A 115,343-nucleotide genomic window follows, 5' to 3' on the forward strand; every position below is an offset into this window, starting at 1 on the left:
CCGCAGACGGCCACAAGGTAGCCGTCACGCACCGCGGTTCCGGTGTCCCCGAAGGGTTGTTCGGCGTCGTGTGCGACGTCACCGACACCGAGTCGATCGACCGTGCATTCAAAGAGGTCGAAGCGCACCAGGGGCCGGTCGAGGTCATCGTCGCCAATGCCGGCGTCACCGACGACACACTGATCATGCGAATGAGCGAAGAGCAGTTCACGAGCGTCGTCGACGCGAACCTCACCGGTACGTTCCGCCTCTCGAAGCGTGCGACCCGGTCGATGCTGCGCGCGCGTTTCGGACGGTTCATCTTCCTCGGCTCTGTGGTGGGTCTGGCAGGTCAAGCCGGCCAGGTCAACTACGCCGCGTCCAAAGCAGGCATCGTCGGTATCGCTCGTTCCCTGACAAGGGAACTCGGCTCACGTTCGATCACCGCCAACGTCGTCGCTCCCGGGTTCATCGAGACCGACATGACGGCAGCACTGGGCGACGACGTCAAGGACAAGGCCACCGAGTTCATCCCGTTGCAGCGGACCGGAAAGCCGGAAGATGTTGCAGCAGTTGTCAGTTTCCTCGCCTCCGACGATTCGGCCTACGTCTCGGGTGCGGTCATCCCCGTCGACGGCGGACTCGGCATGGGGCACTGACCCGCTTTTCGCACACACACCTTTCTCGTACGTCTGAAATCAGGAGGACATCTCATGGGCGGCTTGCTCGAGGGTAAGACCATTCTTGTCACCGGCATCATCACCGATTCGTCGATCGCGTTCCACGTGGCCAAGGTCGCGCAGGAGCAGGGCGCGAAGGTACTGATCACCGGATTCGATCGTCTGCGCCTCATCGATCGCATCGCCCAGCGACTGCCGCAGCCCGTGCCGCCGGCAATCTCGCTCAACGTCCAGAGCTCGGAGGATCTCGCATCTCTCGCCGAGCGTGTGCGCGAGCTGGCTCCCGAGGGTATCGACGGCGTCGTCCACTCGATCGGCTTCGCTCCCCGCTCCTGCCTGGGAAGCCCGTTCATGGACGCGCCGTGGGAAGACGTGGCGGTCGCACTCGAGGTGTCCGCCTACTCGTACAGCGCACTGGCCAAGGCCTTGCTGCCGGTGCTCAACGACAACGCGTCCATCGTCGGTATGGACTTCGATCCGGCGCGCGCGATGCCGTTCTACAACTGGATGGGTGTCTCCAAGGCGACCCTCGAGGCCGTCAATCGGTACGTGGCCAAAGAGGTCGGCGTCCGCGGCATCCGCTCGAACCTGGTGTCCTCCGGCCCGATCAAGACCTTGGCCGCCAAGGCCATTGCCGGTGACAGCACCGGTCCGGGCGCGGAGTTGGACAAGCTGAACACCGCATGGGACGGTGCTGCGCCCATCGGCTGGGACGTCGACGATCGCGAGCCGGTCGCCAAAACGGTCTGCACCGTTCTCTCGGATTGGTTGCCCGGCACGACCGCGTCGATCATCTACGTCGACGGCGGCTTCCACGCGATGGTCGGCTAGTAGCACCCCTTCTACTACGCAGGTGAGTACCCGGGTGACTCCCGCCGAACGGCATCGCGCAAGATTGAACTCATGACCGTAAGTATGGACATGCAGTTCGATGCTCTTCTCGTTTTGTCGTTCGGCGGTCCCGAAAAACCCGAAGACGTACGGCCGTTCCTCGAAAACGTCACGCGCGGTAGGGGAGTGCCACCGGAGCGGCTCGACGCTGTCGTCGAGCACTACATGCATTTCGGTGGAGTTTCGCCCATCAACGCGCTCAACCGAGACCTGATCGAACGGGTCGAAGGTGAGCTGGCAGCAGCCGGCGTGGATTTGCCCGTGTACTTCGGCAACCGCAACTGGCACCCGATGGTCGAAGACACCGTTGCCAAGATGCGCGAGGACGGTGTCCGCAACGCCGCCGTGTTCGCCACGTCGGCGTGGGGTGGTTACTCCGGATGTCGGCAGTACCACGAGGACATCGCCCGTGCCCGTGAGGCGGTCGGTGACGGCGCACCGACGCTGACAAAACTTCGCCAGTACTACGACCATCCGCTGGTCGTCGGCGCGTTCGCCGACGGTGTGCGCGCGGCCCGCGCAGAGTTGCCCGAAGCGACTCGCGATACTGCGCGCCTGGTGTTCACCGCGCATTCGGTACCGAGTGCCGCAGACCGCAATGCAGGGCCGCCGGCAGAGGGCGGAAACCTCTACAGTCGACAGGTCGCCGAGGCCGCGAAGTTGGTTGCCGAGGCCGTCGGCGTCGAGGATTTCGATCTGGTGTGGCAGTCGCGATCAGGCCCGCCGCAGGTTCCGTGGCTGGACCCCGACATCTGTGATCACCTGGATACGTTGTCCGCCAAGGATGTTCGCGCCGTGATCGTGTGCCCCGTCGGTTTCGTCTCCGATCACCTCGAAGTGGTGTGGGACCTGGACACCGAGGCCAAGGACAAGGCAGCCGAACTCGGGATGGATTTCGTTCGGGCAGCAACGCCCGGCCGCGATCAGCGTTTCGCGCAGCTGGTGCCCACGCTCGTTCGGGAACTGGCCGAGGCCGAGCAGCCACTGCGACTGGGGGTCGAGCCGCTGCTCGGCTCGACCACCAACGGTCTCTCGTGTGCAGTCAATTGCTGCGCGGCCGTTCAGCGTCCCCGCTGACCGTCCGACGCTCAGGTGTTCGGATGCTTGAGCTTTCCGCAGGGCCCGGGAACGGTGGACGTGCTGCGCGAGGTGAGAAGCGTCTCGACGATCTGTCGATCCTCGGGGCTCAGTGACGGGTCGATGTAGTTGAGTTCGGGCGCGCCCAGTTCGCGGACTCGCCCGGCGAGGGTCGCGACAAACGAGACGCGTTCTTCGTCGTCGTCGTTGACGTCGTGGATCTGCAGCACCGACACCGGAAACTTGCGCAGCGTCACAGGCAGGAAGCGGGCGCCGAGCACATGGTCGACGTTGAATCCCGCCCACTGCCCCTGGTTGGCCTCCACGCATTCGGCATCGGAGTGAATTGCGCTCTCGCCGATGTACTTACGTGCGGGCAGCATCTTCTTGGGGGCAAGTTCGGATGCGCCCTGCTGAAGGACGGGAAAGTCGCCGTCCGAGTACAACCAGGGCTGGTTGGCCATCTTGATCAACCGACCGGCGTCCAGATCCGGGAGATATCGAGACTTGAGGAGAAACGCGACGCTGTCGACCGAGATGCCCAGCAGTTCTGCGGCCTTCTGTCGGCTCATCGCGAACGTCGGGGCATTCTTCGGGGCGATCTGGATCAAATTGACCATGCGAACTCCTGTAAGTGTTCAATTGTTGCGGGCTTGGTACAGCTGACATGACAATTCGCCGATTATCAACCTCTAGCTGATTTCCGACTTGTAGATGAGTCGGTTGTCACCATCCGAGTTCACGCAACCGGGGATCTCCGATCCCGAAGTGGTGGCCGATTTCGTGGATCACTGTTCGGCGAACTTGCTCGATCACCTCGTCTTCGGTGCTGCAGATCGCACAGATGGCCCTGCGGTAGATCGTGATGCGATCGGGAAGGACGCCGGCGTACGTGGTGGTTCTCTTGGTCAGTGGGATGCCCTGATACAGCCCGAGTAGCCCCGGTCGTCCACCTTCGAGTTGAACGGTCACTGCGACATTGGCCATCTCCGCACCCAATTTCGGTGGCAGGCTGTCGAGCGCCCGCTTGACCATGTCCTCGAACTGGCTGTCGTCCACGTCGATCATCTGCCCATTGTGCGTGCGGGGGCGGGATCCGGGTGTGTCCATGTGGAAACAGTGCAGCTTACGGCTATGTTCATTGCGTGGCCGAAGACCTCTATCACCGTTACGAATTCACATTCATCGTTCAGATGCTGACAGTCTCGCAAGAGCAGGCGATCGAAGAGAGCTTGGGCGGAAGGGTCGAGGACCGACGCGGGCTGCAGCTGCTGACGCTCACCTCGGAAGGTATGCGAGCGGCGACAACGGCTATCACCGTGGTGGACCAGTTGGTGGCTGCAGGCGTGCGTCCCCAGCGGACACATCCCGATCTGGTGTCACGTCAGGACATTGCCGACCGTGCGGGGGTGACGCGGCAAGCTGTCGGGCAGTGGGTGCGAGGGGTCCGGCAGGCGGCTACGCCTTTCCCGATTCCGTACAACTCGGTTGCCGGGGGGATCTGGTTCTGGGGCGACGTCCTGGATTGGTTGCGCCGTCAGGGGTACAGCCAGGACACCGGTTTGCGCTACCCGACGCTGGATGAACATATTCGCATCGACCGCCATATCGCGATCAATCACAAGACTGTGGGTTGATCGATCAAACGGTTTGCTTGAAAATAGCTATTGAAACAAACCGACGGTAGGTATAAAGTCCCTAAATACCTCAATCAATCTATCGGTGCGTCGGTCCTGCTCTGGGGGGAGTCTGGTCTGCGCTGCAGATACCCGAGCATGCGAGCAGGAATTCATGGTTTCGACCCCCGAAGTACGACCGATGCCCAAATCGGCCGCGCTCACGACTTCTGTGGCTATTTCCAGCGATGTAGCAACGGCTAAGCTACGTGAAGGTGTATCGGGCAGGGGCCGTCTGCGAGCGGCGACGGCGGCGCTGTTCCGGCGCTCACGCCCACGTACGACCTTCGCGCCACCGTTGAGCGTGCTTCTTCTCGTCACCTCCGACAACGGTCTCTCGCAGCGGGCCGGTCTTGTTCTTCGCGAGGCGGGACACCAAGTCCGTACAGCCGTCGTCGCCGACGCGGACGCAGTGCTGGCCGCGACTTCTTCGGGAGATTTTGACCTCGTCATCTGCCCGTTCTTGAAAGCCTATGTCCCGGAATCTGTTTGGCAGCGGTGGACAACGATCATCATCCATCCCGGCCCGCCCGGAGATCGCGGGCCGTCGTCGCTGGACTGGGCGATAACGGATGGCGAACCGATCTGGGGTGTCACGGCATTGCAGGCCGCTGAGGAACTCGATGCCGGGCCGGTGTGGGCGTGGCGGACGTTCGAACTCCGGAACGGGGCAACCAAATCCTCGGTATACAACGAGGAAGTCACCGACGCGGCGATGGAGTGCATTGGAGAGGTCGTCGAACATTTCCGTACTCCTGACTTCCAGCCGATTCCATCGGATCGAGTTGCGCGGCCCGTGGCTTCGACCCGATCGCGGCCGAGCATGAAACAGGCCGATCGCGTTTTCAGTTGGGAGGAAGACGCGTCGAGCATCGTCCGCGCCGTCAACGCCGCCGACGGGTTTCCCGGCGTCGCCGTTCAGTTGGGGCTCGACCGGGTCTACGTCTACGACGCTCACCTCGATACCCACGTCGATGCAGCGCCCGGCACCATCGTCGAGTACTTCCACCAGGCAATACGTGTTGCCACCGGTGCGGGCTCCGTTTGGATCGGACATGCGCGGCTCGTCGGCGCCGGCAATGTCAAACTTCCGTCGACCGCGGTCGTACGTCCGGACGTGTTCGTTCCACAGGTCTGGGAGAGTCGTTACCCCGAGACCGACTATCACCGCGACGGCGAAATCGGATATATCTCGTTCCGCTTCTACAACGGTGCGATGAGTACGAAGCAATGCGCGCGACTGGCCTCCAGGCTCCGCTGGGCGATCGCGCAGGACACCAAGATCCTTGTCCTGACGGGTGACTACGACAGATTCAGCAACGGTATCCACCTCAACGTCATCGAGGCCGCGTCGGATCAAGCCGGAGAAGCGTGGGCCAACATCAAAGCCATCAACGAGATCGCGAAAGCGATCGTCACCTGTACGGAACAGGTTGTGGTGGCGGCATTCACAGGCAACGCCGGTGCCGGCGGGGTCATGCTCCCGCTTGGAGCCGACGTAGTCGTGGCCAGGGACGGTGTGGTTCTCAATCCTCATTACGCCACGATGGGCCTGTTCGGCTCGGAACTGCACACGTACACACTTCCGGCTCGGGTCGGCGAGCAGCAGGCCCGCAGTCTGCTGGCCGAGTGCAGTGCGATAGGCATCCGTCGAGCCTTGGACATCGGACTTGTCGACGCGATCGGCCCCAGGCGGCCGGATCTGTTCGAGGCGTGGTTGCGCGAGGTCGCCACCGACTTGCTCGAAGGAGATCGGCTGGAATCGATGCTGGAGCGCAAACGTCTTCGACTGGAACGTGATCCGGTGGAGCCCTACGAGGAGCGTGAGCTCGAAGAGATGAAGATCGACATGTTCGGTGACCGCAACGGGTTTGCCGAGAAACGCCGGAACTTCGTGCTCAAGCTCTGATCGACACGCTGTTCGCCGACGCGACACGGGCAGTGCGAACAACGTCCCACAGTCGTCGCAGCAGGTCGTCACGCCTCTGCGCAGTGGACACGCTCGGGGCCTGGTTGGTCGATACCGACGCAGCCACGGTGAGAATGGCTGCCACGTTGTCGGCTGTGTCGATCACCTGTAGATGGCGAGGTGACAGTGTCGACGGCCAGCGGTGTCCGGCCTGTGCCTGCAGGGCTTCGGCGACCAGCGTACGAGCGTCGTTTCCAGGCATTCCGGTGGCTACGGCCGGAAGCCCGCCGAGCACCTCGGCTGCGTCCCGAACAGCTTGGCGCAGTTCGTATTCGGCTTCGCGGAGTCCGATCGATTCGGCGCTGCCCGCCACAGTGGGAATGGAGAAGACCGTCCATCGCAGGACGTCCGGGCCTTCCTTCGACGGCACGAGTCCGACTCCGGGCTTGCCGACGGCGCCGATCTGTATCCCTTCACCCGTTGCGATCGCAGCGCGCGCGAACTCGGTCCCGGTGGGCAGACCACGTACATCACCGGCCGTGGGAAGGACCAGGCGGACCTCGGCAGCCTCCGAGCGCGCGATTCTGAGCAGGGTGGGCACACCGGAAGCCGTGACTCCCGGCCACTCGAGATCGTGGCGGACCGCGGTTTCCGCATCGGCGGCGCCGATCAGGTGCATCGGTGCCCACGCGGCAAGGGCGTCGATGACGTCGTCCGGCGCAGCGTCGCCGGCGAGCCATGACGCTGCCCACACGGTGAGGGTTGCGCTGGGAGAACTCATGACCGTGAAGTTTAGTTCGGCGTGGCGACATGCGCGGCCCCGGCGTTGTGACCTAGCGTGATCCGGCGTGAGCGGTGGCAACGGATACGGTGACATTTTTGCGGGTCATACCCGCAAACAGAAGCGCGTGACGCCTGAAGTGGCGGCCGAACGTGATCTTGTCGTCGAGGATGCGGCGACAGGATTCTGCGGTGCGGTAGTCGGTTTCGAGCGCACGTACGACGGCGATTTCGTGCGACTCGAGGACGGGCGCTCCCGGACGCGGTTGTTCGCGATGCGCGAGGCGGCCTTCCTCATCGACGGCTCTCCGGTCACCCTCGTACGCCCGGCCCCCAAGCCCGCGTCCACCAAACCCGCACGGTCGGCTTCGGGTTCGACGCGAGTCGAAGGCTTACGTGCACGCACGGCACTGCCCAGCCGGATCTGGGTGGAGGGAGTACACGATGCTGCCCTCGTCGAGCGGGTGTGGGGCCATGACCTTCGCGTCGAAGGTGTTGTCGTCGAACATCTCGAAGGGCTCGACAATCTGGGGGAGCGGCTTGCCGAATTCGGGCCGGGCCCCGGCCGCCGTGTCGGTGTCCTCGTCGACCACCTGGTCACCGGTTCCAAGGAAACCCAACTGACTCAGGGCCTCGGACCGAACGTGTTGGTGACCGGACATCCGTACATCGACGTGTGGGAGGCCGTTCGTCCCAAATCTGTCGGAATCGCCTCCTGGCCGAAGATTCCATGCGGCGAGGATTGGAAGACGGGAATCTGCCGCGAACTGGGCTGGGGGACACCTCAGGAGGGCTGGCGGCGGGTCTACAACTCGGTCGAGAGCTTCCGCGATCTGGAAGCTCCCTTGATCGGTGCCGTCGAACAACTTGTCGATTTCGTTACCGAGCCGAACTGACGTAGCGGCGGCCTGGGTCACACATTCTGGTTAGATGGTGTTGTGGCTGCACTTATTTGGCTGATCGGAGCACTGGTGCTCGCCGGGGCCGAAGCGCTGGTGGGGGATTTCTTCCTGCTGATGCTCGCCGGTGGGGCGCTCGCTACTGCCGGTGTCAGTGCTGTCACCGACTTCCCGGTGTGGGTCGACGCCGTCATGTTCGGAGTGTTCTCCGCCGCCCTCGTCCTGGGCGTGCGACCGATCATGTTGCGTCGCTTCGGTAGTCCGCCGCCGACCCCGACCGGAATACAGGCACTCGAAGGTAAGCACGCTCTGGTTCTGGAAGAAGTGGGCGAGCATTCCGGGCAGGTCAAGTTGGACGGCGAGGTGTGGACTGCCAGGCCGTACGACACCACCGAGGTGTACCCGCCGGGCACCAAGGTGACGGTGATGGAAATCAACGGCGCAACAGCAGTCGTCTGGAGGGGACCTTAATGGCAGCACTCATAGTGCTCGGTGTGTTGGTGCTATTCGTGATCTTGGTGGTCGCGAAGTCGGTAGCACTGGTACCGCAGGCAGAAGCCGCGGTGATCGAGCGGCTCGGTAGGTATTCGAAGACGGTGTCCGGGCAGCTCACGTTCTTGATCCCGTTCGCCGATCGTGTGCGCGCCAAGGTGGATCTTCGTGAGCGGGTGGTCTCCTTCCCACCGCAACCGGTGATCACCCAGGACAACCTGACACTGTCAATCGACACGGTGGTGTACTTCCAGGTCACCAATCCGCAAGCTGCGGTGTACGAGATCAGCAACTACATCGCTGCCGTCGAGCAGTTGACAACCACGACGCTGCGAAACGTCGTCGGCGGAATGACCCTCGAAGAGACGCTTACCTCGCGTGATTCCATCAACGGTCAGCTTCGTGGTGTCCTCGACGAGGCGACCGGTCGCTGGGGCCTGCGAGTGGCCCGCGTCGAGCTCAAGAGCATCGATCCGCCGCCCTCGATCCAGGAGTCGATGGAAAAGCAGATGAAGGCGGACCGCGAGAAGCGCGCGATGATTCTGACGGCTGAAGGTCACCGCGAATCCGCTATCAAGACCGCCGAGGGTGCCAAGCAGAGCCAGATTCTTTCTGCCGAGGGAAACAAGCAGGCCTCGATCCTGAACGCCGAGGGTGAGCGTCAGTCCCAGATCCTTCGTGCTCAAGGTGACCGCGCGGCCAAGTACTTGCAGGCTCAAGGCGAGGCCAAGGCCATCGAGAAGGTTTTTGCTGCCATCAAGTCCGGTAAGCCGACTCCGGAATTGCTTGCATACCAGTATCTTCAGACGTTGCCGCAGATGGCGCAAGGCGATGCGAACAAGGTGTGGCTCGTACCCAGCGACTTCGGTGACGCGCTGAAGGGATTTGCCAAAACGCTTGGCGCGCAAGGGCAGGATGGCGTTTTCCGGTACGAGCCGCCGGCCGCCGAAGAGAATCTTCCCAATCCTGAGGACGATTCAGCCGAGGTGGCGGAGTGGTTCGAGACCAAATCCGATCCGGCTATCGCAGAAGCAGTCCGTGCTGCTGAAGTTGCTGCACGTACTCCCGTCGAAGATCCGGCAGCTGCGGTCAGGCACCTCCGTGAAAGTGCGCCCGAGCAGCCCGGATTCGTAGATCCCGCGCTGCCGCCGCAGAGTGAAAATCCTTGGCCCGGTCAGCTACCGCTGCCGTCCGAACGCGAAGAATTCCAGCAGAAGTACCCCTACCAGGATCAGCCGCCGGAGGGCGGCCAGCGCCGGTAGGCGCCTCTCGTAGCGAACGTTGATCGGGTCGGGCACTCATCACCTACGTGATGAGTGCCCGTCCCGTTCCGCATACGGCGATCGCCCAGAGGACACTGACGAAGGTTCCCATGATGAACTGCTCGGACGCGTGCGGTTCACGAAGTTCCGGGTACCGTGCGAGCCCCTTGACTGCCAAGACGATCGCGATCCCCTCCGGCCAGGTTGCAAGAATCGACGCCGCCACCGCGAGCCGTTCGAGGATGCCGATCACACGTCCGCCGCGAAGAGGTCCGGCGTCCGGTGCCGGGCTCCCGTCCGGTTGGCGACGAGCGATCTTGAAGGTGGCAAGTACCAACGGTGCACCGGCCGTGGCGGCGGCAAGTACGCACAGGACAAGCGTCGCCCCGAGAGCGAAACCGGTGACCGGGGTCGTTCGGGTCGATGCCAGTGCGGCAACACCCAGCGCCGGAAGAGCCACCACGGACGACGCCCATTCGGGGACTTCGAGTCGACCACGACTGAGCGGTCCCAGTGCCGCTGCAACTGCTGGTGCCGCGGCGGCGACGGCGAGCGCGATCAACGCCAGAACGACCATGTATTCGAGCCCCCTGCTGTGTCGACGAGTTTGTACCGGTGCGAGCGTGAGCAGTCTAGGGCTGGAGTCTGACCAAAAGTCGTTCTGCGAGTCTGCGCCCGGCGAGTTCTGCGTGCCACCCGGCTGTCAGGAGTCGCTTGGACATGGCCTGTTTGGTGATTCCGAGGTGGGCCGCTGCGCTGACCTGAGTGAGTCCGCTGTCCATCAGGGCGATGGCTTCGCGTCCGTCCTTCGTCTGTCTCGTGACGATCGTTCCGAGCAAGGTGAACGTGGCATCGACATCTGCGGCGAGTTCGTCGCGTGAGCTATCCGCCGGCGCCTGTTCGACGGCAATTCTGGCCGGAGCTCGCTTGGCTCGCTCGACGGCGATCCGAGCAGCTTCGAATGCCGGTCCGCGTCCGGCCCGGGTCTGCCGTGGGAGAGGCTGCTCGACGGGACCGATCCCGATCCCGACACTCCAGTGCTCGCGCCGAATCAGCTCGAGTGCGACGAGGACGAGTAGCGCCGGATCGTCGGTCACCGCTTGAATCTCGTCGCCCGCTGTGCGCTCGAACGGCCGCAGGAGCCTGCAATCGGCCATGTCGTCGATGATGTCCCCGACGCGGTCGACATCGCGTCGGCTACCTCGCTGATCCACTGTCAGTACGAACATTAGTCAATGCTAGATAGTTGACTTTCAATAGTCAATCGTTTTGGGTTGACTCAATCAAATCAACCTCTTGAGGTTGACCGTTGTCAACGATGGTTTCGCCCGGTGAAGGCTGACGGCGAGCGTCGAACACCAGACCGGCGATGCCGATCGCAATGCAGATCCCGGACAGAATCAGGAGACGAGGATCGGCTTCGCCGGAGAGCGCATCGCCCAGAACGACAATCCCAACAGTGCCGGGCAAGATGCCGACGACGGTGGCAAGGATGTAGGGCACGATCCGGATCGACGAAATGCCGCAGCAGTAGTTCACCACCGAGAAGGGGACAAACGCGATCAAGCGCAGAGAGCCGACGGCCAGCCACCCCCGCTTTTCGATCCGCTCGTCCACCCGCCGGATCGTCGGACTCGAAATCCGTTGCCACACGACGTCGCGGCCGATGGCGCGGACCAGGTAGAGGGCCAGAACGGCGCTCACAGTCGTTGCCGCCACGGTAAGAGCGATGCCGGTCACCGAGCCGAAAAGAACCCCCGCGCTGAGCGTGAAGACGGTGCGCGGGAACGGCGCGACGGTGACTATCGAATGAACCAGGAAGAACACGAGGGGAAACGCCGGGCCAACCGAGTCCGCCCACTCTCGCACCTGGGACACCGTGGGATGTGGGGCGAGGAGGGCTGCGAGGAACAAAGCGAGCACTACCAGGACTATTGCGATCAATCTTCGGTCCAGCAGGCGTCCCATCACAGGTCACAAGGCTACCTGCGAACGGTGAACCGGGCCGACTGCCGACCCGCAATCGTGAGTCGAACATCGCCACGGGGGCGGGAAAGCGACGTGCTCCAGGCGACAATGAAACGGCGCTGTGACGAAAACCACTAGGCTTTCGGAGTGGCCTTCACCTGCAGTCCCGGCCAGTGAAACGAACTCGCGGGTAACCCGCAAACATGCTGAACAATCGCTAGGTAAGGGCCGGTTACACGTGCACGAACGACCGAATCCGCACGTCGCCCGGCCGGTCGGAAAGTGGCCACGAACAGCCCTGTGAAGAACATGACGTGATCCTCACGATATCTGGGCTCAACCGCGGGTTAGCATCACAGAACTAACGAACAAATCCGATTATCGGTAAAGCGCTCACGCAAAAAATGAGAGGGAGCGGACACAGTGTCATTAGCTTCAGAAGCCGAGGCTGTCGAGCAGGCGTACGCGGAGTGGCAGCGCTCCGTAGCCGGTGTGCTCGCCAAGTCCCGCAGAGTCGATGCGGCAGAACTGGGCCCCGAGCCACAGAAACTGCTCGAAACCGTCACCTACGACGGTGTCACTGTCGCACCGCTCTACAGCCCACGCGACGAGCGTCCCGAGCAGAGCTTGCCGGGCACGTTTCCGTACGTGCGTGGCGTCGACGCTCACCGTGATGTCAATGCCGGTTGGTTGGTTTCCGCTGCTTTCGGAACCGCTTCGGCGGCCGAGACCAATCGCGCCATCCTGGACGCCCTCGAAAACGGAGTCAGCGCACTCTGGTTGAAGGTGGGCGCCGACGGCGTTCCGGTCACCGACCTCGCCGCTGCGCTCGAGGGCGTGCTTCTCGACCTCGCACCGCTCACGCTCGATGCAGGCGCAGCGACAAACGATGCAGCCCGAGCACTCTTCTCTCTCCTCGATGCACGCAGCGAAGCCGGCGACGGTGTCAGCGATCGCAGCAGTATCCGAGTTCACCTCGGTGCAGCACCGCTGACCAGTTCGTTCTCCGGCGCAGCCGACGTCGAATTTGCAGGCGCAGTCGAGTTGGCCGCCCTCGCCGCCGCTCGTGCGGAAACCGTGCACGCGATCACCGTGGACGGCACGGCCTTTCACAACGCGGGTGCCGGCGACGCCGAAGAACTCGGAGCCGCAATCGCCGCCGGCCTCGAGTACCTCCGTGCACTCACCGCCCAGAGCGGCCTGACCATCGGTGCTGCGTTGTCGCAGTTGGCTTTCCGCTACGCGGCAACCGACGATCAGTTCCAGACCATCGCGAAGTTCCGCGCCGCACGTCTCGTGTGGGCACGCATCGCCCAGGTCTGCGGAGCTTCCGATTTTGGTGGAGCGCCGCAGCACGCAGTCACCTCCGCCGCGATGATGGCTCAGCGTGATCCCTGGGTGAACATGCTGCGCACGACCCTCGCTGCATTCGGCGCCGGCGTCGGCGGAGCAGATGCAGTGACTGTTCTTCCGTTCGACGTCGCCCTGGCCGACGGCACCCTCGGTGTCAGCAAGTCCTTCTCCTCGCGCATCGCGCGCAACACACAGCTGCTCCTGCTCGAGGAGTCGCACCTGGGCCGTGTCCTCGATCCGTCGGCCGGGTCTTGGTACGTCGAGGACCTGACACAGCAGATCGCCGCCACCGCGTGGGAGTTCTTCCAGGAAATCGAAGCAGCCGGCGGATATCTGGCGGCACTCGAAGCGGGAATCGTCTCCGGTCGCATCGCCGCTACCAAGGCCAAGCGCGACTCCGACATCGCACACCGCAAGACCACGGTCACCGGTGTCAACGAGTTCCCGAACCTCGGCGAAACGCCGCTGTCCGCCGAAGCCGTCGAGCCCGGCCAGTCCGTCGCCCGCTACGCAGCTGCATTCGAAGCGCTTCGTGACCGTTCGGACGCGTTCCTCGCCGCCGGCGGCGCCCGTCCCACTGCGCTTCTCGCGCCGCTGGGCTCGGTTGCAGAACACAACGTGCGCACCACGTTTGCGTCCAACCTGCTCGCTTCGGGTGGTATCGACGCAGTCAACCCCGGCCCGCTCGAGGTGGGCGCCGAGGCCATCTCCGCTGCAGTCAAGGCTTCCGGTGCCACCGTCGCCGTGCTGTGCGGCACGGACAAGCGCTACGGCGAGAGCGCCGCAGCGGCCGTCGCCGAACTTCGCGCCGCCGGCATCACCAAGGTGCTGCTCGCAGGACCGGAGAAGGCAGTCGCCGACGCGACCGGCGATTCTCGCCCGGACGGATTCCTCACCGCCCGCATCGACGCAGTATCGGCTCTGACCGAACTGCTCGACTTCATCGAGACGGGAAGCTTCAAGTGACGACACGAGAGGTCAAGCACGTGATCGGCAGTTTCGCCGAGGTCCCACTCGAGGACCCGCAGTCTCCGGCACCCACACCGCCGTCGGTCGAGCAGGCCCAGGCGCTCATCGAAGAGGGCGCCAACGCCAACAACTACGCCGCCGAGCAGGTTGTCTGGTCCACCCCCGAAGGCATCGACGTCAAGCCGGTGTACACCGGTGCGGACCGCACGGCCGCCGCCGAGTCGGGTTACCCGCTCGACAGCTTCCCGGGCGCAGCGCCGTTCCTGCGTGGTCCGTACCCGACCATGTACGTGAACCAGCCGTGGACCATTCGCCAGTACGCCGGATTCTCCACTGCCGCGGAGTCGAATGCGTTCTACCGTCGTAACCTCGCGGCCGGTCAGAAGGGTCTCTCGGTCGCCTTCGACCTCGCCACACACCGCGGCTACGACTCCGATCATCCTCGCGTTGCCGGTGACGTCGGAATGGCCGGTGTCGCAATCGATTCCATCCTCGACATGCGTCAGCTCTTCGACGGAATCGACCTCTCGCAGGTCTCGGTCTCGATGACGATGAACGGCGCCGTGCTGCCGATTCTCGCGCTGTACGTCGCTGCGGCAGGCGAGCAAGGTGTCACTCCGGACAAGCTGGCCGGAACGATCCAGAACGACATCCTCAAAGAGTTCATGGTTCGTAACACCTACATCTATCCGCCGAAGCCCTCGATGCGGATCATCTCCGACATCTTCGCGTATTCCAGCGCGGAAATGCCGAAGTACAACTCCATCTCCATCTCGGGCTACCACATCCAGGAAGCCGGAGCGACGGCCGATCTGGAACTGGCGTACACCCTCGCCGACGGCGTCGAGTACATCCGCGCCGGCCTCGACGCCGGTATGGACATCGACAAGTTCGCACCTCGCCTGTCCTTCTTCTGGGCCATCGGCATGAACTTCTTCATGGAGGTCGCCAAGCTCCGCGCCGGACGCCTCCTGTGGGCCGAGCTTGTCGCCAAGTTCGACCCCAAGAGCGCGAAGTCGCTCTCGCTGCGTACCCACTCGCAGACCTCCGGCTGGTCCCTGACCGCGCAGGACGTCTTCAACAACGTTCCGCGTACCTGCGTCGAAGCCATGGCTGCCACCCAGGGCCACACTCAGTCCTTGCACACCAACGCACTCGACGAAGCGATCGCATTGCCGACGGACTTCTCCGCCCGCATCGCCCGTAACACCCAGTTGCTGCTGCAGCAGGAATCCGGCACCGTGCGTCCCATCGACCCGTGGGGTGGCTCGTACTACGTCGAGTGGCTCACCAACGAACTCGCCAACCGGGCTCGTAAGCACATCGAAGAGGTCGAGGAAGCCGGCGGAATGGCTCAGGCCATCAACGAAGGCATCCCGAAGCTGCGCATCGAGGAAGCTGCCGCCCGCACCCAGGCACGCATCGACTCCGGTCGGCAGCCGCTCGTCGGCGTCAACAAGTACGTTCCCGACGAGGTCGACACCATCGAAGTTCTCAAGGTCGAGAACTCCAAGGTCCGCAAGGAACAGCTCGAGAAGTTGGTTCGCCTTCGCGCGGAACGTGATCCGGAAGCCGTCGAGGCCGCACTGGCGAACCTCACTCGCGCTGCCGCATCCACCGAAGGCGGCATGGAGAACAACCTCCTCGCCCTCGCTGTCGTCGCCGCCCGCGCGATGGCTACCGTCGGCGAAATTTCCGACGCCCTCGAAAAGGTGTACGGACGCCACCAGGCCGAGATCCGCACCATCAGTGGTGTGTACCGCGACGAGGCAGGAACGGTGAGCAACATCAGCAAGGCGATGGAACTGGTCGAGAAGTTCGCCGAGGACGAGGGACGTCGTCCCCGCATCCTCGTCGCGAAGATGGGCCAGGACGGTCACGACCGTGGCCAGAAGGTCATCTCCACCGCCTTCGCGGACATCGGATTCGACGTCGACGTCGGACCGCTGTTCCAGACCCCCGAAGAGGTCGCCAATCAGGCGGCCGACAACGACGTCCACGTAGTCGGTGTGTCGTCGTTGGCCGCCGGTCACCTGACCTTGGTGCCGGCGCTGCGGGAGGCTCTGGCTGCGGCCGGTCGTCCCGACATCATGATCGTCGTCGGCGGCGTCATTCCGCCCGGTGACTTCGACGAACTCTACGAGGCCGGCGCTGCTGCCATCTTCCCGCCCGGCACCGTCATCGCCGACGCTGCCAGCGGATTGTTGGAGAAGCTCTCCGCCCAACTGGGTCACGACAACAGCTGAGAAGGGGGTCACTGAAGATGGCACGTCAGCCCATCGACATTGATTCCCTCGCCGAGGCGGTGCGCGGAAATCAGCGTGCCGGCCTCGCTCGGGCGATCACCCTCGTCGAGTCCACTCGCGACGACCACCGGGCCCTCGCGCAGCAACTTCTACTGAAGTTGCTGCCGGAGGCCGGGGGAGCGCACCGGATCGGCATCACCGGAGTTCCCGGCGTCGGCAAGTCGACCTTCATCGACGCGCTCGGAATGTACTTGCTGAGCAAGGGACATCGGGTTGCGGTGTTGGCGGTCGATCCGTCGTCCACCCGCACCGGCGGCTCGATTCTCGGCGACAAGACACGCATGGCTCGGCTCACCGTCGAACCGAATGCGTACATCCGGCCGTCACCGACGTCCGGCACGCTCGGTGGTGTTGCCAAGGCAACCCGCGAGACCATCGTGCTTCTCGAAGCTGCCGGTTTCGACGTCATCCTGGTGGAGACGGTGGGTGTCGGCCAGTCCGAAGTCACTGTTGCCAACATGGTGGACTGCTTCACGTTCCTGACCCTCGCTCGTACCGGTGATCAGCTCCAGGGCATCAAGAAGGGTGTCCTCGAGCTCGCAGATCTGGTGGCGGTCAACAAGGCCGATGGCAAGCATGAGCGCGAGGCAAAGGGTGCTGCCCGCGAATTGGCGGGTGCGCTTCGCTTGATCTACCCGCACGACGCCATCTGGAAGCCGCCCGTCATCACGATGAGCGGTCTCGAAGGTGTCGGGCTGGACGAGTTCTGGGGAACTGTCACCAAACACCGTGAGGTGCTCACCGAAGCAGGACAGTTCGAGGAGAAGCGTCGCAAGCAACAGGTCGATTGGACCTGGACGATGGTCAACGATCAGCTGCTACGCAGGCTCTCGAGCAACGATCGGGTGCGTGCGATCCGGGCCGACGTCGAGCAGAGCGTGCGTGACGGTTCGCTGACGGCAGCGTTGGCGGCGGGGCGAATTCTCGACGCGTTCGACGGAAGCAACTAGCACGGAAAGAACAAAATCCCGGGTATCCGAGCGCGGATACCCGGGATTTCTTCTGTGACGAGCTATCGCTCGCGTTTGACTGCAGGCTCGGTGAGTTCGGTCTCGACAGCGAGTTCGACTCCCGTGAAATCGCCTTCTGCCTCGGCTGGGGTGAGCGTGGACCGCTTCCACGCGTAGAACAGCAGCGCTGCCCACGCGCCGAGAATGGCCAGGTAGCCGGCCACTGTGACCGCCCCGGTGATGTCGAAGGATTTGAACAGCTTCTGTGCGTTGGTCAACACGATGACGCCGCCCACCGCCGTTCCGAGCAAGGTTGCAGGTACGCGGCTGACCAGCCACGCCGCGAACGGAGCTGCGATGACACCGCCGAGCGCGAGACCGGCGACAACGAGGAGGTTTCCCGCCGACTCACGTCCCAATCCGACAAGGAATCCCAGCGACGCGGCTGACGCGACCAGAAACTCCGAGGCGCTGACCGAGCCGATCACGGTGCGCGGCGCGGTCTTTCCTCGTGAGAGCAGCGTGCTGGTGGTGATCGGACCCCAACCACCACCGCCGGATGCATCGATGAAACCACCGAACAGGCCGAGTGGGGACAGGAAACGTGCAGTGTGCGGGGTGGTACGAGCGTCCGCGACGGCCGGTGGGCGGACCGAAAAGCGTAGTGCCACATAGATACCGATGGCCAGCAGGATCGTCGCCGTGATGGGGACTGCCGCTTCGGTGGACAGACCCGAGAGCACAGTTGCGCCGATGAATGCACCGACTGCGCCGGGCACACCGAGCTTGGCGACGAGCTTCCAGTCGATGTTCTTGAACTTCCAATGCGACACACCCGAAGCGAGGGTGGTGCCGACCTCGGCCAGGTGAACAGCGGCGCTGGCCTGAGCCGGACCGAGGCCACCGATCATCAACAGAGTGGTTGCGGTGACACCGAAGGCCATACCGAGGGCGCCGTCGACGAGCTGGGCGCCGACGCCGACAAGGGTGAACAAAAGAAGATTGAACATGAGAAGACAGACTCCGAGCGAAGAAGCGACAAAGTCAGGGGTGCAGGCAGCGAGAATCGCCGCTCAGCAACACGCCTGATCGAAGCATGCGCTACGACGAGTGGGCCAGAACGCCATCAATCCGAGCGCAAATGCCGGGGAGGCATCGTGGCTGGAAATCTGCACGTCAGGTCCTTTGTTCTCGTACGTTGGTGTTCTGTCCATGCGAGCATAGCCGGTGCCCGGCTCGGTCAACCCACGACGCGGGCGTAATTTCCCACTCGGTGGACAAGTCGATCGAAGAATTCCGCCGGATCGGTGCTGACCGCGATATCCGCGTTGGGCTCACGCTTCCAGTGCCCGACCCAGTCCGCAACCGTCGTTCCGATCAGCAGTGGACTCTCGGTTTCGACATCTACCGTTGCCGGTTTCAGCGTCGCCAGGCTCGGATCGAGCGCGACGGCAGCAGCGAAGGGATCATGCATGTGAGCAAGAAATCCCTGGTCGTATTCACGATGGAATTCCATGTAGAACCGGATTGCGTCGGACATATGCCTGATCACGCTGTTGGACGCGGAACTGCGGAGGTCGGGACCGTCGTCAGGCGAGATGATCTCTTCCGGGGTGCTCCCGGCAGCTTCGGCGAGCCGACGCACATGTTCGGGGAACATCTCGATGGATTCGGTGACGTTGAGGCCGCAGATGATCGGGCGCCGGTGCGCGGGTACGACGGAGAACGCGTCGAACACCTCCTTGGCGGCGTGCGGATCCACCGAGACGTTCCACTCCGCGGTCGGCGTCGTGTTGCCCGGATAGTTGAACGACCCACCCATCACTACCAGTCGCTTCAGCAGAGACGGCAGATCGGGTTCACGTCTGATCGCCAAGGCCAGGTTGGTGAGCGGCCCCGTCACCAGCCCGGTGAGTTGTCCGGGGTACTCCCGGACGAGATCCACCCAGAGGTCGGTGGCGGTTCGGACCGAGCGCTTGCGACCCGAATCGGGGAGGACCGCATGGCCGATTCCTTGCGGACCGTGAGTCTCCTCGGTGGTGCGCAACGGTATGACCAATGGCTCGCGGGCGCCGAGTGCAACCTCGATGTCCGGGGCGCCGCAGAGCGCAAGCCAGTTCAAGTTGTTGGCCGCGACCTGTTCCACCGGAACGTTGCCGGCGGTGCTCGCAATCCCCAGTATCTCGGCTTCGGGGCTGGCAAGGAGATAGAGAAGCGCCAACGAGTCGTCGATACCGGTGTCGACGTCGACGATGAGCTTGTGCATGTCACTCATCGGTGGCCACCAGGATCGTCGGGGAATGCAGGACGGGGAAGTTCACCGACCGAGCGATGAAGCACTTCGTGTGTGCGGGGCCGTGAAGCTCCTGGGCCTTCTCGACCATCGACGCCTCCGCGACCAACACCGTCGGATTCAACGTCACCTCGATGAACTGGCCGCCGCCATCGGATTCCTCGATCATGCTGCCGACCGGCTGATCGCTGTAGTCGAGAACGACGACCCCAGCGGCAGCTGCCAGACCGAGGTACCAGAGCATGTGGCACTGGGCGAGGGAGGCAACGAGCAGTTCCTCGGGGTTCCATCGCTGCGCGTCACCGCGGAACGAGGGATCGGAGCTGCCGAGAAGTTCCGGCTTTCCGACCGCGGATATTGCATGATTGCGCGAATATCCCTGCGTGCTGGACGTTCCGGTTCCCAGATCGCCCGTCCACTGAAGGTCGAGTGTGTAGGTATGTGACTTCACAGGTCCATCTTGCCCTGAATGTGCCGGTCCCTCAGTGTGCCCACTCCGCGCGATCCGATCCCCACGGATGCGCCGGTTCGGGGTAGTCCTCGAACTCTGCCAGCGCGGGTCGTGCGGTGGTCACGTCGGCATGGTTGACAACAACATTCAGGCCGGGAGCGGTCGGTAGACCGGGATGGACGGTTCGGCCGGGTGCGTCGAGAAGACGAGCGCCGGTGCTGGCCAGCGACACGTCGACGTCGCGGCCACGGCCGTCGTGCGAGCGCAGTGTCAACGCGTCGAGGATCCCCGCTGCCAAGAAGTATCCGGTCGAGTGGTCGAGTGCCTGCGCCGGAAGTGCGCCAGGGTTCTCACCACCCTCGAGGAACGAAATGCCGGACGCGGCCTGCACGATGCTGTCGAAGCCACGGCGATTCGCCCACGGACCTTCCCATCCCCATGCGCTGACGCGCCCGTGAATCAGGTGGGCGGGAAGATCCTGCCCGATGAGCGCTTCGAGTGCACCCGGCCGGTAGCCGGTGACCAGTACGTCTGCGGTTTCGAGGAGTTCTCGGAACGCTGCCGCTCCGGCCGAGGACTTCAGGTCGAGAAGCGCCGACCGCTTGCCCTGTCCACTGTCGAGGTGCTGCCATCCGATCTCGGGGATCGCCGGGGGATCGATCCGCAGAACGTCAGCGCCGACCAACGCCAGGGCACGCGTCGCGACCGGACCGGCGATGACGCGGGTCAGGTCGAGAACGCGTGGGCGCGTCGGATGCGTGCGGGGTTTTCCCTCGTCGCGTGCTCGGATGGATACCAGAGGCGCAGACCTCGCAGCTGCGCACTGCTCACTCAGGCGCCACTCGGTCTCGGTACGAACACGGACCGCGATGGCTCCGATCTCGGCGGCCTGCTGCTCGATCTCGATGGCGCTGAGTTCGGATATCCGTTGCGCCACTGCATCTTTGGGTGATCCGTGATCGAGCGCGAGGACGGCGAGCAGGCGGTCGCGATGGTGCGGATAGTTGCCGTGCGTGCGGACCCAACCGTCGCGGGCGGCAAAGAACCCCGAGTGCTCGGAGAACCCGTTGATCGGCTCGCCGCCGATCCGGAACAGTCGATCGCTCGAGAAGGACGCGGCGATGCGCTCGGGATCGAGGGTCCAGTGTCCGTCGCCCGGGCGGGTTGACCGATGAATCGCCGAGGCGAACGCCGCTACCGAGCCCGCAGCGAGGTCGAACACCGGCAAGTGCGCCGCAAGGAAACCCGCCGAGTCCGGGCATTCGATGTGCCCGCGTCGGTCGTCGGTGTGCACCCCGACGTCACGCTGGTATTCGTCGAGATAGAACCCGTACCCGTGATCCATGCGACGCCTTTCGGCAGTTCAGTGGCCGAGAAGCTCCCGGCACTTTTCTGCCAGCGTATCGCGGAGCGGCGCAGCACGATCCGCCAACTGTTGTTGCTGACGCACGTATTCGGCGCGGCCCGCGGGAGTTTCGATACGAATGGGGGAGTACCCGTACTCGGCAAGGTCGTATGGGCTCGCGCGCATGTCGAGTTCACGGGCCAGGAGCGCGTGTTCGAAGCACCGCATCACCAGGTCGGAATCGACGAGTGGCAACAACTTGAAGCTCCACTTGTACAGATCCATACCGGCGTGCAGGCAGCCCGGCTGTTCGTGATCGATCTGAGTTTCGCGTGCAAGCGGGAGCGAGTTCTTGGGGGCCGCGTCCGGTGTGAAGAACCGGAACGCGTCGTAGTGCGTGCATTTGAGTGGCAGGGATTCGACGACCGCGTCGGTACCGGCGAACCCGAGTCGCAGCGGCACCGACTGATGACGGATTGCGTCCTCGCCGCCGCGATAGACCATCGCCCATTCGTGGAGGCCGAAGCAACCCAGCACAGCGGGCCGCGCAGACGTCTGATTCAACAGATTCCACACGAATTCGACTGTGTGACGCCGACGCTCCAGCACTGAGGCCTCGACCGTCGCGGTACCCGACTCGTCGACGCGGTAGCCGGAGAAGGCTGCGTATTCGGCGGCGTTCTCGAGCGCGACTCCGTACCCGGGGTGCCAGCGGCGCAGTTGGGCGGGTTTGAAGTTGTAGTACGTGAAGAGGAAGTCGTGCACCGGGTGAGAGATACCGGCGCTACGACGCGCTCGGTGCGGCTCGACGAGCTTCTCCACCTCCTCGAGGTGAAGTGCCCGCCGAGCCGTCCACTCGCTCTGCGCGAGTGCGAGTGAATGCACCGAACGTGTCATCGATCAGCTGTTTCTTTGTCCGGGAACAGCATCCGTGCCGCGATGCGTGCCGTCGCGGACCGTTCCGACGTACTCCTCGAGGAGATCCTCGAGCGCGACGATACCGATCACCACTCCGTCAGCGTCCGTGACAGCGCCGAGGTGCGAGCTGGCCCGACGAAGGCCGGCCAACGCTTCGGCCAGCGGTGTGCTGAGCGGAACGATGGGCAGCGGCCGGATATCCGACGTCGGAACGACGGTGTCCGGTCCAGCGGCCTCGTCGAGCACCTCGTCGAGCACGTCCTTGAGGTGCACGTACCCAGCCAGCGATCCGTCGCTCGCTCGCACCGGGTAACGCGAGTATCCGGTCTCGATGACCGCACGCTCGATCTCACCCAGTGTTGTTCCCGACGGTGTGAGGGGAATGGTCCGCACCTTGTCGAGAGTGATCAGGACCTCGGAGACGGTCCGATCGGTCGATTCGAGTGCCTGCTTCAACCGCCGGTGTTCTTCGGCGTCGATCAGACCTTCGGATCGCGATTCACCGATCATCGCGGACAACTCCACCGCCGAGACCGTGACGTCGAGTTCGTCCTTGGGTTCGACGCGCAGGAGCTTGAGCACTCCGTTCGCGCACAGGTTGTAGAACGCGATGATCGGGCGAGCGATCTTGATGAACGCCAGATGCACGGGAACGAGCAGCATGGCCGTCTTCTCGGGGCCGGCCAACGCGATGTTCTTGGGCACCATCTCGCCGAGCAGGATGTGCAGCACGACGACGAGCGACAGCGCGATGGCAAACGAGATCGGGTGCAGCAATCCGTCGGGCAGGCCGACGGCTTCCATCGGCACCTCGAGGAGGTGCGCAATGGCGGGCTCGGCGACCTTACCGAGGAGGATCGAGCAGATCGTGATGCCCAGCTGAGCCGCCGCAAGCATGAGCGAGAGGTTCTCACCGGCCTTGATGACTGTGAGCGCCCGCTTCTTGCCTTGCGCGACCAGTGCTTCGAGGCGGTCACGTCGTGCGGAGATCAGTGCGAACTCCGCACCGACGAAGAATGCATTGCCGGCGAGCAGCACGACGGTGAGGAGTACACCGAAGAGGTTATTCATCGTCGGACTCCTTCTTGCTGTCGTCTGCGGATTCGGGTTCGACGTAAGCGGGGACCGGCGTGATAGTCACCCGGTCGATACGGCGGCCGTCCATGCCGGTCACTCGTGCAATCCACTTTCCGCGCGAATCACCGGACGAGTCGACGTCGGGCAATTCCACCTCGTCACCCTCGTCGGGGATGCGGCCCAGTTCGGTGAGCACCAACCCACCGAGCGTGTCGTAGTCGCCTTCGGGAGCGGTGTACCCGGTAGCCGAAGTGACCTCGTCGATGCGCAGGAGACCGGAGCACGACCATCCGTCGCCGACGCGCTGCACGTCGAGTTCGGGTTCGTCGTGTTCGTCGCGCACATCGCCGACGATTTCCTCGATGAGGTCTTCCATCGTGACGATGCCGGCAGTTCCGCCGTACTCGTCGACGACGAGCGCAACCTGCATACCGTCGGAGCGGATTCGCTCCATGACGGTGTCTCCGTCCAGGCTCGACGGCACGACGGGAACACGTTGAGCCAGACTGTCGACGCGCGTCGTGCGCCGACGTTCGGCCGGAACGGTGAACGCGTGCTTGATGTGTACGACGCCGACCGTGTCGTCGAGATCGCCGCGAACGACCGGGAAGCGCGAATAGCCGGTCCGCGACGCCGTCACGATCAGGTCTGCGACGGTGTCCGAGAGTTCCAGCGATTCGATCTTCACTCGCGGAGTCATCAGCTCTTCTGCCGTGCGGTCACCGAACTGCAGTGAACGGTCGACGAGCATCGCCGTGCCCTTGTCGATGGACCCGCGCTGCGCGGACGTCCGCACGAGGGACCCGAGTTCCTGCGGTGATCGCGCGGAGCGCAATTCCTCCGCGGGTTCGATGCCCAGGCGTCGCACGATCCAGTTGGCGGTTCCGTTGAGGCCGTTGATGGCCCACCGGAAGATCAGCGAGAACCCTGCTTGCAGGCCCGCAGTCGCGCGGGCGGTGGGCATCGGCTTGGAGATTGCGAGGTTCTTCGGTACGAGCTCACCGAAGATCATGGAGAACGAGGTCGCGATCACGAGCGCCAGGATCAAAGACGTTGTCGAGGCAGCGGATTCACTGAGCCCGACGGCCTTCGTGACCGGTGTGATGAACCGTGCCAGGACCGGCTCGGCCAGGTAACCGGTGATCAGGGTTGTGATCGTGATGCCCAGCTGAGCGCCGGAGAGCTGGAACGAAAGAGTCTTGTGCGCGTGTTGAACCTGCCGCGAGCGTCGGTCGCCGCCACGAGCAGCTTCGTCGACGGTGCTGCGTTCGAGCGCGGTCAGTGAGAATTCGGCCGCCACGAAGAGGGCGGTGCCTGCAGTCAGCGCGATGAAGCCGACCAGGCTGAGAATGGTGAAAACGATGTCCATGTGTCATCGCCACCTGAGATGTGCACGGGGGCCGCCGGGTTTGTCTCCCGGCTCGCTAGAGGAGCCCTCCGAACCGGCGGAATCAGAAGATTCCTCGGATAAAACGACGGGTGTAGCGCCGGGTAAGTGTGTGGGTGCCTCGGGCACCGGGTTCCTTTCGTCAGAGCCGAGTAGTTCTCGGCTGTAGCGGGCTCGGTCGGGTCGCCGAAGGGCACCCGACCGAGTTTTGTTTTCTGTTTACGGATCCAATGATACCGGCGGGTGCCCGGGAGTAGGGACCCGAGCACCCGCCGACAGTCACAGAACGTGGTTCACCAACCAGACGGAAGCGGCCGTCCTTCGGCAAATCCGGCGGCGGACTGCACGCCCAGAACGGCCTTCTCGTGCAGCTCCTCGAGAGAGCGCGCACCCGCGTACGTGCAGGTACTGCGCACGCCGGAACAGATCTGATCGATCAGGTCCTCGACTCCAGGGCGCTCGGGATCGAGACGCATCCGCGAACTGGAGATGCCTTCCTCGAACAATCCCTTACGGGCGCGATCGAAAGCCGTTTCGGTGGCTGTGCGAGCGGCAACAGCGCGCTTGGAGGCCATACCGAAGCTCTCCTTGTACGCGTTGCCCGCCTGATCGACTTTGAGATCGCCGGGGGACTCGTATGTGCCGGCGAACCACGAGCCGATCATGACGTTCGACGCGCCCGCCGCGAGGGCGAGTGCAACGTCGCGGGGGTGTCGAACGCCGCCGTCGGCCCAGACGTGCTTGCCGAGCTCACGTGCCGCTGCAGCACATTCCGCGACGGCCGAGAACTGCGGGCGTCCGACGCCGGTCATCATGCGAGTCGTGCACATGGCTCCGGGTCCGACGCCGACCTTGACGATGTCCGCGCCTGCGGCGATCAGATCACGGGTTCCCTGTGCGGAGACCACGTTGCCTGCGACCAACGGGACGCCGAGATCGAGCGCCTTGAGGGTGGTGAGTGCATCGATCATTCTCTGCTGGTGACCGTGAGCCGTGTCCACGACGATCACGTCGGCACCGGCGTCGACGAGTGCCTTGGCCTTGGCGCCCACGTCACCGTTCACACCGACCGCCGCAGCGACCCGGAGTGCGCCGCGCGCGTCGACTGCGGGGTCGTAGATGCCGGCACGGATCGCGCCGGTGCGGGTGAGGACGCCGGCAAGAGTCCCGTCTTCGTTGACGATGACCGCCAGCGGATCGTGCTTGGTTTCGAGCAGTTCGAAGACCTCACGCGGTGTGGCGGTGACCGGGGCCGTGACGAAGTCGGTGATCGCGACGGTACGTAGGCGAGTGAACCGATCGACATCCGCGCAGGCAGCCTCCGTGACGACACCGAGAGGCTTACCGTCCTCGACCACCACGACCGCGCCGTGAGCACGCTTGGGAAGCAGCGCCAGCGCATCGGAGACGGCGTCGTCCGGACTAAGCGTGACCGGCGTATCGGCGACGAGGTGGCGGCTCTTGACGAACGCCACGGTCTCGGCGACAGCTTCGGTGGGGACGTCCTGCGGAATGATGACCAGTCCGCCGCGGCGGGCGACAGTCTCCGCCATGCGGCGGCCGGCGACTGCGGTCATATTGGCGACCACGACGGGAATGGTCGTTCCGGATCCGTCGGAAGAATTGAGATCGACGTCGAACCGAGAGGTGACCTCGGTCCGGTTAGGGACGAGGAAGACGTCGTCGTAGGTCAGGTCGTATGGGGGGCGTTGCCCTTCGAGGAACTGCACGTTTCACGAGCCTACCGTCGATTCCGCCGTAGCGCCCTCGGTATCGCGCGCTTGTGAGCGGGAAAGGGCGATCGTGGTCATGATCATGACGGCGACGGCGCACCCGATGAGAGCAATTCCGGGACCGTCGACGCGGAGGCGTTCGTCGAGCACTGTCATCCCCAGGAAGATGGCCGCGATCGGCTCGCCGATCGTCAGGGCGGGTAGCGACGCCGACAGCGGCCCGACCTGGAACGCGCGCTGTTGCAGGTAGACCCCGATTGCGCCCGAGGCGATCAGCGCCCACGTCTGCCATGCCGAAATCACCCCGACGACGCCGTGGCCGAGTAGGTCGGTGACGTACTTGGTGAATGCGACGGCGACGCCGTAGAAGATGCCTGCCGCAGAGCCGAGAAGCAGTGCGCGCCAGCCGCCGTCGAGTTTGGACAAGCCGCCGACAGTTGCGGCCACGGCCACTGCGACCGTAATCGTCAGGGGCACAGCCCAATCCGACCATGGAGCATTGCTGTCTCCCTCGGTGGGATCGCCGACGACGAGGAAGATCGCCAAGGAAATCGCGAGCATGATCGCCAGTGACCACGCGGAACGGGTGATGCGGATTCCCGAGAATTTGGCCGAGAGAGGCAGCGCGAACAGCAACGAGGTCACGATCAGCGGCTGCACCACCAACACCGAACCCAACGACAGTGCAACGGCCTGCATGACGTACCCGCCGCCGTCACCGATCAGCCCGGCCCACCACCGAGGACTGCGAATCAACGACGCCACCAACGCCTCGCCCTCGGGAACCGCGGACGCCGCCCGTTGCTGAGCGACCGAAGCGCACGCGAAGAGCAGTGCAGCGAGAAGTGCGCAGAGAACCGAGATCAGTGGAAGATCACCCATTCCCTCAGTGTGCGCGCTTGCCCGCCCGATTTCCGGCAGACGGCTTTCCTGCGCCGGGTGCGCCGCGACGCGGGGTCAAGCCCTTGGACGCCAGACGCTCCGAACGGGTCGGGACCGGAGTGCCGTCCGCACGGATCTTCTTCACACTCTTCGGATCGGTGACGCGCCGCGAGGAGGCGGCGCGCTTGTCGCCGTCCTTCTTCATCCGGCCTCCGGCAGCGGTCCGGCCTGCAGTGTCGTGTTCCTGACGGCCACGCTTGGCGGTGTGCTTGACGGCAACCGTCGTATCGGGAGCCTCGACCGGAATTCCCGTCGGCTCCATCGCACCGGTGATGCGCGTGAGTTCAAGATCGTCAGGACGAACCCGCACACCGTGAACCTTGATGCCTGCCTGCTTGGTCAACTTCTCGACCGAATCACGTTCTTCGTCGGTGACGATGGTGACGACGACGCCCGATTCGCCGGCGCGTGCCGTCCGGCCGGCCCGGTGCAGGTAGTCCTTCGCCTCGGCCGGGGGATCGACGTGAACGACGAGCGTCACGTCGTCGACATGGATTCCGCGCGCGGCGACATCGGTGGCGACCAGGACCGGTGTTGTCCCGTCGGAGAACGACGCGAGGGTCTTGGTCCGATTGTTCTGCGTCTTGCCGCCGTGCAGAGCCCCGGCCGAGACGCCGATCAAATGCAGTTGCTGCGCAAGACGATCCACACCGTGCTTGGTCTTGACGAACATGATGGTCCGCCCCGCACGCGAAGCGATATGTGCGACAACGGATCTCTTGTCGTCGCGGTCGACGAAGAGCAGATGATGTTCCATGGTCGAGACGGTCGCAACCGGGGGAGCAGTCGAGTGCGACGCCGGATTGCGCAGGTAACCCGCGACCAGATCGTCGACCTTGCCGTCGAGTGTCGCTGAGAAGAGAAGACGCTGACCGTCTTTCGGAGTCGTGTCGAGAATCTTCGCAACCTCGTCGATGAAGCCCATGTCCGCCATGTGGTCGGCTTCGTCGATGGTCGTGATCACGACGTCGTCGAGAATCACCGACTTCTGCTCGAGTAGGTCGAGCAAGCGCCCGGGGGTCGCGATCAGCAGATCGACGCCGCGGGCAAGGATGTCGGCCTGACGCTTGATCGGAACGCCCCCGACCGCATTTGCCACACGCAAACCGATCTCGGTAGCGGCGTCGTCGAGTGCCTTGTGGATCTGGATCGCCAGCTCACGGGTGGGAGCGAGCACCAAACCGCGCGGACGATTCCGCTTGCTCGCCCCACCCTTGAGGCGCACCAGCATCGGAAGCCCGAAGGCCAGAGTCTTTCCGGAACCCGTCGCACCGCGCCCGAGTACATCCCGACCGGCAAGAACATCGGGGATGGTTGCCGACTGAATGGGGAAGGGGGCATCGATGCCGCTTCGGCGCAACGCGTGCACCATCACGGCGGGGATTCCGAGGTCGACGAACGAACGCCCTTCGGTCGAGGTGGGCGAGTCGATCGTCGATTCCTGCATTTGTCCAGGCTACCGGGTATCGGTAGACGCAGATGACCGCATCTACCGATACCCGCTGTGAATCAGGCCTCGATTTCGCTGCGGTCACCGCTCCACAGTGTGTGGAACTTGCCCGGCTTGTCGATGCGCTCGTAGGTGTGCGCGCCGAAGAAGTCGCGCTGACCCTGAGTCAGGGCGGCCGGCAGACGCTCCGCGCGGAGACCGTCGTAGTACGACAGCGAGGACGCGAACGCAGGTACCGGAATGCCGAGCATCGTCGCGGTGGCGACCACGCGGCGCCAGCTGTCGATGCCTGCCTCGATGGCCTCGCGGAAGTACGGCGCCAGAATCAAGCTCGGCAGGCTCGGATCGGCGTCGAACGCGTCCTTGATGCGGTTGAGGAACTGCGCACGGATGATGCAGCCACCGCGCCAGATCGTCGCCAGGTCGGCAGGCTTGAGGTTCCAGTCGTACTCGGCGCTGCCGGCAGCGATCTGATCGAAGCCCTGCGCGTACGCCACGATCTTCGACGCGTACAGCGCGGCCTGGATGTCGGCGGCGAACTGCTCGGCGTCAGCAGGCTTGTCGCCGAGAGAGCCGGCAGCCAGACCCTGCGCCTGAGCTGCGGCGCGCTGATTGCGGCTACCGGACAGTGCGCGAGCGAATACGGCCTCGGCGATACCGGTGACCGGCACGCCCAGATCCAGAGCGGACTTGACCGTCCAGCGGCCCGTGCCCTTCTGCTCGGCAGCGTCGACGATGACGTCGACCAAAGGCTTGCCCGTCTCGGCGTCGACCTGGCGGAGCACCTCGGCGGTGATCTCGATCAGGTAGGACTCGAGGGTGCCCTTGTTCCACTCGGTGAAGACGTCGGCAACCTGACCGGCGTCGTAGCCCAGAGCGTCGCGGAAGAGGTTGTACGCCTCGCCGATGAGCTGCATGTCGGCGTACTCGATGCCGTTGTGCACCATCTTGACGAAGTGACCGCTGCCGTCGGGGCCGATGTGCGTGCAGCACGGGGTGCCGTCGACGTGAGCGGAGATGGACTCGAGAAGCGGGCCGAGAGCCTCGTAGGACTCCTTCGGGCCGCCCGGCATGATCGACGGACCGTTGAGTGCGCCTTCTTCGCCACCGGAGATACCGGCGCCGACGAAGTGCAGTCCGCGGGCGCGGATCGCCGCTTCACGACGGATCGTGTCGGTGTAGAGCGAGTTGCCACCGTCGATGATGATGTCGCCGGGCTCCATGGCGTTTGCGAGCTCTTCGATGACAGCATCGGTCGGGGCGCCGGCCTTGACCATGATCAGGACGCGTCGCGGCTTCTGAAGTGCGGCAACAAACTCCTCGACGGTCTCGGTGCGCACGAAATCGCCCTCGGAACCATGCTCGGCGATCAGGGCATCGGTCTTCGCGATGCTGCGGTTGTGCAGGGCAACGGTGTGACCGTGGCGGGCGAAATTGCGGGCAATATTCGAACCCATGACGGCCAGGCCGGTGACGCCGATCTGAGCTCGGGGTGATTCGGTGCTAGTGGTTGACATGCTTACAGCTTTCCCTCTCGGTCCGCGGCTGTGAAATCCTGCGCTGTGCGCAGCCGAAAACGGTGCGGCCGCGACGCGCGTGAACATCAGACCGTGCATACAAAACACGGATGCAGATCACTTTAATTGCAGTGACCTGCATCCGTCTCGATACAGCTTCCGGCACAGCCGGAAGGTTCTCAGTGTTCAGTTGTCGAGCCGCAGCTCAGCGCAGGTATTACCGCTGATCGCGCTTCGGGCCGTCGAATCCGTCATAGCTACGACGGTCGGTGCGGCTGCGGAAGCCGCCACCGCTGGTCGAGGCTGCACGGTTGTCGCCGCCTTCGCGGTTTCCCTGGTATCCACCGGAGGAGCGGTTGCCCTGGTAGCCGGTCGAGGGGCGGCTGTCGCGATCGCCGTACGAGCGGTTGTTGTCGCGGTTGCCCTGGTATCCACCACCGGACGAACGGTTGCCCTGGTATCCGCCGCGGCTCTCGCCGTCACGGCTTCCCTGGTATCCGCCCGACGAGCGGTTGCCCTGGTAACCCGTCGACGGGCGGCTGTCGCGGTCTCCGTAGGACGGACGGCTGTCACGGTTGCCCTGGTAACCACCGCTGGAGCGATCACCCTGGTATCCACCACCGGACGAACGGTTGCCCTGGTATCCGCCGCGGCTCTCGCCGTCGCGGTTGCCCTGGTAGCCACCCGAAGAGCGGTTTCCTTGGTATCCGGTCGAGGGGCGGCTGTCGCGGTTGCCCTGGTAACCACCACTGGAGCGATCACTCTGGTATCCGCCGCGGCTCTCGCCGTCGCGGTTGCCCTGGTAGCCACCCGAAGAGCGGTTGCCCTGGTATCCACCGGACGAGCGGTTGCCCTGGTAGCCGCCACGGCTTCCACCACGATCACCGAAGGAACGCTCGCCACGAGAAGAGCTCTCGCGCAACGGTTCTCCGGTCGGCTTCTTGGCGCCGGTGATGCGAGCAAGTTCAGCAGAACCCGGGGTGACGGCAACGGCTGCGGCATTGACGCCGGCCATACCGGTCAGACGCTTGAACTGACGCTTCTGGTTCGGCAGCACGATGGCGACAACGGTGCCCTTCTCGCCGGCGCGAGCGGTACGACCAGCGCGGTGCAGGTAGTCCTTGTGGTCGGCCGGGGGATCGACGTGAACGACGAGGTCGATGCCGTCGACGTGGATGCCGCGTGCTGCGACGTCCGTTGCGACGAGGACCGGGGTGCGGCCGTTCTTGAAACGCTCGAGGACGCGGGTGCGCTGGTTCTGTGCCTTGCCGCCGTGAAGCGACTCGGCAGCGATGCCGACTGCGCGGAGGCGGTCGGTGATTCCCTCGCAACCGAGCTTGGTGCGGGCGAACATGATGGTGCGTCCGTCGCGGGCACCGATCTCGGCGAGAACGGAATCCTTCTGTCCACGATCGACGAGGAGAACGTAGTGCTCCATCGTGTCGACGCTTGCGCGGCCGTCTTCGGTGGAGTGGGTGACGTGGTTGGCCAGGAACTGACGAACCAGCGACTGGACCTCACGGTCGAGGGTTGCCGAGAACAGCAGACGCTGTCCGTCTGCGGGGGTCTCACCGAGGATCGAGCGAACCTCGGGCAGGAAGCCCATGTCTGCCATCTGATCGGCTTCGTCGAGTGCGGTGATTTCCACCGAGTCGAGGATGCAGGTGCCCTGACGCAGGTGGTCGCCGAGACGACCCGGCGTTGCGACGAGGACGTCTACGCCGCGTCGGAGCTGATCGACCTGCTTGGCGAACGGCGTTCCACCGACAGCGGGACGAACCGTGAGTCCGAGTGCGCCGGCGTAGGAGTTGAGGGAGTCGACCACCTGGAAAGCAAGCTCACGGGTGGGGACGAGCACGAGTGCGCGGGGACGCTTGGCGGCCGGGCGATCTTCGTGGCGTGAGAGGCGGGTCAGCATCGGCAGGCCGAAGGCGAGGGTCTTGCCCGATCCGGTCTGTGCGCGGCCGAGAACGTTGGTTCCGGCGAGCGCGTCCGGGATGGACTGCGCCTGGATGGGGGACGGGACGGTGATGGAGTTGCGCGCCAATGCGGCAACAAGCTGCTCGGGCAGGCCGATCTCGGCGAAGGTGATACCCGGCTCGGTGGCGACTGCTTCTTCGGCAGCGGGGGTGTTGACGGTGGGGTCTTCGATGTTCTCGGAAGACGACATTTGGACAGCGTTGGTCACGCGGAAACCTCTCCGGACTACGGGCACGTCGCGGAGCGGAAGAAGCCATGCTGAAATACACGACACAGTTCGCAAAGGGACGAGCCAGGGCACATGTCACCTGGCAATCCGAACGCATACTGCGGGGAATTGGGCTGTGTGCCGTTATATGTTGACGGACCACGATGGTGGCCGTGATCCACTCTACGCCACCGGGGACACCGAAGTCAGGTAGCCCCGCCTGTGACCTGCACTACTACACGGGGTTACGCAGGTCAAGACTCAGTATGCGTTGAAAAGCAGTCGAAGTTCGGTGAGCCAGGGCACAGCCACCGCAACCGTGGGAACAACGAGAATCGCGACCGCCCCGAGATACGCAAAAACTGCGATGCGGGGATCTGCGTCGTCGGCCGAGAGGCGTTGCACTCGGATGAGCGTCGACGGCCCGCCCGCTGCCATTGCCCCGCGGGGTGCCGTCGATCCGGCACACGCGACAAGCGCCCGCGCGAGGGGAGTGGGACCGGTAGCCCGCACGGCTGAATCGTCGGCGAGCAACTCCACCAGTAGCTGCACCGATCCCAGGGCCGACTTGCTACGAACGAAACGGGGGAACGCGTGGTTGACGGCAGTGAAAGCCTCGAGGACCAGATCGTGACGAGCTCGCAGGTGGGAACGCTCGTGCGTCAGGATGGCTTTGACCTCGGCATGATCGAGGTTCTGCAGAGTGCCTTGACTGAGAACCACGCGTTGACGCAGACCTGGCAGGCAGTATGCGATCGGTTCGTCGACGTCCAGTACCCGCAGATCGGGTGTGCGTTCCACCGACGCGGGCATGGCGCAGTCGTCGAGAAGGTCCACCAACACGCGGTGACGTGCACGGCGACGTCGGGTTCTCACAGCGACCTGGATGATCGAGAAGATCAGCTTCGCGCCGATCAGAAGCGTCAGGGCAAAAACAACCACGTACAGAATCCACAGCGGGAGCCCGAGTGCATCGATTTCGGCGGTCGGGGCCGTCGTCGGCCTACCGTCAGTGCCGGGAACGAGCAGCTGGCTGGCAATGGCCAGGCCCGAGCTGAATGCCGACAGCACCGCAGCAATTGCGACGGCTTGCCACAGAACCAACGCCGCGCGTGGAGCGCGGTAAGGCCACGTGGAGCGGCTCAGGAGTGCGGGAACCGGACCGGCCAGCAACAAGGCAAGCAGTCCGAAAACCAGTGCAGTAGTGGCGTTCATGTCCTACACATCATGCACGACGAAATCAGTTCGGCCTAGAAATTCCGGGCTGCGCAGCCTTTTTCGCGGACTCGCGCACCTCGAGGGCAGCGAGCGCTTCGCGGAGAGCATCGGCTTCGTCAGCATTGACCTGTCCCACGAAGTGGACGAGCGCCGCGGCGCGACCGCCGGACTCCGGAGCCTGGGCCAGCGCGTCGACCATCAGACTCGCGACCAGTTCTTCGCGTTTGTTGACGGGAAGATAGCGATGTGCGCGATCGTCACGCTGCTGAATCACCAGATGCTTCTTCGCCAGGCGCTGCAGAACGGTCATTACCGTCGTGTACGCCAATTCGCGATGCGTCGCGAGTGCTTCATGCACCTGTCGCACAGTTTGCGGTTCCGATGTGGACCACAAATGATCCATCACCGCGCGTTCGAGTTCACCTAGACCTGCCATTCTTCGATTCTACGGACTTCCACGACGAAATACGTACTACTGGTAGTAGTAACCACCTCGGTGGGGGTGTGGTATTGGCCATAGTGATCTGCGTGACGGTTACGGTGGTGTGAGACGACGGAATTCCCGACAATGACGATGCCCGATAATTGCAAGCCAACAGTCGATCCGCAGAAAGTAGCCGCACGTAGATGACGATCGACAGTTCGCCGGGCACCGAAGAATCGACATCACGGGCGCGGGTAGTCACGCAGAAAGCTGCCGGCATCATCCGTTTCGGCATTCGCGACGCACCATTGACGGTCGTTCTACTTCTCACCATGTGGATCGTGGGTGCCGCAACCGGCAGCCTCGTTCACGGACCGTCCCGCGATCTCGAGCACACGATCGGTGCCGGAATGGGCTCGATCCAGCACGGCCGCATCTGGACTCCGCTCACGTCCGTGCTGTGGGCAGGAAACCTGCTCGGGTACCTCGGCGCGACCGTGCTCCTGATCGCAGTCGCCGCACCCCTCGAACGCCGAATGGGAACGATCAAGCTTGCGATCGCCGGCGCAAGCACTCAAATCTTGGGAGTCCTGCTCGGGCTCGGCTGGGCGTCGTTTGCGAAGGTGTTCGATTCCAGTTGGGGATTCCGCCTCCACGTGGGCTCCGCGGTCGGAGCCAGTGCATGGATCGTCGGCGCTGCGATGGCCGCCAGCTCGAACATGGGCACCCTGTGGCGCCGTCGCATTCGCGTCGGAACTTTGGCGTTGACGATCACTTTGGCCTTGTTCAGTGGTCAGCTGCAAGACGTCATCCGATTCTTTGCCGCTGTGGTGGGTTTGGTGATCGGACAGTGGATCGTCGGACGATCGGCGCGCGGTGAGCGCATCGCCGGGACACAGCGAGAGGGTCGCGTCCTGGTCGCCATCGTCGTCGCGGCGAGTGCGATCGGCCCGATGATCGCCGCATTGTCCCCGCAGGCGGTCGGCCCACTCGCGGTCCTCCGTGACCTCTTCCGCGGAGTTCCCTGGACTGTCGCCGAGGTTCGAGAACTGTGTGAGGAGTCCTCGTCGGATCCGGACTGCCGACGAGGACTCCTCGAGCTCAGACTCTCCGGTATCGGCCCGACTCTGCTCTCGCTGATGCCGTCGATCTTCGTTCTCGTGTTGAGTGACGGGCTCCGTCGTGGCCGCAGATTTGCCTGGATTGCGACAGTGTGTGCTCAGGTAGTCCTACTCGTCCTCTCGATCGGGAACTTCGTCATCAGGTTCGTCGACGCCGTCGACAGTGACAGCTTGTTCTACGGAATCAGCGATCCGAACGTGTACCGAACTCTGGTGCCGTTCCTGACACCGCTCTTCGTACTGATCCTGCTGATCGCGACACGTCGATACTTCGACGTCGCGGCCCCGGCCAAGACATACCGACGTCTCGGTGCTGCGATCGTGACCTTGCTCGCGGTCCTCGCCGTGATCTACGTCGGCGGCGGAATGCTCGCCAGGCACGGGTTCGATCGCGAGCCCACCGTAACGATGTTGCTCGCGGACTTCCCTCAGCGCCTTGTACCGCCCGTGTACCTGCAGTTGATCGATCCGCGTCTGCTTCCCGTGGACATCGAGTCGACGTTGCTCTTCGAGTGGACCGGCGTCGTGTTCTGGGGCGTCGCCGCCGTGTTGGTGTTCGTGAGTTTCCTCAAGCCGGTCAAGACCGCCGATCCCAAAGCCGCCGAACGAGCACGATCCATGTTGATCGCCGGTACCGGCAGCCCGTTGTCCTGGATGACGACGTGGAAGGGAAACACATACTGGTTCAGCGCGGACGGTTCGAGTTACGTCGCGTATCGCGTCATCGCCGGTGTTGCTCTCACAACCGGTGATCCGGTCGGTCCTCCAGATCGCATGCGCACGGCGATCGAGGAGTTTGCCGAGTTCGCTTCGTCGAACGGTTGGATTCCCTGCTTCTATTCAGTGACCGACGACGCCCGAAGCATCACTGATTCCATGGGCTGGAGCGGCCTGCAGGTCGCCGAGGAAACCGTGCTCGACCTCGGACAGGTCGCGTTCACAGGAAAGCGGTTCCAGGATGTGCGAACAGCACTGAACCGGGCGAAGAAGTCCGGGATCACGGCCGAGTGGATTTCCTTCCCTCATGCACCTCTCGCGATCAAGGATCAGATAGTTGCGATCTCGGAGGAATGGGTGGCGGACAAGGGGATGCCCGAGATGGGATTCACCCTCGGCGGACTCGACGAGATCGACGACGAACAAGTGCGGTGCCTGATCGCCGTCGACGAGGATCGCACCGTGCACGGTGTCACGTCGTGGCTACCGGTGTACCGCGACGGCAAAGTCGTCGGGTGGACACTCGACTTCATGAGGCGACGCTCCGAAGGATTCCGTCCCGCGATGGAGTTCCTCATCGCCTCCGCTGCACTGAAATTGGAGGAGGAGGAGGAGGACGTCGAGTTCCTCAGTCTGTCCGGTGCACCGTTGGCAACAATCGCCGGTGATTCCGAGAGGAATGCGAACGAACCGGAGGCCACGACTTTCTCGGCGATGATGGACAGCGTGCTCGACCTGCTCGGTCGCACCCTGGAACCGGTGTACGGATTTCGTTCGCTGTTGGCCTTCAAATCGAAGTTCCAGCCTCGGTACGTGCCGATGCACATGACCTTCGCCGATCCAGCCGCGTTGCCGAGCATCGGGAACGCGGTCGGACGAGCGTACCTGCCGACCGTGACGATCGGTCAGGGATTCAAACTTGTTCGGACGATTCTGGGTCGCTGATTCGCGATCGTCACGCAGGCTTTGCCGGCCCGCCGACGGCGCCGAACACGTGCCGGGTGCCGATCGGAACGATCAGCGGCCGATCCGAGACGGGATCGTCGATGACCGCAGCTTCGAGACCGAACACCTCGAGCAGAAGTTCCGCGGAAATGATGTCCTTGGGGACACCAGAAGCGACGACGGCGCCGTCGCGCATCACGATCAGATGATCGCTGTATCTGACCGCGAGATTGAGGTCGTGCAGAACCATCACCACGGTGCGCCCCATTTCCTCGTGGAGTTGATCCACCAGGTCGAGGACTTCCATCGAGTGCGCGAGGTCCAGATAGGTAGTCGGTTCGTCGAGAAGCAGAATGTCGGTTCCCTGGGCGAGAGCCATCGAGATCCAGGCCCGCTGGCGCTGACCGCCGGACAATTGATCGACGGGTCGATCGGCGAGATCCGAGACACCGGTCAGCTCCAGCGCTTCGGCGACCTCGCCCTCGTCGTCCGCAGACCACTGCCTGATCCACGACTGGTGCGGGTGGCGCCCACGTGAGACCAGATCGGCGACGGTGAGTCCTTCGGGCGCAACTGGAGTCTGGGGGAGCATTCCGAGCACCCGTGCGACTTCCTTGGTCTTCATCGAACTGATCGCCTTGCCGTCCAGGACAACCGATCCGCCCTTGGGCTTGAGCAGACGACCGAGCGCACGCAGGAGCGTCGACTTGCCGCAACCGTTGGGGCCGATGACCGTCGTGATCACGCCGGTAGGGATCTCGAGATCGAGTCCGTCGACGATGATGCGGTCCCCGTACCCGAGCGTCAGGTTCTTGGCGACGAGACGCGAAGGAGTATCGGTGGACTGGGCGATGGTGGTCATGCTGTGACCTTCCGATTGTTACGAACCAACAGGTAGAGCAGGAACGGACCACCAAGTGCGGAAGTCACGATTCCGACGGGGAGTTCCACAGGCAGAATTGTTCGAGCGATGACGTCGCTGCCGACCACCAGTACAGCACCGGTCAGCGCGGACGCCACGATGGGCGGGCCGGCAGAGCGCACCAGACGCATAGCGACCTGTGGCGCAGCCAGGGCGACAAAGCCGACCGGACCTGCTGCGGCGGTTGCGATGGCGGCCAGCGCCACGGCGGAGAGCAACAGCTTGGCCTGGGAGGATTGCAAGCGAACACCGAGTGAGGTGGCGTTGTCGTCGCCCAACCGCAGTGCTCCCATGGTGAACGATGCGATCACCGCGTAGCCGCCGACTACTGCGACGGCGATGGCGACCGGCCACATCTGATTCCAGGTGGCACCGTTGAGTGAACCGTTGAGCCACACCTGTGCGCGAGAAGCGTCGTTGATGTCCGCCGAGATGAGGAGCCATCCCGTCGCTGCCACCAGCATGGCGTTGATGCCGATACCGATCAGGATGAGGCGGAACCCCTCGACGCCCTTGCGCCACGCCAAGGCGTAGATCACCACTGCTGTCAGTAGGCCGCCGCAGAGTGCAGCCAACGGAATCCCCAGTGTGGCAAGCAGTCCCACGAACGACCCGCCACCACCGAGCACGATGAGAGCAACCGCGGCAGCACTCGATCCGGCCGTGATTCCGAGGATGTCGGGGCTGGCGAGGGCGTTGCGAGCGATCGTCTGGGTGACCGCACCTGCAATGCCGAGTGCCATGCCGATGAAGAGTGCGGTGAGCGATCGAGGAAGTCGGAGATCGAAGACGATCAGGTTCTGTGTCTTGCTTCCATTACCGAGCAGGACGGAAATGACATCGGGGATCGAGATCGGATAGTCGCCGCGTCCGATGTTGATGCAGAGCAGAAGGAAGAGTGCGACCGCGAGCGCAATGCACACCGACACCGCGAGTGGACGGTAGACCAGCGAGAATCCACCGATACGAATCGACTTACGTGAGGGGACGGTCCGGGGGAGTACCCGGAGTTCTTGCTTGAGCGTCACAGACTTGCCAACTTCCTGCGGCGTACGAGAGCGATGAAGAACGGGGCGCCGAAGAGGGCCAGGATGATTCCGACCTGCAACTCGCCGGGGCGCACGACTACGCGGCCGATGATGTCCGCGGTGATCAACATGACCGCGCCGAGCAAGCCCGCGTACGGGACCAGCCAGCGGTAGTCGGGTCCGGTGATGGCCCGGGCCACGTGGGGGACCACCAATCCGATGAACGCGATAGGTCCACACGCTGCGGTCGCGGCGCCGGTCAGCAGGGTGATCGCGATGATGCCGAGTGTGCGACTGAACGCGATGTTCGTTCCCAACGCTTTTGCGACGTCTTCACCCAGGCTGAGGACATTGAGACCAGGCGTACTCGCCAGGGCGATGACCAAACCGAGTATCAGGAAGGGGAGGACCTGCCAGAGAACGTCGAACCCGCGACCGGACACCGACCCGACTACCCAGAAACGGTAGGCGTCCAGACTGGTCTGGTCGAGGATGATCACGGCATTGGTCATGGCTTGCAGGAAGAACGCGACGGCTGCGCCCGCCAGAGCCAAACTCAGAGGACTCGCGCCGCCGTTTCCGATGGAGGACAAGCCGAAGACGACGATGCTGGCGACGAACGATCCTGCAAACGCGAACCAGAGGTACTGACTCGGTGCGGTGAAGCCGAAGAGATAGATCGCCATGACTACGAAGAAAGCCGCGCCGGCGTTGAGGCCGAGTAGTCCGGCATCTGCCAACGGGTTACGCGTGTGTCCCTGAATCAGGGCGCCGGCGATACCGAGTGCGATGCCGACGACAAGACCCAGGATGGTCCGCGGAGCGCGCAACGTTCGCACGATGATGTCCGTCTGGGTGCCGTCCGAACTGAAGATGGCGTGGAAGATCTCGGCAAACGTCAGCGGACGTGCGCCCACCGCGATGCTCGCGAGCATGACGAGCGCGAGAAGAACCGTGAGCACCGCGAGACCGATCAGCCGGCGTCGACGAGTTGCCCCGACGCTGTTGTCGCGCGCGAGTTCCTCGAACCCTTCTTCGCGCGCCGTGCTTTCACGGACCACCTCGATACCGGTTCGATCGAACGGCCTGCGCAGAGCCCGGCGAACACCGATGGGCTGCTTTGTCTTCGCGTCACGCGTGACCAGACCTACCCATCCCTTTCCCGAGGTCCGGCCTGTGGCACCTTCGCGGAATCCCAGGTTCCACACGAGGAGACCAACGGCAATGGCTATTGCCGTCCCACCGAATACTGCGCGGTCGGCTTCGCCGCCACCGTTCTCGTCTCGGAGCGACTGAACGACGTACCAGCCGACGAGCAACGGAAGCAGGAACACCCCCGCGTCGAAAATCCCAGCTAGAACACGCATTCGGACAGGAGCCGGGCCGCGCGGCACTATGCGCCGTCCGTACGTCTCGCTGGGTCCTCGGGGATGTCCGTTCCCGAGCGGTTTGATCATCGTCACTGGCGGATCGAGCTCCTGGTCTTTGTGCGCAGGGAATTCGCATCTTAGGTTACGGAACCCTATGTGGGTGTGCTCCCTGCGGGGCAAGTTCCTGTGAATATGCGGTGCCCAGCGTCACAGTTCTTTACTCTTGAATTATGGTGAGGCTAACCTACATTAAGAACCACAAGACAACTTCGGCCGATTGGAGTGCACGGTGACAATCACCTTGACCACCCAGCATGCGGATGTTCGTGAATTCGAACTCCGGTCGAACGCATTGAGCCGCACCAGCGTTCGCCTACGAGCACTCAACCCTGACTACCCGCGCGTCTACGCGGTTGCCGCCATGTCAGGTGAAGGCAAACGGCGTTGGTGGCAGTTGAGTGAAGGCTTGTGCGGGGATCGGGTGCATCAGATGTTCGCCCGCTCGCTCCAGGATCTCGACAGTGCCGAAGCTGCGGCGATACAGGTCGCAACATCACTGATTCACGCTGTGGTCGGCAGGGTTGCCGCATCGATCGTCTCCGAAGGTGCCGCTTGGGATCCAGGCCTCGAGAACCTGTTCATCCACATGGACAGCGACGGCGGTATCGACTGGGCCGGGGTGATCGACGAGACTCTGCGCGTTGCGCCGAACGGACGGGAGTCCGGCAGTGACGGCGTCGTCGACATGCCGTGCGAAGAAGCGCTCCTCGTCTGGACCGCGCACCGTTGCCTGACCTCGCTACGGGCGATCTACGACGCCGTCTCCAGGTGTGCGCCCGTCGACCAGTTCAGATTCTGGGGCTTGGTAGGGGAGTCGATCCTGGGCGCAGCGGCATATGTCCCCATCTTGGCCGGCGGGGGCGAATCAGCCGCTCAGCGCCGCGGGCAGGGGCTGCTGGACGCTTTTGTCGCCGCCGGACTGCCCGTGCGTGCACGCCGCAAGGTCTCGCTGCGTCCTCGTTGGAACCAGTTCGACGAAGGGCTTGCTAAATTAGGTCAGCCTTGCCTATGATTGTGGAACACCACGCGGAGAGTTACACCCCGCGAGAGTGACGAAACTGCCGGACCGCGCCGGAGTCCTGAGGGCTGCAGAGACTCCCGGTCCTTCCCACGGCGGGTTTCACATCGAATGATGTGAAACCCGCCGGTTCTTTTTCCAGACCTGATTCCAAGCTCGAGTTACCTCTCGTGTAATCAGGTAGGGAGTGGCAGCCACACCGGCGCCAGAGAATCACAGATGGAGATGGCATGGTCGACACTGCTGAGACCGCAGAGATGATGAAACGGCTCGGAACGGGCTTCGACGCCACCATCGGCCTGGAATACACCGAACTGAGCCCAGATCGCGTGCGGGCGCAATGGACCGTCAAGCCCACGCTGCACCAGCCCGCCGGGATACAGCACGGGGGTGTGTACTGCTCGGTGGTGGAGTCTCTCGCCAGCGTCGGTGGCACCGTGTGGCTGGGCGAGCGAGGACACGTGGTCGGAGTCAACAACAACACCGACTTCCTGCGCGCAACGCGGGTGGGCACTCTCACCGCTGAAGCCACCCCGATTCATCGCGGACGCACCCAGCAACTCTGGGAAGTTCGCATCACCGACGAGAACGACCGACTCGTTTCCAAGGGACAGGTTCGCCTCGCGAACATCACCGAGGTGGCGAAGATCGGAAACTGACCACGCGGCAGTCGATCGAATGACGGAGGGCGGCTGCGGAGTTGAACTCCACAGCCGCCCTCCGCCGGTCACTCAGGTGTTGATCAGCCGGCGGCCTTCTGCTGCTTGCCGGCAGCCTTCTTGGCTTCGCCATTCGAAGCGCTGCCGGACTCCGTCGCTTCCTTGTTTTTCTTCTCCAATTCGCCCATCGCGTTTCGCGCGAAGACCTGCTGCTCGGTGGACGCCATCTGAGCACGGCCACGCCCGAAGAACGTCACCGCCCACGACAACAGCGTCGAGGCACGGGAACGGAATCCGACGAGGTAGAGGAGGTGAATTGCCAGCCAGGCAACCCACCCGATGAAGCCGCTGATCTCGAGCTTGCCCACCTTGGCTACCGCGCTGAAGCGCGAGATCGTTGCCATACTGCCCTTGTCGAAGTACTTGAACGGAACTCGTTCCGACGGTGACTTGCCGTCCAGTGACGCTTTGATCTGCTTGGCCGCGTACTTGCCACCCTGCATGGCAACCTGAGCCAATCCGGGCAGCTTGTCGAGCGACATCATGTCGCCGATGACAAAGACGTTGGGGTGCCCGGGCAGAGACAAGTCGGGATTGACCATGACGCGGCCGGCGCGGTCGGTTTCTCCGCCGCTCTGTTCTGCGAGCTGCTTGCCGAGGGGGCTGGCCTGCACGCCGGCGGACCACACCTTGCACTGCGACTCGATACGGCGAAGCGTGCCGTCCTTCTCCTTGATGATCAGACCGTCGTTGTCCACGTCGGTGACCATCGCGTCGAGCTGGATCTCGACGCCGAGCTTCTCGAGCGTCTCGGCAGCCTTGCGGCTGAGCTTCCCGCCGTACACGGGCAACACGGCAGGGGCGCCGTCGAGGAGCACGACGCGCGCTTCACGAGGATCGATCTTGCGGAACGCGCCGTTCAGCGTTCGACGGGAAAGCTCGGCGATCTGCCCGGCCAACTCCACGCCGGTGGGGCCGGCGCCGACAACGACGAAGGTGAGCAAGCGCGCACGCTCGGCGGGATCGTCCGACAGTTCGGCCTGTTCGAAGGCCCCAAGGATTCGTCCGCGCAGTTCGAGGGCGTCGTCGATCGTTTTCATTCCGGGGGCGAACTCCGCGAACTGGTCGTTGCCGAAGTACGACTGACCGGCACCGGCTGCCACGATCAGACTGTCGAACGGCGTAACAGTGACGCGTTCGAGCAGGCGCGAGGTCACGGTCTGATTCTCGAGATCAATGGTCTCGACCTCACCGAGCAGTACCTGTGCGTTCTTCTGCTTGCGCAGCACCAGTCTCGTGGCGGGAGCGATGTCACCGACCGAGAGGATGCCGGTCGCAACCTGATAGAGGAGCGGCTGAAACAGATGGTGGGTTGTACGCGCGATCATCGTGATGTCGGCATCGGCTTTTTTGAGAGCCTGAGTGCCGAACAATCCTCCGAAGCCGGAACCGATCACCACTACGCGGTGGCGGTGCGGTTCAACCGACTGGATGCTCATTCCGTACTCCTCGAGTTCTAGGCGACAGTCCTACGGTAGTCCCACCGCGGCCGAGCTTCTCTGCGAGCAGTCCGACGCGCGCCGGTGTGTCCGAATCGATCAAGCGGCCTCGAGGGTGATCACTCCCGAGGTGATCGGCTTGGCCGGACCCCGGGGTGATCACCACTTTGTCGAGGTGTCAGCTACTGGCGGACGGACAAGATGAACAGTGCGATGCACCCGCCGACGAAAACCAGGATCGACAGGGCCACCGAGGCATACCCGACACCCACTCCAATTGCTGCCCAGTCCATGTGCCCAACCTCTCTTACGGTGCAATCCGGGATTCAGATCACATCTGCCTAGAGACATCACACCTCATCTGTCCCAACTTTCGAAACCCGGCACGCCCAACCGTTGACATGCAAGTAAATGCTTGCATATTGTGAAGTTGTGAACGACCGGATGAATGCAGCCTTCAAAGCACTGGCCGATCCCACACGAAGGCTTCTCCTGGACCGCTTGTTCGTAGCCAACGGTCAGTCGCTCGGCGAGCTGTGCGACAGCCTCGACATGAGTCGGCAAGCTGTCACTCAACACCTCACCATGCTCGAGGACGCCAATCTGATCAGCACGGTCCGACAGGGGAGGGCAAAGCTTCACTATCTCAATCCCGTTGCGCTAGAGGAGATTCGAGAGCGGTGGATCAACAAGTTCGAGGTACCGCGCCTTCGTGCGCTCAGTACCGTCAAAAGAATTGCGGAGGAAGCCATGACCGACAAGCCCAGTTTTGTGTACGTCACCTACATTGCGAGCACGGCGGACAACGTCTGGAAAGCGCTCACCGACGCACAGGCCACCGCAGAGTATTGGGGACACAGCAACGTCTCCGACTGGCAGCCGGGATCGACCTGGGAGCACCGCCGGATCGACGGTTCGAACATTGCCGATGTAGTCGGCACCGTAGTCGAGAGCAACCCTCCGTCGAGGTTGGTCACCACCTGGGCTTATCCGAACGGCGAACCGGGCGTCGACATCTCTCGGGTGAGTTTCGACATCGAAGCCTTCGGCGCGATCGTGCGACTGACCGTCAAGCACACCGATTTGGCGGACGAATCGGCTCGCATGGAGGTGGCCGGTGGATGGTCGGCGGTGTTGTCGAACCTGAAGTCCTACCTCGAAACCGGAAGCACTCTTCCGGTGGCGCCGTGGGAGATGCCGGCCGGCTGACGGTGATGGAACAGGACAAACGTGCTCCCTGTGCTGGAGGGAATTGTCGTACTCCCGTCCGAATTGCCGGCCCAGTCCAGTCTCAACTTCGCATAAGAACCAAATTTCGGCGGGTTCAGTCTGTAAAGTTGCCGGAAGGATGCTAGCGTTTTGCCCGACATCGAGTGAGGACGACCTCGTCTCGGACGCATGGGAGAAACACTATGGGCGACGACGCTTTTCAGAATGTTCCGGTTGATCGACGCAAGTTCGTCAAGACAGTTCTAGCGGCCTCGGCGGTAACTGTGCCCGTCGTGACGTCGATCAGCCTCGGTGGTGCGGCGCCGGCCTTCGCAGCCGGAGACACGCCGAATCTCTCCGGAGCGCCAAGTCGTGGCCAGCAGAACCCGAATCAACCAGGCGGCGAACAACCAGGCGGGAATCAGCCCGGTGGCCATACTCCGGGAGGGAACCAGCCGGGCGGAAACGAGCCGGGCAACCCCGGATCATCGGGAAGTTCGGGATCGTCAGGCAGTTCGGGTAGTTCCGGGAGTTCGGGATCGTCTGGAAGTTCCACAGGTTCCGGATCAACCGGTAGCTCTTCAGGTTCCGGTGGAACGACGACGGCTAAGCCGACCGGGCCGACTGTGCCGACGGAGCCGACCGTCCCGACTGTGCCAACCGTACCGACAGTGCCGACCACTCGCACCGAGCCGACCTTCCCGACCCCTCCGACCCAGCCGACGAATCCCACGGAACCTACGTAGCCGACACGACGCGACTGGTTCCGAGGGGGAACACCGACGATGACAGAGTTCGACGTCGCGCTACACCGCGCTCTGAAGAAGTTTCAGAGCGCGGGGTCGGTTCAGGTGCAGGAGACTCCACCGCACGGAGAACCGGCCGATCTGACTGTCGCGATCGCAACCTACGACGATTTCGACGGCGCGTACTTCACGATCCACTCGATCTTGGTCCATCATCGCGAGATTCTGGACAGAGTCGAATTCGTCTTGTTGGACAACAACCCCGAGGGGTTGCCGGCGCCGATGCTCGAATCGTTTGCGGGGTATATCGATCGGTTCCGCTACGTTCCGTTCACCGACGTTCGATCGACTGCGGTGCGGGACGTCCTGTTCCGCAAGGCAACAGGGAAGTACGTCCTGGTCCTCGACTCCCACGTGATCTTGGCACCGGGATCGTTGTCGGCGTTGCTGGCGTATTTCGATGCAAATCCGGAAACCGACGATCTGATCCAGGGGCCGATGCTCTCCCAGGATTCCTCGCACATCGCGGCCACCCACATGGACCCCAAGTGGCGCAACGGGATGTTCGGCTCGTGGGGAGTTGATTCGCGCGCGAAGCAGCACCCGGACGTGCCTTTCGAGATCGTCATGCAGGGCCTCGGCTCATTTGCCTGCAGGCGTGAGGCGTGGCCGGGACTGAACTCGCACTTCACCGGATTCGGCGGTGAAGAGGGATACATCCACGAGAAGTTCCGGATCAACGGCGGAAAGGTCGTCTGCCTTCCGACATTTGGTTGGCACCATCGATTCGAGCGCCCGGCCGGTGTCCCGTATCGAATAAACTGGGAAGATCGTGTTCACAATTACCTGCTCGGTTGGAGTGAGGTCGGTTGGGACATCGATTCACTCCATCGTCAGTTCTCCGAATACCTCGGTGATTCGTATCCCGAGATCCGTCTCCGTGCGGAGCTGAGCGTCCAGAGACCCGAGTTGGCCTTTGGTGGAGTGATCGTTCTCGGCGACGACCGCCGAGTCGCTCCGTGGCGTTCATGCCTGGCGGAGGCCGAGTCGATCGAACTGACCGTTCACCGTGCCATTCCGTCGCAGGACGACGCTCCGGATGTGTGGAGGACTGCGTCTGCGTTCGTCGCCGGAATCGACAAGGCCATTCTGTTGGCCTGGAAATCGGTAGTTTTTCTGGACGAGGCTCGCGTGATCGAACCCGCGGTTATGTACAAGCTACGGAACATCGTCGACGACCTCCCGGCCGAGGCCGATACGGCTGTCATCCACGCACACGGCGAAGATCTGGTCGGAGCTGCACTGATTGTTCGCGCGGCGACATACGGAACTTTGCGAGACGAACTCTCACGAAGGATCAACGGACCCGTGCCGTCCGACTTCTCACTGGCGGCTTATCTGCTCGAGCGAGGCGCAGTCGACGTTGTGCTCGATCGCCCACTGTCGCCTGTCCGCGTAGGGGGAGAACCCAACCCCGTTGTCGAGGATTCTGAGTCGGACCTCGGTGTTGCCGTCGTGAATCTCGATCTCGACATCGACAGATGGAAAGCGTCCTGGCATAGATTCATTCGCTTACCGCGCGTAACAGCGGTGGAAAGAGTGTCGGCTTTCGAGGACGCGATGAATCAGGACGCGGCCTTCACCGTCTCGTGGCGTCGTGCGCTCGCTCGGGCGACTGAGAAGGGCTGGGATTCGGTCCTCATCGCTGCTGACGACGTCAGTTTGCTGGATGCCGCCGCATCGATCCTTGGCCATGCCCGCGAAGAGTTGGATCACGGCGATTGGGATGTCGTCCACCTCGGACACGACCCGAAATCGAGGGACGGAGCTCTGCTCGACGGTTCGGCACTCTTGCGCACCAGTCCTGAGAACCGTGGAGTCCACGCCGTTCTCGTACATTCGCGCGCCTTCGAGCGAATTCTCGATGAGATTGCGGATCCGGAGTCAGATTCCGAAGCATTCGGACAATGGGCGGGTCACTACCGAACTCTGGGCGACTACCTGGTGGATGCGAGTGCCGGGGGAGCGCTCACGTGCCTGACGCTGTCGCCCGGCATCGCCTCCACACGCAGCCTGATTCGTTCGGGCGCAATCGAATCCGAATACTCACGACGCTTCGCACTGTGAGACCACCACCAAAACGAAATCGGATTCGCTGAATCAAGGAGATATCTTGACCGAACTACTCGAAGGTGTGAGACCGCAACGCTCTCAGACGGTGGAGAGCAACGATCTCACCGACGGTGTTGTGCTGTACGACAGTTCCAGCGAGGTTGCCCATCACCTCAACCCGGTCGCGACGTTGGTGTGGGAACTGTGTGACGGCCGGACCGTCAGCGAAATTGTCCAGGCCGTGGCAGAAGTGCTCGAGATCCCTGACGACGAGGCGAAGTCGGTAGTCAACGAGACGTACGGACAGCTGAGCACCTCTCGTCTGCTGGTGTGAGAATTCCGTGACAGGCAACCACGTACCACAATTCCGGGCGCATTACCTTTGGGTTGACGCGATTGTGCGCGGTTTCTGCATACCCGAGGTCGGTGTCGTCGAGCATCGGATTGCCAGCCCGTGGCCTGCGGACAACAACGTCGAAGTTCGGATTCAGCGGAATCGAGCGACATTCGGTCGCTGGGACGTCACCATCGAATCGACCATCGGCGGCAGCCATGAAACGCTGATCGGTCTGGACGGTCTCCAGCTCGCGGAGAGCGTGTACCGCACGGTGCACCGGGATGTCATGACGGCCGCGCACGCCCGACAGTGGACACGCCTGCACGCCGCTCTGGTCGACTGCAACGGTGTGAGAGTGGCGATCGCCGGGCATTCAGGGGCGGGCAAGACCACCTTGGCGCTCGCCCTTGCCTTACGGGGTGCACAACTGCGAGCTGACGAAGGCGTCTTCATTCGTGGTACCGAAGCTGTGGGCTTACCGCGGCGGGTCCACCTCAAAGCCGGTACGTTCGACGTCCTCCCGGAGATCAAAGCGCACGATTCGCTGTATCTTCCGTACGCCCCGCCGGTGTGGGCGTTGGACCCGTCGACCTTGCCTGCTGAACGAAACGTCAGCTCGGCGGTTCGCGGAATCGACCTGGTGCTGATCCTCGATGGATGGGACGAGGGGCCGACTCGACTCGCTCCGATGCCCGTACCCCAAGCGATACAGTCGCTGGCCGAGCAATCCGCCCTGTGGTCCGACAATCACGGATTGACCCTGAGAAACATCGCTGCTCTACTCTCGAATGCCCCGTGCTACAGACTGATTCGACATCACGGCGACACCGGCGCCGACACCGTGGAGGAACTGGTGGCGTCATGCGTGACACCCGGTACCTGATTTCCATGTTGAAACCCGAGTGTGGGGCCGACGTCATCCGCTTGTGTTCGCAGCAGGATTGGCCCAGAGTCATCGACGCCGCTGTAAGGCACAAGGTATTGCCGCTGCTCGCCTCCCGAGCGGTCGAGGCCGGCTTCGCATCGGTCCTACCTGCGAGCTTCGCGGAAATGCTGTCGGAATCCTCGGCCACCGCATCGAGTCCGGAACTGACGCTGAGCCTTGTCCATCACCGAAACACCATAAGGATCTCGGACCTCGACGCGCAGCGAGTGGAACTGCAAGAGTTGTTACACAGCAACGGATTTCCGACGGTTGCACTTAAGGGTGCCGCCCTTCTCGAGCGAAAAATCTGGCCGAACCCGGCAGCTCGACGGATGACGGACATCGACCTTTTGGTCGTCGACCCTGCACATGCCGTTCCGGCCAACGACGCGATCCTCGATTTCGGCTACCGAATGGTCCGCCCCGACGAAGTGGACTCCGACTCCATCGATCACGACGATCACCAGGAACCGGCACTCCTTCGCGACGACCGTCATGGCTCCGTCGAAATCCATTCGCACTTACTTCCGAGGTTCACACGTCACGCGCTGACCCGAGAGGCCGCGGTCCGAGAAATCAGCGCGGAGGCGGAAGGATCCCGCCTTGCGATGGCCGACGTGACGCTGCACGTCATCGCTCACGCGCGGCTTGCCGATCGGGCCTTGATTCGAGCCGATTTGTCGTTGAACAGTGTCTTCGACGTGGGGTACCTGCTCACTTCCGAACCGGAACTCGCTGTGACGCTCTCCAGACGCCAGTTGCCACGCGATGTCCGTCGGGCGGTGAACGTCCACTGGGCGGCGGTGGAATCGATCTTCGGCGTCAGTACCGGAATGACGACCATCTCGGCGCGTTGGTGGTGGCGATGGACGCTGTGGTTGGCGGATCGCCCACGCCTGCACTCGCTCTACCGCGATCTGGTCATGGTGCCGCTCTTTCTCGACCGTGATCGGCTTTCCATCCGGGACGGGCGCGACCTACGTGGATGGGACTTGGCCCGCTCACGCGTGTCCCACTTCGTCCGTCGTGCGAGGACTGCCGTCGAAGATGCCGGGGGAGCGGCGTGAAAGTACTGATCACGGGCGGAGCGGGATTCATCGGAAGCACCGTCGCGTCGAAGTGCGTCGACGCCGGGATCGATGTCGTGATTCTCGACAACCTGCTGACCGGCCGCGCCGAATTTGCGCACAGATTCCCGTTCTACTGCGGCGACATCGCGGACGAGAAACTGCTCGACAAAGTATTCGCAGATCATTCCGATATCGATGCGACAGTTCACTGTGCGGCCTTGATCGTGGTCGGAGATTCCGTGAGTAACCCGGCGCGGTACTACGAGAACAACGTATCCAAGTCGCTGACGCTGGTATCGAGTGTCCTTCGGAACGGGTGTGAGCGCTTCTTGTTCAGTTCCTCTGCGGCGGTGTATGCGCCGAGCGACGGTGGGTGTGTCGACGAACATTGGGGGATCGCACCGCAGAGTCCCTATGCGCACAGCAAGGCTCAGTTCGAAACGATGCTCGACGACATTGCGGCGGCCACTGAATTATCGGCGATATCTCTACGCTACTTCAACCCCGTCGGGGCAGATCCGGATCTGCGAAGTGGTACACCATCGGCACGCCCGACCCACGCACTCGGAAAGCTGTTCGAATCATATTCGACAGGAACGCCTTTCAGGGTTACGGGAACGGATTGGCCGACGCGCGACGGATCCGGAGTGCGTGATTACGTTCATGTCTGGGACCTTGCAGACGCTCATGTTCGAGCACTGGAAAGGTTCGACCGGGTCACCGCTGAATCATCACGCATGACTGTGGTCAATCTGGGCAGCGGGCGGGGGACGACCGTGTGGGAGCTGGTACACACATTCGAGAACGTGCTCGGCGAAGATATCGACGTGGTCGCTGCCGGCCGACGCACCGGTGACACTGCCGGCGCTTACGCATCGAACGATCGTGCGTTGCGACTACTCGGGTGGGTTCCGACATTCACCCTGGAACAGGGGATCGAGGACACCGCGCGGTGGCTGGCAGTGCGGCCGCACCTGCTCAACTCGGTGTAGCCGAACGTCAGCCCGTCGGGTCGTCGTCAACACGGAGCGACGTGAAGCGGGCACTGGCAGGGGATAGGTATCGACCAGATTCGCCCAGTCCTGCGGACCGGTGATCTCGTAGATGCGGGGCGCGCCGTAGATCCTTACCGGCTGCACCCGCGCCTCGTTCGAGGAGCTGTCTTCTTCGAGAATCACCCCGAGGGCCCCGATACCGTCGCGGGCCCTGGTTGTTTCGGTTGTGCCGTTGGCAAACGGGATAGACCACCATTCGCCTCCGATGTGACGGTCCGGATCTTCGATCTGGTATTCCAGAAACTGACGTTCGTTGTCGAGTGCCTCAGCACGCCACTGTTCGAGGCCGTCCTCTGCACGGTAAATCCGCAAGGGTAGGTCCGACCAGCCGTAAATAGGGTTTCGCTTTTCAACCAGATTCTGGTTCAGACGGTCGACCGGCTCGGTCCACCAGGCAGTGTGTGGCGAGTCGAGTAGTGCTTCGGCAATCGGTCGCAATGCCGCGATCACCTCAGGGCGGACGAAGATCAGATCTTCTTCGTCCGGCGGCTCCCAGTAGCGTGCAAAATCTACGGCATACGCAAGACAGTGCAGAATCTCGAGCTCGGACATTTCTGCTGGCATGCGTAACCGACGTTCGCACAGAAGCGACGGCCACGTGGTGAACCGAGGACGAGTGCAACGGAATCCATGTGGGTAAAGCTAGCGGACAAGCTGACGGGGGACGTTCGAATATCCTTTACTTGACATAATGTAGATTATCGGCAAATTCTCGACCTGGCGATATCCGGCTCACGCCTGGTTCGTGCAACCTTCCTTGTTTCCGCCCACCTATGTCTGTCTGCCGGTACATTTGCCGGCTTTCCTGCGTTTCCGTCCTAGATCTGCGACCGGCTTGCACGACTCGACCATTGCGACTCCGCGATCGCCGGCTTAATTGGTACCGATCACCGCCTGGCCTCGCCGGCGACTGCGGCTACGCCGCGCGACCTGGACGTCAGGAACGACCAATAAGTGCTCTGATGTGGATTGATGCCGATAAACACGTCTCACCGACTTCCGGCTACCCCACCTCAATTCGTCACTGTGACGTATTATGGTCGACAGGCTGGAGGCGAGTTCAGTTTCATTGTCATCGCCACGGACTACTATCGCCGCATGTGTTGTATTCGACCGGCCGCTTCTCATGGTCAGTGGCCGCGATGAGTGACACACCCAAGGTCGTGCATCGCTGGCTCGCAGTGCCAGACCAGTTTGACCGATTCACGCGATTCTTGCGCGACAACGGAATTCTGATGCCGACTCGGATAGGCATCGGCGTATTGGTTTTCCTCCTGGGTATCACGATTCTGCTGAAGCGACTGGGCACTCATTCGGTACAGACCATCGGATTTCCGTTGGACGTCGTCGTCTCAGTGCTTGTGATGATCGGCGGAATTGCCCTGCCTGTCATGGCGACCACCCGTGAAAGGTCGTATTTCTTCGTCGTTGCCGGGGACTTCGCCGTTGCGGTGATCGTGCTGGCTGAGGCGAATCCGGATCAGAGATTGCTCGGATGTCTCGTCTTCGGGCTCGTCGGCTCGTACATAGCCTTCTTTCACAATCTTCGAACTCAGCTGTGGCACCTGCTGTTTTCCGGGGCGGTCATCGTTGTCGCCAGCATCGGCGTGTTCACCGATGTACCTTCTGGCCTTCCAGACGTCCTGGGGCGCATTGCCTTTGCCATTCCTGTCATCACTGTCATACCGGTGGTCACGCAGATTGCTCTGGCGCTCCTGAGCAACGACGCTCAAAGCTCAGAACTCGATCCGTTGACGGACCTGCTGAATCGGCGCGGACTCGCACGGCGGACTTCCGAACTACTGCAAGCGAAATCCAGCCTCGACCAGTCTTTGCTGGTGGTGGTGATCGACATCGACAATTTCAAACACTTCAACGACACCTACGGTCACGACGTCGGCGACCGAGTCATACTGCGCACGGCCTATCGACTACACGACTGGGCCAGATCGGACGCGGCGATAGCGCGCATCGGCGGTGACGAGTTCGTCGTCGTTCAGATGATGCCGTTGCCGTACGTCGGCGATCTACTGGCCCGGATCGCGCCCATCATGAACTCCCCTACAGGCGAACCAATCTCGACGACCAGCATCGGCATAGCCATCCACAACGGCGCCTGGCCGGACGTACAAGCAGCAGAAAGTGGCGTTCACGATCTACATCGCCTCGCCGATTCGGCGATGTACGAAAGCAAGAGAATGGGTGGAAATCACGTCCACTCCATCGTTCTCACCGATCAACAGCTACAACAGCCACAACAGTCAGGCGGTCGTTCAGTCCTCTGAATCGTCGATCAGATGCATCGCGGCTTCCTCTGCCGACGCTGCGCCGCCGTCGATTCCGACGTCTCCGGCAATGAGTTCACTTTCCTCGTCCTCGTATCTGCCCTCGTCTTCGGCAACGAGACGCCCGACCCGACGGTTACCCACTTCGTCACCGTTCGGGAATTCTTCTTCCCGTTCGAATTCGTCGGCATCGGCGGGATCCTTCAAAGGATCTCCGAGCGACGCGTACGGATCGGGTTCTTCTTCGGCCAGGCGCTCGTCGAGGGTCTCCCCCGCTGATTCCTCGCTGCCGGTCAACCCGTGGGCATCAAGTCCCAGTGGGCGTTCCGGTGGTGAGATTCCCTCGTCGAGAATGTCGTCGACGCCTCGATCGATCAGAGTGTCTTCAGGTTGAAGCTGGTCGTCGGGATCGAGACTGTAATCGCCATTGCCGGCCGCGCCGGTGTCATCCGTGTCGCTCATACGATCAACGATGCCACGGGCACACCGAGTTGGCCATGTGCCGCGCCTACTCGATACGTCACTCCGGAGACATTCAGCACGAACGCGGGGCCGGCACTCCGTCGAATCGGTCCTGTAGGTACTCGAATGCGGTGGGCAGACCGAGGACCGCAGTGGTGAGGTGGTCCGGGCTGGGGAACAGTTGGGATTGAATCGTGGCTCCGGCGGCGCAGTACCGCGAAATCGTGTTGACCACCGAATCGATGGGGATCAGGACGTCGTCGGGCGTGTGCCATTCGAACACCGGGGCAGTCGGCACACCGGGATAGAGTTCGACGCTGTTGTCGGCCATCACCTTTCGCACTTCAGGGCTGGACAGCAAGGATGTCGACGTCGACACCTGAGAGGCACTGCGCCCGGCACCGACCCTGAGGATGTCGTTGGTGCACGCGTTGGTGAGTTCGGCCCGCATCGACCGTCCGAGGTCGTTGAGTTGGTTGCTCAGCGGCAGTAGGTCGGGATACTCGCGTTCGAGGCCCATTGCTGCGGCGAAGGCGAGGCCGAATGCCGGGTGCGGATCCTGTCCGAGGCCGTTTGCCATCTTGGACAGATTCATCGGGACGCCGCCCTCGGCTACACCGACAAGGTTGACCTCGGGTGCGTAGCTCGGGGCCAGTGCGGCCGCCCACGCGGTGGCCATGCCGCCGCCGGAGTAGCCGGCAATACCTACAGGGCTGGCGCCACTACGCAATTCGGGGACTTTCTGAACGGCGCGGATACCGTCGAGCGTGATCTGTCCGCCCAGGCGCGCGGCGCCGTACGCACTGTTGGGTCCGAGATGGTCGGGAAGGGCAATGGTCCATCCACGTTGCAGCGCGACGTTGAGGATGGGCGCTTCACGGATGACGATGTTGGGATCCGATGCGTAAAGCGCGCGAGATGGCGCACATCCCGTACCGAGTGCATTGACGATGTGCTGATACGAGAGCAACGGGCCGTCTTGTGCTTGATTCGGCGGGACCAGGATCGTGCTGACCGCGGCAATAGGCTTGTTCTCTGAGTTCGTGGACCTGTAACTGACCTGCCAGATCGCGACGCCGGGAAAGGTCATCAGGTCAGGGGCCCGGCGCACGGAGATCGGCGTGCCGGCGGTCCCCTCGGCAGCTGCTTGCGAGTAGAACGGGTCCGGGTCCGGTGCCGGATATGCGGGATCGGCCTGTGCAGTCCCCCCGGAGAGCAGTGCGGCAGTCAGTGCAGCGGCAGTCAGCATCGATCCGGTAAACACGCGTGTGGTTCGCAGTTTCAACGTTTTCCCCTCGTCCGGACCCACCCGGGGTCCATCACCCTGTGTGTTTCACTCATACCCATGTCGAACCTGGTTCAGACACCCCACTGAGCGATAACTTCTCGCAATCGTACAGCTATGGTTGCCGCCGGACCCGGTTCGATCATCTGGTTGTGTTCGCAATCGACTTCGGTGACTCGGATGTCCCCTTCTACAAACCTTCGCCATTCGGCGACATCGTGTCCGTTCTCCGTAGATCTTCCGGCTACGAAGAACTCGATGGCTCCAACGTGGACAGGCGGTTGGTGCCGATTCGTCAATTCGACGGAGTGGGAGTAACCGTGACTGATCCGCGCCAGATGCTCCGCTTCGATTCCGATTCCGGCACCCAGGGTCTGCTCCAGCAATTCCGCCGCTTCTTCGAAGGTCTCGACCGTCTTGGATCCCGCCGGCATCGCGAGCCCGGCCAGTAGTTCGGAGACCGAGAGTTCTGCGGGCTGATCGGAATCCGACGACGGATAGCTGTCGAGTATCGACAGAGTCACGTCACGTCCGCTCCGAGTGAGGCTGTGTGCCACGGCGTGTGCGATCACGCCGCCGAGCGACCAGCCGGCCAGATGGATCGGGCCGGTCGATGCCACGGCTGCAATGCGATTCGCGTAGTCGTCGGCGAGTTCGGTCAGCGAGTCGAAGCTGGGCCCGCCGCTCAGGGACGGTAGCTGAAGACCGTAGACGGGTTGATCCAGCTCGAGATGCTTGACGAATTCTGCGTAACCCCAGGACAATCCGATACCCGGATGGACGAAGAACAGTGGTGCACGATCGGATCCGGCGCGCAGCGTGATCATCGGGGCGAGAAGATCCGACGAATCGTCCGGCGAGTGTGCGTCCATTCCGTCGGCAGCCCGGGCGACTCCGGCAGGTGTCGGATCCAGGAAAAGCGATTGCAACGGCACTCGCATCCCGAGACGCTTCTCGAGTTCGATGGTGATGCGAGTGGCCACGATCGACGTTCCGCCCAGTTCGAAGAAGTCGTCGTCGACGCCGATGTGCTCGTGCCCGAGCACGGTCTCGAAGATGTCGACGACCGTTCGTTCGGTGTTGTTTGTCGGCGGTGCGTACGGGACCGTGCGTCGCTCGAAGCTCGGGGTCGGCAGTGCCTTGCGGTCCAGCTTGCCGACCGGTGTCACCGGAATGCGGTCGACGACGACGATCGCGCCGGGAACCATGTGCGCGGGCAGGCGAGAAGACAGATGGCGGCGAAGCTCCCAGTCGTCGACGGTCTGTCCTTCCACGGGCTGGATGTAGGAGGCGATCATCGTCTCCCCCGACGGCGCTTCGTGCCCGAGTGTGGCGGCGAAGTAGACGGATGGGTGTGCCATCAGGACAGAGTCGATTTCGCCGAGCTCGATGCGGAATCCGCGGACTTTGATCTGGAAGTCGCTGCGGCCCAGGTATTCGAGGGTGCTGTCGGAGCGCCAGCGCACCAGGTCGCCCGTGCGGTACATCCGCTGGCCTGGTTCGCCGAACGGATCGGCGACAAATCGGTCGGCGGTGAGGTCGGGACGATTGTGGTATCCCCGGGCGAGTCCGGGGCCGGTCACGTACAGCTCCCCGATGACTCCCACCGGCACGGGCTTGAGGTGCCCGTCGAGGACCAGTCCGGCAAAGCCGATGGCCGGTCGTCCGATGTTGATGTCCTTGCCCGGCCGCATGGGTTCACTGACGCTGGCCTGGATGGTGGATTCGGTGGGTCCGTATCCGTTGAACATGCGACGGTCGCGGCCCCAGATGTCCACGAGTTCGGGTGGGCAGGCCTCGCCACCGACTGCGAGTACGCGGAGTTCGGGTAGCGCGGAGCTTTCGATCGAGCTGAGCGCGGTCGGAGTGATGAACGCGTGTGAGACGTGTTCGTCGGCAAAGATTTCGGCCAACTCGGATCCGCCGAAGACCGTCGGTGGGATGACGACCAGGCACGCTCCGCTGCCGAACGCCATCATGAGTTCGAAGACCGAGGCGTCGAAGCTCGGTGATGCCAGGTGAGAGATCCGCGAATAGGGCTGGACGTTGAATCTCTGATGTTCCTCGGCGTTGAGGTTTGACAACCCGAGGTGGGTGACGATGACGCCCTTCGGCTTCCCGGTTGAACCCGAGGTGTAGATCAGGTACGCGGGATGCCCGTGATGCAAGGGGATCGTGCGGTCGCGATCGGTGATCGCGGCTGCGCTCTGGGCGTCGATCTCGTCGACGGTCTCGGCTTCATCGAGGACCATCCACTCGACCGTGTCGGGAAGTTGACTGCGGTGAGCGTCGTCGGTGATGCCGAGTACGGCCCGCGAATCGTCGAGCATGTGGTTGATGCGATCGTCGGGATAGTTCGGGTCGACCGGCAAGAACGCTGCACCGGTTTTTGTGACCGCCCAGATCGCGACGATCTCCGCAGTGGACCGCGGCAGACCCAGCGCCACAAAATCTTCGGGACCGACGCCGCGCCGACACAGTGCGCGCGCCAGCTTCGTCGATTCCTCGTCGAGCTCGCGGTAGGTCATCGACCTCTCGCGACTCGAGAGGGCTGGGGCATCCGGGTTCGAGGCGACTGCTTCGGCGAGGATCTCCGGCCACACCCGCGCTCGAGTCGCGGCGGCACCGGATGCCGGCACCAGGGCAGCTGTTTCATCGGCGCCGAGGATGCCGATGTCGGCGATACGTGTTGCGGGTTCGCGTCCGACAGCGTCCAGGATCAGGCGCAGTCGGTCGGCAAACCGACGAATGGTGGCGGGTTCGAAGAGATCGGTTGCGAAGTCGAAGGCTGCGGACATCCCAGCCGGGATGCCGAACTCGTCGAACTTCTCGTCGACGATCAGCTCCAGGTCCTCCTTCGCGAATTTGGTTTCCACGGTCAGTCCGTCGATGTCGAGGCCGGGTAGGTGGAAATGTGCGGGTTCGTTGTTCTGAAGTTCGAGGGCGACCTGGAACAACGGTGAGTACGACGTGGATCTGGTTGGGTTGATGACGTCGACGAGCCGTTCGAATGGCAGGTCCGAGTTCTGGAATGCGGCCAGGTCGATTTCCCGGACGTGCTCCAACAGGTCGGCAAACGTGATGTCGGGATCGACGCTGGTTCGCAGGACCAGTGTGTTGACGAACATTCCGACGAGATGGTCGAGCGCTGCCTGACCTCGGCCGGCGATCGGTGTGCCGATGGTGACTTCGTCGGCGCCCGACAACTTGGACATCAGCACTGCGAGCGCGCCGTGCAGCGCCATGAACATCGTGACACCGTTTGCCCTGGTGAGGTCCGCGAGGGCGCGGTGGGTGTTCGCGTCGATGTCGAAGGTGAATCGGTCACCGTGGAAGGTCTGTTGCACGGGTCGCGGGTGGTCGGCGGGCAGTGCGATGACGTCGTCGAGTCCGGCGAGTTGCTCACTCCAGTAGTGCAATTGGCGACTGATGACGGATTCCGGGTCGTCTTCCGATCCGAGGACGCGATGCTGCCACAACGTGAAGTCTGCGTACTGCACCTCGAGTGGCGCCCACGTGGGCTCGGTCCCTGCCGTACGCGCCAGGTAGGCCGTCATCACGTCGCGTGCGAGCGGCGCCATCGACGAACCGTCGGCGCAGATGTGATGGACCACGACAAACAGAATGTGAACGGGTTCAGCGGTGTCGAGTCGGAACAGTGCCACGCGCAGCGGCAGGTCCACCGACACGTCGAAGCCGGTCGTGGCGAGTCGTTGCATGCGCTCTGCGAGTTCGTCCTCCCCCAACGTCATTTCACGGACCGGCGGTACTGCCTCGTCGACGGTGAGCACTTGCTGAATCGGATCGCCGCCGACGGCGGGGAACACCGTCCGCAGTGTTTCGTGCCGCTCGACGACGTCGGCGATGGCCTGTTGCATGGCCGTGACGTCGAGGTCACCGGTGAGGCGAACAGCTAGTGGGATGTTGTACGCGGCTGAGCGTGTGTCGAATTGGTTCAGGAACCACATGCGCTTCTGCGCCAACGAGAGCGGGACGCTGCCATTGCGCTCCATGGGAGTGAGCGGCACAGTGCCGACGGCAGTGACAGCGCTGGAGAGCCGTTCGGCGAGCTGAGCCGTCGTCGGTGCCTCGAACAGCACGCGCACCCCGACGTCGATGTTCAGTGCGGAGTTGAGCCGCGAGACCACGCGAGTGGCGATCAGCGAGTTGCCGCCGAGCTCGAAGAAATTGTCGTCGACGCCGACCCGTTCGACGCCGAGTACGTCGATGAACGCATCGGCGATCCGACGTTCGAGGCTGGTGCCGGGCGCCCGGAATTCCACACCGGTTCCGGTGAACTCCGGCGTCGGCAACGCTTTTCGATCGAGCTTGCCGACCGCGGTGCGCGGTAGCTCGTCGACGATCATGATGCTGGCCGGAACCATGTGCGAGGGAACACGTCCGGCGAGGTGCGCGGTGATCTCTGCCCCGGTCAGCGTCGATCCTTCCTCGACGGTGAGGTAGGACGCTAAAACTGTGGCGCCGGCCGGTCCGTCGACGCCGAGTGTCACGCAATTCGTGACACTCGCCATTGCGGTGATCTGGGCGTCGACCTCGCCGAGCTCGATGCGGAATCCGCGAATCTTGACCTGGAAGTCGCTACGCCCGACGTATTCGATGGTGTGATCGCTTCGCCAGGAGACGATGTCGCCCGTGCGGTACATCCGGTCGCCTGGCTTGCCGAAGGGGTCGGCGACAAATCGCTCGCTGGTCAGGCCGGGACGCCGGTGGTATCCGCGAGCCAGGCCGATGCCGGCGATGTACAGCTCACCGGGAGCTCCGACGGGTACAGGTTGCAGGCGCGAATCGAGGATCATCTCGTGCACGCCGCGGATCGGTCCACCGATCGTGATGGGTGCGCCCACTGTCATGGGTTCGCTGATGTCTGCCATGACGGTTGTCTCGGTCGGGCCGTAGGCGTTGACGAATTCTCGTCCGGGAGCCCAGAGGCCGACGAGATGCGGCGGTAGTGTCTCTCCCCCGACGACGACGTGCCGGAACTCGTCCAGGCCGGCCGGGTCGACGGTGGCGAGTGCTGCCGTGGTGACGAACGCGTGAGTGACGTGTTCGCGGCGGATGAGACTTGCCAGTTCGGCGCCGCCGTAGATGTCGGTCGGGACGATCACCATGGTTGCTCCGACACCGAATGCCTGCAGGTACTCGAAGACGGCTCCGTCGAAGCTGGGGGTGGCGAAGTGCAGGGTTCGAGAGTGGTGATCTGCGTGGAATCGACGCTGCTGGTCGAGTGCGAAGCTGTCGAGTCCGGTGTGGGTGACGACAACTCCCTTGGGTCGGCCGGTGGATCCCGAGGTGTAGACCACGTAGGCGGCGTTGTCCATGACCACCGGTGCACGCCGTTCGTCCTGGGTGATCGGCAGCGTGCAACTGGTGGCGACGTCGTCGTCGAATGCCTCTTCTCCGAGCACCAACCAGGACACGATGGGTGGAAGTGTGTCGATGGCGTCGACGACGGTCAACCCGAACAACACCTCGGAGTCGCTGAGCATGTGTTCGATTCGGTCAGCCGGATAGGTGGGGTCGACGGGGACGAACGCTGCGCCGGTCTTGGCCACCGCCCACACCGCGAGTACGGATTCGACGGACCTTTCGATGCCGATGGCAACCGACGTCTCGGGCCCGGCGCCGCGGCGAATCATGGCTCTGGCCAACTGGTTCGAGCGCCGGTCCAGTTCGGCGTAGGTCATGGAACGGCTGCCGGCCGAGAGCGCGATGCGGTCGGGATAGGTGGCAGAGACGTCGGCGAGAATCTCTGGGAGCGTTCGCGCGGAGCGCCCCGGGGAGCCGAAGACCGGCGCAAGATCACGGCTCTCGAACTCCGTGAGAACCTGCAGACGGGCCAGCGGCTGATCCGGTGCCGAGGCGAGTTGCCCGAGGACGATGCCCACGCGCTCGGTGATCTTGGCGACTTCGCGGGCGGAGAAGTGCGTCGGCAAGTACTCCATCTTCAGATTCAGCGTGTCACTTTCGGACGCCACCACGGCAATCGGATAGTGCGCCGAGTCGCGTCCGTCGATGCCGAGAACGTGCATTCCCGCGATGTCGGTTTCGGCGGTCAGGGCTGTCTCGTCGACGGGATACGACTCGAATACCGTCAGGGTGTCGAAGGAACCGGCGGCGCCGACTGCTCCGGCGATGTCCGACAGTCCGATGTGGTGGTGGTCGAGCAATGACGCTTGCTCGGATTGGACGCGAATGGCCAGTTCGGCGAGGGTTTCTCGGGCGTCGAGGCGGACTCGGACAGGCACCGTGTTGATGAACAGGCCGACTATCGATTCCACGCCGGGCACCTGTGGTGGGCGTCCTGAGACCGTTCCGCCGAAGACGACGTCGTCGCGTCCGAGAAGTTCGGCGAGCACGATTCCCCATGCCACCTGTACCAGGGTCGCCATGGTCAGGCCGCGGCTTCGCGCGAACGCCCGAAGAGTCTCGGTTCGTTCGGTCGGCAGCGAGTACGAGTGGATTTCACTTGCCACGGTTTCGGCGGCGGTGTCTGCCCTCGAGAGGTGGGTGGACGTGTCGACGCCCCGTAGCGCTTCTTGCCACGCCCGTAGCGAAGTCTCGGGTTCTTGCTTCGAGATCCAGGAGAGATAGTCGCGATACGACTGAACTCGGGGCAGAATCTCGGGGTCACCGTCGGTTGCGTAGAGAGTGAGCAGGTCTCGAAGCAACAGCGGGGTGGACCAGCCGTCGAGCAGGATGTGGTGGTTCGTCACGACGAGGCGTGCTGTGTCCGGTCCGATTCGCACGAGCATGAAGCGGATCAACGGGGCTGTTTCCATGTCGAAACGATGAGCGCGATCGCGTTCGAGCAGCTGACCGAACGCGACTTCGCTGTCTTCGGCTCCGGACAGGTCGATCTCGGCCCAGCCGATGTCGACACCGGAACGGATCACCTGCAGTGCCCGCCCTCCCGGTGCGGAGACAAATCCCGCGCGCAGGCTCGGATGACGATCAACCAAGGCCTGCGCGGCGCGGCGCAGGCGCGGCGCCTCCACCCGACCCCCGAGCTCGAGGGTCAGTTGCACCATGTACGGGTCGATTTCGGTTTCGTCGAACTGGGCGTGGAAGAGCATGCCCGACTGCAGAGGTGACAGTGACCAGATGTCGGTCAGGTCGGGGAATCTGCGCTCGAGCTGTTCGATGCTCTGTTGATCCGCGGTGACGAGATCGAGATCGGTGGGCGTGAGCTCGCGCTCGGAGTGTTCCTCCACGTATTCACTCAGTGCGCCCAGTGCTCGGGCCCAGAGCTCCGCCAGTTCGGTGACTTCGGCCTCGCTGAGAATGCCGCGGGGGAAGGACCACGTAGCGCGCAGAATCGGACCGTGTGCGGTATCGGTCGTGACGGCGTTGATGTCGAGCACCGACGCGGCGGCCAATTCGCCGCTGTGCGCTTCGTCGAGGGTGACTTCCGAGATCGGCAGCCACGGCACTTCGCCGTGCTCGGGATCCGAGCCGGCAAATCGTCCGAGGTAGTTGAACGAGATCTGCGGCGTGGGCAGCTCACGAAGTTCCTCGTTTCGATCGAGGTACTTCAGGATGCCGAACCCGATTCCGTTGTCGGGCAGGCCGAGCAGCGTTTCCTTGACGAGTTTCACGGCGGAGGCGGCGGTTGATCCCCCGGCCAGTGCATCGACGACATCGAGTCCGGTGAGATCGATCCGGACGGGGAACAAGGTGGTGAACCAGCCGACCGTGCGCGAGAGGTCGGCGCCCGGTACGGCGTTCTCCTCGCGGCCGTGCCCTTCGAGGTTGACGAGCACTTCCCCGCTGCGCTGTCCGCGCGATCGACGCCAGGCGGTGACGGCAATCGCGAGAGCAGCGAGCAGTCCGTCGTTCACCGAGCCTCCGAAATGCTGAGGCACCGTCGAGATGACGTTCTCGGTCACGGAGGTCGGAACGTCGACGCTGACTCGGTCGACGGTGGCTCCGACATCGACGGCTGGGTCGAGCCCGCGTGCCCCGAGCAATGGCTCGTCGGTCCGCATTCTCGACCACAGGTCGATCTCGTCGCGTCGCTGCGCAGCGGTCTCGGCGAGCGCTGTCGCCCAGCGACGTATCGACGTTCCGCCCGGCGGAAGTATGGGTGTTTCTCCGTCGAACGCCGAGGCATAAGCAGTGACCAGGCCCGGGACGAGCATGCGCCAGGACACACCGTCGACCGCGAGGTGATGAAGGACCAGGAGCAACCGTCCGGCTTCGGCCCGGTTGCCGTTCGAGCTGACGGGATCCAACCAGACTGCGCTGATCATCTTCCCGTGTTCGGGATCGAGGCGGCTGGATGCGTCCTGCATCGCGGTTTCCGCAGCGGCGACGAATTCTTCGCCGCTGGTGGACACGATGGAGGTTCGGCGCAGGATGTCGGGGGCGGTGATGCTCCCTGGCTCGCGGATCTCGAGTTGGTGAGTCGCGGCGTCCAGGCGCGCCCGCAGCACGTCGTGACGATCGAGGATCGTTTGCAATGCTCGTTCCAGCGCGGGGCCGGAGACATCCGCGGGCAGTGCGATCAGCGCGCTCTGGCTGTAACTGCGGATCGTGCTCAGGTCACCGCGACTGCGTTCGACGAGCCACTCCATGATCGGCGTGAGCGGTAGCGGGCCGGCTCCCCCGCCGGGTAGCTCCGTGAGAACCGGTGCCGTTTCCGATGATTCGATGAGGAGCACTTTGGTGAGGCCGGCCACGGTCTTCGCTTCGAAGACGTCCCGCGGAGTGAAGACGAGGCCTGCGGACTTCGCCCGTGAGACGAGTTGGATCGACATGATCGAATCGCCGCCGAGACCGAAGAAGGAATCGTCCACTCCGATACTGCCCCGACCCAGCACCTCCGCGAAGAGGTCCGCGAGGACCGCTTCGGTAGCGGTGGCCGGCGCCCGCGTCGCCTCGGTTGTTCCCGTGACGGTGAAGTCCGGAGCCGGGAGGCTGCGTCGGTCGAGCTTTCCGTTGACCGTCAGTGGAAGCGATTCGAGGACGACGATCACGGTGGGCACCATGTACTCCGCGAGTTCGGCGGCGACGAAGTCGGTCACCGTCGCTGAATCGACGGTACTGCCTGTTTCGGCGACCACGTACCCGACGATCCGCGGTGACGCTCCCTCCGTTCGAACAAGTGCTACCGAGGCAGCGACGCCGGGGCAGCGGAGCATTGCGGCTTCGATCTCTCCGAGTTCGATGCGGAAACCACGCACCTTCACCTGGAAATCACTGCGGCCCACGTACTCCAACTGCCCCGCGTCGTTCCACCTCGCCAGGTCCCCGCTCCGATACATTCGATCCCCCGAACTACCGAATGGATCGGGAAGGAACCGCACCGAAGTCAATGCGGGTTTCCCGAGGTATCCCCGAGTCACCTGATCACCGGCGACGTACATTTCGCCGACGACACCTGGTGGTACCAAGTTCAGTCGCCGATCGAGTACGTAGACGGACAATCCCGGTACTGCTCGCCCGATGATGCTCGCCGACGCGTGCTCGCTGTCGTTGCGGTCGAGTGCGATTCGACTGACGTGCACTGTCGTCTCGGTGATCCCGTACATGTTGACCAACGTCGGAGCCGTGTCGGCCCGCCTGTCGTACCACTTGCGTAACTGCCCGAGGTCGAGCGCTTCGCCACCGAAGACGACGTAACGCAGTGCAAGGTCGGGATCCGTGCCGTTCGGTGAGTACGCACGGTCGGCTTCGGCGAGTTGGTAGAAGGCGGTGGGCGTTTGGTTCAGGACCGTCACTCGCTCACGGCGGAGCAGTTCGTGGAACATGTCCGGTGATCTGGTCGTGTAGTAGTCGACGACGACCAGTCGGCCGCCGTGTAGCAGCGGCCCCCACAACTCCCAGACGGAGAAGTCGAATGCGTACGAGTGGAACATGGTCCACACGTCCGTGTCGTCGAACCCGAACGTCGGGGCGGTGTTGTCCATCAGAGTCAGGACGTTTCGGTGGCTGACCTGGACACCTTTGGGGCGCCCTGTGGATCCGGACGTGTAGATGATGTACGCGATCGCGTCGGGCAGAAGTGGTGTCGTCCGGTCCGCGTCGGTGATGCGACGGGGCGCGGAGTGATCGAGGCGTACCGCGATCTCCGGCGATCCGAGTTCGACGACGTCTATGCCGGATTCGATGATCTCCGATGGTAGGTCGCTTCGGAAGTCTCCGGTCGTGACCAGGCATACCGGCCGCGCGTCGTCGAAGAGGAACCGCATGCGCTCGGCCGGGTAGGTGATGTCGACCGGCAGGTATGCCGCTCCGGTTTTGATGACGGCGACGAGGGCGAGCACGAGATCGGTGGTTCTGGGCATTGCAACGGCAACCACGGATTCCGGACCGATACCGCGGCCGATCAGGAGCCGCGCCAGGCGGTTAGCGCGCCCGTCCAGTTCGGCGTACGTCATGGCGCCGTCGCTGTCGTTGACCGCGGTCGACGACGGATGTGCTGCAACAGCCTCGAAGAATCGGTCCGCGATGTTGTCCGCTGGAGCCGGTTCGGCGTGAGTGTTCCACTCGGTCAGCATCTGTCGACGCTCGTCGGCGCTCACGACGTCGATGTCACCGGTAGGAGTCGACGGCTCTCGGGAGACCGCCTCGAGGATGGTGAGCAGTCTGCGTGAGAACGAATCGATCAAGTCACCGTCGAACAGGTCTGTGGCGTAGATGAATTCGGCGTCGATGCCATCCGTTCCGCCATCCGCGTCGTAACGCTCGGTGACCGAGAGTTGCAGATCGAACTTGGCGACGGGTAGGTCGAACTCGACTCCCGAGACCGACAGCCCCGGCAATTCGAGTTGTGGGAGTGCATTGTTGCGGAACTCGATGAGGATCTGGAACAACGGAGTGTGCGAAGTCGAGCGTTCCGGGTCGAGTGCGTCGACCAACCTTTCGAAGGGCAAATCGGTGTGCTGGAACGCGCCGAGGTCGCCTTCGCGAACCTGGGCGAGGACGTCCTCGAACGACGCGTCGGGCGTGATCTGTGTTCGCAGCACGAGAGTGTTGACGAACATACCGACCAGGTGATCGAGTTCGGCCTCGCCGCGGCCGGCGACGGGTGTCCCGATGGCGATGTCCTCGGTACCGGCCAGGCGCGCCGCAAGTACCGCCAGTGCTGCGTGCATGAGCATGAACATGGTGGTGCCGTGCTCACGTGCCAGGTCGGTCAGCGCCCGATGGGTCTGCGGCGATACCGCGAACCGGTGGACCGAGCCGACCATGGACGGCTTTGCCGGACGTGGGAACGACGTCGGCAACGCGATCGGCTCGCCCAGTCCCGCGAGTCGGTCCTTCCAGTAATCGAGCTGACGGGTCAGAGCCGAGTCCGGATCTTCCTCGGAGCCGAGCACTTCGTGCTGCCACACAGCGAAGTCGCCGTACTGCACGGCCAGTTCCGACCAGTTCGGCGCACTGCCGGCACTGCGGGCCGCGTAAGCCGCTGCCACGTCCGCTGCGAGGGGGTTCATCGAGAACCCGTCGGCGACGATGTGGTGGACGACGATCACGAGTACGTGCCTGCGCTCGTCCCCGTCGACGCGCAGGACCGCGCAGCGGATCGGAACTTCGGCCGAGGCGTCGAAGCCTGCCGAGGCCAGCTCGAGGATTCGATCGGACACTCTGGCAGCAGTGACGATTTCCGGCTCCAGGATCGGCATGACCTCGTCGCTGGACATCACCTGCTGAACCGGCTGTCCGTCGATCGAGGGGAACTTCGTCCGCAAGCTCTCGTGGCGCCCCAGTACGTCCGCTACCGCGGCCTGCAATGCGGCGAAGTCCAGATCGCCGTCGAGGCGCACTGCCAGGGGAACGTTGTAGGCGGGGGACGTCACGTCGAACTGGTTGAGGAACCACATCCGCTTCTGTGCCAGTGACACGGGCAGTGGGTCCGGGCGGGATCGCCGAGTCAACGGTGGTCTGGGGTTCTCGCCGCGGCCGACGCTCTCCGCCAGACGAGACAGCTGCCGAACTGTCGGAGACTCGAACAATCCTCGAACGCCGATGTCGGTGCCGAGAAGTGCGTTGACGCGGGCGATGACGCGGGTCGCGGTCAGTGAGTTTCCGCCGACGTCGAAGAAGTGAGTGTCGATACCGATCGGAGACACTCCGAGCACGTCCTCGAAAACGCCCACCACCAGCCGTTCCAACTCGGTGGCCGGTGCAGTGAGTGTTTCGGCATCGGTGTCGAAACGAGGCGCCGGAAGAGCAGCCCGATCGACCTTGCCGACGCCGGTCAGCGGTAGTTCGTCGAGCACGACGACGCTTGCGGGCACCATGTGTGCCGGCAGTAGCTCCCGTGCCGCCGCCCGGATGTCCTCGGCGCTCACCCGGCGTTCGTCGTCGCAGACGACATATGCCGCCAAGGCCTGCTCGTCGGAGGGTCCGCGCACCGCCAACGTGACCGCGTACTCCACGCCGGGCAGCTGACCCAACGCCGTGTCGACCTCGCCGAGTTCGATACGGAAGCCGCGGATCTTGACCTGGAAGTCGCTGCGTCCGAGGTACTCGATGGTGCGGTCGCTGCGCCAGCGCACCACGTCGCCCGTGCGGTACATCCGCTCCCCCGGCTCGCCGTACGGGTTGGCGACAAATCGTTCGCTTGTCAGTGGTGAGCGCCCGTGATAGCCGCGCGCGAGTCCGACTCCGGCGACATACAGTTCGCCGGGAACTCCGACGGACACCGGTTGAAGTCTGCGATCGAGGACGACCTCGCTGAATCCGCGGTTCGGCGGTCCGAGATAGACCTTCTCGCCGGCCGGGATGGGGTCGCTGAGGTTGCAGGAGATGGTGGTTTCGGTGGGTCCGTAGACGTTGACGAACGATCTTCCCGGCGCCCAGGTGCGCACCAGGTCCGCCGAGGGCGCCTCGCCGCCCACCGTGATGGTGGTCAGTTCGTCGATTCCCTCGGGATCCACCGACGTCAGCGCTGCAGGCGTGATGAACGCGTGGGTGACATGTCCCTCGCGGAGAACGTCGGCCAGTTCGGTTCCTCCGTAGACGGTGGTGGGAGCTACGACCAGTTCGCCGCCGACGGCGAAGGCGAGCAGGTACTCGAGAACGGAGGCGTCGAAGCTCGGAGAGGCGAAATGCAGTGCGCGTGAATTCTCGGTGAGACCGTAGCGATGACGCTGTTCGTCGGCGAAGTTCTCGAGACCGGTGTGCGTGACGACGACGCCCTTGGGTCGGCCGGTCGAGCCCGAGGTGTAGATGAGGTAGGCGGTGTTCTCCAACCGCGGGGTTCCCCGGCGCTCGTCCTCGCGTAGCGGCGCCGCGGATACTCCGGAGAGCCGAGCGATGCTCGTCGGGTCGTCGAGTTCGAGCCACTTCGTCACACCGCCGTCGCCGGGTCTGTGGGCAGCCGTGGTCAATCCGAGCGAGGATGCCGAGTCCTCGAGCATGAACGAGATCCGGTCACTCGGGTAGCGAGGATCGATCGGCACGAAGGCGGCGCCGGTCTTGGTGATCGCCCAGACCGCTGCGACGGATTCGAAGGAGCGTTCCACACAGATCGCCACCCGTGAGTCCGGGCCGGCGCCTTCCGAGATGAGCACGCGCGCCCACTGGTTCGACGCCTCGTCCAGCTCTCGATAGGTCATCTTTCTCTCACCACAGGACAGTGCGACCCGTTCGGGGAATCTGCTCGCGGTGTCCGAAAAGATGCGATCGAGTGTCCTGACCGAGCGGCCCTGCCGGCCGCGCGCGGGAACCAATTGCTGCACTTGCGAATCCGGCATCAGGCGCAGTTTCGCCAGCGGGAGATCCGGTTGCGCGGTGATCAGCTCGAGGGTGCGGAGCAGCCGGTCGGCGATCGCGTCGATGTCGTGATCGCCCAGGACTCCCGGGAAATACTCGAATTTGAGCCGCAGTCGCCCGTCTGCCGCAGAGGCAACGATCGCGAGTGGATAGTGCGCGGCATCCTCGGCGTCGTGGACGTCGAGAACGTGCATTCCGGCTATGTCGGTACCGGAGGAGAGTCCACCGCGGTCGACGGGATACGACTCGAACACAGTCAGCGTGTCGAACGATGCAGCGGACCCCACAGCCGAAGTGATATGCGAAAGCCCGACATGATGGTGATCGGACAACCGCGCCTGTTCCGCTTGGACGCGAACGCACAGCGCCGCCAGGGACTCTCGCGGATCGAGGCGAACTCGGACGGGGACGGTGTTGATGAACAAACCCACCATCGACTCGACGCCGGACACCTGGGGTGGTCGGCCGGAGACGGTTCCACCGAAGACGACGTCGTCGCGGCCGAGGAGTTCGGCGAGCACGATTCCCCAGGCCACCTGGATCAAGGAGGCTGTCGTCAGGCCACGGGAGCGGACGAATCCACGCAGAAGTTCCGTCTCACGTTCTCCGAGCGCTGTGGTCGTCGAGCGTGAGGTAGCGCCGTCCTCGTCGACGGCGTGAGTTCCGGTGAGCAGCGTCGGGTCGTCGAGTCCGCGGAGTGCTTCGCCCCAGGCTTCGATCGACACGCTGTCGTCGCGAGTGCTGATCCAGCTCAGATAGTCCCGGTAGGGGTGTACGCGTGGGATGGCACTGTGATCACTGTCTGTCGCGTAGAGCGTCAGTAGGTCGCGGACCAGCAGCGGCATCGACCATCCGTCGAGGAGGATGTGGTGGTTGGTCAGGATCAGCCGATACGCGTCGTCACCGGTTCGCAGAAGCAGGAACCGCAGCAGGGGCGGAGTGGCCATGTCGAAGCCGCGGACCCGATCCGCATGGAGAAGCTCGCGTATCTCGGTCGCTTGTTCGGTGGGGGCCAACGGAGAGATGTCGATCTCGGTCCACGGCACGTCAACGTCGGCGCTGATCACCTGCACCGATCGTCCACCGGTGTCGGTCGTGAACGCCGCGCGTAGGTTCTCGTGTCTGTCGAGCAGTGCCTGTGCGGCGCGGTGCAACCTGGACGCGTCGACGCCGTCGAGTTCGAGTGCGAGTTGGACGGTGTACGCGTCGACTGTGTGTTCGGCGTAGCGGGCGTGGAAGAGCAGTCCGGATTGCAGTGGTGAGAGGGACCAGACGTCGGTCAGTGTCGGGAACTCGCGCTCGAGGTGGTCGATGGAATCCTGGTCGAGGTCGATCAGGTCGATGTCCGACGGGGTGAGTCCCCCGCGTTCGCTGTGTTCGGCATAGGTGGCCAGCGCGCGCAACGCCTGCACCCAGAGGTCGGCGATGGCGCGAGCATCGCGCTCTGCCAGTACGCCGGTGGGATAGGCGATAGTGGCACCGATGTGCGGTGCGCCCGAGATCTCGGTGGTGACGACGTTGACGTCCAGGACCGAACCCACTGGCATCTCGGACCGCGCTGCCGCTTCCAGATCGACGTCCCGGGCCAGTGCCCAGTCCCCCAGTGACTCTCCTGCTTCGGTGCCGGAGAAACGGCCCAGATAGTTGAACGAGATCTGCGGTTGGCGGAGGTCTTCGAGTTCCGCTCGACCCACCTCGTCGAGGTAACGCAGAACTCCGTAGCCGATCCCGCTGTCCGGAACACCCAAGAGTTCTTCCTTGACACGCTTGAGCACCACCGCTGCCTCTGGGGCGCTGCTCATCACTTCCGCGATGTCGATGCCGGCGAGGTCGATCCGCATCGGGAAGACGCTGGTGAACCAGCCGACCGTGTGCAGGACGTCCGCACCGGGCACCACGTGAGCTTCGCGTCCGTGGCCCTCCATCGAGATGAGTACGTTGTCGGTTCGTATGCCCTGTGCCTGCCTCCACTGCGTCAGTGCCAGTGCGAGAGCAGCAACGAGACCGTCGTTGACTGATCCACCGAAAAGCGCCGGAAGCGTGGTCAGGACTGTGTCGGACAGTTCGACGGGTACGTCGGCGACAACTCGGCCGACCGAATCGAACGTGTCGAGCCGCGGGTCCAGCGGCCGGGTTCCGATCAGCGGGTCGGCACCTTCGAGTATCGAACGCCACCGGGGCAATTCGACTCTTCGATCGGGCGCGATGTCGCGGAGCGCATGCGACCAACGACGAACCGACGTGCCCGAGTACGACGGCTCCGGTTCCTCGCCTGCATCGATGCGGTGGAAAGCCGACGCAAGTTCCGGCACGAGGACGCGCCAGGAGACACCGTCGACGGCGAGGTGGTGGATCACCAGGAGCAGCCGGCCGGTGTTGCGCACGCCGGACAACCAGACGACCCGCACCATCACGCCCCGGCCGGGGTCGAGTTCTCGACGCGCACCGCCCAGTGCGTCGACGATCGCCGCGTCGAACACCGCGGTGCCCGGCTCGGCCTCTACCTCGATCACCCGGCAAATATCCTCGGCTGCAACAGATCCCGGCTCGCCGACAACAAGCCTGCGCTCGCCGTCGAGCTCGAGGCGTGCGCGAAGGATGTCGTGACGATCGAGAACAACTTGAAGAGCCGCGGTCAACTGCTCCACACTGTGAAGCCCGTGCGGCGCGTTGAGAAGAGTCGCTTGGGAGAACGAATCGAGACCCCGGAGATCGGAGCCGAGCCGGTCGAGCCACCACTGAGCCACCGGCATCAACGGCACGAGGCCCACGCCGTCTCCGGGAAGTTCCTCGAGCACCTCGGGTTCGTCGTCCTTGGTCGATGCCAGCAAAACCGCAAGACCGGCGACCGATTTCACCTCGAAGACGTCACGCGGGGTGAAGACGAGCCCGGCATCGCGGGCACGGGCGACGAGCTGAATCGACATGATCGAATCGCCGCCCATCGAGAAGAACGAGTCGTCGACGCCCACCGATTCGACACCGAGGACATCGACGAACAAGGCGGCCAGCGTGCGTTCGGTATCGGATTCGGCGGCCCGCGAGCGTGCCTGGGTTGCTCGCAAGTCGGGAACCGGCAGGGCTCGGCGGTCGAGCTTTCCGTTGGCAGTCATCGGCAGTTCGTCGAGAACGACCACGACCGCAGGAACCATGTACGGGGCCAGAGCCGAGCCCGCGAACGCGATGACGGCCTCGGGATCCACAGTCTGAGCGTCGTTGGCAGGCACGACGTATCCGACGATCCGTGCGGCGCCTCCGTCACGTTCGAGCGTGGTCACCACGGAATGTGCAACGCCGGGATAGCGAGCCAGAACTGCCTCGATCTCGCCGAGTTCGATGCGGAATCCGCGAATCTTGACCTGGAAATCGCCTCGACCCTGGTACTCGAGTTCGCCGTTCTTGTTCCACCTGGCGAGGTCGCCGGTTCGGTACATCCGTGTGCCCGCACTGCCCGCGGGATTGGGCACGAATCGTTCGGCGGTCGTGCCGGCGCGGTTTCGGTAACCGCGGGCGAGTCCGTCGCCGCTGACGTACAGCTCTCCCGTCACTCCGACCGGGACGCGGTGCAGGCGATTGTCGAGGACCCACGCGGTGATGCCGGTCGACGGGCGACCGATCGTGACTCGATCGGTCGGGGACATCGGCTCGGTGATGCTGGCGACGACCGTCGATTCGGTTGGTCCGTAGGCATTGATCATGATCCGGTGATCGCTGACCCAGGCGGCGACGAGGTCGGGTGGGCAGACGTCGCCGCCGGTTCCGATGCACACCAGCTCGTTCAGTCCGCTCGGATCGACCGTGGCCAGTGCGGCTGGTGTGATGAAGGCGTGCGTGACGTGCTGGTCGGCGATCAGACTCGTCAGTTCGGTTCCGCCGATGATGCTCGGTGGGGCGATGACCATCGTGGCCCCGGCACCAACAGCCATCAGGAGTTCGAGAATCGAGGCGTCGAAGCTCGGTGAGCTGAAATGCAGCGTGCGCGAGGTCGACTCGACGCGGAAGCGACTGCGTTCCTGCTCGGCGAGTGCCGAAAGCCCACGGTGAGTGACCATGACGCCTTTGGGGACGCCGGTGGAACCGGAGGTGTAGATGACATAGGCCGGGTTGTCCAGGGACACCGCAGCCAGCAGCTCCGAGGCATCTATCCGCTGATCACCGATCTGTTCGAGGGTTGCGAGTGTCTTTGCCTGATCGAGCAGAACGGCGTCTGCCTCGTCGGGGACGACACCCACATGCTCGGCGGTGGTGAGAACGACGCCCGCTCCCGAGTCGTTGATCATGTGGTGCACGCGGTCGACGGGATACGCCGGGTCGACGGGTACGAATGCAGCGCCGGACCGGGCAACCGCCCAGATCGCGACCACGGATTCCAGTGAGCGTGGTAATGCCAGGGCGACAACGGATTCCGGACCGACCCCGCGGCTGATCAACAGTCGTGCAAGCCGGTTGGCGCGGCGGTCCAGATCGGAGTAGGTCAGATGGCGGTCGCCGAAAATCAGTGCAGCCCTCTGCGGTTCGTCGACGTACTTCCGCTCGAGCAACGTCGAGAAGTGAACCTGCTCGGGAAGTTCCGGTGCGACGGCGCGAATCGTGTCGAGATCACTCACGAGATCGATGTCGCCGACCGGCGTGTGCGGTGACTCGGTGACAGCACCGAGAATCCGAACCAGGTATCGAGCGAAACCTTCGACGGTCGACTCGTCGAACAGGGCGCTCGCGTAGGTGAACCCGGCCTCGATTCCGGCCGGCCGGCCGTCGTCGTCGAAGGTCTCGGCAAGCGTGAGTTGCAGATCGAAATTCGAGACGGCGGATTCGAGTTCGAGGACCTCGACGTCCAAATCCGTCAGACGAACTGCTGGCCGAGTGGTGTTCTTGAACTCCAGCATCACCTGGAACAACGGTGAATGCGACGTCGACCGCTCCGGAGCCAGCGCATCGACGACGCGCTCGAAGGGGACGTCTGCGTGAGCGAAGGCGTCGAGGTCGGTGCTGCGAACTCTGGCCAACAGATCGGTGAACGAGGCGGCGGGGTCGACGTCGGCGCGCAGGACCAACGTGCCGACGAACATACCGACCATCGGATCCAGTAGGGCATTTCCGCGCCCGGCGATCGGTGAGCCGATCGTGATGTCTTCCATGCCGGACAATCTCGCCACGAGCACTGCGTATGCGGCGTGTACCGCCATGAACATACTGCTTCGGTGTTCGATCGCGGTTTCGCTCAGACGGCGGTGGATGCCGGCATCGATGTCGAATCGAACGACGCCGCCCGAGAGATCCTGCACACGCGGACGCGGTCGATCTGCGGGGAGCGCAAGAAGTTCGGGAACACTCGCCAGTTGACGTGTCCAGTACTCGAGCTGACCTGCAAGAGTGCTGTCCGCTTCGTCGATCCGACCGAGAGCCCTTTCCTGCCAGATGGCGAAGTCCGCGTACTGGACCGGAAGAGGAGACCAGTCGGGCGCCTCACCTCGATGCCTTGCCGAGTACGCGCTCATCACGTCGAACGCCAACGGTGCCATCGAGAATCCGTCGGCGCAGATGTGATGGACGACCACGGTCAGGACGTGATCTTCTTCGTCGACCTCGATCAGTTCCGCCCTGATCGGTGGAGCCTGCGTGACGTCGAAGCCCCTCGAGGTGAGACGTTCGATCTCCCCGAGTACCGCTTCGGCGTTTGCGGCGACAACCGGCAGCGCGCCCAACGCTTCACCGGGTTCGACGATCACTTGCGCCGGCACTCCCTCGATCATGGGAAACAGCGTGCGCAGCGATTCGTGGCGAGTAAGCACGTCGGTGATCGCGCCCTCCAACACGGCAACGTCCAACCGGCCTCTCAGCCTGATCGCTATGGCGACGTTGTACGCCGCGGACGTGACGTCGAATTGATTGACGAACCACATGCGCTTTTGTGCCAGCGACAGCGGGATCGTCTGTGGCCGCGGCAATGCCTCGAGCGGAAGGACTGCCGGTCCCCCTCGTGCCGTGGCGCACTCGACCGCCAACTGCGCAACGGTCGGCGCGTCGAACAACTCTCTGATCGACAAGTTCAACGACAGCGAATCGTTCACGCGCGCCACAGCGCGTGCAGCGACGAGGCTGTTTCCGCCGATCTCGAAGAAGTTGTCGTGAACACCGACTGCCCCGGATTCCAGAAGCTCCTCGAAGATCGCCGCCAACTGCGCTTCGAGCGGTGTTCGCGGCGCCAGATACGTCTGCGAGCTGTCGAAGCTGGGCGCGGGCAGAGCCTTTCGATCAAGCTTGCCGGTCGAACCGAGAGGGAACACGTCGAGGGCGATGACCACAGCGGGAACCATGTAGGCCGGAAGGAGACCTCTCAACTCGGTGCGTAGGCCGTCCGTGTCGATCGAAGTGCCGGTGTCGGCGATGACGTAGCCGACCAAACTGTCACCGACCACGTCGTCGTGATGGACGAGAGCAGCAGCTTGCGCGACACCGGGCAGCCTGAGCAATGCTGCTTCGACCTCGGCGAGTTCGATGCGCTGCCCGCGGATCTTGACCTGGAAATCGCGTCGACCGACATAGTCGAGCAGCCCGTCGGCGCGCCACCGGACGACATCACCGGTTCGGTACATCCGGGTGCCAGACGGGCCGTACGGGTCGGCCACGAACCTGTCGGCGGTGAGATCGCTGCGCCCGAGGTATCCACGCGCCAGTTGCACTCCCGCCAGATACAGCTCGCCGTGAACGCCGACCGGAACCGGATGCAGCCGCCCGTCGAGGACATAGAGCTGGGTGTTCCACACGGGCGCACCGATGGGAACGGTGACGGTCATGTCGGGGGTGAATTCGGCGGCGCTGACGTCGACGGCAGCCTCCGTGGGTCCGTACAGGTTGAACAGTCCCGCAGAACTCAGACGGGTGAACGCCTCCGCAGTGGTAGGCGCGAGCGCTTCACCGCTGCAGAACACCTGACGCAGGCTCGCGCACTGCCCGGCAGTCGCGGCAGCGACGAATTCCGCGAGCATCGACGGAACGAAGTGCGCCGTCGTGACGCCTTTTTCGGCAATCAACGCCGACAGGTACCCGGGATCACGGTGCCCGTCCGGTTCCGCGATCACCAACTGCGCGCCGGTCTGCAGGGGCCAGAACAGTTCCCACACCGAGACGTCGAAGGTCACCGGGGTCTTGTGCAGCACCACGTCCGACGCGTGAAGGGGGTACGTGTCCTGCATCCACAGCAGGCGATTGACGATCGAACGGTGTGATACTGCAACACCTTTCGGTCGACCCGTCGATCCGGACGTGAAGATCACGTAAGCAGCATTGTCCGGGCGGAGGGGTCCGAGCCGATCAGCGTCGGTGATCGGCGCCGTCGTGGACACCTGACGATCGAGATCGACGTCCACGATCGGGACTCGCGCGGGAAGAGCGCCGTGGTCCTGGGGCCGGCTCAGCACGCAGATCGGTTCCGCGATGTCGAAGACGTACGCGATGCGCTCGGCGGGATGATCGGGATCCACCGGGACGTATGCCGCACCGGCACGGATCACGGCGTGGACCGCGACGAGTAGTTCCGGTGACCGTCGAATCGACACCGCGACGCGCATGTCCGGGCCGACCCCGCGGGCGATGAGGGTTCTGGCAAGTTCACCGACCCTCGCGTCGAACTCCGCATAGGTCAGTGTCCGCTCGCCGAAGACCAGCGCGGCCCCCTCGGGTGTCCGGGCTGCCTGCTCCGCCACCAGGTCCGAGAGGGTGGTGATCGGTACGGCGTGTTCGGTGGCATTCCAACGCTCGAGGACCAGTTCCGCCTCGCCCGGAGCTGTGAGATCGACGTCGCCGACGACGGATTCCGGGTAGGCAGCTACCGCGTCGAGGAGCATCGTGAAGCGATCAGCGAGGCCGGACATGGTGTCCGAGTCGAAAAGCTGGCTGGCGTAGTTCAACTGGCCGTCGAGATGGTCGCCGCGGTCGGTGAGAATGACCTGAAGGTCGAACTTTGCCGCGCCCGTCGACAGTTCGTCGACCGTGACCTCGAGCTCGGGCAAAGTGACCTCGGTGGGAGCGGCGCCCTGCATCACCAGCATCACCTGGAACAGCGGCGCCTGGTTGTCTGCGAGGGATTCGACGAGTACGTCGTACGGCACTTCGGTGTGCTGCAAGGCCGCCACGTCGACGTCGCGGACGCGGGTGAGAACTTCACCGAAGGTGAGTCCCCCCTCGAGAACCGTCCTCAGCACCACCGTGTTGACGAACATTCCGACGACGTCGTCGAGAGCGCGCTCGCTCCGCCCGGCCACCGGAGTGCCGATCGTGATGTCGTTCGCTCCGGATTCTCGGCTGAGCAGGACGGCCAGCGCGGCGTGGATCACCATGAACACGCTGACGTCGCTGCGCGCCGCGATCTCGCCGACCCGGCGGTACGTCGCGGAGTCGATCCGGAAATCGAGATCGTCACCGCGGAGCGAGACACCCGCAGGGCGCGGATGATCCATCGGCAGTTCCGCGAGCTCACCGCGTTCGGTGAGCGTGTGCGACCAGAACCGCAACTGCTCGGCAAGAATAGAATCCGGGTCGGACGCTTCACCGAGCGCTCCGCGTTGCCACTCGCTGAAATCGCCGTACTGCACTTCGAGTGGCAGCCACGCCGGCACGCGTCCGCTCGCCCGCGAGGCGTACGCCACCATCACGTCACGAGCCAGCGGCGCCATCGACAGGCCGTCTGCTGCAATGTGGTGCACGACGAGGACCAAGGTGTGCTCGCGTTCGTTCACCTCGAGCAGAGTCGCGCGGATCGGCACCGATTCGCTGACGTCGAATCCCTCTCGCGCGAGCTCACTCGCCCGCGCCGAGGTCGCTGCGGCAGGCACCGTTTCCACCTCGAGATGATCGAACATCTCGTCCACACCGAGAACGTGCTGGACGGGGCCACGCGCACTCTCGGGGAAAACGGTCCGCAAGATCTCGTGTCGAACGATCACGTCCCGCAGCGCGGTGAACAGTGCATCGACGTCGAGATCGCCGGTCATCGAAACCGCGATCGGAATGTTGTACGCCGGCGAACTCGGATCGAGTTGATTGGTCAGCCACATTCGTTGCTGCGCCAGAGATACCGGTATCCGGTCAGGGCGATCGATACGCGTCAGTGCCGGGGCACGTGTGTTCCGCGAGTCCGCGAGGTCGGCACGTGCTGCCAGAGCGGAGACGGTCGGCGCCTCGAAGAGGTCGAGAACGCTCAGCGTCGTTCCGAGAGCTCCGTTGACTCGCGACACGACGCGGGTCGCGATCAACGAGTCACCGCCGAGGTCGAAGAAACTGTCGTCTGCTCCCGCCCGGGTGATACCGAGCAGATCGCAGAACACCGCCGAAATTCGCTTCTCGGTCGAGGTCTCGGGGGCACGGTATTCAGCCGACCCGCCCACAGAATCGATGTCCGGTAACGCTTTCCTGTCGATCTTTCCTGCCGGAGTCAACGGAATGGAGTCGAGGACGACGATCCGCGCCGGAACCATGTGGGCTGCCAACGAAGATCTCGCGTGGGCGACCAGCTCGGAGTTGTCGATGTGTGTGCCCACAGCCGCCGTGACGTACGCCGCCAACAGTGTTTCCCCACTCGGGCCCGCAACTCCGGCGGTGACTGCCTGTGCGACGCTCGGGTGGCGGCGCAGCACGTCGTCGATCTCGCCGAGCTCGACGCGGAAACCGCGGATCTTGATCTGGAAGTCGCTCCGGCCGAGGTACTCCAGCTCACCCTCGCCGTTCCACCGCGCGAGGTCACCCGTGCGGTACATGCGCTCTCCCGCAACACCGTTGGGGTCGGCAACAAATCGTTCGGCCGTAATCGTGGCACGCGCGTGGTACCCGCGCGCCAAACCGACACCGCTCACATAGAGCTCGCCGGCGACACCGATCGGCACCGGTTGAAGCCGCGAGTCCAGGAGGACGGTTGCGGCTCCGCGCATCGGCTTCCCGATGGTGACGGGAACATCGCTGCTCAGCGGTCCGGTCAGAGTGGCGACGACGGTGGTTTCGGTCGGTCCGTACGCGTTGAACATCGAGCGTCCGTGTGACCACTGATCCACCAGCGCGGGTGAGCATGCGTCGCCGCCGGTCACGACCACTCGTAGATCCGGTAGGCCGGCGGGATCGACTGTTGCCAGCGCGGCCGGGGTGACGAAAGCGTGGGTGACCCGTCCGATACGCATCACCTGTGCCAGTTCGTCGCCGCCGTACACGGTGGGCGGCGCGATCACCATCGTTGCCGCGCCCCCGAAGGCAAGGAGGAGTTCGAGGACCGAAGCGTCGAAGCTCGGCGAAGAGAAATGCAGGGTGCGGTCTCCAGGTTCGACTCCGAACCTGACTCGTTCTTCGTCGGCGAAGCTGCTCAGCCCGCGGTGACTGACCACGACGCCTTTGGGGACACCGGTGGAGCCGGACGTGTAGATGAGGTATGCCGGATCGTCGTAGCTCAGGCGCGTACGCCGCTCGGCGTCGACGACCGGTGCATCGGAATGGTGCGAGGTGTCCAGTTCGTCGAGGAGCAGCCAATCCACCGAATCGGCGAGCCCGCCATGGTGCTCCCCCACACTGATTCCGACTACAGCTCCCGAATCGGTGAGCATGTGCCGAACACGATCCTCGGGGTAGTGCGGATCGATCGGGAGGAAGGCACCGCCGGTCTTGGCCACCGCCCACGTCGCGGTCACCGATTCGAGAGACCTCGACAGCGCAAGGGCGACATAGGTGCCGGGGCCGACTCCCCTGTTGATCAGTTCACGGGCGAGTGTGTTCGACTCGGCGTCGAGATCCCGGTAGCTCACCTCACGATCACCGAATACGAGCGCTGGGGCATCGGGGTTCACAGCCGAGGCCCGGCGGAGAATATCGGGGAGGGTCAACGGGGAGGACGCGGTCGCTCCCCGCGCCGGTACCAGGGACTCACGCTCGAAGTCGTCGAGGAGATCGAGGTCTCCGACCGGCGTTCGCGGGGCTGCTGCTGCGCCTGCAAGGATCCGCACCAGTCGCGAGAGGAAGGCTCGGACCGTGGATTCGGCGTAGTGCTGCGTGGAGTACGCAACCTCGAGGGCGCCGGTATCTGCGTGGACGTCGATCGCCACGTCGAGGCCGGCAATCGTGGTCTCCTGCGAGCCGTCGTTGAGGTGGACGTGCAACTCGGGCAGTGCGGGGACACCTGCCGCCGATCGAATCGACAACGTATCGCGTTCTCGAGCAAGAGAACTCACGAACTCGTCGAACGGTGCCGCCGGATCGACCTCGCAGCGCAGGGGCAAAGTTCCCCACTCGGTCCTCGTTCCGATCAGCACGTCCCGGCGCTCGGTCGATCTCGACAGCAACGAAGCAAATGCGGCATGGACAACGGCAAAGAGGGAGACGCCTTCCGTGCGCGCAAGTTCGGCGACCGCGGGATCGAGTGGGACGCTCAGCCGATTCGTACCGGTGGGCTCCGATTCGGCGTCGATTCGCTCGAGGCCCAGTGTCTCGAGGTCCAGTGTGGAGCCCTCGTCGGAGTCCCCCAGGTATCTCGCCCAGAACCGCTCGAGTTCCCTGCGCTGTGCACTGCGCGCCCCTGCCTCGGCACTTGCCGGATGAATCCGGTTCATCGGCGTACCGGCCGGTGCTGCTGTCAGTTCTGCGACCAACTCGGTGAACGCCCGGTGGTGCTCGGCCAGTTCGTCGTGGCCGTAGCGATTGGGGTTTCCGCGAAAGTCGATCAACGTCTGCGCCGGATCGCCGCTCTGGTACACGTTGACCAGCAGATCCTCGACCGGACCCGACGTGACGATGTGATACTCACCGGTCAGTGGCCCGAGGGTTATCTCCTGCCGGAAGAGCATCACATTCATCATCGGGCCGGACAGACGCGCGTCGCCGACGGTCAGACCGGCATCACGCCGGATGTCCTCGAGGCTGCATCGCTGATGACGAAGCGCACCGAGAAGTTCGAGTTGCACGCGCCCGACCAGATCGTCGACACTTTCGTCCGGGTTTACGTGGATGTGTAGCGGCGCGACGTTGACCAGCATTCCGCCGGACCGCTGCAGCGGTGCCGTCGTCCTCGCGGAAACCGGCAGGTTGATCAGCACGTCGTCGTAGCCGGTACTGCGGGACAGGTAGCACGCCAGTGCCGAAATCAACACTGCGGCCGGAGTTGCACCGGAACGTGAATTCCACTCGTCCAAGGCAGCAAGGCTGTCCGCCGACATCGCGGCACTGACGAGTTCACTGCGTGCAGTCGGGGGTCCCTCACGGGTGGCCAACGTCGAACCGTGTTCGACGCCCGACACACGCTGGGCCCAGTACTCGCGGTCGGCTTCGAATCGGCTCGATTCGCGGTACTTCTGGTCGAGCTCGGACAGCGTCGTGACGTCGAGCGCCTTGTTCACCGCAGGTTCTCGACCTTCGACGGCTGCGGTGTAGATCGCCGCAATCCGATTGACGATCGTCATACCGCTGTAACCGTCGAGAGCGACGTGATGAATCCTGGTGTACCACAGGTAATCCCGATCACCAGTTTGAAGAATTGTCATCTCGACGAGACGATCGCGAGTCAGATCGAGCGTCGTCGCGTAATCGTTGTCCATCCACTCCGAGGCAGCCTGCCGAGGGTTCTCACGCTCGCGGAAGTCGAAGTAGTCGATGCCCGGGTCGATCGTGAAGTCCACGATCTGGCAGGGCTCCCCATCCGGGTACATCAACCGTAGAAACGGTGATTCGAACTCGTGGGCAGCCTCCACCGCGGCGCGACTGAGCAGTTGCATGTCCAAATCGCCGTGGAACTCGATGTACTGCGCGATGAAGTACGGGACCGTCGGGTGAAGTTGCTGCGCAAACCACATGCTGCGCTGCACCGCAGACAGGGGGAACGCTCCTGCCGGCAGGCTTCGCGATCCGGTGAGCGGGTCGATCCTCTTGTCGGTATCCATCACGACCACCCCCACACAGCGTTGTGACGATCAGCGTTGTCACGATCAGCGCCGGGAAGTGTGGCTCGGGGATTGAAGAGAAACATCGCACCGCCTCGATATCGAGTGGAAACCATGTGGCGATCCTGCGAGAGCGCAGCCGAAGGTCATCGACCTCGACGAAGGGTCGCTTCGAAGTCCGAACCTCCCCGAAGGTCCGAACTCAGGATCAAAATTTGTCGTCGTCAGGCGTCAGGAGCACCGCAGTGTTGCAGTGCTCGACGCAAGGCTAGAAACCGGTTGCCCACACCTGCTCTACCGGAAACGTTCGGCTTCGCGGGCAAGTTCGGTCAACCGTTCACACAACTGTGTGAGCTCTGAACTCTCTGCGCCCTCGGCAACTGCTGTCGCCACATCTTCGGCAGCGCATCGGACCTCGAACATCCGATCCACGAGTTCGACCGCTTCGACTGCGGTCAAGATGACGGCGTCAGCCGGGATCGACGTGCCCTTGACGGCATTGCGCTGCTCGTACGCACGCTGTCGACAAGACTGGCTGCAGTACCGGCGTCGACGACCGACACCGGTCACCGCGACCTCTCGACCACACCACACACACGGGTTTCCCGAACGCGCAGACTGCGGTGATCCGACGCGTGTGCTCTCAGCCATGAATCGACACTGTACTCGAGATTCGGACGCCTTCGATGAACGCGCACGGTACCCGGTAAGATGGAGAGGTTGCGTCTTCTCGCCACACGGGAACCAATCGGGTGCTCGTGGCGTTGTAGATGAGTGTGAGCGTCTACTCCCCAAGTCAGGGCGCCCACCAGCGGTGACGAACGAAGAGAGGACACCACCATGGCAGATCGCGTACTTCGAGGTAGCCGACTCGGAGCTGTGAGCTACGAGACCGACCGTGACCATGACCTCGCGCCCCGTCGTATGGCCAAGTACAAGTGCGAGAACGGCGAGATCTTCGACATCCCGTTCGCGGACGAAGCCGAGATCCCCGGCACCTGGTTGTGCCGAAACGGCCTCGAAGGCACCCTCATGGAGGGGACTGCTCCCGAAGCCAAGAAGGTCAAGCCTCCCCGCACCCACTGGGACATGCTGCTCGAGCGTCGCTCGGTCGAGGAACTCGAAGAGCTCCTCAAAGAGCGTCTCGATTTGCTGAAGGCCAAGCGTCGCGGCGCATGAACTAGCACTTCGATCAAGACCGTCCGGTTCTACACCGGGCGGTCTTTCTCGTTCTTCGGGGAGTGATCGTTCACAAGTCGACGTCATACTTCGGCCCTTCTTCGACGTGGCAACTTCAGGATGCTTCGCGGTCCTCAAAGACACTTCAGGGCAACGTCATTCAGCATCCAGGCGCACTCGCGGGCCGACAGTGCGCAAATCCTGGACTTGCGCTGGAGAACCATCGGCGCTGCTTCGTGCACCAGTGTGAGCTGTATCCCCCACCCCGCGACACACCAAACTTCGGTACACCAAACTTCGATACGGAGTGAACTGGTAGCCCAGTCACTCGGCCGGGTTGCTTGCCAAGTGACGATGGCAAGCAACCCGGCCGACTGGGGTGTGGGTGAATGTTTTGCGGTGCTGAACGGTTCTTCCGCTACTTCCCGGTCACCGAGTGATGCTCTGTGCCGCGGTTCCTTGGCGGAGGCGGGTGATTTCGTTGCGTGATTCGACGACCTGGGGGCTGTCGTCGCCCTTGCTGACAGCTAGGTCGCTGCACAGATCCAGCGCGGCACGAACGATATGTCGTCGTTGGCGACGTTCGGTGCGAGTGGGTGCGGCTTTCGCGTAAGTGCGTTGTTGTCGCCATCCGCCGGCGGCTGTCACCTCGGCGTCGGTCAGGACGCCGGACTCGATTTCCGGGGCGAGAATGTCACGGACGAAGTGGGATTCACGTGGGTGCGCCCAGACGAACGCGATCCACAAGGCAGTGAACGCGAAGACGATGTCGCCGATCATGATGACGAACACGAGCGAACTGCTGCCGCCGGCGATCGCGAGCATGGAATCCCACACGCCGTGGATCAGGATGGGTGCCACGATCAACGCCAATCCGCGTCCGATCCGCCGGGGCTGGGCCGGGGTGCCGATCAGATAGATCACGCCGGCGCAGAAAAGGGCGGTGAACAGGGGATGAGAGACGATGTCGGAGTAGGTGCGGGTGGCGATGGAACCGAGCAGGCCGTCGGTTTGGTGGGCGCCGAAGCCCTGTGTTGCGCCGGCAATCGAGTACAGAAAGTCTTCGCTGGTCTGAAATCCCAAGCCGATGAAAGCACCGAGGAGCAGGCCGTCGGTTGCGGTGCGCACCAGGCGTGGTGCAAGCGCGAGGAGGACTACGATGCCGATGCCTTTGGCGGTTTCCTCCACGAAGGGTGCAGAGAGGCCCGCATGCCAGTCCTGAGCCCATACCTGCCCGAAAATCTTCGAGTAGAGCGAACCGACTGCTCCGTTCGCGGGTACTGCGATAGTGAACGTTGCTGCGGTGGCGCCCCAGATGAAGCCGGTGACCACTAGTCCTACGGGTTGGCGTTCGTAGCGGTCGATGTGCCGGAACCACCATGTCCAGACCGCGGCGCTGATGACGCCGACGATGCCGGCAACGAGGAGTGCGCGCCCGAAGTATCCGGCGAAGGGAGCAAACATCTGCCAGCCTTTGACGAGGCCGAATCCGCACATCCACAGGTATATCCAGAACACGACGTTGCGTGGCTGGAAGAAGTGAAATTTCTCGCCCCAGGCCGTCGTATCGAATGCGCGGGAGCGGGTTTCGAGGAGATCGGTGCTCACTTGGTGTCTCCCTCGTGTGTGCCGATAGAGGCGATCATGTCGGTGATTTCTCGACTGCGGGCGGCGATCTGATCGGGTGGGCCGACTACCTGTACCCGAATTCCCTTGCCGTCGACGACGAATGTGGTCACCGATCCGGCGGACCGCGGAGTGTCAAAGCTGACCTGGACGCCGCTCAGACCCCCGGCGGTGCTGATCGGCTGGCGCGCACCGGAGACCGCAAGCACGGAACTGCCGTTCGTCGCAAGACTCACGGCATCTGTTTGGGAGAGGAGTTCGTCGGCAGTTCCACTGAATGTGTCGGCGTCGACGCTCACGGTGACGGTGCCATCGGTCAACGTCACACGTGGGAGCGAATCGGACGCGCCATGTTGGTCGGTTCGGAAACCACTGTCGACATTCCAGCCCGCAGGTGCGGCGAAGGAGACCGTTTCGGTCACGGCCATCCGGTCTCCGGCGCCGGTTGGATCTTCGGAGGAGACAGCGGAATCGATGGCGGGCACGATCACGGTCCAGAGCATCCACACCGCCAAGATCGCGAGGGCGTGTGGAAAGACTCGTGTGTCGAATCCGAGGAAGCGGTGATCCGCTGGTGGACGTCTTCCGTGTAGGGGCTCGTGCTTGTGTGCAGTACTCGAAATAACGCTCAATTTCCCTCGTTTCCATTGCACGGCAGGTGCACTGACTATCGCAGAAACGGACAAATTCCGTGCATCAGCCGGCACCTGCCGGTCATCGAGACGATCGTGCACCAAGTTCCCGTAGGCGCGAGATCACCGAGAGCTCCTAGTCGACGGTGAACCGTCGCATCGCCAGATGTCCGAACACGCCGACCAGAATCAACGTGACGCCTGCGGTCACGGAAACGGAGTCGGTCACCAACCCCGCGATGCCGGTCACGGCTACGAACACCGGCAAAAAGTCGAACAGCCTGAAAATCGACTGCGGTGGTTCGGTTTCGAGGCCCTGAGCCTGAGCGGCCTTGTTCGGCGCATACTCGGGGTACCACTCGGTGAAGGAGATCGCGAAGAAGGTTCCGAGCAACTGCAGAATCCATCCGGTCCAGAAGTTGTCACCGTCGTGCAGCAGTGCGTCTCCGAACAGGCCCACTACGGCCGACCAGGTGAAGGCGAGAGCCCACACCGCCGTAATGACGTAGTTGATGTGCAGAAACAGAGGCGTCGCCCAATACTCTTCGGGCGTCGACTCTTTCGCGTACTGCAAAGTGAAAGGATTGCGGAGCAGGATCGATCCGAAGGCAAAGACCACCAGCGCGATGTTGGTCAGTTCGCCTCCCCAGAGTTCGAACCACCGAATCGTGTTCGCCGACGCGAGGAGGCCGATGGCCGCCAGAACGCCGAAGAACACGACGTCGAAGACCTCCAACAGCTTCACGGTGCCGCCGCGCCGGTGACTGGCCGCCAAGATCAGCAGCGACAACCCGAGGGCTGCGGCCGCGGATTCCTCGAACCTTCCCGGCCCGGAGAGCAAGGACAGCAAGATCCACGGCGACAGGCCGGCGAGCGGTGACTGCAGAACCGCGTCGACGACACTGGTTTTGTGAACTGCATCCCGGGGCTCGGACTTGTCTGGCTCGGTTTTCTCAGGCTCGGTCACAAGAAGCCGCCTTACGCAGGAACGGGTGGCACAGCGAGTACCCGCGTAGGCGCTCCTCGGAACATCGGCAGCCCTAATATCCGATGCTCGGCTCAGATTGCCGCAGTCTCCTCGGGTGAGTGCTCAGCCTGATCTCGGCGCCGGGCCAGCACTGCCATGGCAATCGCGCCGACCGCGATGATGCTGAGCACGATCTCCGGCACCGGACCTACTCGGCTGGCAAGGGTGGAGCTGGTCGAGAGCGGCACCTTCGCCACCAGGGCCGCCGGCACGAACAGATCGGTTTGCGAAGTCACCGCACCGTCGGGAGCGATGATGGCGCTGACACCACTGGTTGCGGCGACAACGACGGCGCGGCCGTGCTCGACTGCCCGCACACGCGACATTGCCAGCTGCTGATAGGTCATCTCGGTGTCCCCGAAAGTGGCGTTGTTGGTCGGTACCGCCAGCAACTGTGCACCGTTGCGCACCGATTCCTGGAACGCCCGGTCGAACGCCACCTCGTAACAAGTCGCGACACCGATGGGTACCCCCGCTGCATGGACAACGCCGTTGCCCTCGCCGGGAACGAAATTGCCCGCGCGATCGGCGTACGAGGAGAAGTTCCGGAAGAAGCTTCGGTAGGGCAGGTATTCGCCGAACGGCTGAATGATCTTCTTGTCGTGCTGTTCCTGAGGACCGTTGGCGCCGTCCCACACGATCACCGAATTGGTGGTCGTACGATCGGCATTCACGAGTACGGTGCCGACAAGAATCGGCGCTCCGATCGCTTCGGAGGCCCGGGTGATGTCGGCAGCGGCATCGGCGTTTCGCAGGGGGTCGATGTCCGAGGCGTTCTCCGGCCAGATCACGACGTCAGGCTGATCGACGCGGCCCGCGTCCACCTCGGCAGCAAGTTTCACGGTTTCGGCGACATGGTTGTCGAGGACCTGCTTGCGTTGCGAGTTGAAGTCCAAGCCCAACCTCGGAACGCTTCCCTGAATGGCGGCGACGGTGATCGTTCGATCACCGGAATCCATGGTGGACAAGAACGGCGACACCACGAGAGCAATGATCACGGGCACGAGGGCAGCGGCATCAGCTCCGAAGAATCCTCGGTCCCATCGTTTGGCCGCGACAGCGACTGCAACTGCTGCCAAGCCGGTACCGGTCAGGGCCACCGCGAAGCTGAGCAGCGGCGCACCGCCGACACTCGCAAGAGGGAGGAGCCACCCTTCGGATTGACCGAATGCGAGCCTGCCCCAAGGAAATCCGCCGAAAGGAACGCTGGAACGAAGCCACTCGGTGAGCGTCCAGGTCGCAGCAATCCACAAGGGTGCCCATGGCAACCTCGCCACCAGAACCGCAAGCAGCCCGAACAGTCCGATGAACAACGACTCCACCGCGGCCAACGCGATCCACGGGACCGCACCTACGAACACACCGATCCACGGAAGCAACGGCACCAGAAATCCGAGACCGGCCAAGTATCCGTAACCGAAGCCGGCACGAAGGCGCAGTCCGCCGCGCCCGAAGTTCGTCAACACACACGTCAGAAGAGCGATCCCGACGGGCGCCAAGAACCACAGCGGGCGGGGTGGGAACCCTGCGAAGATCAGGAATCCACCAGCGGTCGCGTAGAGCGAACGTAGCCATGCGGAACCGGTGAGCACAGCGCTCACACGGGAGCGATCACCGACAGACGCCTCTGCGCCGGCCTCACTCACTCGACGAGCCGCGCTGACAGACGACGCGTCCGCGATGCACCGACTTGATGCAGACCGGGATCGGCGCATCTTCCGCCAGCCTCGGCAGAGCGGGTACGCGCGAGCGCGGATCGGTAGACCATCGCTGAACCGAGTCGGCGGGTGCGCTCACTTCGAGTTCGCCTGCCTCCCACAACACGTAGGAGGCCGGTGCGCCCGGATCGAGGGTTCCCGCGGCGCCGTCCCGCACTCCGCCCGCGCGCCAGGCGCCGCGAGTGGCCGCGGAGAAGGCCGCACGCGGCGAGATTCCACTTCCGTCGGTGCGGTGCTGGACAGCGGCGCGCAGCATCGCCCACGGCTCGATGGGGGTGACCGGGGCGTCGGAGCTGAATGCGAGCGAGACACCCTTACCGGCAGCAGGTGCAAACGGATTCAACGCTGCTGCGCGCTCTACTCCCAGGCGCGTGGCGTAAAGACCGTCGGTGCCACCCCACAGTGCGTCGAACACCGGTTGGACGCTAGCGATGACACCCAAGGCGGCAAAGGTTTCCGCGTCGGCCATAGACATCATTTCCGCGTGCTCGAGGCGGTGACCCAACGCGGCGACCTTGGGGCCACCCAGTTCGTCGGCGACCCTGCGGAACGCGGCAGCTGCCGACGAGACGGCGCCGTCACCGATGGCATGGAACCCGGCCTGGACGCCCGCGAGGGTACAGGCCCGGATGTGTGCGGCGATCGCGTCGACGTCGAGGTAGGCATTGCCCGTCGAATCAGGTTGGTCTGCATAGGGTTCGAGCAACCACGCGGTATGCGAACCGAGCGAGCCGTCGATGAAGAGATCCCCGCCGAGTCCGTCTGCTCCGGTTTTGTCGAGGAGCGCGCGAGCATCCTCTTCGCTGTCGACACGCTCACCCCAGTAGCCCCGAACCTCCACGCCGTGATCGTGGGCCAACAGTTCCTGGAAATCGGTCAATCCCGAGATGTCCGGTCCCCCGCACTCGTGAACGGCCACGATTCCGCGTGAGGCGCAGAGATCGAGCGCAGCGGTACGAGCAGACGCGCGCTGAGTTTCCGTCAGCAGATTCCGAGCGGAATTGCGCGCCAGGTGGTGTGCGTCGAACGTCAACGGGCCTTCGGCTGAGTATCCAGCGGTGTCGGCGAGGCCGGAGATCCCGTCGCGCAATGCGCTCGAGCACGCGGCCGAGTGAACGTCGATCCGCGAGAGATACACCTTGCGGCCAGGGGCGGCCGCGTCGAGATCTGCGGTCGACGGCGGGGTCTGCTCGGCCCACTCGGTGTCGTCCCAACCGTGTCCCCAGATGACTGCGTCGGGATGGGCAGTTTCGGGGTTCGCGGCTGCGAATGTTCGTACTCGCGAGAGACATTCGTCCAGAGAGTTCGCGCCCACGAGATCGAGGCCGACGAGATTGAGTCCCAGTGCGGTGATGTGTACGTGGGTGTCGACGAACCCGGGAGTGACAAACGCACCACCCAGGTCTTCGATCTCCGCGGCGGGGTGCAACGCCCGTCCGGCGCGCTCGTCGCCGACCCACACGACGGTGCCGTCGGTGATGGCGATCGAGGTCGCGTCAGGTGCAAATGAACTGTAGATCCGGCCGTTGACCAGCAGACGAGTAGTCACGAGCACCCAGTCTGCCTGTTAGTACTGCGGCCCCCGCGAACGGGTGGGTGTATCCGTGTCCAGAATCTCACCCTCGAGGACGAGTTCCTTGCCGTTGCTGGCGACGTACTCGGTGGTTTCGGGTGTCTCGACGATGATCTCGCCGTCGATCACCTCGCCGTTTCCGCGCATCCGCGCCGCGTAGCCGACGGTTCCGGCGAAGGCGTCACCACCGGCGGCAAATGCTGCTGCGCGCTTACCTGCCAGGAGCACTGCAAGCGGGCGCAGCGCCCAGCGGGTCGGCGGAATCAGAAGCAGCAGGCCCAGAACCGAAGTCACGAGTCCGGGTACGAACATCAACGCGGAGCCCGCCGCGACCAAGGCGCCGTCGGCGACCGCCAGTGACGGCGATCCCTCACCCCGCGTGGCCTTACGGAACCCGTCCATGACCCGTCGCCACTGCGAGCGCATGAGGATCAATCCGACAAGCGATCCGGCGAGAAACAGCAGCACTGTCCAGGCGACACCGATGGCGTTGCCCACGATGACCAAGGCTGCGATCTCGACGATCACGTAGAGGAGAAATACGGCGGCGATCATGACGTCCCCTTTCAGACGGTCTATTCGTTCAACGCTCGAGAGGCCGGTTTTTCTCCCGACAACGACGCAGAGGTGCAAAACAGGTGGGTGCCGTGAGTCACACGGGCCTTCTCTCACGCACGTGCGACTTGCCTGGCGTTAACTAACGCTCCGCTAACGATTCTAAACCTCAAGTTGACGTTGAGACTCTGTGCATGGTCAAGTCACTTCGGGCCGCATTTCCCGGCCTCATGAAATGAAGGAGCCCGACATGAGCCGACTCCCCGGCAAGACACTCGCCCGACGCATTCCCGCTGCCATCGCCGGCACTGCCGCAGTCGTGGCACTCACCGCCGGCAGCGCGATGATCAGCGCGGGAACCGCGGCCGCAGAACCGGTAGTACCCGAAGGAATTGCCGCACTGATCGCGCAGGCCGCAGCCATCTCCCCCGAAGCCTCTGCTGCTGTTCAGCAGTTGATCGGCACGGCAGGCGCTGATCAGATCACGACCGCTCTCGATCTCCCGGACATCGGCGTCACCAAGCCGCAGTCGTTCATGTACCCCGCACCGACGGTCGGGTGTGGCGTGGCCGGTGAACCCGTCACCGTCACCCTCAGCTCCGCACAGGCCGGTCCGAACTTCCCGTTGCCGCCGTGGGTCGAGGCCGACCATCTCCGTTTCCAGGCAATCCCGGGTTACGTCGGCATACCCAAGACCTCAGGGTTGAGTGTTGCCTGGATCAACGTCGGCACGTTCAAGGGCGGCATCGTCCCGTTGGACGAGAAGTTGCCCGTACTCGATACGCCGTTGCTCTCGAAGGTCGTCGACACCGGTGACGGCAAGGTGTTTGCCGCTCTGTTCGGCAATGTCGATTACGCAGACGGGAAGACCTGCATCGTGCTGCCAACAGTGGGCTCTTTTGATGCTTGAGCAGAGCGAAACGCTCGATCCCTGACAGGCGGCTGGCCTACGCGCCCGGAGTCACCAGTCCGGTCTCGTAGGCCAGCACCACAGCCTGCACACGATCACGCAGATCGAGTTTGGTGAGAATGCGTCCGACGTGCGACTTGATCGTCGATTCGGACAGGTACAGCTGCTGTGCGATCTCGATGTTCGACAGTCCCGTGGCCACGTGTCCGAGGACTTCGCGTTCGCGTTCGGTCAGGACGTCGAGAACTACCGGATCGCGCCGGGGCGCCGGACCGTCCACGATGAACCTCGACAGCAGACGACGTGTCACCTTCGGGGAAACAACCGCGTCACCGGCTGCCACGCTGCGGATTGCCGACACGAGATCCTCGGGCGGGGTGTCCTTGAGAAGGAAGCCGCTGGCTCCGGCGCGCAAGGCACCGAGAGCGTGTTCGTCCAGGTCGAAGGTCGTCATCACCAGGACCCTGGATTCGATCCCGGAGGCAAGAATCTGCTCGGTCGCTTTCACTCCGTCGACAATCGGCATCCGCACGTCCATCAACACGACGTCAGGCTTCAGCGCCACCGCCGCTGCGACCGCCGCGGCCCCGTCGCCGGCCTCACCGATGACGGAGATGTCTTCATGAGCTTCGAGCACCATGTTCAGGCCCATCCGCATGAGTTCCTGATCGTCGACTAGCAGCACGGTGATGGGCACGGCGTAAACCTATCGGGCCTGAGACGTCGGTGCCAATGCGATTGCGGCGAGCCGGTATCAATCGTGGATCTCGAGCGGCAACTCTGCGTACACACGCCAACTGCCGTCGGGGCGTCGTCCCGTCTCGAGTGTCCCGTGCAGTACCGCCACCCGCTCACGCATTCCGACCAGTCCATTCCCCGAACCGTGGGAGAAGGTCGAACTCGACGTTCCGTTGTCGACGACCTCGAGCAGCACCGCGGTGTCGGTGCGGCGCACGGTGACTCGTGCCTTCGGATTTGCGCCGGCGTGGCGGAGGACATTGGTCAGTGACTCTTGGACCAGGCGATGAATGCCCAGGCTGACTGAAGGACTGACGTCGTCGAGCTCGCCGGTCAGTTCTAGCCGCACCCCGAGACCGGCGGCACGCATCATCTCGACGACCTTGGCGATGCCGGCAGTTCCGTGTTGCGGCATCGCATCAGTACTGACCTCGGTGCGCAGCAGCGAGACGGTACGGCGAAGCTCGGCAAGGGCGTCGCGTCCGGTGCTGGAGATGTTGCCGAGCGCCTTCTTGGCCAACGCGGGATTGGAATCGACCGCATACGACGCGCCGTCGGCCTGGACGATCATCACGCTGACCGCGTGGGCGACGACATCGTGGAGTTCGCGGGCGATTCGGGTTCTTTCCGTGGCCACCGCATCCTCGGCACGCCGATCCCGTTCGTATTCGGCCACTTCGAGTCTGGCGGCCACTTCCTCGTCGTAGGCGCGGCGGGCGCTCAAGAACTCGGCGGTGATCCAGGCGAGTGCATAGAGCAGGGTCGCAATGATGATCGTGAGGATCACGTCTTCGCGGATGACGAGCAACGAGAGTGTCATGTCCAGGGCAAGGAAGCACGCAAAAATCGCCCCGGTGCGTCGATCGACATACGCAACGAGTGTGTAGAGCGAGACCCCGAGCGCCAACAGGCCTGGATGTTCCGCAGCCGGATCCCCTGTCGCCCACATCATCAAGGTCGCGAAGTACGACATCGACAAGATCGACGCGGCGGATTTACGCGGATATTTGCGACGCCACACGACGGGAAGGCAGATCAGAAATCCGACGACGAGCTGAGGCCACCGCTCCTCACGCGGCGAACTGACGAACGTGACTACCTCGAGCGCGAAGAACACGAGCGCCAGCGCGCTGTCCGCGATCATCGGCTTTCCTCGCAGCCACAGGCTGAACCTCCGCATGTGCTCAAGAGTGTCACAGCTGTGAAAGAGTCACCGCCGTGGATATTGCTGATTGGGGACTGCTGATGACGGCAGCGACGGCGGCGGGTTGGGTCGACGCCGTGGTCGGCGGCGGTGGATTGATTCTGTTGCCGGCGCTCTTTCTGGTCGCCCCGCAATTGACCCCACAGGCGGCACTGGCCACCAATAAATTGACGGCATTCACCGGGACGAGTGCTGCGGTGTACACGTTCTCCCGTCGAATCCCGATGGAGTGGCGGCAGATGGCGCCGGCAGCCGCGTTGGCTGCGGTGACGGCCGCGTGCGGGGCGGCGGCCGTTTCGCTGATCGACAAGAAGTACTTCATTCCGATCGTGATGGTCGTCCTCGTCGCCGTCGCCGTCTTCGTGACCATGCGTCCGACGCTGGGCACCACGATCGCGACCCATCGTCCGACGCAGCGCAAGACCGTCCTCGTCCTGCTGCTCTCCGCCGGACTCATCGGCCTCTACGACGGTCTGCTCGGACCCGGCACCGGCACCTTCCTCATCATCAGCTTCGCGACCTTCCTCGGAACCGAATTCGTTCGGAGCGCAGCGATGGCGAAGGTGATCAATCTCGGTTCCAATTTCGGCGCGCTCGCCTACTTCGCCGTCACCGGGCATGTCTGGTGGAGTTTGGGTTTGGCGATGGCGGTGTGCAACGTTCTCGGCGCGGTCATCGGTTCGCGGATGGCGCTGAGCAAGGGATCCGGATTCGTGCGGATCACGCTGTTGGTGGTCGTGATCGCCATGGTGATTCGCCTCGGATGGCAGCAGTTCGGCTGAGATCGGCGGTCGTCGGCTAGCGTCGTGTGCGTGACCGTCACCCGAGATGTCGATGCAGATTTCCTCGCCCTCCCGCTGCGAGCTGTCGCTGATGCGGCGCTGTCGGCAGCGAGAACGGCCGGCGCCCAGCACGCCGATGTTCGTGTCCACCGCGTGCTCACACAGTCGATCCGCTTGCGCGACGGCGTAGTTCAGGCGGTGTCCGACGGAGACGAGATCGGGGTCGCCGTCCGTGTGATCGTCGACGGCACGTGGGGATTCGCCTCGCACGCCGAGGTGTCCCCCGATGTCGCTGCTGCGCTGGCACGCCAAGCGGTCGAGGTCGCGAAGGCATTGCGCTCGCTCAATCGGGATCCGGTCACCCTCGCCGACGAGCCCGTCTACGCCGACGCGACGTGGGTGTCGCCGTACCTCGAAGATCCCTTCGCGACACCGACGGCCGAGAAGGTAGGCCTGCTGGTCGACTACTCCGGACGGCTTCAAGCCGCCGACGGCGTGGATCACGTAACGGCGAGTGTCCTCCAGGTCAAGGAGCAGACCTTCTACGCGGATCTGGCCGGTTCGTCGATCACCCAGCAACGGGTGCGTCTGCACCCCGAGTTCGAGGCGACCGCCGTCGACAAGTCGGCCGGCAGCTTCGAATCGATGCGCACCTTGGCGCCGCCGGTAGGCCGCGGATGGGAGTACCTCGGGGCGGAGAGCACATGGAACTGGGGCGATGAGCTCGCGCAGATCCCGGAGTGGCTGGCCGAGAAGACCAAGGCACCGACCGTCGAAGCAGGTCCGACCGACCTCGTGATCGATCCGACCAATCTGTGGCTCACGATCCACGAATCCATCGGACACGCCACCGAATACGACCGCGCGATCGGCTACGAAGCGGCCTACGCCGGTACGTCGTTCGCGACGCCGGACAAGCTGGGAACGCTGAAATACGGAACGCCACTCATGCACGTGACCGCCGACCGAAACGAAGAGCACGGCCTGGCCAGCGTCGGATTCGACGACGACGGCGTCGCCTCTCAACGGTGGGATCTGGTGGCAGAGGGAACACTGGTCGGGTATCAACTAGACCGCGTGTTCGCGCCGAGGCTGGGGCTGACGCGTTCCAACGGTTGCTCGTACGCCGACTCCGCACATCACGTTCCCATCCAGCGAATGGCCAACGTCTCGCTCTCCCCCGACCCTTCTACGGACACCTCGACTGCAGACCTGATCTCGCGAGTCGAGAACGGCATCTACGTCGTCGGTGACAAGTCCTGGTCGATCGACATGCAGCGCTACAACTTTCAGTTCACCGGTCAGCGGTTCTTCAAGATCCGTGACGGAAAGCTCGACGGTCAGGTGCGCGACGTGGCGTATCAGGCGACGACGACGGATTTCTGGGGCTCGATGGAAGCCGTTGGCGGTGAGTCGACCTGGCGCCTGCAGGGCGCGTTCAACTGCGGCAAGGCGCAACCCGGTCAGGTTGCGGCGGTCAGCCACGGCTGCCCGTCCGCTCTGTTCCGCGGAGTCAACATCCTCAATACTCGTTCGGAGGCTCAGCAGTGATCGATCCGCAGCAGGTCGTCGAGCGTGCATTGGCCGCGAGGACGGTAGACGAATCGTTGGTGATCGTGACCGATGCGAGTGAGGTGTCGCTGCGGTGGGCCAACAATTCGATGACCACCAACGGAGTTTCGCTGTCCCGGACGTGGACGGTGATCTCGATCGTGCGCGAGGGTGACATCGCGAAGGTGGGCACTGTCAGTTCCAGCAGTGTCGATCCGGAGCAGATTTCCGCGCTCGTACATGCAAGCGAAGAAGCTGCGCGCACAGCCACTCCGGCTGACGACGCGTCCGACCTGATCACGCAGTCGGCGGCAGAGACCGACTGGGACCTGCCGGCCGCCCTGACCGACATCGGTGTCTTTGCGCCGTTGGCTGCCGACCTGTCGAAGGCCTTCGACGGCGGCGACCAGTTGTTCGGCTTCGCTCACCACCAGTTGCACACCACCTGGCTCGGAACCTCGACGGGCGTGCGACGTAGAACGGCTCAGGCCACCGGCTCCGTGGAGATCAACGGCAAGCGCGGCGACGCCAGCGCCTGGGTCGGATCCGGAACTGTCGATTTCAGCGATATCTCGATACCGAAGCTCTTGTCGCAGTTGACCACTCGACTCGACTGGGCGGGTAACTCCGTCAGTCTGCCTGCCGGCCGCTACGAGACAATTCTTCCGCCGTCGGCTGTGGCGGACCTGATGATCTATCTGATGTGGACCATGGAGGGTCGCGGCGCCGAAGAGGGCCACACCGCACTGTCCACCACCGGTGGTACCCGGATCGGCGAGAAGCTCGGATTGCCACTGACACTCACCTCCGACCCCGGCGCCGAGGGCTTGCAATCCGCGCCGTTCGTGATCACGACGTCGTCGAGTGAATCCGTCTCACTGTTCGACAACGGTATGGAGATCGAACCCGTCGACTGGGTCCGAGACGGCGTCGTCAATGCGCTGGCGTACCCGCGCCACGCTGCACGAGAATTCGGTCGACCTGTCGCAGTTCCCGGCGACAATCTCATCCTGACCGGTGGTGACGACACCTCGATCGAGGACATGATCGCAGGTACCGAGAAGGGTCTACTGCTCACAACCCTCTGGTACATCCGTGAGGTGGATCCGACGACGCTGCTGTTGACCGGACTCACCCGTGACGGGGTGTATTTGATCGAGGACGGCAAGATCGTCGGCGCCGTCAACAACTTCCGTTTCAACGAGAGCCCTCTCGATCTCCTGCGGCGGGTCACCGAGGCTGGACGTACCGAGATCACGCTTCCCCGGGAGTGGAAAGATTGGTTCACCCGCACGGCCATGCCGCCCATGCGGATTCCCGACTTCCACATGTCCTCGGTCAGCCAGGCGCAGTGATGACGAAGGTCGTGATCGCCGGCGGCACCGGCGCTCTCGGCCGCCGGATCAGCGACGATCTCGCCGACCGTGGGTATGACGTCGTGGTCCTGACTCGCTCACCGAAACCTGGCAGGCACAGGCAGGTTCAGTGGGACGGTGTCACGGTGGGCGACTGGGCGGGAGAACTCGGCGGCGCCGCGGTGATCAATCTGGCCGGCGAGTTGGTCGATCGCCGACCCACCCCGGCAAACATCGCACTACTCACCAACTCCCGAGTCGATCCGACCCGCGCGCTGGTCGAAGCGTCGAAACTACTGGCGAACCCTGTTCCGGTGTGGATCCAGGCGAGCACGCTCGCGATCTACGGCGATGCGGGTGAGGCACGATTGGACGAGGATTCTCCCCTCGCTGACGGGCCACCTCAGATGACCGACGTCGCAAAGGACTGGGAGGCAGCGGTCGAGGGTGCAAACGCGCCACGAGTGGTGATCCTGCGAACCAGTGTCGTGTTGGAGAAGGGCACACCGGCGCTCGAGCGATTGCTGTTGCTCGTGCGTCTCGGACTGGGCGGACGCGTCGCCTCGGGTAGGCAGTGGACCAGTTGGATTCACATCGAGGACTGGCTGTCGATCGTTCGTTGGGCACTCGAACCCGATTCGGCTGCCTCGGGCGTGGTCATCGCGACGGCTCCGGATCCCGTCCGCAATTCAGAACTGATGGCCGGGCTGCGCAAGCACCTTCACCGGCCACCTGCGCCGCCGACGCCCGCTTTCATGGTCAGAATCGGCGCGTTCCTTCTTCGCAGCGACGCTGCCCTGGGCCTGACGGGTCGTCAAGCCGTATCGAAAGTGTTGGCGGACAAAGGCTTCACATTCACCTATCCGCGCTTCGACTCAGCGTTGGACGATCTGCTCGGCAACTGACGCGCGGTCAGGCTGCAGTGACGGCAAGTCCGATCGTTCCGGTCTTGCCGCGGCGAAGGAGACTGCCCTTCATGGTGATCCAGCCGAGGATTCCGTACCGACGTGCTATCGCGTCGCGAGCATGATCGGTGCCCGGTCCGTCGAGGATCTCGGCGACGGCGGCCACCGGTTCACCCTTGGGATTTCCCCGAGCGTCACACGCAGCGACGGTGACCGACGGGTTTCGCCTGATCCGCTTGACCTTGTAGGAATCGGTGACGGTCCACATCAGGAGCTTGTCGCCGTCCGGCGCGGCCCAGAGCGGAGTCGCCACCGGCGTTCCGTCCTTGCGGAAGGTCGTGAGTAGGACGTACTTGGCCTCGGAGACGCGCTTGAAGTCGGAGTTCACTCCTCGAGGATAGGTGCGAGCGCCTCTCGCTGAACATCGACAGGTTTCCGCGACTATCTGGCGACCGATCAGTACCACCCAGGAGGTGCCACTTATGCACGTTTTATCCGGTTCTTCTTGACGTCGGACACGCCGTTTCGTCCCCGAACTCCATCTCGAGTTATTCTGAGGCAAACCGTCGAACTGGGGAGTCGAACTTACACATGCAGCGCCGTGACATGCAGCGTCGTGACTTTTTCAAAGCCGCCTGGGCGGGGGCAGCAGTTGCCGCCGCGACACCGCTCATCTCGACGTCGACCAGCCACGCCACCCCCGCACCACTGCGGGCGCTCCCGATGGGTGCTGATCACTACCGCGCGCTCGTCCCCGAGTTGTTCGCACCCTCTCCTACTCCCCCGGAGCATTCCGAAGCCATCGTCATCGGGTCCGGATTCGGCGCAAGCGCCACCGCCCTCAGACTGGCGCAGAGCGGCACCCAGATCACCATCCTCGAACGCGGACTTCGGTGGCCCCACGATCCGCAACGGGAGATTCACACCTCCGACATGCTGGCCGACGGCCGCGGAGTCTTCCGGCGAACATCGTTCACCAACCTCACCGGACTCCCCGTGGCGTGCGACTACTTCAGCGGCGTCCTCGATGCCACCGACTACGAACACATCTCGGTATGGCGCGGCGCTGCAGTCGGCGGTGGTTCCATCATCTTCACCGGCGTGATGATCGCGCCCGAGCGCCGATTCTTCGACGCAGTCTTCGGCAACTCCCTCGACTACGACGAGATGGCGTCCACCTGGTACCCCAAAGTGCGCCAGATGCTGCGTCTGAGCCCGTTGCCCGAAGACATTTACCAAACCCCGAACTTCGGTCACTCGCGTCGTTGGGATCAGGACGCTCGTCGTGCCGGATTCGATCCGCAGCGGATCGACGGGATCTGGAACTGGGACGTGGTGCGCTCAGAACTCGACGGCCGAGCCCGAGCCTCGGCCACTGTCGGTGACAGCAACATGGGTAACTCCAACGGCGCGAAGTTCGACCTCACACAGAACTACATTCCCGCCGCCGAAGCCACCGGACGAGCCACCGTCTGTTACGGACATCAGGTGCTCGCGATCAGTCGCGAACGTGATGGACGCTACGTCGTCGACGTCGAATCGACGGATCCGACGGGTGGCGTTCTGGCCCGGAAGACTCTTACCTGTGACCGTCTGTTCCTCGGCGCCGGCTCGATCGGCACGTCCGAACTGCTGGTACGCGCCCAGGCGACGGGCGCGCTGCCCAACCTCAACGAACACGTCGGTAAGGGCTGGGGAACGAACGGCGACGCCGGGATGGTGCGCTCGTTCGGCTTCAGTGACGGCACTGCGCAAGCCGCACCGTCGGCATCACGCATCGTCGACGAGTCGGGAATGCCACTCTCCCTGGAAAATTGGTACGTCCCCGGCCTACCCGTCAACATCGGCATGCTCGGAACGTTGGGGATGACCCTCGACTCGCAGCGCGCCGACTTCGCCTACGACGGCGGCTCCGATCGGGTGGTGCTGAACTGGCCGAAGAACGGCAACGACGCCACCGTCGAGGCACTACGCGCCGTCCAGAACAAGATGGCCTTCGCCGGCACCACGCTGCCGTCGGCATTGCCGTTCGCGAAGGACGTCAATTCCTCGTTCACCGCGCATCCCCTAGGCGGTGCGGTTCTGGGCAAGGCCACCGACGGTTACGGGCGAGTCAAGGGCTACGACGGCCTGTACGTGATGGACGGCGCCGCTATTCCGGGCAGCACCGGCACCGTCAACCCGTCACTGACCATCACTGCTCTGGCGGAGCGGAACATCGCTCAGATCATCAAGTCCGGACGCTGACTCACTTCAGCGCCCGGATCTGCCGGTGATGCTCGAGGTCTACTCCCCCTCGAGCTCGCCTTCGGTTTCGAGGTACACCTGACGCAAGCCGTCGAGTGTCTTCTGCTCGGGGTGCTCCCACATGTTGCGCTCGGCGGCTTCGAGGAGCCGCTCGGCGATTCCGTGTAGTGCCCACGGGTTGGATTGCGTCATGAACTTCTGGTTCTGCTCGTCCAGAACGTAGGTCTCGGCGAGCTTTTCGTACATCCAGTCCGCGACCACGTTGGTGGTGGCGTCGTACCCGAAGAGGTAGTCGACCGTGGCTGCCATCTCGAAGGCACCCTTGTACCCGTGACGGCGCATCGCGTCGAGCCAGCGGGGATTGACCACGCGCGCCCGGAAGACACGTGCGGTCTCTTCCGAAAGTGTGCGTGTGCGAACCGATTCCGGTCGAGTGCTGTCGCCGATATATGCCTCGGGCGACTTTCCGGTCAGCGCGCGCACGGTGGCAACCATGCCGCCGTGGTACTGGAAGTAGTCGTCCGAATCGGCGATGTCGTGCTCACGCGTGTCGGTGTTCTTGGCCGCCACGTTGATTCGACGGTAAGCACTGCGCATGTCGTCAGCTGCCGGGATTCCGTCGAGCCCACGGCCGTACGCGAAGCCGCCCCAGTTGGTGTACACCTCGGCGAGGTCGTCGTCACCGCGCCAGGTCTTGGAGTCGATGAGTTGCAGCAGGCCGGCGCCGTAAGTTCCGGGCTTCGAACCGAAGATGCGGGTGGTCGCACGCCTGGCATCGCCGTGCTCGGCAAGGTCGGCCTGCGCGTGGGCGCGCACGTAGTTCTGCTCGTCCGTCTCGTCCAATGCGGCGACCAACTGAACAGCGTCGTCGAGCAGTGCGAGCACGTGCGGGAACGCATCACGGAAGAATCCGGAGATGCGGACGGTGACGTCGATGCGCGGGCGGCCGAGCTCTTCGAGATCGATGACCTCGAGGTTGACCACGCGTCGGCTTGCTTCGTCCCAGACAGGGCGAACACCGAGGAGCGCGAACACTTCGGCGATGTCGTCGCCGGAGGTACGCATGGCGGCGGTACCCCACACGGACAGACCCACCGAGCGCGGGTACTGGCCGTGATCGGCGAGATATCGAGCGGCGAGCGACTCGGCCATCGCCTGACCGGTCTCCCACGCCAGTCGTGAGGGAACTGCCTTGGGATCGACGGAGTAGAAGTTACGACCGGTGGGAAGCACGTTGATCAGGCCGCGCAGCGGTGACCCACTCGGGCCGGCGGCGATGAAGCCGCCGTCGAGCGCGTGCAGGACCTGCTTGATCTCGTTGTTCGTCTGTCGGAGGCGTGGAATCACTTCGGTGGCCGCGAACTGAAGGATCTTCACGACGGTCTCGTCGTCGCTGAGTTGTTCTGCCGCAGCGGGGTTCCAATCGGCGTCGTACATGCCGCGAACCAGTGCGTGCGCCTTTTCCTCGACGTCGTCGACACGGTTGCGGGACTCGTCGCCGTCTTCGCTGAGCCCGAGAGCTTCGCGCAGACCAGGGACGCTCTGTTCGCCGCCCCACATCTGACGGGCACGGAGCATAGCCAGGACCAGTTCGATTTCGGCGTCGCCCTCGGGTGCGCGGCCGAGAATGTGCAGGCCGTCGCGGATCTGGACGTCCTTGATCTCACACAGCCACCCGTCGACGTGCAGGAGCATGTCGTCGAACACGTCTTCTTCGGGACGCTCCGCGAGGCCGAGGTCGTGGTCCATCTTGGCTGCCCGCATCAGCGTCCAGATCTGCTGGCGAATGGCCGGCAGCTTGGACGGGTCCAGTGCGGAGATGTTGGAGTGCTCGTCGAGCAGTTGCTCGAGACGGGAGATGTCGCCGTAGCTTTCGGCGCGGGCCATCGGTGGGATCAGGTGATCGACGAGTGTCGCGTGGGCACGACGCTTTGCCTGTGTTCCTTCACCCGGGTCGTTGACCAGGAAGGGGTAGATCAGCGGCAGGTCGCCGAGGGCTGCGTCGGTGCCGCAGTTGCTGGACATGCCGAGCGTCTTGCCCGGCAACCATTCGAGGTTTCCGTGCTTGCCGAGGTGCACAACGGCGTCGGCGCCGAATCCGCCGTTGTCCGGTGTTGCAGCGATCCAGCGGTAGGCCGCGAGGTAGTGGTGGCTCGGCGGCAGATCCGGGTCGTGGTAGATCGCGACGGGCTTTTCACCGAATCCCCGCGGCGGCTGGACCATGAGGACGATGTTGTTGAATCGCAGTGCCGCGATGACGATTTCGCCGTCGGGATCCTGCGAGCGGTCGACGTACAGCTCTCCGGGCGCTGCGCCCCAGTGCTCTTCGACACCGCTGCGCAGTTCCTCGGGCAGGGTGGCGAACCATTCGCGGTACTTCGCTGCCGAGATGCGGATCGGATTGCCCTCGAGCTGCTCGGCAGTGAGCCAGTCGGGATCCTGTCCGCCGGCCGCGATCAGGGCATGGATCAGCGCGTCGCCGTCCTTCGCCGCCAGGCCGGGAACTGCGTCCGGACCGTCGACCGGACCGAGATCGTAACCGGCAGAACGCATTTCGGTGAGCAGGTCGATTGCGCTCGCCGGAGTATCGAGACCGACGGCGTTGCCGATGCGGGCGTGCTTGGTCGGGTACGCCGAGAGCATCAGAGCAACGCGACGCTCGGTGGTGGGAATGTGGCGCAGCTTGCCGTGACGGACCGCGATCCCGGCGACACGGGCAGCGCGCTCGACGTCGGGGACGTACGTGGACAGTCCGTCGGAGTCGATTTCCTTGAAGGAGAACGGGACGGTAATGATGCGGCCGTCGAATTCCGGCACCGCGACCTGGGTCGCGACGTCGAGAGGCGACAGTCCGTCGTCGTTCTCGTCCCAGGTGGCGCGGCTACTGGTCAGGCACAGGCCCTGCAGGATGGGGACGTCGAGCGCAGCGAGTGCGGCGACATCCCAGGCTTCGTCGTCGCCACCGGCGGACGCGGTCGCGGGCTTCGTGCCACCGGCAGCAAGAACTGTCACGACCATGGCGTCGGCGCGGCGGAGCGTGCTCAGAAGTTCGGCTTCTGCGGTTCGCAGAGATGCGCAGTAGATCGGCAGCGCGGTGCCACCGGCCTCGGCGACCGCGTCGCACAACGCCTGGATGTACCGGGTGTTTCCGGCCAAATGCTGGGCGCGGTAGTACAGAACTGCGATGACCGGACCGCTCGCCGAGTCGAGATCGGGCGCGAAATCAGCGATGCCCCAGGAAGGCAGGTGGGCCGGCGGTTCGAACCCGTGGCCGGTGAGCAGGACGGTGTCGGACAGGAAGTGGTGCAGCTGTGCCAGATTCTGTGCGCCACCCTCGGCCAGGTAGTTGTGAGCCTCGGCAGCGACACCGGCGGAAACCGTCGAGCACTCCATGAGGTCGGCGTCCGGCGCGTGCTCGCCGCCGAGAACGACTACGGGGAGTCCGGAGGCGAGGACCATGTCCAGGCCGTCTTCCCAGCTGCGACGGCTACCGAGGATACGAACGATCACGAGGTCGACGCCGTCGAGCAAGGGCGGCAAGTCCTCCGAGACCAGCAAGCGTGAGGGGTTGGCCCAGCGATAGGAGACGCCGTCGCCGGCTTCCTGGCTGGCGCGGGCGCTCAGCAGATCGGTGTCGGACGTGGAGAGCAGAAGAATCACGGGTGAAGCCTTCCTGGGGTTTCGCGCCCCGTGGCACAGATCTGTCATCGACGGCGGTTGAGGGTCTGACTCGTGTTTCCGAGCGGAAACACGTCCCGCTCGAGCAACACTCACAGTGGCGCGACCGCACCGGACTCTCACCGGTTTCCTCAACTGCCGTCACTGGTGGTGGTGATGCTACCGGTCCGCAGAAGGCACTCATGACAGGTCGTACCCTGGAGCCATGCCCACGGACCGTTCACAGCCAGACGCGTGCCCGGGTGCACTGCAAGTTCACCACGCCGCCGACGGCGCATTGGCACGCGTGCGCCTACCCGGCGGACTCCTCACCCCCACCCAGTTGCAGACGCTCGCCGACGCGGCGCGCGATCTCGGCAACGGGCAGATGGAACTCACCTCGAGGGGCAACGTACAACTGCGCTCGGTCTCGGATCCCGAAGCCTTCGCAGCGCGAATCGCGTCGGCCGGCCTGCTGCCGTCCGCGACGCACGAGCGAGTGCGCAACATCCTCGCGTCCCCACTGTCCGGCCGTATCGGGGGCGTAGCCGACATTCGTGAACTGGTCCACCGTCTCGATTCGGCGATCCAAGCAGATCAAGCATTGGCGGATCTGCCAGGGCGAACCCTGTTCACCCTCGACGACGGGCGCGGAGACATCACCGGGCTACGGGGCGATTTCGGACTCCATGCGCGCAGCGCCACCGAGCATTCACTGGTGCTCGCCGGTCACCACACCACTCATCTCGTCCAGGCGGACGACGCCGTCGAATTGCTCCTCGAGGCGGCTCGATCATTCCTCGACGTCCGCGACAAGCACTGGCGCCTGGCCGAGGTTCCGGACGGAATCGAACGCACCCTCGAGCAGCTGGGTCTGAGCGCCGAGTCCACCGGTGCTGCGGACCTCACGCCGGATGCACGGCCTACTATCGGCTGGCTCGAGCAGCGCGACGGGACCGTAGCTCTGGGCGGCGGCCTGCGATTCGGACTGCTCGACGCTCGGCTGGCCGAGTTCCTCGCCGCCGTCGACAAGCCCGTCGTCGTGACACCGTGGCGATCGGTGCATATCTTCGACCTCGACGAATGGGCAGCCGAGCAGGTAGTCCGGGTGCTGGCACCCATGGGGTTGATCTTCGACGAGAACTCACCGTGGCTCGAGGTCACCGCCTGCACCGGAAGTCCGGGATGCGAGAAGTCGCTCGCCGATGTGCGCGCCGACGCGATCACCGCCGTCGAGCAGGCAGAACTTCCCGTTGTCGGGCGCCAGCACTGGGCCGGGTGCGACCGCAGTTGTGGACGTCCCCGCGGGGACGTAGCGGATGTGATCGCGACGGGTGACGGTTACCGGGTGAATCCGCCCGATCGGTGATGCCTCTATCGTGTGGCACATGATCGAGTACATCCGTGACGGCGCGGAAATCTATCGCCAGTCCTTTGCCACCATTCGGGCCGAAGCCGACCTGAGCCGTTTCCCGGCGGATGTCTCGCAAGCTGTAGTGCGCATGATTCATGCAAGTGGCCAGGTCGATCTCGTCGACGACGTCGCCTTCACACCCGGTGTCGTCTCGGCTGCGCGCGCAGCTCTGCGCGACGGCGCGCCGATTTTCTGCGACGCCCAGATGGTGGCTGCCGGCATCACGCGCAAGCGTCTGCCCGCCGGCAACGACGTCATCTGCACCCTCGGCGATCCGCGGGTTCCCGTGCTGGCGTCGACCATCGACAACACTCGCTCGGCGGCTGCTCTCGAACTGTGGGGAGCCAAGCTCGAGGGCGCTGTTGTCGCGATCGGAAACGCACCCACCGCACTGTTCCATCTCCTGAACCTCATCGAAGCCGGAGCGCCCCGTCCGGCCGCCATCGTCGGAGGTCCGGTCGGCTTCATCGGCGCTGCCGAGTCGAAGGAAGCCCTCATCGAACACGCCAGCGGGATCGATCATCTCGTTCTCCGCGGCCGACGCGGCGGCAGCGCGATCACCGCCGCCGTCGTCAATGCGATTGCGAGCGAAGTCGAATGAGTGCAGGCAAGCTCTGGGGTGTCGGTATCGGCCCCGGCGATCCCGAATTGGTGACCGTCAAGGCCGCCCGCGTCATCGGCGAGGCCGATGTGGTTGCGTTCCACTCCGCGCGGCACGGCAAGAGCATCTCCCGCGGAGTTGCAGCGCCGTACATGCGCGAAGGACAGATCGAAGAACACCTCGTCTACCCCGTGACCACCGAGACCGTTGATCATCCCGGCGGATACCAGGGCGCGATGGACGAGTTCTACGAAGCAGCTGCCGAACGGCTGGCAGTTCACCTCGCGGCCGGTCGAACCGTCGCGTTGCTCGCCGCCGGCGATCCGCTCTTCTACAGCTCCTACATGCACATGCACAAGAGACTGGCCGATCGCTTCGACGCCGAAGTGATTCCCGGCGTCACCTCCGTCAGCGCGGCATCTGCTGCACTCGGAAAGCCGCTGGTCGAGGGTGAAGAGATCCTCACGATCCTGCCCGGAACGTTGCCGCAGGCCGAGCTGACCAGGCGGCTCAAGGAAACCGACGCCGCGGCCATCCTCAAGCTCGGACGTACCTTCCCACCGGTCCTCCAATCGCTCGAGGATTCCGGTCGCCTCGGCGAGGCCCACTACGTCGAGCGCGCGAGCACCACACGTCAACGCGTCGAATCCGCTGCGGAGGTCGACCCGGACGGAGTTCCGTACTTCTCGATCGCCATCGTTCCGAGCCCGTCGAACAACCCTCGACCTGCGACCGAGTCTCGCGGCGAGGTGGTCGTGGTCGGACTCGGGCCGGGCGACACCGCCTGGACCACACCCGAAGTGGCGCATGAGCTTTCGTTGGCAACCGACCTCGTCGGCTACGGCCCGTACGTCGATCGCGTGCCGACGCGTCCGGGCCAGCGTCGCCATTCCAGCGACAACCGCGTCGAAGCGGAACGCGCCGCGATGGCGTTGGACCTGGCGAAGAACGGCGCCCGTGTAGCTGTCGTCTCGTCGGGAGATCCCGGCGTATTCGCCATGGCTGCAGCAGTTCTCGAAGTTGCCGCCGAAGACCAGTGGCGCGGCGTGCCGGTCCGCATCCTTCCCGGCATGACGGCGGCAAACGCTGTCGCCAGTCGCGTCGGTGCTCCCCTCGGGCACGACTACGCGGTGCTCTCGTTGTCTGATCGCCTCAAGCCGTGGGATGTCGTCGCGCGCCGTATCTCGGCAGTTGCAGCCGCAGACATGGCATTTGCGGTCTACAACCCGGCGTCCAAGTCTCGGACGTGGCAGGTCCAAGCCATGAAGGACCTCGTGCTCGAGCACCGCTCCCCCGAGACTCCCGTCGTCATCGGCCGCGATGTTGCCGGTGCCGAGGAATCAGTTCGCGTCGTGACCCTCGGCGAGCTCGAGCCTTCCGAGATCGACATGCGGACGCTGCTCATCGTCGGTTCGTCGATGACAACCGTCGTCGAAACCGGTTCGGGCCGTCAGGTGTTCACCCCGCGGCGCTACCCGGAGTGAACGCCGCACGGCGATAGCATGGCGTCATGCCCGTCAACCGGACCCGGAAAGCAAGATACGCGCGTAAACGGAAACGCCGGATGGATTTGGTGGAGCACGATCTGTCCGTCGAGCAGTGGTCCGCGCTCAAAGCGGCCTGGGGTGGCTGCGCGTACTGCGGCGAGTCGGACGAGTCGCCGCAACGTGACTGCGTGCTGGCGATCTCCCGCGGTGGGCGCTACACACTCGACAACATCGCACCGGCGTGCCGCTCGTGCAATGCAAGCAAATGCAACAGCGAGGTCACTCTCTGGTTGCGGCGCAAGGGGTATGACGAGAAGGCCTTCTTCCTGCGACACGCGGAGATAGGGATCGAGATGAGGGCGCAGTTCTCGGAGCAGTCGTGACGACCCCACACGAGTTTCGCCCGATCCTCGACGAGTTGATGGAGTTCGAACCTCTGTTTCACCGAACTCGAGTAGCGATGTCACGAGACGAGTTCGATGCGGTCGTCGACCCGCAGTTCCGGGAGATCGGAGCCTCCGGCGCTCGATACACCCGCGACTACGTGCAGTCGGTAGTTGAGCGCCGACGCCTCCGCGGCGAGGTGAACGACGCCGCCGAACTCGGGTGGACGGCTGACCGGCCAGCGCTGAGCCGGATTGCGCCTGACACGTATCTGGTGACGTACCGGCTGGCGCAAGCGCAACGAGTTACCGAGCGATCATCCATCTGGCGGTTCACCGAGAATCGATGGAGCGTGTTGTTTCATCAAGGCACAGTCGTCGAAAGTGGTCTGGAAGCGTGAACGAATCGACCCCCAACCCCACCATTCCGCTTAGGATGGACATCACCTTCACCGTCTTCGTTCTTGCCTGGATCTTCATCACGATTAGCGCGCTCGTGGCGATCGTGCGCACCGATTTCGACCGCTTGGGGAGCAAATTCTGGTGGTCGGCACTGGTGATCGCGGTGCCTGTACTCGGTGCGCTCGTCTGGTTACTGTTCGGTCGACCCCCGCGTGACTCCAGGTCCCGAACCTGATCTACACCGACGGCCCGGCAGTAGTCTGAGTACGGTCCGGTGCTGTCACTCTGCGCGTATCAGGGGAGAACAACGAGATGAGACCACTTCGATACTCGATCAACGTCACCCTCGACGGCTGCTGCCATCACGAGGCGGGGCTTCCACCCGACGAGGAGTCGATGCGCTACTGGACCGCTCAGATGGAACGAGCCGATGCTTTGCTGTTCGGCCGGGTGACCTACGAGATGATGGAGTCGGCGTGGCGGCGGCCCGCAACGGGGGCGTGGCCTGACTGGATGGACGAGTGGGAGATCCCGTTCGCCGAGGCAATGGACCGGGCTAAGAAGTACGTCGTGTCGAGCACGCTGAGCGGGGTCGATTGGAATGCCGAACTCGTGCAAGGCGACTTGGGGTCAGCGATTCAACGGCTCAAGGAGCAGCCCGGCGAAGGTCTGTGGGTTGGCGGCGTGACACTCCCCCTGGCATTGGCAGACCTGGGACTGATCGACGAGTACGAGTTCGTTGTGCAACCGGTCCTTGCCGGACACGGACCGACGTTGCTCGCCGGTCTGCACGAGCGCATCCAACTCGAACTCGTCGATCGCCACGAGTTCCAGTCGGGTGCAGTCGCCGTGCGATATCGGCCCACTCAAGTACCGCCCCCAGGTCAGGTATCGGACGGTTAGTCGACGCATGGCTGGACATGCGCGGTTGAAAGACATGTCGTCGCCTCAACTCGGACGCGAGAAGAGTTTCCAGTCATGTTCGATGTTCGGTATTGACCGAACACTCGGCACAGCACGAGCATTAGCCACCGAAGTTCTCCGGACAATCCTCGACGAGATCGAAGCATCGAACTGGATCACGAACAAGTTCATTCCGCCCGGCGGACCGTAAGGACCACTTGTCGCTATCGAACACTCTGGCCCCTTATTCCACGGGCACTGCACCTCGAGCTGTAAGCACCCCCGGTCGAGGGCCATGCTTGCGCGCACCCTCGCGCGCCTCAGCAAAAGTGGCCAAGCTGGACGGCTACTAGCGAGCGAAGGATCGAGATCGTATCGGCGTCCGACACAGGCCGGACGCCGATACGTGTTCACGTCAGCTCACAGGAGCGCCACCGCTCCCGCCGAGGTGGCGGGCGAAGAACCGAGCCGAACTGTCGCGCTCGTAGTCGGGCACCGGATAGTGCCTGCCCGAGTAGGCGTGCAGCGTCTTCTCCGTCGAGCCGAAGGCATCGAACAACGCTACCCCTGACGTGCGGTCGTAATCCTTGTCGTCCCAAGGGATCCGGTACTCGACTGGGGCCGTGAGCTTTCGTGCCGCTTCGATGAGGGAGTCGTCCACAAAAACTCCACCGAAGCTCACGGCAGCGATCCTGGATTCGACCGGGGCCAACATCAGCCCGGTCACGACCCCTAGCGACACGCCGCCGAAGCCGATCGGAGCGTCGGCGTCGACGTCGGGCAGCGTTTGCAGAGCGTCGATGGTCGCCTGCCATTCCGGCACTGCACGCTCCGCCAGCGACCGGTTGTACTCGACGACGATCGGGGCGATCGGCTCGTGAGCCGCCCGGGCCTGGTGGATCGCCTCGACCCAGTGTTCGTCCTGCGCGTTGCGCGGCCGGTCGCCGTGTCCGGGCGCGTCGATCGCGGCGACTGTGAACCCGTGGGAGCTCACGCTGTGGAGTGCGCTGGCAACCAGTCCTGGTGCCTTCTTGTGCATGCCGCCGGAGTGCCCGGACAGCAGAAGGGGTGATTCGACAGATCCGGACGCGAGTGACCAGAGCACGCCGGTGATGTCGTCTACAACGAAATGGCGTTCAATGACACCGTTCGACGTTGTCTCGGAGGTGAATTCGATGGTCGGAGAATTGGATTGCATGGTGTTACCTTTCGGGATTGCCTACTCGAGGCGCTCCCGGCGACACCTACGTCAATCGCCGATCCGTGAACACGAGTGGGAGCACCCATATGGTTACTGCGTTCATGGGTCTCACCTCCTGGCGTGTTGTCACGGTCTCGCACAAGCTATCAACCCGAACCGAAGCTCGTCCAATCATTTTTCCAGCGCGCCCGGCAGCGGTCATACCCGCGATCGGTCGACGCTCGCGCGGACGGCACGGACGTAGCGGCGCGTCACAAACGCCTGAACTCGACGTCCGATCGGAGCGCCGAGACGTACCCACCACGTTCCAGGCTTGGAGAATGCGACGATCTCGATACGAACCGCTTGGCTGGTCTCGTCGAACTGGACGACAAACAATTCCTCCCCGCATTCGGGGTGGCCTGCGCGGGTTCCGTACGCGAAGCCCTTGCGATTGGGTTCGTCTACGACATAGACGATCCGAACGGGGATAGTTACCGGACCGAGTCCGAAAGTCGCATCCTGACCCGCCACGGCGGTCGGGGCTGCCGTCCGTACGGCCAGTCCGGCTCCGCGGTGCATTCCCCAATTCGCGACGGTTCGAGCGGCAACCTCGAAATCCTCCCGTCCGGATCCGACCGTCGCGCTCTCGTGAACGTGGTGATAGCCGGCGGGGAGAACGCCTGACGTTGCGCCCACCTCGAGGTACGTCAGCCCGCCCGGGCGGGACGCCATCATTGCTCGCGTCGGTGGCTGAGGATGTTGATCACGTGGCCGTCGGGGTCGGCAGCGAAGAACCTGCGGACACCCCACGGCTCCTCGGTGACGGGATAGACGATGGTGTCGCCGCGCTGCACCGCGGCCTCGTACGCCGCGTCGAGATCGTCCACCTCGACGGAGACGTCCGGTACTACGGGCGCATGAGCGTCGTGCGTCATGACGCTGATCTGCAATGACGGATCCGTCGGCGAAGCCAACGTCACGATCCACCCGTGATCCATGACAACTTCGAGGCCCAGCACTTCGGTGTAGAAGCGCTGCGCGGCCTCGAGCGAACTACTCGACAGATCCGAAACTATCCGCGTGACGGCCATGTCCCGCAGGCTACGCCGCCGCCGGAGTCCACCGCGACTTGACGAGGCGCTCGATGTCACCGGAAAGTTCGTCGCTGACGATCCCCGGAAGCAGGATCTGCCACATCTCGTCGACACGATCCGGAAGATCCGAGCGTCGGGTGAGAACGTTCGAAACCAGCTGTACCCCCGTGAATGCCGAGGGCATGAACCTGCCGAACGATTCTGCGCTGACCGATTTTCGGATTTCACCTTCCGCCTGAGCTCTGGCGGTGAGATCGGTGATTGCCGAGATCCATTCGGCGTACGGTTCCACCGGCCCCTCGTACGTGCTCAGTTCCAGCGTGAGGCGAATGCCCGCGCGAACGATCGGCTCGTCGACAATCTGGCGTGCCATTTCGTGCGTGAGCATGATCATCTGTTCCAACGGGTCCTTGCCCGTCGCGGAAATCGCCTGCACCGACTCGATCGAGAGCCGATGCTGTTCGGCAATGATGAATTGCGCGAGCTCGTCCTTCGACGCGAAATGGAAATACAACGCGCCCTTGGTAGTACCGGCCCCCGAGACTATGTCGGCCATGCTGGTGCTGCCGTAACCAGTCTTCTCGAACTGCGCGGCCGCGCCGGCAACGATTTGCTGCCGAGTCAGCTCGGCGCGTGCTTGCTTGACCACTGAATCCCTCTCGTCCTCCAAAGGCCCCCGCCCAGCAAACCCCACGGTTCGCGCCACACTCCAGCTATACCCAAAAACTTCACAATTGCCCCACATTACCAGCGCTCCTTCCATTGCTTCAATTACGAATGCAACAAAGTCGCTGGTCAGACGTCCGATTTAGAGGGAATCTCCTCTCCCCAACGTGCTTTCGTCAACCCGCGCACGGTCCACCAACTCTCCGACGAGGAGCGTCAACTCCATCATCTGGTCGGTGATTTCCTCACGCAGCTGCGTTGCATCCGCCTCGGAAATCGCGCCGGACTTGGTATCGAAAGACATCAACAACTCGATATTGGTGCGAAGTGCAGTCAAAGGAGCCAGAAGGTCCTGGCCCGCTTCGGTGATCAGACTTCTCTGGCGTGCCCGCGATTCCGACAACGTCCCGAGCATCCGATTGAAACTGACTGTCAACGACGCCAACTCGTCGTCACCGGTCACCGGGATCGGCGCAAGATCATCCGTTTCGGCGACCCGCCGCGTCGCCGCAGTAAGTCGCGCAATCGGCCGTAATCCTGTGCGTGCCACAGCATCTCCGGCCGCGTAAGCTAGGGCGATTCCGGCCGCCCCGAGTGCCGCCAACACCACTGCCAGTCGCTTGAGTACCGAACGCGTCGGCCCCAGGGATTGCGCGACAACCAAAGTCTGGCCCGCAACCGAGGGCTCGACAAGAATTCGATACGCATCAACCGTCGCGATTGTCTGCGACGAATTGCCGTCTGCGATCGACCTGATGGCGTCTGCGCTCGTGCTGAACGGCGGCAGACCGGGAGTCGCCGTCACCAAGGCGCCGTCGGCAGTGAGAAGCCCCACCGCCTGGATGACCGCTGTATCCGCGCCGGCCGTCAATCCCAGAACCGGTGTGACACCGCCGAAATTGACGGTGTCGGTGATCGCGTCACTCGTGCGCTCGAGTTGTCGATCGACGTTGCCTTGCAAATACGCGTTGAACACTATGTACACCGCCGACGCCGACACGATCACCGCGATCGCCACCAGGCCTGCAGTCAGCAATTTCACGCGAGCATGGAGCGTCCGCACGTGAATTCCCGATGGTTTTCGACGGCTCATTCCGGGAACCGACACTCTCATGCGCGGTCCCGCAGTGCGGCGTCGAAAAATCCCAACATCCCTCCAGTATGGTCACGGAACCTTAGACGAACCTGAAGCGAACGCGATGTCGGCCTCACAGCGCCGTTCCACGACCGAAAGCCGTGAGCCAGTCCATCGCCTCGGCTTCGGTATCGAATGCCGGGACGGTCGCCGGGATCGGTGGTCGTTCGACGACGATCACCGGGATCGACAATTGCCTGGCTGCGGCGATCTTTGCGTACGTCTGCTCGCCGCCACTGTTCTTGGTGATCACGACGTCGATGCTGTGAGTTCGCATCAGATCGACTTCCGCTTCGATGTCGAATGGACCACGTGCGAGCAGCAATTGCGAGTGAGGCGGCAATGTCCCTGAAGGCGGATCGATCGAGCGCACGAGAAACGAGACGCTCTTCACGCGGTCGAACGCCGAAACTCCTTGCCTCCCGATCGTCAGAAAAGCGCGTGAGCCGACCGTCGGCACCAACTCTGCGGCGTGATCGAGATCGTGTGCCGAAAGCCAAGTGTCACCGAGTTGCTCGCGCCAGGGCGGGCGTCGGTACATGGCGTACGGCACGGAATTCGCAAGGCACGCTTCGAACGCATTCTGGGTGATGCGAGCGGCAAACGGATGCGTGGCGTCGAGCACTGCACGAATATCATTGGCCGACAACCACTCCGACAGCCCTTCGGCTCCCCCGAACCCGCCGATACGCACTTCCCCCTCCGGCCATCGAGGATCACGAACCCGGCCGGCCAGCGATGTGACAACCTCGAGGTCGGCTGAACCGGCCAAGCGAGAAGCGATCACTCGACCTTCGCCTGTGCCGCCGAGCAGGAGTACGCGGCGACGAGTACCTGTCGAGGTCAGTGTGTGCTTCTCTCGCGCGCTGCCGAGTAGAGGTAGCTGTCCGGAAACCCCTCCGCAGTCAACACTCGGCCGACGATCACGACGGCCGTCTTCGTGATGCCGGCCGCATGAACAAGTTCGACGATCGTCTTCAAAGTGCCTCGAACAACGATCTCCTCGGGCCGTGAGGCGAAGGCGACCACCGCGACCGGGCAGTCCTCGCCGTAATTGTCGGCCAACTCGGATGCGATCTGTTCGATGCGATGAGCGCCGAGGTGAATCACCATCGTCGCGCCGCTGCGGCCGAGGGACCGCAGATCCTCGCCCTCCGGCATCGCCGTCGACAAGGTGGAGACTCGGGTGAGAACAATGGTCTGCGAGACGCCTGGGACAGTCAGCTCGCGCCCCAGCGCGGCTGCAGCCGCGGTAAATGCAGGAACACCGGGAATCATGTCGAAATCGACTCCTGCGGCGTCCAGGCGACGAGCTTGCTCTGCCACTGCACTGAAGATCGACGGATCACCGGAATGCAAACGCGCGACGTCCAGCCCAGCGGAATCCGCTTCGACAAGAATCGCGGTGATCTCGTCCAGGCTCAGCCGAGCAGTGTCCACGACCTGAGCTCCGACCGGGCACCACTCGAGCAACTCCGCTGGAACAAGGCTGCCTGCGTACAAGCACACAGGGCTCGCAGCGATGATCCGTTGCGCGCGGACAGTGATCAAATCTGCCGCACCGGGACCCGCACCGATGAAATGAACGGTCATTGTGTGGATTCCTCCGGCGTATCTGTGTCTGCGCCTGCAGACGGCTGACGTTTTGTGACGGACCATTGGACCACCGGAAGTTGCGGTCGCCAAACGTTGAACGTTCCCAACGGCTCGGCGCGCTGCACCTGAAAGCGTCGAAGCGTCCCACCATGGCGACTCATCCAGCCGAGCAGCAACGATTCGGACTCGGCGGTCACGGCGTTCGCGACCAGACGACCACCCACGCTCAACTGCTCCCAGCACGCTTCGAGCATTCCCGGTTGCGTGACGCCGCCGCCGACGAACACCGCATCGGGACGTCGAGTTTCGTCCGCAAACGCCTCCGGCGCGGCCCCTTTCACGTTCAACGCGGGCACGCCGAGATTGAGTGCATTGGCACCGATCTGCGACACGCGGCTCGCCACCTTCTCGAATATTGTTGCAGTGCAACGTGGGTGAGTTCTCATCCACTCGATGGCGACGGTTCCCGACCCACCGCCCACGTCCCAGAGGTGTTCTCCCGGCGCCGGGGCAAGCGCGCACAACGTCAACGCACGGATCTCCTGCTTGGTCATCTGACCGTCGCCGACAAAAGCAGCATCCGGTAGCCCCGGGATTCGAGTCAGCCGCAAGAGAGGATCGGCCGCGATGCACTCGACGGCCAGAACGTTCAACGCGTCCACGTCCTCGTCCGCGTGATCCCACTCGTCTGCGACCGTGACGGTCCGCGATTCCCCGGCCCCGCCCAGCTGGGCCAGCACGGTCACGATCGATCGACCGAAGCCCGCGCCGGACAACAGACGTGCCACCTCCCCCGGTGTCGAGCGCCCGTTGCTCAACACCAGCAGTCGCGCACCGTCAGTCACGGAAGCCAATACTGTCGCCGAGTCTCGGTTGACCAGGCTCACGACGTCGATCTCGGCCGATGCCCATCCCATTCGCGCGCTCGCCAACGCCGCCGACGACGGGTGGGAGATCACTCGCACGTTGTCCGCGCCGAGCAGCCTGACCAATGTGACACCGAGACCGTGGAACATCGGGTCACCGCTGGCGAGCACGCATACTCTGCGGTCCGCGTTCTCGGCGAACATCGACGGCAACGCCGGAATCATCGGAGACGGCCAGGTCAGCCTGGTGGGCGCACGCCGTGCCCCGAGATGTGTCGCCGGGACCAAGTCCAATTGGCGCGGCGACCCCATCAGGACCTCCGCGCCCAGGATTGCGCCCTTTG

Annotated in this window: 84 protein-coding genes and 1 riboswitch (2 of these 85 cut by a window edge); of the genes, 35 read left to right on the forward strand and 49 right to left on the reverse strand. The window is 63.6% G+C overall.

The window, feature by feature from the left end:
- The 3 genes from fabG1 to KTR60_RS14620 form a co-directional block, all read left to right on the forward strand.
- A protein-coding gene (fabG1, locus tag KTR60_RS14610; RefSeq protein ID WP_007727875.1) for a 3-oxoacyl-ACP reductase FabG1 crosses the window boundary here: on the forward strand, window positions 1–638 show its 3' portion. Its footprint begins 112 nt before the window's first position; 638 of the gene's 750 nt are visible here — the last part of the coding sequence; its start codon lies off the left edge, out of view; its stop codon occupies window positions 636–638.
- A 54-nt stretch (window positions 639–692) separates the two neighbouring features.
- On the forward strand, window positions 693–1,490 hold the full coding sequence (gene inhA / locus KTR60_RS14615) for an NADH-dependent enoyl-ACP reductase InhA (protein ID WP_003944803.1): 798 nt from the start codon (window positions 693–695) through the stop codon (window positions 1,488–1,490).
- A gap of 84 nt (window positions 1,491–1,574) precedes the next feature.
- A complete protein-coding gene (locus KTR60_RS14620; protein WP_007727874.1) occupies window positions 1,575–2,627 on the forward strand; it encodes a ferrochelatase in 1,053 nt (350 codons plus the stop codon).
- Window positions 2,628–2,638: 11 nt separating this feature from the next.
- On the opposite strand, the gene KTR60_RS14625 is transcribed toward KTR60_RS14620, so the two are convergent.
- Entirely contained in the window at window positions 2,639–3,247 is a 609-nt protein-coding gene (locus KTR60_RS14625; RefSeq protein WP_007727873.1) for a transcriptional regulator, read from the reverse strand.
- A 106-nt stretch (window positions 3,248–3,353) separates the two neighbouring features.
- On the reverse strand, window positions 3,354–3,695 hold the full coding sequence (locus tag KTR60_RS14630) for a metallopeptidase family protein (RefSeq protein ID WP_003944783.1): 342 nt from the start codon (window positions 3,693–3,695) through the stop codon (window positions 3,354–3,356).
- Window positions 3,696–3,772: 77 nt separating this feature from the next.
- Between KTR60_RS14630 and KTR60_RS14635 the strand changes: the two genes are divergently transcribed.
- Window positions 3,773–4,264: a hypothetical protein gene (locus KTR60_RS14635; protein ID WP_003944993.1), complete on the forward strand. Its 492-nt coding sequence runs from the start codon at window positions 3,773–3,775 to the stop codon at window positions 4,262–4,264.
- 154 nt (window positions 4,265–4,418) lie between these two features.
- Window positions 4,419–6,212, forward strand: coding sequence for an enoyl-CoA hydratase-related protein (locus KTR60_RS14640; protein ID WP_007727872.1), 1,794 nt, complete (start codon window positions 4,419–4,421; stop codon window positions 6,210–6,212).
- Here the strand turns inward: KTR60_RS14640 and KTR60_RS14645 are convergent.
- Window positions 6,202–6,993 (reverse strand): hypothetical protein, encoded by a 792-nt coding sequence (locus KTR60_RS14645; protein WP_007727857.1) that lies wholly within the window; start codon window positions 6,991–6,993, stop codon window positions 6,202–6,204. The genes KTR60_RS14640 and KTR60_RS14645 overlap by 11 nt on opposite strands.
- 67 nt (window positions 6,994–7,060) lie before the next feature.
- Between KTR60_RS14645 and KTR60_RS14650 the strand changes: the two genes are divergently transcribed.
- Genes KTR60_RS14650 through KTR60_RS14660 form a run of 3 tightly spaced genes read left to right on the forward strand, consistent with a single transcriptional unit; the run spans window position 7,061 to window position 9,645 of the window.
- Window positions 7,061–7,888, forward strand: coding sequence for a DUF3097 domain-containing protein (locus tag KTR60_RS14650; protein ID WP_039972865.1), 828 nt, complete (start codon window positions 7,061–7,063; stop codon window positions 7,886–7,888).
- 42 nt (window positions 7,889–7,930) lie between these two features.
- A complete protein-coding gene (locus KTR60_RS14655) occupies window positions 7,931–8,362 on the forward strand; it encodes an NfeD family protein (protein WP_003944877.1) in 432 nt (143 codons plus the stop codon).
- Entirely contained in the window at window positions 8,362–9,645 is a 1,284-nt protein-coding gene (locus KTR60_RS14660) for an SPFH domain-containing protein (protein WP_007727837.1), read from the forward strand. The genes KTR60_RS14655 and KTR60_RS14660 overlap by 1 nt, the downstream gene beginning before the upstream one ends.
- 43 nt (window positions 9,646–9,688) lie before the next feature.
- Here the strand turns inward: KTR60_RS14660 and KTR60_RS14665 are convergent, their stop codons facing one another.
- Genes KTR60_RS14665 through KTR60_RS14675 form a run of 3 tightly spaced genes read right to left on the reverse strand, consistent with a single transcriptional unit; the run spans window position 9,689 to window position 11,613 of the window.
- Entirely contained in the window at window positions 9,689–10,222 is a 534-nt protein-coding gene (locus KTR60_RS14665; protein ID WP_003944797.1) for a hypothetical protein, read from the reverse strand.
- A gap of 55 nt (window positions 10,223–10,277) precedes the next feature.
- Entirely contained in the window at window positions 10,278–10,874 is a 597-nt protein-coding gene (locus KTR60_RS14670) for a hypothetical protein (protein WP_007727832.1), read from the reverse strand.
- A 31-nt stretch (window positions 10,875–10,905) separates the two neighbouring features.
- A complete protein-coding gene (locus tag KTR60_RS14675) occupies window positions 10,906–11,613 on the reverse strand; it encodes a TVP38/TMEM64 family protein (RefSeq protein WP_007727829.1) in 708 nt (235 codons plus the stop codon).
- Between the two features lie 423 nt (window positions 11,614–12,036).
- Here KTR60_RS14675 and mutA point away from each other — a divergent pair, with 423 nt between their 5' ends.
- The 3 genes from mutA to meaB are packed head-to-tail and all read left to right on the forward strand — an operon-like array spanning window position 12,037 to window position 17,191.
- Complete coding sequence (mutA, locus tag KTR60_RS14680; RefSeq protein ID WP_007727827.1) at window positions 12,037–13,932, forward strand: methylmalonyl-CoA mutase small subunit; 1,896 nt, start codon at window positions 12,037–12,039, stop codon at window positions 13,930–13,932.
- Window positions 13,929–16,181 (forward strand): methylmalonyl-CoA mutase, encoded by a 2,253-nt coding sequence (gene scpA, locus KTR60_RS14685; protein ID WP_003944912.1) that lies wholly within the window; start codon window positions 13,929–13,931, stop codon window positions 16,179–16,181. Before mutA ends, scpA begins: the two co-directional genes overlap by 4 nt.
- Window positions 16,182–16,198: 17 nt before the next feature.
- On the forward strand, window positions 16,199–17,191 hold the full coding sequence (gene meaB / locus KTR60_RS14690) for a methylmalonyl Co-A mutase-associated GTPase MeaB (RefSeq protein ID WP_007727819.1): 993 nt from the start codon (window positions 16,199–16,201) through the stop codon (window positions 17,189–17,191).
- 62 nt (window positions 17,192–17,253) lie between these two features.
- Here meaB and KTR60_RS14695 read toward each other — a convergent pair whose 3' ends face one another.
- From KTR60_RS14695 to KTR60_RS14765, 15 genes are all read right to left on the reverse strand, one after another.
- Window positions 17,254–18,201, reverse strand: coding sequence for a sulfite exporter TauE/SafE family protein (locus KTR60_RS14695; RefSeq protein ID WP_054827848.1), 948 nt, complete (start codon window positions 18,199–18,201; stop codon window positions 17,254–17,256).
- Between the two features lie 63 nt (window positions 18,202–18,264).
- A complete protein-coding gene (locus KTR60_RS14700) occupies window positions 18,265–18,405 on the reverse strand; it encodes a hypothetical protein (protein WP_156423186.1) in 141 nt (46 codons plus the stop codon).
- Window positions 18,406–18,431: 26 nt separating this feature from the next.
- The gene (locus tag KTR60_RS14705) at window positions 18,432–19,466 is read right to left on the reverse strand and encodes a nucleoside hydrolase (protein ID WP_064114340.1); all 1,035 of its coding nucleotides are present in this window, start codon (window positions 19,464–19,466) and stop codon (window positions 18,432–18,434) included.
- A complete protein-coding gene (locus KTR60_RS14710; RefSeq protein ID WP_007727816.1) occupies window positions 19,459–19,935 on the reverse strand; it encodes an OsmC family protein in 477 nt (158 codons plus the stop codon). The genes KTR60_RS14705 and KTR60_RS14710 overlap by 8 nt, the downstream gene beginning before the upstream one ends.
- A gap of 31 nt (window positions 19,936–19,966) precedes the next feature.
- The gene (locus tag KTR60_RS14715; RefSeq protein ID WP_054188233.1) at window positions 19,967–21,280 is read right to left on the reverse strand and encodes a CoA transferase; all 1,314 of its coding nucleotides are present in this window, start codon (window positions 21,278–21,280) and stop codon (window positions 19,967–19,969) included.
- 18 nt (window positions 21,281–21,298) lie between these two features.
- Window positions 21,299–22,177, reverse strand: coding sequence for a hypothetical protein (locus tag KTR60_RS14720; RefSeq protein ID WP_030536382.1), 879 nt, complete (start codon window positions 22,175–22,177; stop codon window positions 21,299–21,301).
- Between the two features lie 3 nt (window positions 22,178–22,180).
- On the reverse strand, window positions 22,181–23,269 hold the full coding sequence (locus KTR60_RS14725; protein WP_003944826.1) for a hemolysin family protein: 1,089 nt from the start codon (window positions 23,267–23,269) through the stop codon (window positions 22,181–22,183).
- Window positions 23,262–24,644, reverse strand: a complete 1,383-nt coding sequence (locus KTR60_RS14730; RefSeq protein WP_003944847.1) for a hemolysin family protein — start codon at window positions 24,642–24,644, stop codon at window positions 23,262–23,264. The genes KTR60_RS14725 and KTR60_RS14730 overlap by 8 nt, the downstream gene beginning before the upstream one ends.
- A gap of 311 nt (window positions 24,645–24,955) precedes the next feature.
- Window positions 24,956–26,392, reverse strand: a complete 1,437-nt coding sequence (locus tag KTR60_RS14735) for a GuaB1 family IMP dehydrogenase-related protein (RefSeq protein WP_007730903.1) — start codon at window positions 26,390–26,392, stop codon at window positions 24,956–24,958.
- 3 nt (window positions 26,393–26,395) lie between these two features.
- Entirely contained in the window at window positions 26,396–27,277 is an 882-nt protein-coding gene (locus tag KTR60_RS14740; RefSeq protein ID WP_003944968.1) for a DMT family transporter, read from the reverse strand.
- Window positions 27,278–27,281: 4 nt separating this feature from the next.
- Window positions 27,282–28,784, reverse strand: coding sequence for a DEAD/DEAH box helicase (locus tag KTR60_RS14745; protein ID WP_003944962.1), 1,503 nt, complete (start codon window positions 28,782–28,784; stop codon window positions 27,282–27,284).
- Window positions 28,785–28,846: 62 nt separating this feature from the next.
- On the reverse strand, window positions 28,847–30,304 hold the full coding sequence (gene gndA / locus KTR60_RS14750; RefSeq protein ID WP_007730904.1) for an NADP-dependent phosphogluconate dehydrogenase: 1,458 nt from the start codon (window positions 30,302–30,304) through the stop codon (window positions 28,847–28,849).
- Between the two features lie 217 nt (window positions 30,305–30,521).
- A complete protein-coding gene (locus KTR60_RS14755; RefSeq protein ID WP_228400984.1) occupies window positions 30,522–32,492 on the reverse strand; it encodes a DEAD/DEAH box helicase in 1,971 nt (656 codons plus the stop codon).
- Window positions 32,493–32,753: 261 nt separating this feature from the next.
- Window positions 32,754–33,707 carry a M56 family metallopeptidase gene (locus KTR60_RS14760; protein WP_007730909.1) on the reverse strand — a complete coding sequence of 318 codons (954 nt, stop codon included), beginning with the start codon at window positions 33,705–33,707 and terminating at the stop codon, window positions 32,754–32,756.
- Window positions 33,708–33,732: 25 nt separating this feature from the next.
- Entirely contained in the window at window positions 33,733–34,146 is a 414-nt protein-coding gene (locus tag KTR60_RS14765) for a BlaI/MecI/CopY family transcriptional regulator (RefSeq protein WP_003944876.1), read from the reverse strand.
- 191 nt (window positions 34,147–34,337) lie between these two features.
- Between KTR60_RS14765 and KTR60_RS14770 the strand changes: the two genes are divergently transcribed.
- Complete coding sequence (locus KTR60_RS14770) at window positions 34,338–36,917, forward strand: bifunctional lysylphosphatidylglycerol flippase/synthetase MprF (RefSeq protein WP_228400985.1); 2,580 nt, start codon at window positions 34,338–34,340, stop codon at window positions 36,915–36,917.
- A gap of 10 nt (window positions 36,918–36,927) precedes the next feature.
- On the opposite strand, the gene KTR60_RS14775 is transcribed toward KTR60_RS14770, so the two are convergent.
- From KTR60_RS14775 to KTR60_RS14785, 3 genes are read right to left on the reverse strand one after another with little or no spacing between them, the layout of a single operon-like run.
- The gene (locus tag KTR60_RS14775; protein WP_003945031.1) at window positions 36,928–37,779 is read right to left on the reverse strand and encodes an ABC transporter ATP-binding protein; all 852 of its coding nucleotides are present in this window, start codon (window positions 37,777–37,779) and stop codon (window positions 36,928–36,930) included.
- The gene (locus KTR60_RS14780) at window positions 37,776–38,867 is read right to left on the reverse strand and encodes a FecCD family ABC transporter permease (protein WP_003944960.1); all 1,092 of its coding nucleotides are present in this window, start codon (window positions 38,865–38,867) and stop codon (window positions 37,776–37,778) included. Before KTR60_RS14780 ends, KTR60_RS14775 begins: the two co-directional genes overlap by 4 nt.
- The gene (locus KTR60_RS14785) at window positions 38,864–40,324 is read right to left on the reverse strand and encodes a FecCD family ABC transporter permease (RefSeq protein ID WP_073512408.1); all 1,461 of its coding nucleotides are present in this window, start codon (window positions 40,322–40,324) and stop codon (window positions 38,864–38,866) included. The genes KTR60_RS14780 and KTR60_RS14785 overlap by 4 nt, the downstream gene beginning before the upstream one ends.
- 202 nt (window positions 40,325–40,526) lie before the next feature.
- On the opposite strand from KTR60_RS14785, the gene KTR60_RS14790 reads away from it, so the two are divergent.
- Together KTR60_RS14790 and KTR60_RS14795 are read left to right on the forward strand one after the other, a co-directional pair.
- Window positions 40,527–41,309, forward strand: coding sequence for a hypothetical protein (locus tag KTR60_RS14790; RefSeq protein WP_003944809.1), 783 nt, complete (start codon window positions 40,527–40,529; stop codon window positions 41,307–41,309).
- Between the two features lie 236 nt (window positions 41,310–41,545).
- Window positions 41,546–41,974 carry a PaaI family thioesterase gene (locus KTR60_RS14795; RefSeq protein ID WP_007732087.1) on the forward strand — a complete coding sequence of 143 codons (429 nt, stop codon included), beginning with the start codon at window positions 41,546–41,548 and terminating at the stop codon, window positions 41,972–41,974.
- 83 nt (window positions 41,975–42,057) lie between these two features.
- On the opposite strand, the gene KTR60_RS14800 is transcribed toward KTR60_RS14795, so the two are convergent.
- On the reverse strand, window positions 42,058–43,473 hold the full coding sequence (locus KTR60_RS14800) for an NAD(P)/FAD-dependent oxidoreductase (protein WP_228400986.1): 1,416 nt from the start codon (window positions 43,471–43,473) through the stop codon (window positions 42,058–42,060).
- Window positions 43,474–43,884: 411 nt separating this feature from the next.
- Here KTR60_RS14800 and KTR60_RS14805 point away from each other — a divergent pair, with 411 nt between their 5' ends.
- Entirely contained in the window at window positions 43,885–44,682 is a 798-nt protein-coding gene (locus KTR60_RS14805; protein WP_228400987.1) for an ArsR/SmtB family transcription factor, read from the forward strand.
- Between the two features lie 421 nt (window positions 44,683–45,103).
- Here KTR60_RS14805 and KTR60_RS14810 read toward each other — a convergent pair whose 3' ends face one another.
- Window positions 45,104–45,415, reverse strand: coding sequence for a hypothetical protein (locus KTR60_RS14810; RefSeq protein ID WP_007732085.1), 312 nt, complete (start codon window positions 45,413–45,415; stop codon window positions 45,104–45,106).
- Between the two features lie 52 nt (window positions 45,416–45,467).
- Between KTR60_RS14810 and KTR60_RS14815 the strand changes: the two genes are divergently transcribed.
- Genes KTR60_RS14815 through galE form a run of 5 tightly spaced genes read left to right on the forward strand, consistent with a single transcriptional unit; the run spans window position 45,468 to window position 50,864 of the window.
- A complete protein-coding gene (locus KTR60_RS14815; protein ID WP_007732084.1) occupies window positions 45,468–47,555 on the forward strand; it encodes a glycosyltransferase in 2,088 nt (695 codons plus the stop codon).
- Window positions 47,556–47,601: 46 nt separating this feature from the next.
- The gene (locus KTR60_RS14820; RefSeq protein ID WP_007732082.1) at window positions 47,602–47,874 is read left to right on the forward strand and encodes a PqqD family protein; all 273 of its coding nucleotides are present in this window, start codon (window positions 47,602–47,604) and stop codon (window positions 47,872–47,874) included.
- A gap of 7 nt (window positions 47,875–47,881) precedes the next feature.
- On the forward strand, window positions 47,882–48,760 hold the full coding sequence (locus tag KTR60_RS14825; protein WP_228400988.1) for a hypothetical protein: 879 nt from the start codon (window positions 47,882–47,884) through the stop codon (window positions 48,758–48,760).
- A complete protein-coding gene (locus KTR60_RS14830; RefSeq protein ID WP_228400989.1) occupies window positions 48,739–49,869 on the forward strand; it encodes a nucleotidyltransferase family protein in 1,131 nt (376 codons plus the stop codon). The genes KTR60_RS14825 and KTR60_RS14830 overlap by 22 nt, the downstream gene beginning before the upstream one ends.
- Complete coding sequence (galE, locus tag KTR60_RS14835) at window positions 49,866–50,864, forward strand: UDP-glucose 4-epimerase GalE (protein WP_125051071.1); 999 nt, start codon at window positions 49,866–49,868, stop codon at window positions 50,862–50,864. The genes KTR60_RS14830 and galE overlap by 4 nt, the downstream gene beginning before the upstream one ends.
- Here the strand turns inward: galE and KTR60_RS14840 are convergent.
- Complete coding sequence (locus KTR60_RS14840) at window positions 50,769–51,491, reverse strand: hypothetical protein (protein ID WP_228400990.1); 723 nt, start codon at window positions 51,489–51,491, stop codon at window positions 50,769–50,771. The genes galE and KTR60_RS14840 overlap by 96 nt on opposite strands.
- A 398-nt stretch (window positions 51,492–51,889) precedes the next feature.
- Between KTR60_RS14840 and KTR60_RS14845 the strand changes: the two genes are divergently transcribed.
- Window positions 51,890–53,212 carry a sensor domain-containing diguanylate cyclase gene (locus KTR60_RS14845; protein WP_228400991.1) on the forward strand — a complete coding sequence of 441 codons (1,323 nt, stop codon included), beginning with the start codon at window positions 51,890–51,892 and terminating at the stop codon, window positions 53,210–53,212.
- On the opposite strand, the gene KTR60_RS14850 is transcribed toward KTR60_RS14845, so the two are convergent.
- The 4 genes from KTR60_RS14850 to KTR60_RS14865 form a co-directional block, all read right to left on the reverse strand.
- Window positions 53,201–53,674: a DUF5709 domain-containing protein gene (locus tag KTR60_RS14850; protein ID WP_003945009.1), complete on the reverse strand. Its 474-nt coding sequence runs from the start codon at window positions 53,672–53,674 to the stop codon at window positions 53,201–53,203. The two genes, KTR60_RS14845 and KTR60_RS14850, sit on opposite strands and share 12 nt — an antisense overlap.
- A gap of 73 nt (window positions 53,675–53,747) precedes the next feature.
- A complete protein-coding gene (locus KTR60_RS14855) occupies window positions 53,748–54,923 on the reverse strand; it encodes a lipase family protein (RefSeq protein ID WP_416309277.1) in 1,176 nt (391 codons plus the stop codon).
- A gap of 110 nt (window positions 54,924–55,033) precedes the next feature.
- Window positions 55,034–81,610, reverse strand: a complete 26,577-nt coding sequence (locus tag KTR60_RS14860; RefSeq protein WP_228400992.1) for a non-ribosomal peptide synthase/polyketide synthase — start codon at window positions 81,608–81,610, stop codon at window positions 55,034–55,036.
- Between the two features lie 294 nt (window positions 81,611–81,904).
- Window positions 81,905–82,261, reverse strand: a complete 357-nt coding sequence (locus tag KTR60_RS14865; protein WP_042450945.1) for a hypothetical protein — start codon at window positions 82,259–82,261, stop codon at window positions 81,905–81,907.
- Between the two features lie 189 nt (window positions 82,262–82,450).
- Between KTR60_RS14865 and KTR60_RS14870 the strand changes: the two genes are divergently transcribed.
- Window positions 82,451–82,789 carry an RNA polymerase-binding protein RbpA gene (locus tag KTR60_RS14870; RefSeq protein WP_003944971.1) on the forward strand — a complete coding sequence of 113 codons (339 nt, stop codon included), beginning with the start codon at window positions 82,451–82,453 and terminating at the stop codon, window positions 82,787–82,789.
- Between the two features lie 429 nt (window positions 82,790–83,218).
- Here KTR60_RS14870 and KTR60_RS14875 read toward each other — a convergent pair whose 3' ends face one another.
- From KTR60_RS14875 to KTR60_RS14900, 6 genes are all read right to left on the reverse strand, one after another.
- The gene (locus KTR60_RS14875; RefSeq protein WP_003944910.1) at window positions 83,219–84,397 is read right to left on the reverse strand and encodes a PrsW family intramembrane metalloprotease; all 1,179 of its coding nucleotides are present in this window, start codon (window positions 84,395–84,397) and stop codon (window positions 83,219–83,221) included.
- Window positions 84,394–85,047 (reverse strand): hypothetical protein, encoded by a 654-nt coding sequence (locus KTR60_RS14880; RefSeq protein ID WP_228400993.1) that lies wholly within the window; start codon window positions 85,045–85,047, stop codon window positions 84,394–84,396. Before KTR60_RS14880 ends, KTR60_RS14875 begins: the two co-directional genes overlap by 4 nt.
- Before the next feature lie 136 nt (window positions 85,048–85,183).
- Entirely contained in the window at window positions 85,184–86,014 is an 831-nt protein-coding gene (locus KTR60_RS14885; RefSeq protein ID WP_007729819.1) for a hypothetical protein, read from the reverse strand.
- Window positions 86,015–86,106: 92 nt separating this feature from the next.
- Window positions 86,107–87,675 (reverse strand): apolipoprotein N-acyltransferase, encoded by a 1,569-nt coding sequence (lnt, locus tag KTR60_RS14890; protein WP_007729821.1) that lies wholly within the window; start codon window positions 87,673–87,675, stop codon window positions 86,107–86,109.
- 37 nt (window positions 87,676–87,712) lie between these two features.
- The gene (locus tag KTR60_RS14895) at window positions 87,713–89,347 is read right to left on the reverse strand and encodes an amidohydrolase (protein ID WP_228400994.1); all 1,635 of its coding nucleotides are present in this window, start codon (window positions 89,345–89,347) and stop codon (window positions 87,713–87,715) included.
- A 12-nt stretch (window positions 89,348–89,359) separates the two neighbouring features.
- Window positions 89,360–89,920: an FxsA family protein gene (locus KTR60_RS14900; protein ID WP_003944915.1), complete on the reverse strand. Its 561-nt coding sequence runs from the start codon at window positions 89,918–89,920 to the stop codon at window positions 89,360–89,362.
- 250 nt (window positions 89,921–90,170) lie between these two features.
- On the opposite strand from KTR60_RS14900, the gene KTR60_RS14905 reads away from it, so the two are divergent.
- The gene (locus KTR60_RS14905; protein WP_007729826.1) at window positions 90,171–90,830 is read left to right on the forward strand and encodes a hypothetical protein; all 660 of its coding nucleotides are present in this window, start codon (window positions 90,171–90,173) and stop codon (window positions 90,828–90,830) included.
- A 37-nt stretch (window positions 90,831–90,867) separates the two neighbouring features.
- On the opposite strand, the gene KTR60_RS14910 is transcribed toward KTR60_RS14905, so the two are convergent.
- Both KTR60_RS14910 and KTR60_RS14915 read right to left on the reverse strand, forming a co-directional pair.
- Window positions 90,868–91,527, reverse strand: a complete 660-nt coding sequence (locus KTR60_RS14910) for a response regulator (protein WP_003945024.1) — start codon at window positions 91,525–91,527, stop codon at window positions 90,868–90,870.
- Between the two features lie 57 nt (window positions 91,528–91,584).
- On the reverse strand, window positions 91,585–92,712 hold the full coding sequence (locus KTR60_RS14915; RefSeq protein ID WP_228400995.1) for a sensor histidine kinase: 1,128 nt from the start codon (window positions 92,710–92,712) through the stop codon (window positions 91,585–91,587).
- Between the two features lie 74 nt (window positions 92,713–92,786).
- Here KTR60_RS14915 and KTR60_RS14920 point away from each other — a divergent pair, with 74 nt between their 5' ends.
- Genes KTR60_RS14920 through KTR60_RS14935 form a run of 4 tightly spaced genes read left to right on the forward strand, consistent with a single transcriptional unit; the run spans window position 92,787 to window position 97,365 of the window.
- Window positions 92,787–93,554: a TSUP family transporter gene (locus KTR60_RS14920; RefSeq protein WP_030536361.1), complete on the forward strand. Its 768-nt coding sequence runs from the start codon at window positions 92,787–92,789 to the stop codon at window positions 93,552–93,554.
- Between the two features lie 30 nt (window positions 93,555–93,584).
- Window positions 93,585–95,105 (forward strand): TldD/PmbA family protein, encoded by a 1,521-nt coding sequence (locus tag KTR60_RS14925; RefSeq protein ID WP_003944822.1) that lies wholly within the window; start codon window positions 93,585–93,587, stop codon window positions 95,103–95,105.
- Window positions 95,102–96,460, forward strand: a complete 1,359-nt coding sequence (locus KTR60_RS14930; RefSeq protein WP_209921524.1) for a metallopeptidase TldD-related protein — start codon at window positions 95,102–95,104, stop codon at window positions 96,458–96,460. Before KTR60_RS14925 ends, KTR60_RS14930 begins: the two co-directional genes overlap by 4 nt.
- The gene (locus tag KTR60_RS14935) at window positions 96,460–97,365 is read left to right on the forward strand and encodes a TIGR01777 family oxidoreductase (protein WP_228400996.1); all 906 of its coding nucleotides are present in this window, start codon (window positions 96,460–96,462) and stop codon (window positions 97,363–97,365) included. Before KTR60_RS14930 ends, KTR60_RS14935 begins: the two co-directional genes overlap by 1 nt.
- A gap of 7 nt (window positions 97,366–97,372) precedes the next feature.
- Here KTR60_RS14935 and KTR60_RS14940 read toward each other — a convergent pair whose 3' ends face one another.
- On the reverse strand, window positions 97,373–97,753 hold the full coding sequence (locus KTR60_RS14940) for a PPOX class F420-dependent oxidoreductase (RefSeq protein ID WP_042450954.1): 381 nt from the start codon (window positions 97,751–97,753) through the stop codon (window positions 97,373–97,375).
- Window positions 97,754–97,956: 203 nt separating this feature from the next.
- Between KTR60_RS14940 and KTR60_RS14945 the strand changes: the two genes are divergently transcribed.
- Complete coding sequence (locus KTR60_RS14945) at window positions 97,957–99,612, forward strand: GMC oxidoreductase (RefSeq protein ID WP_209921531.1); 1,656 nt, start codon at window positions 97,957–97,959, stop codon at window positions 99,610–99,612.
- Window positions 99,613–99,651: 39 nt separating this feature from the next.
- On the opposite strand, the gene KTR60_RS14950 is transcribed toward KTR60_RS14945, so the two are convergent.
- Window positions 99,652–103,272, reverse strand: coding sequence for a cobaltochelatase subunit CobN (locus tag KTR60_RS14950; RefSeq protein ID WP_042450955.1), 3,621 nt, complete (start codon window positions 103,270–103,272; stop codon window positions 99,652–99,654).
- Window positions 103,273–103,335: 63 nt separating this feature from the next.
- A riboswitch (cobalamin riboswitch) is annotated at window positions 103,336–103,421 on the reverse strand.
- Between the two features lie 74 nt (window positions 103,422–103,495).
- On the opposite strand from KTR60_RS14950, the gene cobG reads away from it, so the two are divergent.
- The 7 genes from cobG to KTR60_RS14985 all read left to right on the forward strand — a co-directional run bounded on the left by cobG (window position 103,496) and on the right by KTR60_RS14985 (window position 108,459).
- Complete coding sequence (cobG, locus tag KTR60_RS14955; protein ID WP_042450957.1) at window positions 103,496–104,638, forward strand: precorrin-3B synthase; 1,143 nt, start codon at window positions 103,496–103,498, stop codon at window positions 104,636–104,638.
- A 19-nt stretch (window positions 104,639–104,657) separates the two neighbouring features.
- Complete coding sequence (locus KTR60_RS14960; RefSeq protein ID WP_007729839.1) at window positions 104,658–105,284, forward strand: precorrin-8X methylmutase; 627 nt, start codon at window positions 104,658–104,660, stop codon at window positions 105,282–105,284.
- Entirely contained in the window at window positions 105,281–106,768 is a 1,488-nt protein-coding gene (cobJ, locus tag KTR60_RS14965) for a precorrin-3B C(17)-methyltransferase (RefSeq protein WP_030536355.1), read from the forward strand. Before KTR60_RS14960 ends, cobJ begins: the two co-directional genes overlap by 4 nt.
- Before the next feature lie 26 nt (window positions 106,769–106,794).
- Window positions 106,795–107,154, forward strand: coding sequence for an HNH endonuclease (locus KTR60_RS14970; protein ID WP_228400997.1), 360 nt, complete (start codon window positions 106,795–106,797; stop codon window positions 107,152–107,154).
- Window positions 107,151–107,555 carry a hypothetical protein gene (locus KTR60_RS14975; RefSeq protein ID WP_007729842.1) on the forward strand — a complete coding sequence of 135 codons (405 nt, stop codon included), beginning with the start codon at window positions 107,151–107,153 and terminating at the stop codon, window positions 107,553–107,555. The genes KTR60_RS14970 and KTR60_RS14975 overlap by 4 nt, the downstream gene beginning before the upstream one ends.
- Window positions 107,552–107,791 (forward strand): PLDc N-terminal domain-containing protein, encoded by a 240-nt coding sequence (locus KTR60_RS14980; protein WP_099698326.1) that lies wholly within the window; start codon window positions 107,552–107,554, stop codon window positions 107,789–107,791. The genes KTR60_RS14975 and KTR60_RS14980 overlap by 4 nt, the downstream gene beginning before the upstream one ends.
- A 77-nt stretch (window positions 107,792–107,868) precedes the next feature.
- Window positions 107,869–108,459 (forward strand): dihydrofolate reductase family protein, encoded by a 591-nt coding sequence (locus tag KTR60_RS14985; protein ID WP_042450962.1) that lies wholly within the window; start codon window positions 107,869–107,871, stop codon window positions 108,457–108,459.
- Between the two features lie 415 nt (window positions 108,460–108,874).
- Here the strand turns inward: KTR60_RS14985 and KTR60_RS14990 are convergent, their stop codons facing one another.
- The 8 genes from KTR60_RS14990 to KTR60_RS15025 all read right to left on the reverse strand — a co-directional run.
- The gene (locus KTR60_RS14990) at window positions 108,875–109,657 is read right to left on the reverse strand and encodes an alpha/beta hydrolase (RefSeq protein WP_228400998.1); all 783 of its coding nucleotides are present in this window, start codon (window positions 109,655–109,657) and stop codon (window positions 108,875–108,877) included.
- 201 nt (window positions 109,658–109,858) lie between these two features.
- The gene (locus tag KTR60_RS14995) at window positions 109,859–110,374 is read right to left on the reverse strand and encodes a DUF1990 family protein (protein WP_082901000.1); all 516 of its coding nucleotides are present in this window, start codon (window positions 110,372–110,374) and stop codon (window positions 109,859–109,861) included.
- Entirely contained in the window at window positions 110,374–110,733 is a 360-nt protein-coding gene (locus KTR60_RS15000) for a VOC family protein (protein WP_019748498.1), read from the reverse strand. The genes KTR60_RS14995 and KTR60_RS15000 overlap by 1 nt, the downstream gene beginning before the upstream one ends.
- A gap of 10 nt (window positions 110,734–110,743) precedes the next feature.
- Window positions 110,744–111,385: a ScbR family autoregulator-binding transcription factor gene (locus KTR60_RS15005; protein WP_019748499.1), complete on the reverse strand. Its 642-nt coding sequence runs from the start codon at window positions 111,383–111,385 to the stop codon at window positions 110,744–110,746.
- Between the two features lie 159 nt (window positions 111,386–111,544).
- Window positions 111,545–112,444 carry a HAMP domain-containing protein gene (locus KTR60_RS15010; RefSeq protein WP_225320034.1) on the reverse strand — a complete coding sequence of 300 codons (900 nt, stop codon included), beginning with the start codon at window positions 112,442–112,444 and terminating at the stop codon, window positions 111,545–111,547.
- Window positions 112,445–112,610: 166 nt separating this feature from the next.
- Window positions 112,611–113,324, reverse strand: a complete 714-nt coding sequence (locus tag KTR60_RS15015; RefSeq protein ID WP_230358684.1) for a cobalt-precorrin-6A reductase — start codon at window positions 113,322–113,324, stop codon at window positions 112,611–112,613.
- Window positions 113,325–113,380: 56 nt separating this feature from the next.
- Window positions 113,381–114,130, reverse strand: a complete 750-nt coding sequence (gene cobM, locus KTR60_RS15020; RefSeq protein WP_003944967.1) for a precorrin-4 C(11)-methyltransferase — start codon at window positions 114,128–114,130, stop codon at window positions 113,381–113,383.
- Window positions 114,127–115,343, reverse strand: partial view of a bifunctional cobalt-precorrin-7 (C(5))-methyltransferase/cobalt-precorrin-6B (C(15))-methyltransferase gene (locus KTR60_RS15025; protein ID WP_047270527.1) — the 3' portion only. It continues 67 nt past the right edge of the window; the window shows 1,217 of its 1,284 coding nt (coding positions 68–1,284); the start codon falls outside the window, past its right edge — the gene reads right to left on this strand; the stop codon is at window positions 114,127–114,129. The genes cobM and KTR60_RS15025 overlap by 4 nt, the downstream gene beginning before the upstream one ends.

The sequence above is a fragment of the Rhodococcus sp. C1 genome (assembly GCF_020809065.1).
GTDB lineage: Bacteria > Actinomycetota > Actinomycetes > Mycobacteriales > Mycobacteriaceae > Rhodococcus_F > Rhodococcus_F qingshengii.

What these genes read in the sequence shown, in the direction of transcription:
- inhA (WP_003944803.1), top strand. Translation starts at nt 693, where the DNA reads ATGGGCGGCTTGCTCGAGGGTAAGACCATTCTTGTCACCGGCATCATC.
- KTR60_RS14620 (WP_007727874.1), top strand. Translation starts at nt 1,575, where the DNA reads ATGGACATGCAGTTCGATGCTCTTCTCGTTTTGTCGTTCGGCGGTCCC.
- KTR60_RS14625 (WP_007727873.1), bottom strand. Translation starts at nt 3,247, where the DNA reads ATGGTCAATTTGATCCAGATCGCCCCGAAGAATGCCCCGACGTTCGCG.
- KTR60_RS14630 (WP_003944783.1), bottom strand. Translation starts at nt 3,695, where the DNA reads ATGATCGACGTGGACGACAGCCAGTTCGAGGACATGGTCAAGCGGGCG.
- KTR60_RS14640 (WP_007727872.1), top strand. Translation starts at nt 4,419, where the DNA reads ATGGTTTCGACCCCCGAAGTACGACCGATGCCCAAATCGGCCGCGCTC.
- KTR60_RS14645 (WP_007727857.1), bottom strand. Translation starts at nt 6,993, where the DNA reads ATGAGTTCTCCCAGCGCAACCCTCACCGTGTGGGCAGCGTCATGGCTC.
- KTR60_RS14660 (WP_007727837.1), top strand. Translation starts at nt 8,362, where the DNA reads ATGGCAGCACTCATAGTGCTCGGTGTGTTGGTGCTATTCGTGATCTTG.
- KTR60_RS14665 (WP_003944797.1), bottom strand. Translation starts at nt 10,222, where the DNA reads ATGGTCGTTCTGGCGTTGATCGCGCTCGCCGTCGCCGCCGCGGCACCA.
- KTR60_RS14670 (WP_007727832.1), bottom strand. Translation starts at nt 10,874, where the DNA reads ATGTTCGTACTGACAGTGGATCAGCGAGGTAGCCGACGCGATGTCGAC.
- KTR60_RS14675 (WP_007727829.1), bottom strand. Translation starts at nt 11,613, where the DNA reads ATGGGACGCCTGCTGGACCGAAGATTGATCGCAATAGTCCTGGTAGTG.
- meaB (WP_007727819.1), top strand. Translation starts at nt 16,199, where the DNA reads ATGGCACGTCAGCCCATCGACATTGATTCCCTCGCCGAGGCGGTGCGC.
- KTR60_RS14695 (WP_054827848.1), bottom strand. Translation starts at nt 18,201, where the DNA reads ATGTTCAATCTTCTTTTGTTCACCCTTGTCGGCGTCGGCGCCCAGCTC.
- KTR60_RS14700 (WP_156423186.1), bottom strand. Translation starts at nt 18,405, where the DNA reads ATGGACAGAACACCAACGTACGAGAACAAAGGACCTGACGTGCAGATT.
- KTR60_RS14705 (WP_064114340.1), bottom strand. Translation starts at nt 19,466, where the DNA reads ATGAGTGACATGCACAAGCTCATCGTCGACGTCGACACCGGTATCGAC.
- KTR60_RS14715 (WP_054188233.1), bottom strand. Translation starts at nt 21,280, where the DNA reads ATGGATCACGGGTACGGGTTCTATCTCGACGAATACCAGCGTGACGTC.
- KTR60_RS14720 (WP_030536382.1), bottom strand. Translation starts at nt 22,177, where the DNA reads ATGACACGTTCGGTGCATTCACTCGCACTCGCGCAGAGCGAGTGGACG.
- KTR60_RS14725 (WP_003944826.1), bottom strand. Translation starts at nt 23,269, where the DNA reads ATGAATAACCTCTTCGGTGTACTCCTCACCGTCGTGCTGCTCGCCGGC.
- KTR60_RS14730 (WP_003944847.1), bottom strand. Translation starts at nt 24,644, where the DNA reads ATGGACATCGTTTTCACCATTCTCAGCCTGGTCGGCTTCATCGCGCTG.
- KTR60_RS14740 (WP_003944968.1), bottom strand. Translation starts at nt 27,277, where the DNA reads ATGGGTGATCTTCCACTGATCTCGGTTCTCTGCGCACTTCTCGCTGCA.
- KTR60_RS14745 (WP_003944962.1), bottom strand. Translation starts at nt 28,784, where the DNA reads ATGCAGGAATCGACGATCGACTCGCCCACCTCGACCGAAGGGCGTTCG.
- gndA (WP_007730904.1), bottom strand. Translation starts at nt 30,304, where the DNA reads ATGTCAACCACTAGCACCGAATCACCCCGAGCTCAGATCGGCGTCACC.
- KTR60_RS14760 (WP_007730909.1), bottom strand. Translation starts at nt 33,707, where the DNA reads ATGAACGCCACTACTGCACTGGTTTTCGGACTGCTTGCCTTGTTGCTG.
- KTR60_RS14765 (WP_003944876.1), bottom strand. Translation starts at nt 34,146, where the DNA reads ATGGCAGGTCTAGGTGAACTCGAACGCGCGGTGATGGATCATTTGTGG.
- KTR60_RS14770 (WP_228400985.1), top strand. Translation starts at nt 34,338, where the DNA reads ATGACGATCGACAGTTCGCCGGGCACCGAAGAATCGACATCACGGGCG.
- KTR60_RS14775 (WP_003945031.1), bottom strand. Translation starts at nt 37,779, where the DNA reads ATGACCACCATCGCCCAGTCCACCGATACTCCTTCGCGTCTCGTCGCC.
- KTR60_RS14785 (WP_073512408.1), bottom strand. Translation starts at nt 40,324, where the DNA reads ATGATCAAACCGCTCGGGAACGGACATCCCCGAGGACCCAGCGAGACG.
- KTR60_RS14795 (WP_007732087.1), top strand. Translation starts at nt 41,546, where the DNA reads ATGGTCGACACTGCTGAGACCGCAGAGATGATGAAACGGCTCGGAACG.
- KTR60_RS14800 (WP_228400986.1), bottom strand. Translation starts at nt 43,473, where the DNA reads ATGAGCATCCAGTCGGTTGAACCGCACCGCCACCGCGTAGTGGTGATC.
- KTR60_RS14805 (WP_228400987.1), top strand. Translation starts at nt 43,885, where the DNA reads ATGCTTGCATATTGTGAAGTTGTGAACGACCGGATGAATGCAGCCTTC.
- KTR60_RS14815 (WP_007732084.1), top strand. Translation starts at nt 45,468, where the DNA reads ATGACAGAGTTCGACGTCGCGCTACACCGCGCTCTGAAGAAGTTTCAG.
- KTR60_RS14830 (WP_228400989.1), top strand. Translation starts at nt 48,739, where the DNA reads ATGCGTGACACCCGGTACCTGATTTCCATGTTGAAACCCGAGTGTGGG.
- KTR60_RS14840 (WP_228400990.1), bottom strand. Translation starts at nt 51,491, where the DNA reads ATGCCAGCAGAAATGTCCGAGCTCGAGATTCTGCACTGTCTTGCGTAT.
- KTR60_RS14845 (WP_228400991.1), top strand. Translation starts at nt 51,890, where the DNA reads ATGTGGATTGATGCCGATAAACACGTCTCACCGACTTCCGGCTACCCC.
- KTR60_RS14850 (WP_003945009.1), bottom strand. Translation starts at nt 53,674, where the DNA reads ATGAGCGACACGGATGACACCGGCGCGGCCGGCAATGGCGATTACAGT.
- KTR60_RS14855 (WP_416309277.1), bottom strand. Translation starts at nt 54,923, where the DNA reads ATGCTGACTGCCGCTGCACTGACTGCCGCACTGCTCTCCGGGGGGACT.
- KTR60_RS14860 (WP_228400992.1), bottom strand. Translation starts at nt 81,610, where the DNA reads ATGGATACCGACAAGAGGATCGACCCGCTCACCGGATCGCGAAGCCTG.
- KTR60_RS14865 (WP_042450945.1), bottom strand. Translation starts at nt 82,261, where the DNA reads ATGGCTGAGAGCACACGCGTCGGATCACCGCAGTCTGCGCGTTCGGGA.
- KTR60_RS14870 (WP_003944971.1), top strand. Translation starts at nt 82,451, where the DNA reads ATGGCAGATCGCGTACTTCGAGGTAGCCGACTCGGAGCTGTGAGCTAC.
- KTR60_RS14900 (WP_003944915.1), bottom strand. Translation starts at nt 89,920, where the DNA reads ATGATCGCCGCCGTATTTCTCCTCTACGTGATCGTCGAGATCGCAGCC.
- KTR60_RS14905 (WP_007729826.1), top strand. Translation starts at nt 90,171, where the DNA reads ATGAGCCGACTCCCCGGCAAGACACTCGCCCGACGCATTCCCGCTGCC.
- KTR60_RS14915 (WP_228400995.1), bottom strand. Translation starts at nt 92,712, where the DNA reads ATGATCGCGGACAGCGCGCTGGCGCTCGTGTTCTTCGCGCTCGAGGTA.
- KTR60_RS14935 (WP_228400996.1), top strand. Translation starts at nt 96,460, where the DNA reads ATGACGAAGGTCGTGATCGCCGGCGGCACCGGCGCTCTCGGCCGCCGG.
- KTR60_RS14945 (WP_209921531.1), top strand. Translation starts at nt 97,957, where the DNA reads ATGCAGCGCCGTGACATGCAGCGTCGTGACTTTTTCAAAGCCGCCTGG.
- cobG (WP_042450957.1), top strand. Translation starts at nt 103,496, where the DNA reads ATGCCCACGGACCGTTCACAGCCAGACGCGTGCCCGGGTGCACTGCAA.
- KTR60_RS14960 (WP_007729839.1), top strand. Translation starts at nt 104,658, where the DNA reads ATGATCGAGTACATCCGTGACGGCGCGGAAATCTATCGCCAGTCCTTT.
- cobJ (WP_030536355.1), top strand. Translation starts at nt 105,281, where the DNA reads ATGAGTGCAGGCAAGCTCTGGGGTGTCGGTATCGGCCCCGGCGATCCC.
- KTR60_RS14970 (WP_228400997.1), top strand. Translation starts at nt 106,795, where the DNA reads ATGCCCGTCAACCGGACCCGGAAAGCAAGATACGCGCGTAAACGGAAA.
- KTR60_RS14985 (WP_042450962.1), top strand. Translation starts at nt 107,869, where the DNA reads ATGAGACCACTTCGATACTCGATCAACGTCACCCTCGACGGCTGCTGC.
- KTR60_RS14990 (WP_228400998.1), bottom strand. Translation starts at nt 109,657, where the DNA reads ATGCAATCCAATTCTCCGACCATCGAATTCACCTCCGAGACAACGTCG.
- KTR60_RS14995 (WP_082901000.1), bottom strand. Translation starts at nt 110,374, where the DNA reads ATGGCGTCCCGCCCGGGCGGGCTGACGTACCTCGAGGTGGGCGCAACG.
- KTR60_RS15000 (WP_019748498.1), bottom strand. Translation starts at nt 110,733, where the DNA reads ATGGCCGTCACGCGGATAGTTTCGGATCTGTCGAGTAGTTCGCTCGAG.
- cobM (WP_003944967.1), bottom strand. Translation starts at nt 114,130, where the DNA reads ATGACCGTTCATTTCATCGGTGCGGGTCCCGGTGCGGCAGATTTGATC.